This window comes from Thioalkalivibrio sp. ALJ15 (assembly GCF_000383695.1).
Classification (GTDB): domain Bacteria; phylum Pseudomonadota; class Gammaproteobacteria; order Ectothiorhodospirales; family Ectothiorhodospiraceae; genus Thioalkalivibrio.
Window position 1 is genome coordinate 644,561 of sequence record NZ_KB912056.1, and the last position, 112,126, is coordinate 756,686.

General features: G+C 66.8%; 108 protein-coding genes, 2 pseudogenes and 1 riboswitch (1 of these 111 only partly in view). Of the genes and pseudogenes, 52 read left to right on the forward strand and 58 right to left on the reverse strand.

Going from position 1 to position 112,126, the window contains the following annotated elements; genetic code table 11:
• The 4 genes from ppsA to G015_RS0103070 all read left to right on the forward strand — a co-directional run.
• Nucleotides 1-1,916: the 3' portion of a phosphoenolpyruvate synthase gene (gene ppsA, locus G015_RS0103055; protein ID WP_020146137.1), read on the forward strand. It extends 445 nt beyond the left edge of the window; 1,916 of the gene's 2,361 nt are visible here — the last part of the coding sequence; the start codon falls outside the window, past its left edge; it ends in the stop codon at nucleotides 1,914-1,916.
• Between the two features lie 3 nt (nucleotides 1,917-1,919).
• On the forward strand, nucleotides 1,920-2,735 hold the full coding sequence (locus G015_RS0103060) for a pyruvate, water dikinase regulatory protein (protein ID WP_018139440.1): 816 nt from the start codon (nucleotides 1,920-1,922) through the stop codon (nucleotides 2,733-2,735).
• A gap of 102 nt (nucleotides 2,736-2,837) precedes the next feature.
• The gene (locus tag G015_RS0103065; RefSeq protein ID WP_018139439.1) at nucleotides 2,838-3,401 is read left to right on the forward strand and encodes a YggT family protein; all 564 of its coding nucleotides are present in this window, start codon (nucleotides 2,838-2,840) and stop codon (nucleotides 3,399-3,401) included.
• Nucleotides 3,402-3,542: 141 nt separating this feature from the next.
• Nucleotides 3,543-3,995 (forward strand): DUF4426 domain-containing protein, encoded by a 453-nt coding sequence (locus G015_RS0103070; RefSeq protein WP_018139438.1) that lies wholly within the window; start codon nucleotides 3,543-3,545, stop codon nucleotides 3,993-3,995.
• A gap of 30 nt (nucleotides 3,996-4,025) precedes the next feature.
• Here G015_RS0103070 and G015_RS0103075 read toward each other — a convergent pair whose 3' ends face one another.
• Nucleotides 4,026-4,688, reverse strand: a complete 663-nt coding sequence (locus G015_RS0103075) for a sulfite exporter TauE/SafE family protein (protein WP_012983786.1) — start codon at nucleotides 4,686-4,688, stop codon at nucleotides 4,026-4,028.
• Nucleotides 4,689-4,703: 15 nt separating this feature from the next.
• Nucleotides 4,704-5,177: a TerB family tellurite resistance protein gene (locus G015_RS0103080; protein WP_012983785.1), complete on the reverse strand. Its 474-nt coding sequence runs from the start codon at nucleotides 5,175-5,177 to the stop codon at nucleotides 4,704-4,706.
• 44 nt (nucleotides 5,178-5,221) lie between these two features.
• On the opposite strand from G015_RS0103080, the gene G015_RS0103085 reads away from it, so the two are divergent.
• Nucleotides 5,222-5,875 (forward strand): 7-cyano-7-deazaguanine synthase, encoded by a 654-nt coding sequence (locus tag G015_RS0103085; protein WP_012983784.1) that lies wholly within the window; start codon nucleotides 5,222-5,224, stop codon nucleotides 5,873-5,875.
• Nucleotides 5,872-6,111: a hypothetical protein gene (locus tag G015_RS0103090; protein ID WP_012983783.1), complete on the forward strand. Its 240-nt coding sequence runs from the start codon at nucleotides 5,872-5,874 to the stop codon at nucleotides 6,109-6,111. Before G015_RS0103085 ends, G015_RS0103090 begins: the two co-directional genes overlap by 4 nt.
• On the opposite strand, the gene G015_RS0103095 is transcribed toward G015_RS0103090, so the two are convergent.
• Nucleotides 6,104-6,877 carry an HAD family hydrolase gene (locus G015_RS0103095; protein ID WP_018139434.1) on the reverse strand — a complete coding sequence of 258 codons (774 nt, stop codon included), beginning with the start codon at nucleotides 6,875-6,877 and terminating at the stop codon, nucleotides 6,104-6,106. The genes G015_RS0103090 and G015_RS0103095 overlap by 8 nt on opposite strands.
• Between G015_RS0103095 and G015_RS0103100 the strand changes: the two genes are divergently transcribed.
• Genes G015_RS0103100 through cysQ form a run of 3 tightly spaced genes read left to right on the forward strand, consistent with a single transcriptional unit; the run spans nucleotide 6,876 to nucleotide 9,034 of the window.
• A complete protein-coding gene (locus G015_RS0103100; RefSeq protein ID WP_020146138.1) occupies nucleotides 6,876-7,589 on the forward strand; it encodes a hypothetical protein in 714 nt (237 codons plus the stop codon). The two genes, G015_RS0103095 and G015_RS0103100, sit on opposite strands and share 2 nt — an antisense overlap.
• Before the next feature lie 7 nt (nucleotides 7,590-7,596).
• Nucleotides 7,597-8,142 carry an ADP compounds hydrolase NudE gene (gene nudE, locus G015_RS0103105; protein ID WP_012983780.1) on the forward strand — a complete coding sequence of 182 codons (546 nt, stop codon included), beginning with the start codon at nucleotides 7,597-7,599 and terminating at the stop codon, nucleotides 8,140-8,142.
• Nucleotides 8,143-8,200: 58 nt separating this feature from the next.
• On the forward strand, nucleotides 8,201-9,034 hold the full coding sequence (gene cysQ / locus G015_RS0103110; protein ID WP_012983779.1) for a 3'(2'),5'-bisphosphate nucleotidase CysQ: 834 nt from the start codon (nucleotides 8,201-8,203) through the stop codon (nucleotides 9,032-9,034).
• A 908-nt stretch (nucleotides 9,035-9,942) separates the two neighbouring features.
• Here cysQ and G015_RS0103115 read toward each other — a convergent pair.
• From G015_RS0103115 to gshA, 4 genes are all read right to left on the reverse strand, one after another.
• The gene (locus tag G015_RS0103115) at nucleotides 9,943-13,101 is read right to left on the reverse strand and encodes an efflux RND transporter permease subunit (protein WP_020146139.1); all 3,159 of its coding nucleotides are present in this window, start codon (nucleotides 13,099-13,101) and stop codon (nucleotides 9,943-9,945) included.
• Nucleotides 13,098-14,213, reverse strand: coding sequence for an efflux RND transporter periplasmic adaptor subunit (locus G015_RS0103120; protein ID WP_020146140.1), 1,116 nt, complete (start codon nucleotides 14,211-14,213; stop codon nucleotides 13,098-13,100). Before G015_RS0103120 ends, G015_RS0103115 begins: the two co-directional genes overlap by 4 nt.
• A 76-nt stretch (nucleotides 14,214-14,289) precedes the next feature.
• Complete coding sequence (locus tag G015_RS0103125; protein ID WP_018993218.1) at nucleotides 14,290-15,306, reverse strand: glutathione S-transferase family protein; 1,017 nt, start codon at nucleotides 15,304-15,306, stop codon at nucleotides 14,290-14,292.
• A gap of 138 nt (nucleotides 15,307-15,444) precedes the next feature.
• Nucleotides 15,445-17,031 (reverse strand): glutamate--cysteine ligase, encoded by a 1,587-nt coding sequence (gshA, locus tag G015_RS0103130; protein WP_020146141.1) that lies wholly within the window; start codon nucleotides 17,029-17,031, stop codon nucleotides 15,445-15,447.
• Nucleotides 17,032-17,178: 147 nt separating this feature from the next.
• On the opposite strand from gshA, the gene budA reads away from it, so the two are divergent.
• The 9 genes and pseudogenes from budA to G015_RS0103175 all read left to right on the forward strand — a co-directional run bounded on the left by budA (nucleotide 17,179) and on the right by G015_RS0103175 (nucleotide 24,248).
• Nucleotides 17,179-17,991, forward strand: coding sequence for an acetolactate decarboxylase (budA, locus tag G015_RS0103135; protein WP_018138895.1), 813 nt, complete (start codon nucleotides 17,179-17,181; stop codon nucleotides 17,989-17,991).
• 78 nt (nucleotides 17,992-18,069) lie between these two features.
• A complete protein-coding gene (locus tag G015_RS0103140) occupies nucleotides 18,070-18,468 on the forward strand; it encodes a hypothetical protein (RefSeq protein ID WP_018138894.1) in 399 nt (132 codons plus the stop codon).
• A 100-nt stretch (nucleotides 18,469-18,568) separates the two neighbouring features.
• Nucleotides 18,569-19,441, forward strand: a complete 873-nt coding sequence (locus G015_RS0103145; protein WP_020146142.1) for a helix-turn-helix domain-containing protein — start codon at nucleotides 18,569-18,571, stop codon at nucleotides 19,439-19,441.
• A 189-nt stretch (nucleotides 19,442-19,630) separates the two neighbouring features.
• Nucleotides 19,631-20,719: a class I SAM-dependent methyltransferase gene (locus G015_RS0103150; protein ID WP_020146143.1), complete on the forward strand. Its 1,089-nt coding sequence runs from the start codon at nucleotides 19,631-19,633 to the stop codon at nucleotides 20,717-20,719.
• 21 nt (nucleotides 20,720-20,740) lie between these two features.
• Nucleotides 20,741-21,103: a group 1 truncated hemoglobin gene (locus tag G015_RS0103155; protein ID WP_020146144.1), complete on the forward strand. Its 363-nt coding sequence runs from the start codon at nucleotides 20,741-20,743 to the stop codon at nucleotides 21,101-21,103.
• Between the two features lie 19 nt (nucleotides 21,104-21,122).
• Nucleotides 21,123-21,290 (forward strand): hypothetical protein, encoded by a 168-nt coding sequence (locus G015_RS14280; RefSeq protein ID WP_020146145.1) that lies wholly within the window; start codon nucleotides 21,123-21,125, stop codon nucleotides 21,288-21,290.
• Nucleotides 21,291-21,560: 270 nt separating this feature from the next.
• Nucleotides 21,561-21,875: pseudogene (locus tag G015_RS13875) on the forward strand (DUF302 domain-containing protein); the annotation flags it as partial.
• Between the two features lie 171 nt (nucleotides 21,876-22,046).
• A complete protein-coding gene (locus tag G015_RS0103170; protein ID WP_018993224.1) occupies nucleotides 22,047-22,466 on the forward strand; it encodes a hypothetical protein in 420 nt (139 codons plus the stop codon).
• Between the two features lie 96 nt (nucleotides 22,467-22,562).
• Complete coding sequence (locus G015_RS0103175; RefSeq protein ID WP_018649107.1) at nucleotides 22,563-24,248, forward strand: alpha/beta-hydrolase family protein; 1,686 nt, start codon at nucleotides 22,563-22,565, stop codon at nucleotides 24,246-24,248.
• Here G015_RS0103175 and G015_RS0103180 read toward each other — a convergent pair.
• The 4 genes and pseudogenes from G015_RS0103180 to G015_RS0103195 form a co-directional block, all read right to left on the reverse strand.
• Nucleotides 24,245-24,661, reverse strand: a complete 417-nt coding sequence (locus G015_RS0103180) for an ABZJ_00895 family protein (protein ID WP_018137916.1) — start codon at nucleotides 24,659-24,661, stop codon at nucleotides 24,245-24,247. The two genes, G015_RS0103175 and G015_RS0103180, sit on opposite strands and share 4 nt — an antisense overlap.
• A 90-nt stretch (nucleotides 24,662-24,751) precedes the next feature.
• Complete coding sequence (locus tag G015_RS0103185) at nucleotides 24,752-25,132, reverse strand: hypothetical protein (protein WP_028490883.1); 381 nt, start codon at nucleotides 25,130-25,132, stop codon at nucleotides 24,752-24,754.
• A 25-nt stretch (nucleotides 25,133-25,157) separates the two neighbouring features.
• Nucleotides 25,158-28,347 (reverse strand): annotated as a pseudogene (locus G015_RS13595) (efflux RND transporter permease subunit).
• A 3-nt stretch (nucleotides 28,348-28,350) separates the two neighbouring features.
• Entirely contained in the window at nucleotides 28,351-29,367 is a 1,017-nt protein-coding gene (locus G015_RS0103195; protein ID WP_038050011.1) for an efflux RND transporter periplasmic adaptor subunit, read from the reverse strand.
• 165 nt (nucleotides 29,368-29,532) lie between these two features.
• Here G015_RS0103195 and G015_RS0103200 point away from each other — a divergent pair, with 165 nt between their 5' ends.
• Nucleotides 29,533-30,369 carry a zinc-dependent peptidase gene (locus G015_RS0103200; RefSeq protein ID WP_020146149.1) on the forward strand — a complete coding sequence of 279 codons (837 nt, stop codon included), beginning with the start codon at nucleotides 29,533-29,535 and terminating at the stop codon, nucleotides 30,367-30,369.
• Entirely contained in the window at nucleotides 30,366-30,764 is a 399-nt protein-coding gene (gene fliL / locus G015_RS0103205; RefSeq protein ID WP_018137913.1) for a flagellar basal body-associated protein FliL, read from the forward strand. Before G015_RS0103200 ends, fliL begins: the two co-directional genes overlap by 4 nt.
• 119 nt (nucleotides 30,765-30,883) lie before the next feature.
• Here the strand turns inward: fliL and G015_RS0103210 are convergent, their stop codons facing one another.
• Nucleotides 30,884-31,180, reverse strand: a complete 297-nt coding sequence (locus G015_RS0103210; protein ID WP_012983699.1) for a hypothetical protein — start codon at nucleotides 31,178-31,180, stop codon at nucleotides 30,884-30,886.
• A gap of 75 nt (nucleotides 31,181-31,255) precedes the next feature.
• Complete coding sequence (locus tag G015_RS0103215; RefSeq protein WP_018995048.1) at nucleotides 31,256-33,163, reverse strand: ATP-binding cassette domain-containing protein; 1,908 nt, start codon at nucleotides 33,161-33,163, stop codon at nucleotides 31,256-31,258.
• 260 nt (nucleotides 33,164-33,423) lie between these two features.
• On the opposite strand from G015_RS0103215, the gene G015_RS0103220 reads away from it, so the two are divergent.
• Complete coding sequence (locus G015_RS0103220) at nucleotides 33,424-34,347, forward strand: GGDEF domain-containing protein (RefSeq protein ID WP_018137911.1); 924 nt, start codon at nucleotides 33,424-33,426, stop codon at nucleotides 34,345-34,347.
• Nucleotides 34,348-34,366: 19 nt separating this feature from the next.
• Here the strand turns inward: G015_RS0103220 and G015_RS0103225 are convergent, their stop codons facing one another.
• Both G015_RS0103225 and G015_RS0103230 read right to left on the reverse strand, forming a co-directional pair.
• Complete coding sequence (locus tag G015_RS0103225) at nucleotides 34,367-35,308, reverse strand: hydrogen peroxide-inducible genes activator (RefSeq protein ID WP_018993228.1); 942 nt, start codon at nucleotides 35,306-35,308, stop codon at nucleotides 34,367-34,369.
• Nucleotides 35,305-35,658, reverse strand: a complete 354-nt coding sequence (locus G015_RS0103230; RefSeq protein ID WP_018137909.1) for a DUF3301 domain-containing protein — start codon at nucleotides 35,656-35,658, stop codon at nucleotides 35,305-35,307. Before G015_RS0103230 ends, G015_RS0103225 begins: the two co-directional genes overlap by 4 nt.
• 60 nt (nucleotides 35,659-35,718) lie before the next feature.
• Between G015_RS0103230 and G015_RS0103235 the strand changes: the two genes are divergently transcribed.
• From G015_RS0103235 to G015_RS0103250, 4 genes are all read left to right on the forward strand, one after another.
• Complete coding sequence (locus G015_RS0103235; RefSeq protein ID WP_020146150.1) at nucleotides 35,719-36,552, forward strand: inositol monophosphatase family protein; 834 nt, start codon at nucleotides 35,719-35,721, stop codon at nucleotides 36,550-36,552.
• 26 nt (nucleotides 36,553-36,578) lie between these two features.
• Nucleotides 36,579-37,946, forward strand: a complete 1,368-nt coding sequence (locus G015_RS0103240; protein WP_018137907.1) for an adenylate/guanylate cyclase domain-containing protein — start codon at nucleotides 36,579-36,581, stop codon at nucleotides 37,944-37,946.
• Nucleotides 37,946-39,088 carry a hypothetical protein gene (locus tag G015_RS0103245; protein ID WP_020146151.1) on the forward strand — a complete coding sequence of 381 codons (1,143 nt, stop codon included), beginning with the start codon at nucleotides 37,946-37,948 and terminating at the stop codon, nucleotides 39,086-39,088. Before G015_RS0103240 ends, G015_RS0103245 begins: the two co-directional genes overlap by 1 nt.
• A gap of 82 nt (nucleotides 39,089-39,170) precedes the next feature.
• On the forward strand, nucleotides 39,171-40,385 hold the full coding sequence (locus G015_RS0103250) for a TraB/GumN family protein (protein ID WP_018137905.1): 1,215 nt from the start codon (nucleotides 39,171-39,173) through the stop codon (nucleotides 40,383-40,385).
• Nucleotide 40,386: 1 nt separating this feature from the next.
• Here the strand turns inward: G015_RS0103250 and G015_RS0103255 are convergent, their stop codons facing one another.
• The 4 genes from G015_RS0103255 to G015_RS0103270 all read right to left on the reverse strand — a co-directional run bounded on the left by G015_RS0103255 (nucleotide 40,387) and on the right by G015_RS0103270 (nucleotide 43,444).
• Nucleotides 40,387-41,385 (reverse strand): zinc-binding dehydrogenase, encoded by a 999-nt coding sequence (locus G015_RS0103255; protein WP_020146152.1) that lies wholly within the window; start codon nucleotides 41,383-41,385, stop codon nucleotides 40,387-40,389.
• Between the two features lie 72 nt (nucleotides 41,386-41,457).
• Entirely contained in the window at nucleotides 41,458-41,973 is a 516-nt protein-coding gene (locus G015_RS0103260) for a Slp family lipoprotein (RefSeq protein WP_081601190.1), read from the reverse strand.
• Nucleotides 41,954-42,526 (reverse strand): Slp family lipoprotein, encoded by a 573-nt coding sequence (locus G015_RS0103265; RefSeq protein WP_020146153.1) that lies wholly within the window; start codon nucleotides 42,524-42,526, stop codon nucleotides 41,954-41,956. Before G015_RS0103265 ends, G015_RS0103260 begins: the two co-directional genes overlap by 20 nt.
• Before the next feature lie 36 nt (nucleotides 42,527-42,562).
• Complete coding sequence (locus G015_RS0103270) at nucleotides 42,563-43,444, reverse strand: HDOD domain-containing protein (protein ID WP_018993231.1); 882 nt, start codon at nucleotides 43,442-43,444, stop codon at nucleotides 42,563-42,565.
• Between the two features lie 159 nt (nucleotides 43,445-43,603).
• Between G015_RS0103270 and G015_RS0103275 the strand changes: the two genes are divergently transcribed.
• The gene (locus G015_RS0103275) at nucleotides 43,604-44,383 is read left to right on the forward strand and encodes a dienelactone hydrolase family protein (protein ID WP_018137900.1); all 780 of its coding nucleotides are present in this window, start codon (nucleotides 43,604-43,606) and stop codon (nucleotides 44,381-44,383) included.
• Between the two features lie 82 nt (nucleotides 44,384-44,465).
• Here the strand turns inward: G015_RS0103275 and G015_RS0103280 are convergent, their stop codons facing one another.
• The 6 genes from G015_RS0103280 to G015_RS0103305 all read right to left on the reverse strand — a co-directional run bounded on the left by G015_RS0103280 (nucleotide 44,466) and on the right by G015_RS0103305 (nucleotide 49,653).
• Entirely contained in the window at nucleotides 44,466-45,746 is a 1,281-nt protein-coding gene (locus tag G015_RS0103280; RefSeq protein ID WP_020146154.1) for a response regulator, read from the reverse strand.
• 143 nt (nucleotides 45,747-45,889) lie between these two features.
• Nucleotides 45,890-47,443, reverse strand: coding sequence for a bifunctional GNAT family N-acetyltransferase/carbon-nitrogen hydrolase family protein (locus tag G015_RS0103285; RefSeq protein ID WP_018137898.1), 1,554 nt, complete (start codon nucleotides 47,441-47,443; stop codon nucleotides 45,890-45,892).
• Nucleotides 47,444-47,482: 39 nt separating this feature from the next.
• Complete coding sequence (locus tag G015_RS0103290) at nucleotides 47,483-47,806, reverse strand: hypothetical protein (protein WP_020146155.1); 324 nt, start codon at nucleotides 47,804-47,806, stop codon at nucleotides 47,483-47,485.
• Nucleotides 47,803-48,195 carry a PH domain-containing protein gene (locus G015_RS0103295; protein ID WP_018137896.1) on the reverse strand — a complete coding sequence of 131 codons (393 nt, stop codon included), beginning with the start codon at nucleotides 48,193-48,195 and terminating at the stop codon, nucleotides 47,803-47,805. Before G015_RS0103295 ends, G015_RS0103290 begins: the two co-directional genes overlap by 4 nt.
• Before the next feature lie 108 nt (nucleotides 48,196-48,303).
• Nucleotides 48,304-49,113: an adenosylmethionine decarboxylase gene (gene speD, locus G015_RS0103300; protein WP_012983717.1), complete on the reverse strand. Its 810-nt coding sequence runs from the start codon at nucleotides 49,111-49,113 to the stop codon at nucleotides 48,304-48,306.
• Nucleotides 49,114-49,224: 111 nt separating this feature from the next.
• Nucleotides 49,225-49,653: an OsmC family protein gene (locus G015_RS0103305; RefSeq protein ID WP_018137895.1), complete on the reverse strand. Its 429-nt coding sequence runs from the start codon at nucleotides 49,651-49,653 to the stop codon at nucleotides 49,225-49,227.
• 223 nt (nucleotides 49,654-49,876) lie between these two features.
• On the opposite strand from G015_RS0103305, the gene crp reads away from it, so the two are divergent.
• A complete protein-coding gene (crp, locus tag G015_RS0103310) occupies nucleotides 49,877-50,515 on the forward strand; it encodes a cAMP-activated global transcriptional regulator CRP (protein ID WP_018137894.1) in 639 nt (212 codons plus the stop codon).
• A gap of 91 nt (nucleotides 50,516-50,606) precedes the next feature.
• Here the strand turns inward: crp and trpC are convergent, their stop codons facing one another.
• The 13 genes from trpC to G015_RS0103375 all read right to left on the reverse strand — a co-directional run bounded on the left by trpC (nucleotide 50,607) and on the right by G015_RS0103375 (nucleotide 62,579).
• Nucleotides 50,607-51,413, reverse strand: a complete 807-nt coding sequence (gene trpC, locus G015_RS0103315; RefSeq protein ID WP_018137893.1) for an indole-3-glycerol phosphate synthase TrpC — start codon at nucleotides 51,411-51,413, stop codon at nucleotides 50,607-50,609.
• Nucleotides 51,413-52,450: an anthranilate phosphoribosyltransferase gene (gene trpD / locus G015_RS0103320; RefSeq protein ID WP_019592391.1), complete on the reverse strand. Its 1,038-nt coding sequence runs from the start codon at nucleotides 52,448-52,450 to the stop codon at nucleotides 51,413-51,415. Before trpD ends, trpC begins: the two co-directional genes overlap by 1 nt.
• Before the next feature lie 336 nt (nucleotides 52,451-52,786).
• Nucleotides 52,787-53,986, reverse strand: coding sequence for a multidrug effflux MFS transporter (locus G015_RS0103325; protein WP_020146156.1), 1,200 nt, complete (start codon nucleotides 53,984-53,986; stop codon nucleotides 52,787-52,789).
• A gap of 289 nt (nucleotides 53,987-54,275) precedes the next feature.
• The gene (locus tag G015_RS0103330; protein WP_020146157.1) at nucleotides 54,276-54,869 is read right to left on the reverse strand and encodes an aminodeoxychorismate/anthranilate synthase component II; all 594 of its coding nucleotides are present in this window, start codon (nucleotides 54,867-54,869) and stop codon (nucleotides 54,276-54,278) included.
• A 114-nt stretch (nucleotides 54,870-54,983) separates the two neighbouring features.
• Nucleotides 54,984-56,471 (reverse strand): anthranilate synthase component I, encoded by a 1,488-nt coding sequence (gene trpE / locus G015_RS0103335; protein ID WP_018174922.1) that lies wholly within the window; start codon nucleotides 56,469-56,471, stop codon nucleotides 54,984-54,986.
• Nucleotides 56,472-56,566: 95 nt separating this feature from the next.
• A complete protein-coding gene (locus tag G015_RS0103340) occupies nucleotides 56,567-57,250 on the reverse strand; it encodes a phosphoglycolate phosphatase (protein WP_020146158.1) in 684 nt (227 codons plus the stop codon).
• 17 nt (nucleotides 57,251-57,267) lie between these two features.
• Entirely contained in the window at nucleotides 57,268-57,957 is a 690-nt protein-coding gene (rpe, locus tag G015_RS0103345; protein WP_018137887.1) for a ribulose-phosphate 3-epimerase, read from the reverse strand.
• A 180-nt stretch (nucleotides 57,958-58,137) separates the two neighbouring features.
• Nucleotides 58,138-58,461 (reverse strand): c-type cytochrome, encoded by a 324-nt coding sequence (locus G015_RS0103350; RefSeq protein WP_018137886.1) that lies wholly within the window; start codon nucleotides 58,459-58,461, stop codon nucleotides 58,138-58,140.
• Nucleotides 58,462-58,597: 136 nt separating this feature from the next.
• Nucleotides 58,598-59,263, reverse strand: coding sequence for an energy-coupling factor ABC transporter permease (locus G015_RS0103355; RefSeq protein WP_018137885.1), 666 nt, complete (start codon nucleotides 59,261-59,263; stop codon nucleotides 58,598-58,600).
• A gap of 2 nt (nucleotides 59,264-59,265) precedes the next feature.
• The gene (locus G015_RS0103360) at nucleotides 59,266-59,883 is read right to left on the reverse strand and encodes a class I SAM-dependent methyltransferase (protein ID WP_018137884.1); all 618 of its coding nucleotides are present in this window, start codon (nucleotides 59,881-59,883) and stop codon (nucleotides 59,266-59,268) included.
• The gene (locus G015_RS0103365; protein WP_019592389.1) at nucleotides 59,880-61,052 is read right to left on the reverse strand and encodes a 5-(carboxyamino)imidazole ribonucleotide synthase; all 1,173 of its coding nucleotides are present in this window, start codon (nucleotides 61,050-61,052) and stop codon (nucleotides 59,880-59,882) included. The genes G015_RS0103360 and G015_RS0103365 overlap by 4 nt, the downstream gene beginning before the upstream one ends.
• A complete protein-coding gene (gene purE / locus G015_RS0103370) occupies nucleotides 61,049-61,564 on the reverse strand; it encodes a 5-(carboxyamino)imidazole ribonucleotide mutase (RefSeq protein WP_018137882.1) in 516 nt (171 codons plus the stop codon). Before purE ends, G015_RS0103365 begins: the two co-directional genes overlap by 4 nt.
• A 103-nt stretch (nucleotides 61,565-61,667) precedes the next feature.
• Entirely contained in the window at nucleotides 61,668-62,579 is a 912-nt protein-coding gene (locus G015_RS0103375) for a fructosamine kinase family protein (protein ID WP_018137881.1), read from the reverse strand.
• Between the two features lie 70 nt (nucleotides 62,580-62,649).
• Between G015_RS0103375 and G015_RS0103380 the strand changes: the two genes are divergently transcribed.
• Nucleotides 62,650-63,030, forward strand: coding sequence for a group III truncated hemoglobin (locus G015_RS0103380; RefSeq protein ID WP_018137880.1), 381 nt, complete (start codon nucleotides 62,650-62,652; stop codon nucleotides 63,028-63,030).
• Nucleotides 63,031-63,852: 822 nt separating this feature from the next.
• Here the strand turns inward: G015_RS0103380 and proC are convergent.
• A complete protein-coding gene (gene proC / locus G015_RS0103385; protein ID WP_012983778.1) occupies nucleotides 63,853-64,671 on the reverse strand; it encodes a pyrroline-5-carboxylate reductase in 819 nt (272 codons plus the stop codon).
• A gap of 13 nt (nucleotides 64,672-64,684) precedes the next feature.
• Entirely contained in the window at nucleotides 64,685-65,398 is a 714-nt protein-coding gene (locus G015_RS0103390; protein ID WP_012983777.1) for a YggS family pyridoxal phosphate-dependent enzyme, read from the reverse strand.
• 143 nt (nucleotides 65,399-65,541) lie between these two features.
• On the opposite strand from G015_RS0103390, the gene G015_RS0103395 reads away from it, so the two are divergent.
• The 3 genes from G015_RS0103395 to G015_RS0103405 are packed head-to-tail and all read left to right on the forward strand — an operon-like array spanning nucleotide 65,542 to nucleotide 68,938.
• A complete protein-coding gene (locus tag G015_RS0103395) occupies nucleotides 65,542-66,576 on the forward strand; it encodes a type IV pilus twitching motility protein PilT (RefSeq protein ID WP_012983776.1) in 1,035 nt (344 codons plus the stop codon).
• A 43-nt stretch (nucleotides 66,577-66,619) separates the two neighbouring features.
• A complete protein-coding gene (locus G015_RS0103400) occupies nucleotides 66,620-67,792 on the forward strand; it encodes a PilT/PilU family type 4a pilus ATPase (RefSeq protein WP_019592377.1) in 1,173 nt (390 codons plus the stop codon).
• Between the two features lie 27 nt (nucleotides 67,793-67,819).
• The gene (locus tag G015_RS0103405; RefSeq protein WP_012983774.1) at nucleotides 67,820-68,938 is read left to right on the forward strand and encodes a PilT/PilU family type 4a pilus ATPase; all 1,119 of its coding nucleotides are present in this window, start codon (nucleotides 67,820-67,822) and stop codon (nucleotides 68,936-68,938) included.
• Nucleotides 68,939-69,049: 111 nt separating this feature from the next.
• Here G015_RS0103405 and G015_RS0103410 read toward each other — a convergent pair whose 3' ends face one another.
• From G015_RS0103410 to gshB, 11 genes are all read right to left on the reverse strand, one after another.
• Entirely contained in the window at nucleotides 69,050-69,955 is a 906-nt protein-coding gene (locus G015_RS0103410) for a dihydroorotate dehydrogenase electron transfer subunit (RefSeq protein ID WP_018993251.1), read from the reverse strand.
• Complete coding sequence (locus tag G015_RS0103415; protein WP_018993250.1) at nucleotides 69,952-71,244, reverse strand: dihydroorotase; 1,293 nt, start codon at nucleotides 71,242-71,244, stop codon at nucleotides 69,952-69,954. The genes G015_RS0103410 and G015_RS0103415 overlap by 4 nt, the downstream gene beginning before the upstream one ends.
• Nucleotides 71,241-72,263, reverse strand: coding sequence for an aspartate carbamoyltransferase catalytic subunit (locus G015_RS0103420; RefSeq protein WP_018138146.1), 1,023 nt, complete (start codon nucleotides 72,261-72,263; stop codon nucleotides 71,241-71,243). Before G015_RS0103420 ends, G015_RS0103415 begins: the two co-directional genes overlap by 4 nt.
• Nucleotides 72,260-72,784: a bifunctional pyr operon transcriptional regulator/uracil phosphoribosyltransferase PyrR gene (pyrR, locus tag G015_RS0103425; RefSeq protein ID WP_018138145.1), complete on the reverse strand. Its 525-nt coding sequence runs from the start codon at nucleotides 72,782-72,784 to the stop codon at nucleotides 72,260-72,262. The genes G015_RS0103420 and pyrR overlap by 4 nt, the downstream gene beginning before the upstream one ends.
• Nucleotides 72,781-73,173: a Holliday junction resolvase RuvX gene (ruvX, locus tag G015_RS0103430; RefSeq protein ID WP_018138144.1), complete on the reverse strand. Its 393-nt coding sequence runs from the start codon at nucleotides 73,171-73,173 to the stop codon at nucleotides 72,781-72,783. The genes pyrR and ruvX overlap by 4 nt, the downstream gene beginning before the upstream one ends.
• 18 nt (nucleotides 73,174-73,191) lie before the next feature.
• Nucleotides 73,192-73,770 (reverse strand): YqgE/AlgH family protein, encoded by a 579-nt coding sequence (locus G015_RS0103435; protein WP_018138143.1) that lies wholly within the window; start codon nucleotides 73,768-73,770, stop codon nucleotides 73,192-73,194.
• 67 nt (nucleotides 73,771-73,837) lie between these two features.
• Nucleotides 73,838-74,770 (reverse strand): energy transducer TonB, encoded by a 933-nt coding sequence (locus G015_RS0103440; protein ID WP_018174943.1) that lies wholly within the window; start codon nucleotides 74,768-74,770, stop codon nucleotides 73,838-73,840.
• Nucleotides 74,745-75,290, reverse strand: a complete 546-nt coding sequence (locus G015_RS0103445; protein ID WP_020146159.1) for a Gx transporter family protein — start codon at nucleotides 75,288-75,290, stop codon at nucleotides 74,745-74,747. The genes G015_RS0103440 and G015_RS0103445 overlap by 26 nt, the downstream gene beginning before the upstream one ends.
• A 7-nt stretch (nucleotides 75,291-75,297) precedes the next feature.
• Nucleotides 75,298-75,672, reverse strand: a complete 375-nt coding sequence (locus G015_RS0103450) for a NusG domain II-containing protein (RefSeq protein WP_018138140.1) — start codon at nucleotides 75,670-75,672, stop codon at nucleotides 75,298-75,300.
• Complete coding sequence (locus G015_RS0103455; RefSeq protein WP_020146160.1) at nucleotides 75,669-76,721, reverse strand: FAD:protein FMN transferase; 1,053 nt, start codon at nucleotides 76,719-76,721, stop codon at nucleotides 75,669-75,671. The genes G015_RS0103450 and G015_RS0103455 overlap by 4 nt, the downstream gene beginning before the upstream one ends.
• Nucleotides 76,722-76,739: 18 nt before the next feature.
• Nucleotides 76,740-77,681: a glutathione synthase gene (gene gshB / locus G015_RS0103460; RefSeq protein ID WP_020146161.1), complete on the reverse strand. Its 942-nt coding sequence runs from the start codon at nucleotides 77,679-77,681 to the stop codon at nucleotides 76,740-76,742.
• 206 nt (nucleotides 77,682-77,887) lie between these two features.
• Here gshB and G015_RS0103465 point away from each other — a divergent pair, with 206 nt between their 5' ends.
• The 6 genes from G015_RS0103465 to G015_RS0103490 are packed head-to-tail and all read left to right on the forward strand — an operon-like array spanning nucleotide 77,888 to nucleotide 87,414.
• A complete protein-coding gene (locus tag G015_RS0103465) occupies nucleotides 77,888-78,307 on the forward strand; it encodes a PleD family two-component system response regulator (RefSeq protein ID WP_018138137.1) in 420 nt (139 codons plus the stop codon).
• Between the two features lie 38 nt (nucleotides 78,308-78,345).
• Complete coding sequence (locus G015_RS0103470) at nucleotides 78,346-78,711, forward strand: PleD family two-component system response regulator (RefSeq protein ID WP_018138136.1); 366 nt, start codon at nucleotides 78,346-78,348, stop codon at nucleotides 78,709-78,711.
• Nucleotides 78,708-79,286 (forward strand): chemotaxis protein CheW, encoded by a 579-nt coding sequence (locus G015_RS0103475; RefSeq protein WP_018138135.1) that lies wholly within the window; start codon nucleotides 78,708-78,710, stop codon nucleotides 79,284-79,286. The genes G015_RS0103470 and G015_RS0103475 overlap by 4 nt, the downstream gene beginning before the upstream one ends.
• Before the next feature lie 35 nt (nucleotides 79,287-79,321).
• Complete coding sequence (locus G015_RS0103480) at nucleotides 79,322-81,400, forward strand: methyl-accepting chemotaxis protein (RefSeq protein WP_038049531.1); 2,079 nt, start codon at nucleotides 79,322-79,324, stop codon at nucleotides 81,398-81,400.
• A 15-nt stretch (nucleotides 81,401-81,415) separates the two neighbouring features.
• Nucleotides 81,416-86,926 carry an Hpt domain-containing protein gene (locus G015_RS0103485; RefSeq protein ID WP_020146162.1) on the forward strand — a complete coding sequence of 1,837 codons (5,511 nt, stop codon included), beginning with the start codon at nucleotides 81,416-81,418 and terminating at the stop codon, nucleotides 86,924-86,926.
• Entirely contained in the window at nucleotides 86,923-87,414 is a 492-nt protein-coding gene (locus G015_RS0103490; RefSeq protein ID WP_018138132.1) for a hypothetical protein, read from the forward strand. Before G015_RS0103485 ends, G015_RS0103490 begins: the two co-directional genes overlap by 4 nt.
• A 17-nt stretch (nucleotides 87,415-87,431) precedes the next feature.
• Here the strand turns inward: G015_RS0103490 and G015_RS0103495 are convergent, their stop codons facing one another.
• The 4 genes from G015_RS0103495 to metK all read right to left on the reverse strand — a co-directional run bounded on the left by G015_RS0103495 (nucleotide 87,432) and on the right by metK (nucleotide 91,876).
• Nucleotides 87,432-88,199: a 16S rRNA (uracil(1498)-N(3))-methyltransferase gene (locus tag G015_RS0103495; protein ID WP_018138131.1), complete on the reverse strand. Its 768-nt coding sequence runs from the start codon at nucleotides 88,197-88,199 to the stop codon at nucleotides 87,432-87,434.
• Nucleotides 88,200-88,205: 6 nt separating this feature from the next.
• Nucleotides 88,206-89,060: a methylenetetrahydrofolate reductase [NAD(P)H] gene (gene metF / locus G015_RS0103500; protein WP_018138130.1), complete on the reverse strand. Its 855-nt coding sequence runs from the start codon at nucleotides 89,058-89,060 to the stop codon at nucleotides 88,206-88,208.
• 95 nt (nucleotides 89,061-89,155) lie between these two features.
• Entirely contained in the window at nucleotides 89,156-90,568 is a 1,413-nt protein-coding gene (gene ahcY, locus G015_RS0103505; protein WP_018138129.1) for an adenosylhomocysteinase, read from the reverse strand.
• Between the two features lie 19 nt (nucleotides 90,569-90,587).
• Nucleotides 90,588-90,670: riboswitch (S-adenosyl-L-homocysteine riboswitch) on the reverse strand.
• A 33-nt stretch (nucleotides 90,671-90,703) separates the two neighbouring features.
• Nucleotides 90,704-91,876 (reverse strand): methionine adenosyltransferase, encoded by a 1,173-nt coding sequence (metK, locus tag G015_RS0103510; protein ID WP_018138128.1) that lies wholly within the window; start codon nucleotides 91,874-91,876, stop codon nucleotides 90,704-90,706.
• Nucleotides 91,877-92,235: 359 nt separating this feature from the next.
• Here metK and tkt point away from each other — a divergent pair, with 359 nt between their 5' ends.
• The 6 genes from tkt to G015_RS0103540 all read left to right on the forward strand — a co-directional run bounded on the left by tkt (nucleotide 92,236) and on the right by G015_RS0103540 (nucleotide 100,099).
• A complete protein-coding gene (tkt, locus tag G015_RS0103515) occupies nucleotides 92,236-94,236 on the forward strand; it encodes a transketolase (protein ID WP_018138127.1) in 2,001 nt (666 codons plus the stop codon).
• 50 nt (nucleotides 94,237-94,286) lie between these two features.
• Entirely contained in the window at nucleotides 94,287-95,285 is a 999-nt protein-coding gene (gene gap, locus G015_RS0103520; RefSeq protein WP_018138126.1) for a type I glyceraldehyde-3-phosphate dehydrogenase, read from the forward strand.
• Between the two features lie 138 nt (nucleotides 95,286-95,423).
• Complete coding sequence (locus G015_RS0103525; RefSeq protein WP_018174936.1) at nucleotides 95,424-96,602, forward strand: phosphoglycerate kinase; 1,179 nt, start codon at nucleotides 95,424-95,426, stop codon at nucleotides 96,600-96,602.
• A gap of 37 nt (nucleotides 96,603-96,639) precedes the next feature.
• Nucleotides 96,640-98,070, forward strand: a complete 1,431-nt coding sequence (gene pyk, locus G015_RS0103530; RefSeq protein WP_018138124.1) for a pyruvate kinase — start codon at nucleotides 96,640-96,642, stop codon at nucleotides 98,068-98,070.
• Nucleotides 98,071-98,139: 69 nt separating this feature from the next.
• Nucleotides 98,140-99,204 (forward strand): class II fructose-bisphosphate aldolase, encoded by a 1,065-nt coding sequence (fba, locus tag G015_RS0103535; protein ID WP_018138123.1) that lies wholly within the window; start codon nucleotides 98,140-98,142, stop codon nucleotides 99,202-99,204.
• A gap of 91 nt (nucleotides 99,205-99,295) precedes the next feature.
• Complete coding sequence (locus G015_RS0103540; protein ID WP_018138122.1) at nucleotides 99,296-100,099, forward strand: lipid-binding SYLF domain-containing protein; 804 nt, start codon at nucleotides 99,296-99,298, stop codon at nucleotides 100,097-100,099.
• Here the strand turns inward: G015_RS0103540 and bioD are convergent.
• The 3 genes from bioD to rimO are packed head-to-tail and all read right to left on the reverse strand — an operon-like array spanning nucleotide 100,027 to nucleotide 103,028.
• Nucleotides 100,027-100,746 (reverse strand): dethiobiotin synthase, encoded by a 720-nt coding sequence (gene bioD, locus G015_RS0103545; protein ID WP_020146163.1) that lies wholly within the window; start codon nucleotides 100,744-100,746, stop codon nucleotides 100,027-100,029. The two genes, G015_RS0103540 and bioD, sit on opposite strands and share 73 nt — an antisense overlap.
• Nucleotides 100,743-101,639, reverse strand: coding sequence for a phosphoribosylaminoimidazolesuccinocarboxamide synthase (locus tag G015_RS0103550; RefSeq protein ID WP_020146164.1), 897 nt, complete (start codon nucleotides 101,637-101,639; stop codon nucleotides 100,743-100,745). The genes bioD and G015_RS0103550 overlap by 4 nt, the downstream gene beginning before the upstream one ends.
• A 27-nt stretch (nucleotides 101,640-101,666) precedes the next feature.
• Complete coding sequence (gene rimO / locus G015_RS0103555) at nucleotides 101,667-103,028, reverse strand: 30S ribosomal protein S12 methylthiotransferase RimO (protein ID WP_020146165.1); 1,362 nt, start codon at nucleotides 103,026-103,028, stop codon at nucleotides 101,667-101,669.
• A gap of 338 nt (nucleotides 103,029-103,366) precedes the next feature.
• Between rimO and rpmE the strand changes: the two genes are divergently transcribed.
• The 9 genes from rpmE to G015_RS0103600 all read left to right on the forward strand — a co-directional run bounded on the left by rpmE (nucleotide 103,367) and on the right by G015_RS0103600 (nucleotide 111,915).
• The gene (gene rpmE / locus G015_RS0103560; RefSeq protein WP_018138118.1) at nucleotides 103,367-103,570 is read left to right on the forward strand and encodes a 50S ribosomal protein L31; all 204 of its coding nucleotides are present in this window, start codon (nucleotides 103,367-103,369) and stop codon (nucleotides 103,568-103,570) included.
• Nucleotides 103,571-103,669: 99 nt separating this feature from the next.
• Nucleotides 103,670-104,446, forward strand: coding sequence for a thermonuclease family protein (locus G015_RS0103565; protein ID WP_020146166.1), 777 nt, complete (start codon nucleotides 103,670-103,672; stop codon nucleotides 104,444-104,446).
• On the forward strand, nucleotides 104,443-105,300 hold the full coding sequence (locus tag G015_RS0103570) for a M48 family metallopeptidase (RefSeq protein WP_018138116.1): 858 nt from the start codon (nucleotides 104,443-104,445) through the stop codon (nucleotides 105,298-105,300). Before G015_RS0103565 ends, G015_RS0103570 begins: the two co-directional genes overlap by 4 nt.
• Nucleotides 105,301-105,375: 75 nt before the next feature.
• The gene (locus G015_RS0103575) at nucleotides 105,376-106,596 is read left to right on the forward strand and encodes a malic enzyme-like NAD(P)-binding protein (RefSeq protein ID WP_018138115.1); all 1,221 of its coding nucleotides are present in this window, start codon (nucleotides 105,376-105,378) and stop codon (nucleotides 106,594-106,596) included.
• A 57-nt stretch (nucleotides 106,597-106,653) separates the two neighbouring features.
• Nucleotides 106,654-107,577, forward strand: a complete 924-nt coding sequence (gene mdh, locus G015_RS0103580) for a malate dehydrogenase (protein WP_018138114.1) — start codon at nucleotides 106,654-106,656, stop codon at nucleotides 107,575-107,577.
• Nucleotides 107,561-108,508, forward strand: a complete 948-nt coding sequence (locus tag G015_RS0103585; RefSeq protein ID WP_018995039.1) for a 5'-3' exonuclease H3TH domain-containing protein — start codon at nucleotides 107,561-107,563, stop codon at nucleotides 108,506-108,508. Before mdh ends, G015_RS0103585 begins: the two co-directional genes overlap by 17 nt.
• On the forward strand, nucleotides 108,505-109,170 hold the full coding sequence (locus G015_RS0103590) for a DUF1007 family protein (protein WP_018138112.1): 666 nt from the start codon (nucleotides 108,505-108,507) through the stop codon (nucleotides 109,168-109,170). The genes G015_RS0103585 and G015_RS0103590 overlap by 4 nt, the downstream gene beginning before the upstream one ends.
• Nucleotides 109,170-109,712, forward strand: coding sequence for a pseudouridine synthase (locus G015_RS0103595; RefSeq protein ID WP_038049992.1), 543 nt, complete (start codon nucleotides 109,170-109,172; stop codon nucleotides 109,710-109,712). The genes G015_RS0103590 and G015_RS0103595 overlap by 1 nt, the downstream gene beginning before the upstream one ends.
• A gap of 142 nt (nucleotides 109,713-109,854) precedes the next feature.
• Entirely contained in the window at nucleotides 109,855-111,915 is a 2,061-nt protein-coding gene (locus tag G015_RS0103600; protein ID WP_019592388.1) for a transglycosylase SLT domain-containing protein, read from the forward strand.
• Nucleotides 111,916-112,126 lie beyond the last annotated feature (211 nt).

Consider the following 112,126-nt stretch of genomic DNA (forward strand, 5'->3'; position numbering starts at 1 on the left):
CGCGCTTGCGCGAGTGCTTCGCCAGCCTCTACAACGACCGCGCGATTGCCTACCGGGTGCACAACAACTTTGCCCACGACGAGGTGGCCCTCAGCGCCGGCGTGCAGCGCATGGTGCGTTCCGATGTCGGGGCGAGCGGGGTGATCTTTACCCTCGACACCGAGAGCGGGTTTCGCGACGCGGTGTTCATCACCGGCGCCTGGGGTCTTGGCGAGACCGTCGTGCAGGGCGCGGTGAACCCGGACGAGTATCAGGTCTACAAGCCGGCACTGGCGGCGGGCAAGCGCGCGATCATCGGTCGCACCCTAGGCACCAAGGCTGTCCGCATGGTCCTGGACGAGGGTGGCACGCGCACCGAAGACACGCCGCGGGACCTGCGCGAGCGCTTCTGCCTCAGCGACGCCGATGCCGAGCAGCTGGGTCGCTTTGCGGTCGCGATCGAGCAGCACTATGGCCGGCCCATGGATATCGAATGGGCCCAGGACGGCGAGACTGGCGAGCTGTTTATCGTGCAGGCGCGCCCGGAGACGGTGGAGAGCCGCGTCGAGCTCGGTGCGGGCGAGCGCTACGAGCTGGCCCCGCACAGCGAGACGCCGCTGGTCACCGGCAGGGCGATCGGCTCGAAGGTCGGTGCCGGGGTCGTCCGTGTGCTGGACTCCCCGGATTCCATGCACACCATGGAGGAGGGCGACATCCTGGTGGCGGACATGACCGACCCGGACTGGGAACCGGTGATGAAGCGCGCCGCCGCGATCGTGACCAATCGCGGCGGGCGCACCTGCCACGCGGCGATCATTGCCCGCGAGATGGGCATCCCGGCGGTGGTCGGCTGCGCCGATGCGACCGAGGCCCTGTCCGATGGCATGGAGGCCACCGTCTCCTGTGCCGAGGGTGACGATGGTCATGTCTACGCCGGGCGGCTCGACTATTCGGTTAAGAAGGCCGATGTCGGCGAGCTGCCGGAGCTGCCCGTCAAGCTGATGCTGAACGTGGCCAACCCGGGGCGTGCCTACGCCTTCTCCCAGCTGCCGCATGCCGGGATCGGGCTCGCACGGCTGGAGTTCATCATCAACGGCACCATCGGCGTGCACCCCCTGGCGTTGCTGGACTATGCCGAGGACCCGGGGCGGCTGGATGCCGATGTGCAGGAGCGCATCGCCGAGCGCCTGCGCGGGTTTGACGACGGCCCGCGCGAGTACTTCGTGCGCAAGCTGTCCGAGGGCATTGCCACGCTGGCTGCGGCCTTCGCACCGGAGCCGGTGATCGTGCGCCTGTCGGACTTCAAGTCCAACGAATATGCCCATTTGATCGGGGGTTCGGGCTACGAGCCGGAGGAGGAGAACCCGATGCTCGGGTTCCGCGGCGCCTCGCGCTATCGCTCCGACACCTTCCGCCCGGCCTTTGCGATGGAGTGCGAGGCCCTGCGTCGTGTGCGCGAGGAGATGGGGCTCGAGAACGTGCAGATCATGGTCCCGTTCGTGCGCACGCTGACCGAGGCCGAGGACGTGATCCGCGTACTCGGCGAGGAGGGGCTGCGCCGCGGCGAGAACGGCCTGAAGGTCGTGATGATGTGCGAGATCCCCTCGAACGCCCTGCTGGCGGCGCGCTTCCTGGAGCACTTCGATGGCTTCTCGATCGGCTCCAACGACCTGACCCAGCTCACGCTCGGAGTCGATCGTGACTCCGGCCTGGTGGCGGATTCCTTCGACGAGCGCGACGATGCGGTGAAGGCGTTGCTGACCATGGCGATCCGGGCCGCGAAGGATGCCGACAAGTACGTCGGGATCTGCGGGCAGGCCCCGTCCGACTACCCCGAGATGGCCGCGTGGCTGATGGACGAGGGCATTGATTCCTTGTCGTTGAACCCGGATGCACTACTCTCCACCTGGGAGCAACTGGCAAAGGCAAGGGGATAGGACATGGCCGATCCGCGGTGCCCGCAGGTGTATCTGGTGTCTGACGGGACCGGGATTACCGCGGAGACGCTGGCGCGTTCGCTGTTCACCCAGTTCCCGGACCTGGATCCGGCCTGGCATCGGTTGCCTTTCGTGCAGACCCCGGGTCGGCTGTCCAGCGTGTTCGCTCGGATCGAGGCCGGGCCGCAGCCGGCGCTCGTCGTGGCCACCCTGGCCAATGCCGACCTGCGCCAGGAACTGCGCCACAGCCCCGTCCCGGTGATCGACGTGTTCGGGGAGCAGGTCGGGCGACTGGAGGAGGTGCTCGGGGTCACGGCCCAGTCGGTATCCGGGCGGGCCCACGGCATGGGCGATGTGACGCGCTACGACCGTCGCATCGAGGCCCTGAACTACACGCTGTCGCACGACGACGGTCTGGCCACCCAGGATCTTTCCGTCGCCGATGTGGTGCTGCTGGGCGCCTCGCGTTCGGGCAAGACACCCACGAGTCTCTACCTGGCGATGAATTACGGGCTGTTCGCGGCCAACTACCCGCTGGTGCCGGAGGACCTGGGCCGGGATGATACCCCGCACATGCCGCGCAGCCTGCGCGGTCTCGGCGGGCGTATGGTCGGGCTGACCATCACCCCCCAGCGTCTGTCACAGATCCGCGAGGGCCGCCGCCCCGGCAGTCAGTACGCAAGCCTTGCCCAGTGCCGCGCGGAATGTGCCGCGATCCAGGAGTTCCTCGAGACCTGGGCCATCCCCCACCTGGATGTCACCGAGCTGTCGATCGAGGAGATCGCGACCCAAGTGCGCGACACCCTGGACCGGACCTGAGGCGGCTGGGCGCCCTCGGTCCGTTCAGCGTCTTCTTGGCATCCCGCCGGGCATGCCGGACAATGCTGCGCACTTTCCGTTGAATTGCCGCAAGGAGCCCGCATGAACGCCGCCGGACCCGGACAAGAGATTGCCATCTTCCTGATCAGCGTCGTCTTCGGGATCTACATCATCCTGCTGATCCTGCGCACGATCTTCGGGCTGGTGCGGGCGGAGTACCACAACCCGATCTCGCAGACGATCGTCATGCTGACCGACCCGCCGCTGCGCATCCTGCGGCGGGTGATCCCCTCGGTCGGGCGGGTCGACCTGGCCGCGATCGTGCTGATTATCGTGCTGAAGTGCGTTGAACTCTGGCTGCGCGCCGCGATCCTCGGCGCGGACGTAGGGTTTGGCGTGATCTTCTACGTTGCCATCCGCGAGGTCCTGACCACCGTGATTTGGGTGTTCATCATCGCCCTGATTGTCGAGGTCGTGATGAGCTGGATCCAGGCCGGAGGCGGTGGCGGGGGGCACAACCCCATCCTGCGCCTGGTCGGCGACGTCAATCGGCCTATCCTCGGTCCGCTGCGCCGGACGCTGCCGCGGGCCGGGGCGATCGATTTTTCGCCGATGGTCGCACTGGTCGGTCTGTACATCTTGCTGATTCTGGTGCGCTCTTTTTGATCGAGACCATCCGCGCCCCGAAACCCTCCTTTTTTGGCGGTTTCATCCGCGCGAAAAGGCGCTAGACTCGAAGACAGGGGATGGTGTCAGCCATGCCGGCGGCACCGCCTCTGCATTCCCGCAACGGCAGAGGAGTCAGCCATGGTAAGAGTGCATCGGGTCATCACCGGCTTCATCGTCGCCCTGGCGGCGGTTGTCCTCGGCAGCTCGATCGCGTCCGCCAACGAGGCGGAATTCGATAACTACGTGGTGTACTACAACGTCATCAACACCACCTTCCTCTCCCCCGAGGTCGCCCAGGCCTACGACGTGCGCCGCAGTTCCAACCGCGCAATGGTCAACGTCACCGTGATGGAACGGACTGACGATGGGCTCAAGGCCGTCTCCGCGGATCTCAGCGGCACCGCGACCAACATGAACGATCAGATGCGCAACCTGCGCTTTCGGGAGATCCAGGATGGCGACGCCATCTATCAGCTTTCCGAGGTGACTGTTCGCCGCGGCGAGACCCTCGAGTTCGCACTCGAGGTAACGCCGGAAGGCAGCGAGCGGGCCCTGCCCATCAGCTTCAGCCGCGAGTTTTTCGCTGACTGAACCATTGGTACCCCCGCCGGGAGGCGGGGGTTACATTGTCAGCCGCAGTAGCATCCAGCCGCCGTAGAGCAGGATCGCGGCTCCCGCCAGGGCGCGAACCCAGCGTTGTTGCACAAACGCAGCCATACGCGCCGCGAAGACCCCCATCAGTAGCAGATTCGGCAGCGTGCCCAGGGCAAAGGCCGCCATCAGCAGCGCGCCCTCGGTGGCCCCGCCGGCGCTGAGCGACCAGGCCAGCACGCTGTAGACCAGCCCGCAGGGCAGCCAGCCCCAAAGCCCGCCCACCAGCAGGGCCTGGCCGGCATTGCGCACTGGCAGAAACCGCCGACCCAGAGGCTCGATACGACGCCACACCACGCCACCGGCCTGCTCCAGACGCGCGAGTACCGGCCACCAGCCGCCGATGTACAGCCCCAGCAGGACCAGGAATACCGCGGCAATCCCCTGCAGGATCACCTGCCCGGCCGGCAGCCCGCCCAGCAGGGTGGCGCCCAGCCAGCCCGCAAGGGCCCCGGCGATCACATAGCTGCCCATGCGTCCGAGGTTGTAGGCCAGGAGCAGGTCGAACCCCGGGCCCCGGCGGCCATGTCCGAGCGAGATCGCGCCCACGATGCCGCCGCACATCCCGAGGCAGTGAACGCCCCCGAGGATGCCCACTGCAAGGGCGGCAAGCAGCGTGCCCGGGTCGCCCATCAGCGCCACTCCCTGTCAGTTCGGATCGGCGGCATCGCCCAGGACCTCGTGCTTGGTGCGGATGAATGTCGAGTGCGGGACATACAACAGATCGGCCAGGTGCCGGATCACGGCTTCCTGGCGCTTGTGCAGGTTCTGGTTGGCCCAGGCGGCGCGCCACAGTGCGCGCATGATGTCGGCCTTCTGGTCGGCATCGAAGGCCGCGTTGACCTCGCGCACCAACGGGTGGACGGATACGAGTTCGTCGCTCTTTTCCCGGGCGATTTCGAGCAGGCCGTCGGCGGTGTCCGCATCCAGTTCGAACAACTCGATCAGGCTGGCGCGCACGGAGTCGAGTTCGGCCTCGTGCAGTTCGAAATCGGCGCGGCAGACCTCCATGATCAGCGCGGCGGCCGCACGCTGCAGTCGGTGTTCGTCGTCGCCGGATTCGGTATCGCTCAGATCCGTGCGCATCAGGCGCTGCCAGTGGCGGCGCAGCTCGTCGATCATCAGGGTTCCTTTCTGCGGGCGTGTGCTTTGCGTATGGTGCCCGAATGCACGCCACGGACAAGTACACGGGTGAATCGCCCCCCGATCTGCTCCTGCTGTCCGGGGGTATCGAGAGCAGTGCCCTGCTGGCGCAGCGGCATGCGCAGGGCCGCCCGCTGCGCGCCCTGTGGGTGGACTATGGCCAGCGCAATGCCGAGCGTGAGCGGGCTGCGATCCGTGCCCTGGGCGCCGACTATGGGGTCGACCCCGTCGAGATGGACCTGCGCGCGCTGCGCCAGGCGTTTGCCAAACGTTCGGAGTGGGTCGCGCATGTGCCGTTGCCACAGCGCAACTTGCTGGTGCTGGCGCTGGCGATCAATCTCGCCGAGCACCAGGGGGCGGGGCGTATCCTGCTGGCGCTCAATCGCGAGGACCAAGGGCATGGCCCGGGTTCGCGCCCGTCCTTTATCGGGCGCCTCGCGGCGCTGGCGGACGAGCTGGTACCGGGGCTGGCGATCGAGGCCCCGCTGATCGCGCAGTCCAAGGCCGATATCATCTACACCACCGATCCGCTGGGGATCGACTGGTCCCGCACCTGGAGCTGCCTTCTGGCACAATCGCTCCACTGCGGGCGCTGCCCGCAGTGCCAGGCGCGCCGCGCGGCTTTCGCCTCGGCGGGCGTGCCGGATCCCACCGACTACCGCGAACCACCCCGATGACCGAATCCGTCCTTCCCAAACATGTGATCGAACGCCTGGAGATCGCCATTCTCACAGGTGAGACCCTGCAGCTGAACTGGGCCGAGCCCGACTCCAGCCAGGCCTGGTGGGGCAAGGTGACCCCGCGCGAGGTCCGCGAGGCGGACGGATATCACTGGCTGGACGGCGAGTGCGAGGGGCGTGACGTTCAGATCCGGCTGGACCTGATCCGCAACCTGCCGACTCCGGTCAAGTAACGGGCCGTTCCCGGCCCGGAAGTCCGGGCAGCAGGTCGGCCAGCGATTCCAGCAGCAGAAACTCCCGCGAGTCCATCGGCTCCCCGCGCTCGTCCGGGTAGCGCATGCCGCGCAGCTCGGTCAGGCCCTGCCGGGCTGCGCTGGCCAGGGCCAGCAGGTTGTCGTCGACCAGCAGCGTACGTGCCGGATCGTAGGGGGTGATGCGTTGCAGCCGTTCCCAGAAGTCGGTGTCTTCCTTGGCGCACTCCAGGTCGTGGGCGGAGACGATCGTGTCCAGGTGATCCCCGATCCGCGTGATCTGGTGCTTGAAGTTGTAGACCTTCGGATGGGCGTTGGTTACCAGCACGCGTCGGCGGCCGGAGCGATGCAGGGCGCCCAGCAGGGCCTCGGCGTGCGGCTTGATTGCGACGTGGTGGGCCAGTTCGCGCTTCAGCCCGAGCACGTCGAGACCGGTGAACCGGGTCCAGTGATCCACGCAGTACCATTCGAGCTTGCCGCGCACGCGTTGCATCTCGTCTTCCAGGCGCCGGCGGGCGCATTCCGGGTCGTCCGGCTGGCAGCGGATGTACTCGGCGGGGATCAGCTCGCGCCAGAAGCGGTTGTCAAAGTGCAGATCCAGCAGTGTACCGTCCATGTCGAACAGCACGGTGTCGATGCTCGACCAGTCGACATGCACCGATGATTCCTGCGGATTCGGATTTTTTTCGGGGTTTTTGGGGTCCACAGCGAACGGAACCTCAAAGAGGGTGATTGCGATGGCTCCCATGGTACCTGAATCCCGTCTGGCCCCTGGCCCGCTCTTTCTGGCGCTGGTTTCCCTGGCGCTGCTGCCATTTTCCGCGCAGGCGATGGACCCGAGCGACCCCGATTACGACCCGTTCGAGGACGACAGCCTGTGGGGCGAGACTGTATCGCCGGACCAGACCCAGACCACCAGCCCGGAGATCAAGTTTCTGACCGAGGAGCCGGAGCAGGTCCCTCATCACCACCAGAACCAGATCACGCTGAGCTCGTCTTCGCTGGAGGACGGCTGGGTGGATCTGCGCCAGTGCCACAGCGATATTGCGCCGATCCGGCGCATGGTCATTGCCTACAACGAAGAGCGAATCGAGGACCTTCAGGTCGAATCCACTACCAACATCGACCTGGCCGAGGCACGGGGCGACCGGGTCGACCTGCGCGGTGTCCACAAGGATTCCGAGGTCTGTGTCACCGCACGCATGCGTGTGATCGAACACGAAGGTGATGGCGTCTACACGATGGAGAACGGGCCCTTCGTGCGGCGTTTCCTGGATGGCTACTTCCCCATGCGGGTCACCATGGCCGTAAACTGGGGGGATCTGGACCTGCGTCTGGAGGAGACCCACCCCGAGGCACAGGAAGGCTTCGACGTCGTCGAGTCCGACCATGGCATCATCCTCGACACCCTGTTCGAGGGCGAACTGAGAACCCAGGTACGGCTGCGCAACGCCGAATAAAACGTCTATGAGTCGAGACAAACCGGATGTCCAGGGCCGCCGGACCGTAGCCCGAAGTCGGCTGTTCGAGGTCGAGGAGCTGGATCTCGAGTTCAGCAATGGGGCGCGCACCTGTTACGAGCGCCTGATCAGCCGGGGCAACGGCGCAGTCATCGTCGCCCCGGTGCAGCCGGATCGCACCGTGCTGCTGATCCGCGAATACGCGGCCGGCACCCACCGCTACGAGCTTGGCCTGCCCAAGGGCCGCATCGAGGCGCGCGAGGACATCCTGGTGGCGGCAAACCGCGAGATCATGGAGGAGGTCGGGTATGGCGGTCACCGCCTGACCCACCTGGGCGCGCTGACGGTCGCGCCCGGCTACATGTCGCACGAGACCCATCTGATCGTGGCGGAGGATCTCTACCCCCAGCGCGAGGAGGGTGACGAGCCGGAGGCCATCGAGGTCGTACCCTGGTCGCTGGACCGGCTGGGCGAACTGGTCACCCGCGAGGATTGCACCGAGGCCCGTTCCATCGCGGCGCTCTACATGGTGCGCGATTTTCTCGACGCCTGACCCGGGTTCTGCCAAGGTACGCGCATTCCGTACCGTTCGAATCAGAAAGGATGCCCCGATGAACGAACCGCCCAAGGACGCGGCCCTGACCGCCCTGATGCAGGAAGTGGGTGGTCTGGCCGAGGATGCCGGCCATGCCATTCTCGAGGTCTACGAGACCCGCTTCGCGGTCACCGAAAAGGACGATCGCTCCCCACTGACCGAGGCCGACCTGGCCGCGCATCGTGTGATCGCCCAGGGGCTGCGCGAGATCGCGCCGGAGTGGCCCGTCCTCTCCGAGGAGGGGCAGGACGTACCATTCGAGCGCCGCAAGCAGTGGCGGACCTACTGGCTGATCGATCCTCTCGACGGGACCCGCGAGTTCGTCAAGCGTACGGGTGAATTCACGGTCAACATTGCCCTGATCCATGACCACGAGCCGCTGATGGGCGTGGTCTGGAGTCCGGTGCTTCAGCGTCTGTATGCGGGCCACGCTGGAGGCGGCGCCATCCGCCGCGATGGTTCCGAGGTCCCGCGCTCCATCGAGGTGGCACGCGACCGTATTGATACCGAGCACCCGCTCGTGGCGGGCAGCCGTTCGCACGGAGCCGAGCGGCTCAAAGCGGTGCTGGAACGCCTTGGGCCGCACGAGTTGGTGAGTCTGGGCAGCTCGATGAAGCTCTGCATGGTGGCCGAGGGAGCCGCGGATATTTATCCGCGCCTGGGGCCGACCAGCGAGTGGGATACCGCGGCGGCGCATGCGGTCGTGCGGGCCGCGGGGGGGCATGTGACGGACCTCCACGGGCAGGAGCTTCGCTACAACACCAAGGAGAGCATGCTCAATCCCGAGTTTCTGGTCTGCGCCGGCGATCCGGCGCGCTGGCTGCGCCGCCTCGGCCTCCCCGACGCCTAGCCTTCTCCCGCCCACCGGCCGGTGGGTCTTGATGTGCCCTGGTTGGCCCTCAGCGTCGTTGGGGCTGGGCCGGGTTCGTCATCTGGTGTTTACTTGCTTTCGGTCCGCTGCCTGCCATGCGCTGTTTCGGCAGCGCACCCTGCCAGTTGTTGATCAAAAACGGACTTCTTTGCTCGTGCAAAGAAGTAACCAAGAAACACGCCCGGGATTCGCCCGGGGACCTTGCTTCGGACGCGCCAGGCCGGAGGCGCTGAAACTCGCTGCGCCTTTGGCTTCGCTCAGACAGTCAGCGCCCCGTGTCTATTTTGAATCGTCCGGCCTGTCACGCCCTCCACAAGGGGCTCATATCGGGAGGGAAGGTCAAAACAGGCGGTAGCCCCGAGCTGTAGGGTGCGGTTGAGCGCAGCGAAACGCACCGGTCCGGCGTCGGGGCAACCCTGATGCGATTCGCTGCGCTCATCCGCATCCTACGAGGGGGTCTGGCGCCCGCTGGCGGGCGCGGCACGCCAAGGCCGAAGGCCGAGCGTGCCAAGATGTCCGAATGCCTAGCCTCTATCCACTGGCAGGAACGTCAGGCCAGCCGTTGTCTTGACCTTATCCCCCCGTATGAAGCCCCTTGCGGAAGGGTCCTCGGGACGGAAAAGAGGCGCTGACTGTCTGAGCGAAGCCAAAGGCGTAGCGAGTTTCAGCGCCGCCGGCCCGAGGGCCCTGGAGCAAGGTCCCCGGGCGGAATCCGGGTGCCCTTCTTTGGGTACTTTCTTGGGCAAGCAAGAAAGCCCGTTGTTGATCAAAAACGGGCGCGGCGCGCTCGCGAGTGAGCGCTCGGCAGTATGCGGACCAAAGGCACGTAAACACTGAGGCCGATCCAGGGCCAGCCACAACAAGACAGGCGGCCCGGCAACGGGAAATCAGGGTTCGGCGCGGGGGGCGGATGAGGCGTGGCCGCCGCGGCGTTCGCCGTCGACGTCGGTGACTTCGGCGTCGAGGTCGTGCAGGCGGCGGGTGGTCGCCAGCGGCGAGGTGGTGCCGCGCGCGACCAGGCTGTAGGCCGCCGGAATCACGAACAGCGTGAACAGCGTGGCAAACAGCACACCGGAGAACACGGCCACCCCGATCACGAAGCGCGTCTCCTCGCCCGGCCCGGAGGCCAGGATCAGCGGAATCGACCCGGCCACGGTGGTCAGCGCGGTCATCAGCACCGGCCGCAAACGCATGCGCGCCGCCTCGACTACGGCAGTGTCGAAGTCGCGCCCGCGGTCGCGCAACTGGTTGGCGAACTCGACAATCAGGATGCCGTTCTTGGCCGCCAGCCCGATCAGCATGACCATCCCGATCTGACTGTAGATGTTCAGGGTCTGGCCAGTCAGGTGTAACCCCAGTAATGCCCCGACCACCGCGAGTGGCACGGTCAGCATGATCACGAACGGGTGCACAAAGCTCTCGAACTGGGCAGCCAGCACCAGGAACACGACCAGCAGTGCCAGCGCAAAGACGAACAGGATCGCCTCGGAGCCCGTGCGCAGGTCCAGCGACTCTCCCTTGTAGTCGATCCCGGCCTCGGCCGGGAGCAGCTCGGCCGCCTTGGCATCGAGGGCATCCAGCGCCTGGCCGAGCGTCATCCCGTCCTGCAGGCCGGCGGTCAGGGTAACAGCGCGGGCTCGGTTATAGCGTTCCAGAGACGAGGGACCGGCAAATTCCTCGTAGGTGACCAGGCTCGACAGCGGCACCATGGAGCCGGCCGCCGAACGCACGTAGAGGTTGTCGATATCCCCGGGGGTGCGGCGCTGGTCGGTCAGGCCCTCGATAATCACGTCATACTCCTCGCCGCGATCGACAAAGGTCGTCACATCGCGCCCCCCGAGTACGATGTCCAGCGTGCGCCCGACATCGCGCATGGACACACCAAGGTCGCCGGCACGGTCGCGGTCCAGGCGCACATTGATCTGCGGCTGGGTGGGCTCGTAGTCGAGATCCACGCGGGTGAGGCCGTCGATGCCCTCGGCCGCCTCGCGCATAATCTCGCCCCACTCCTCGAGGGTGTCGTAGTCCGGGCCGGAGATCACAAACTGCACGGGTGGACCGATGCGTCCGCGCGAGAGACCCTGGCGCATGACCACGCGCGCCTCGACCCCGGGCATCTCGTCTACAATGCCCCGCACCTCGTCGATCACCTCCTGTCCCGACATGTCGCGGTCGTCCCAGTGCTCGAGGATGGCGATCACAAAGCCGTTGTTCATCAGCTCCGAGCCACCAAAACCGCGCGGCGTACGCACCAGGGCCCGGCGAATGGGACCGTCCTCGATCAGGGGCTGGATGCGCGTCTCGATCTCGGCCATCTGACGGCTCATGTAGTCGAAATTGGCCCCCTCCGGGCCGTCGACCATCACGAAGAAGGCACCGCGATCCTCCTGCGGTGCAAACTCCTCGGGCAGGGTGTCGAACAGATACCAGGCGGCCGCGAGCACGAGCGCCAGGATCGGCACGATCAGCCAGGCTCCCTTAAGGCCGGTCTGCAGCGCACGCCCGTAACCGCGTTCCAGGTAGGAAAAGCCGCGACTGATAAAGCGCGCCGCGCCGGTGTCATCGTCGCCCTTGTGCATCAGCCGCCCGGACAGCACGGGCGCGAGGGTGAGCGCGACCAGGCTGGAGAAGAACACGGCGATCGCCATCGCGATCGCAAACTCGGTGAACAGACGCCCGACCGTGCCCTCGAGGAAGGCCAGCGGCACAAACACCGCAATCAGCACCGAGGTGGTCGCGACGATCGCGAAGCCCACCTGCCCGGCGCCACGATAGGCCGCCAGCAGACCGGGCTCGCCACGCTCGATGCGCCGGTGGATGTTCTCCAGCATCACGATGGAGTCATCCACCACCAACCCCACGGCGAGCACCAGCGCCAGCAGGGTCAACAGGTTGACCGAGAACCCGAACAGGTTGATGCCGATAAAGGCCGCCGTGATCGCCACGGGCACCGTCACCGCCGGGATGATGGTCGCCCGCCAGCTCCCCAGGAACAGCCAGATCACGAATACGACCGCCGCCGTCGCCACGGCCAGCGTGATGTAGACCTCGCGGATCGCCCCCTCGATGAACACCGACTCGTCGTAGGTGGTCACCAGCGAGGTACCCTCCGGCAGGCTGTCCTGCAGATCGGCGGCCAGGGCCTTCACCCCGTTGGCGACATCCAGCACGTTTGCATTCGACTGACGGATGATGCCCAGGCCGATCATGTCCTCGCGGTTGCCGCGGAACTCGCTGCGTTCGGTGTCGGCGCCGATGTTCACCTCGGCGACGTCGCTCAGCCGCACCAGCTGCCCTTCCTCGCCACGCTTGAGCACGAGGTTGGAGAAGTCTTCCGGGGTGCGGTACTGGCGATCGACCCGCACCGTGAACTCGCGCTCGACCGACTCCAGACGCCCGGCCGGGAGCTCGACGTTCTCCTGTTCCAGGGCATCGGCGATGTCCGTTACGGTCAGCTCGCGCGCAGCCAGGGCCTCGCGGTCCACCCAGATCCGCATCGCATAGCTGCGCGCACCGCCGCGGCGCACCAGCGCGACACCATCCACCACCGAGATGCGGTCGATCAGGTGACGCTCCGCGTAGTCCGCCAGCTCCAGCTGATCCATCGTGGTACTGGACAGGTTCAGCCAGAGGATCGGGTTGGCGTCGGCATCCGCCTTGGTGACCTCCGGCGGGTCAATATCCTCGGGCAGGTCGCGCATCGCGCGGCTGACGGCCTCGCGCACGTCGTTGGCCGCCGCGTCCAGGTCGCGATTCAGGTTGAATTCGATGGTAATGCGGGACTGGCCGTCCTCGCTGGTGGACTCCACATAGCGGATGCCCTCGATCCCCGCGACCCGGTCTTCCAGCCGCTGGGTCACCTCGCGCTCGATGATGTCGCCGCTGGCGCCTGGGTAGACGGTGTCGATCGTGACCACGGGCGGGTCCACGTCGGGGTATTCACGTAGCGGCAGGTTGTCGTAGGCGATCAGGCCGAAGGTAATCAGCAGCAGGTTGAAGACAATCGCCAGGACCGGACGGCGATTGGCGACATCCGAGATAATCATTGCGCGTCACCGGCCTCGCCGGTTTCCAGGAACTCGGGCACGCGCGGCGGCAGCACGCGCACGGACTGCCCGTCCCGCACTCGGGACACGCCCTCGGAGACGACCACATCCCCGGTTTCCAGCCCGGACAGGATCTCGGCAAAGCCCGGCATGCGACGCCCAATGCGGATCCGTACGCGCTCTACCGTGCCGTCATCCAGATGGCGGAAGGTGAAGTGCTGATCGGCCACCTGTTGAACCGCGCCCTCGGGGATGGCGACCCGTTCGACCGGATCCAGCGCCAGGCGAATATTGACCAGCATCCCCGGGCGCAGGATGAAGTCGGGGTTGTCCACCGTCGCGCGCACCGTCAGCGTCCGGGTCGACACATCGAGGCGGTTGCTCACCGCCGAGACCTGTCCCTCGAACACCCCGATCGCGCTGCGACCATAGACCGTGCTACCCAGCGGGATCGCGGCCGCGTGCCGCTCGGGGACCGCGAAATCGACCCTCACCCGCTCGATATCATCCAGCTCCGCGATCGGGGTACCGGGGCTCACCAGCGAACCGGGACTCACCTGGCGCAGGCCCAGCCGGCCGGAAAATGGGGCGCGGATCGTGCGGTTGGCCACGCGCGCCTCGGCGGCCGCCAGCCGGGCCTCGGCCTCGCTCAGGCGCGAGCGCTGCTGGTCCACCTGCTGCTGTGTCACCACGCCATCGGCCACGCGATCGCGCACACGTTCCAGTTCGCGCTCGGCCTCTTCGACCTGAACACGCGCCTCGCGCAGGGCCGCCTCGGCCTCGTCTGCATCCAGGCGGACCAGGATCTGCCCTGCCTCGACCTCGTCACCGTCGTCGAACAGGACCTCGACCACGCGCTCGGTCACGTTCGCGGTGACCAGCACCGATTCGTTGGCGCGAACGGTACCCAGGGACTCGACAATGGTTTCGAAGGTGCGCGGCTGCACGGTTGAGATCCGCACCGGCGTGCGGCGATCCGCCTCCTCGGGGGCCTCGTCGGCGGCCTGCGCGTCGCCACTGTTCGACTGGAATTCGCCCTCGAGCCCGTACCAGGCAGCCACGCCCAGCGCGAGCACAGCTACCAACCCCAGCAACCAGCCAATCGCCTTCACCCAGCCAACCCCTCGCTAAAAAGCGGGCCCGAGCAAGCCCGGGCCCGCGTAATCCTCGCCAATAGTGTAACGACCGTCACATTTCCGCGGCGTTCCGGAGTTCGGCCGGGAGATCCCCCAGCGGCCGACCGTGCGGCGCACTGTAATCGATCACCGGGCCCTTCGGCACGATGCGGCTGGGGTTCAGCATCGGGTGGCTGCCGTAGTAGTGCGCCTTGATGTGATCCATGCGCACGGTCTCGGCCACGCCGGGGCGCTGGTAGAGCATGCGCAGGTAGGCCGACAGCGCCGGGAAGTCGATGATGCGCTGGCGGTTGCACTTGAAGTGGCTGTAGTAAACCGGATCAAAGCGCACCAGGGTGGTGAACAGTCGCCAGTCGGCCTCGGTGATCCGGTCGCCCACCAGGAACGGCTGGCGTGCCAGACGCTCTTCCAGCCAGTCCAGGGTCTCGAACAGGCGGTCCCAGGCGGCATCGTAGGCCTTCTGGGAGGTTGCGAAACCCGAGCGGTAGACGCCGTTGTTCACATTTTCATAGACGCGATCGTTGACCGCGTGGATCTCCTCGCGCAGGTCCTCCGGGTAGAAATCCAGCGTATTGCCGGTGATGCCGTCGAAGGCGCTGTTGAACATGCGCACCAGGTCTTCCGACTCGTTGTTCACGATCCGGTCGGTCTGGGTGTCGAACAGCACCGGCACGGTCACGATGCCCGTGTACTTCGGATCGGTGCGGGTGTAGAGCTCGTGCATGTAGCGGGAGCCGTGCACGCGGTCGCCGGTGCAGCCGTCGCAGTCATCGAAGGACCAGCCGGCGTCGCCCATGTAGTGATGCACCACCGACAGCCCGATGTGCGACTCCAGACCCTTGAGCTTGCGCAGGATCAGCGCGCGATGCGCCCAGGGGCAGGCATAGGAGACGTACAGGTGGTAGCGCCCGGACTCGGCCGGGTAGCCGCCCTCGCCCAGCGGGCCCGCGGAGCCGTCGGCGGTCACGTAGTTGCGGTATTGCTGGTCCTGGCGCACGAACTCTCCGTTCTCGTCGGACTCCTCTTCCAGCCAGCCCTCACGCAGTTCGCCGTTGATCAGAAGACTCATGGGGTTCCCTCTGTAGCGGTCCAGTCGCCACGGTTACGGATGATGGCTTCGATTATCATGTCGATAAATTCGAAGATAAATCGCGTTGTTTCCGCTTGAAGATTCGAAAATATCGAATCAACAACCAAACACTGAGGTTCAGGAGGCGCGCAGCGTGCCGTCGAAGTAGCGGGCAAGGAAGGTATCGAAGTCCAGGGTATCGGCCGCCTCGATCGCGGCCTGCTCCGCCAGGCTCTGGCGCGCCAGGGCCTCCAGCGTCTCGGCGCGCGGCAGCGGACCGTTGAAGCGAAACGCCTCGCGGTGCTGCGCGGACAGACGGCTGGCGTAGCGGTAGAAGCCCTCCTCGCGCGCCATCATGTCCTCCAGCATGCGCGCCGAGGGAGTCAGATCGGCCTGCTCGACCTTGCCCCACTGCTCGCTTAGCGCACGGCGGTACGGGTCGCCCGGCAGTTCCTGGTCAAGGATTGCGGCGACCGGCCGCATCAGGGCCAGCAGTTCGCGCGCCCAGTCCTGCAGCGCGACCTCGCCGCCGGGGCGACGCAGTGCAAGCCCCGGGCGGCGGCCATAGTGCGCCACATCGAGCAGGTTGGCATCGATCGCGTCCAGCTCACCCGCCTCCAGCTGTGGGCTCGGCTGCAGCAGGCAGGCCAGGGCGAACACCTCCAGAAAGCGCAGCTGGGTCTCGTCCACCCCCAGCGGGTGCTGGGCGTTGATGTCCACCGAGCGCAGTTCGACGTACTCGATCCCGCGCGCCTCCAGCGCATCGGTGGGTTTCTCGAAGCGCTCCAGCGGCTGCTTCGGGCGCACCGTGGAGTAGTACTCGTTCTCGATCTGCAGGATGTTGGCGTTCAGCTGGCGATACTCGCCATCGACCTTCACGCCGATGCGCTCCCACTCGGGACTGGGCGTGTTGATCGCGCAGCGCAGCGAGTCGACGTAACCGCCAAGGGAGTTGTAGTCCGCCTTGATGCCGGTGTCCGCCTCCTTGCGGTTGGTGTACCCGATGTCGCCCATGCGCAGGCTGGTCGCATGCGGGAGGTAGGAGGTGTCGTCGTCGAAGTCCTCGAGCACCGCGCCGTGGCCCTCAAGGAAGGAATTGCACACCGCCGGCGAGGCCCCGAACAGATACGGCACCAGCCAGCCGAAGCGCAGCAGGTTACGGATCATGCCCATCATGCGCTCGTCGCGGAACGCGCGGTCGTCCTGTTCGCCCAGCACCTCCGCGAGCGCCGGCCAGAACTCGGGGCGCGGGGAATAGTTGAAGTGCACCCCGGCGATCACCTGCATTTTGCGCCCGTAGCGGTGCCCCAGCCCGATACGGTAAACGGTCTTCATGCGTCCGGCGTTGGACGTGCCGTACTGCGCGACCGGGATCGCGTTGTCGTCGGCGGTCACGCAGGGCATGGAAGTGGACCACAGGGTCTCGTCGCCGACATTGGCGGCGGCGAAGGCCTGCAGGTCGTGCAGGAAACCCAGCGTCTCGCGCACATCGTCGAACGGCGGGGTGACCAGCTCCAGCAGGGCCTCGGAGTAGTCGGTCGTGATATTCGGGTGGGTCAGCGCCGAACCCAGTGCCGCCGGGTGTGGGGTCAGGGCCGGCGAGCCCTGCGGGCCGACGCGCAGGGTCTCCTTCTCCAGGCCAATGCGCCCGTGCAGGCCAGTGCCCGCCAGGCGCTCCGCCAGCTGCGCGACCAGTCCCTGCAGATTGCGTTCGTCGGTTCCCACTGGGCTGCGTTTCCTGCCTGTCTGCAAACCCGGCGAACATACCGGAATGCGCCCCCGGGGTCACATGCAACCGGCACGGGGTTGCGGGAAGCCCAGCGCCCGCGCAACCTTGCCGGCAACCGTTTGCGCTGACCGGAAGCCACCGAGATGTCCAGTAACGATTTACCCGATGACCTGATGGAACGCTTGAGCGCCCGTGCCCGCCGCGAAGGCCAGGACCCGCAGGCCCTGATAGAGCGCTGGCTGGAGACGCCGGCGACCGCCGCCAGCCTGCATGTCTCGGCCCCGGTGAACGCCCTGGTCGAGGGGCTTTATCGCGAGGACACGACGATCGCCGACATCCTCGATCGCGGCGATTTCGGGCTGGGGACCTTCAACGACCTCGACGGCGAGATGGTGGTCCTGGATGGCGAGGTCTTCCAGCTGCGCTCGGACGGCCGCGCCTACGCGGTCAGCCCGGAGACACGCACGCCCTTCGCCTGCGTCACGCGCTTTCGCCCGTGGAGCGAGGAAACCATCGACACCCCGATGGACTACGACGGGCTGCTCGCCCTGTTCAACCGCCTGATCCCGTCGCACAACATGGTCTACGCGATCCGGCTGGATGGCGTGTTCGATTACGTGCGCACCCGCTCGGTCCCGCGCCAGGACGCCTACCGGCCGCTGGTGGAGGTTGCCCGCGAGCAGCCAGAGTACGAATTCGAGGGCATTGAGGGTTCGATGGCCGGCTTCTGGACCCCCGAGTTCATGCAGTCAGTTGCGGTGCCCGGCTACCACCTGCATTTCGTGGACGCCGACCGCCGCTGCGGCGGTCACCTGCTGGAGGCCCGTCCGCGATCCATCCGCATCGCACTGCAACACCTCCCGCGCGTGGACCTGGGCCTGCCCATGACACTGGACTATCTGACCGCGGACCTGTCGCGGGACACATCCGAGGATCTGAACGAGGCCGAACACTGACCTGACCGTTCATACGCGCCTTTGCCTGCGCCCGCGCTGCATATTAGTCTTTTCTTATTTTTGGTAATCGGAGCGCCCGTGGACCAGGAAAGACAACGCCGCAGCTGGGACGAGATCGTGGTGGATGCCCTGCGCACGCCCGCCGCCTGGCTGTTTCTGCTCGGGCTGGCAGCGGGCGCCGGGATAGTGCACTGGGGCGTCGAGCCGGGACCGCCCGAGGGGGTCCTGATGGTCACCCTGCACAATGACAGCGAGGTCCCCATCCGCGCGGTTCACTTCGACTTCGGGCACGACCTGTCCGAGTCATCGCTGCGCGAGGGCGAGATCGGCCCCGGAGAACGCCGCCGTGTGGCCCTGAACCACCCGCCCGGGGCCGGTTTCAACGTGGAGATCCGCTACGCCGACGGCCATGAACAGGAGTTCTGCGCCAACCGCGGCGTGGAGGGCCGGGAGCAGGAAGTCCGGGTCTATCGCTGACCCCCCCGTCACGGGAATCCCGTGACAAGTGGATCGACGGCTCGCCATGGCCTATAAGCCAGGTTACGGGGTGCAGACGATGCCACAACGATCGACCAGTATGCTCGACTTCTTTGCGCGGGGGCACGACGCGCCGTTCCTGCAGGAGGTCCGCGCGCGGGGAAACCCGCCGATCCCGATGATCGAGAACGCCCATCCGCCGGGGCGCATGAGCACGCCGCCAGTGCGCGAGCTGATGATCAGCGACACCTGCGGGGCACCCTTTCGCTTTCGTTGCGACATCGGCGCCGGGGCTTTTTCCGGCTGGGCAGACCCGAAGGAGTTCGTGGTGATCCCACCGAACGTTCCTACTTACTGCCAGATGCACGACCCTGCCAGGATGCGTTTTGTCGGCATACCCGCGGGACTCGCCCGCGCCTGCCTGGAACGCGCCCCCGATGACCCGCTGGACTTTGGTCCCCTTCATACCCGCACACAGGCCGACCCGCTGGTGACTCAGGCCCTGGCGGCGCTGTGGCAGGAGATGGGGCGGCAGGACCCGGCCGCACGTCTGTTCGTGGAAAGCATGATCGCGGTGCTGGTCGTGCGCCTCGCCCGCCTCGCGGATCAGCACCAGGAACTGGCGTCACGGCGAGCGAGTCTCGCGCCGCACCAGTCGGCACGGGTCATCGAATACATGCGCGGCCATCTGGATCACCGCGTCACACTGGGCGACCTGGCCGCCCTCACCGGTCTGTCACCCTGGCACTTCGCGCGCGCCTTTCGCGAGACGCATGGCCAGCCACCACATCGGTACCTCACGCGCCTGCGCCTGGAGCGGGCCCGCGACTTGCTGGTCCGCACCCCCCTGAGCGTTACCGAGATCGCCAGCGCCACCGGGTACTCGTCGCAGCAGCTGGCCCGACACTTCCGCCGCGCCTTCGGTGTTGCCCCGGCGGCCTACCGGCGCATCCACGCGGGCAGCGCCGCATAGGGCCACACGGTTTTTTCGAGCCTTCCTCGCTCGACCCGCACCCGCCTCGGGGTGGCCGGCCAGCGGCGGACGCCCCCGGCGGGACATTTGCCGCAAGAAAGCGCCGCCCGGCGCAAGTTTCTGACAGCGCAGGGCGCCCCCGCCCCCTAGGCTCGAGACAAAGCCATCCGCCACCCCCGAGGCCGGCCCATGTCTTCTGCCTCGCAAACCAGAGCAACGCCACGGACTGCCGAGGCCTTCGGCGAGCACCTGATCGAGGTCCTCAACCACGGCGCGGTGTGCCTGATGCTTTCGGTCGGACACCGCACCGGGCTGTTCGACCAAATGCGCGACCGACCCGCCGCGACTGCGGAGGCGATCGCCACGGCCGCGGGTCTTAACCCGCGCTACGTGCGCGAATGGCTGGGCGCGATGGCCACCGGCGGCTTCGTCACCGTGGAGCCGGAGGGCCCGCGCTTCGCCCTGCCCCCGGCACACGCCGCCTGCCTGACCCGGGCCGCCGCGGCTGACAACCTGGCCGTGTTCGCCCAGTACATCGGCCTGCTGGGCGGCGTGGAGGACCAGATCGTGAACGCCTTCCATACCGGCGAAGGCGTCGGATACGAACACTATGCCCGCTTCCACGAGGTGATGGCCGAGGACAGCGGCCAGTCCGTCCTGTCGTCGCTGGAAAGCGACATCCTGCCGCTGGTGCCGGGCCTGACCGACCACCTCGAACGCGGCATCCGCGTACTGGATGTCGGCTGCGGCAGGGGCCGTATCCTCAACCGGCTGGCGACGCTCTACCCGCGCAGCGAGTTCACGGGGCTCGACCTGTCGGCAGAGGCCATCGAGCAGGCCCGTGCCGAGACGCAGACCCTCGGGCTGGACAACGCGGTGTTCATTGAGGCGGACGCCGCGACGCTCGATCGCCACGTGCCGGCACGCCAGTTCGAGCTGATTACCACCTTCGACGCCATCCACGACCAGGCCGACCCGCTGGCCACCCTGGAGGGCATCCACCGCGCAATCGCGCCCGAAGGGATCTACCTGATGCAGGACATCCGCGGTTCCGGCGCGATCCGCGACGATCTCGATCATCCCCTGGGCCCCTTTCTCTACACCGTGTCCTGCATGCACTGCATGCCGGTATCACTCGCCCAGGGCGGCCCGGGACTGGGCGCGATGTGGGGCGAGCCCCGGGCCCGCGAATACCTGACGCGCGCCGGCTTTCACGACATCCAGGTCCATCAACTGGCCCATGACCCGCAGAACAACTGGTACGTGGCCACCCGATAACCCCCGCGAGGAGGATTCATCATGACCGACACAAGTCTCTACGAACGCCTGGGCGGCGAGACGCGCATCCGCGAACTCGCCACGACCATCTCCGACAAGCACACGCAGAACGCCACCATCCGCAACCGCTACGCCAACACGGATCGCGATGACGTGATTCGCCTGGTGACCGAATTTATCTGCAACGGCACCGGCGGCCCGCAGGCCTACAGCGGACGCGACATGCTGATCACCCATCGCGGCATGAACATCAGCGAAGAGGAATTCGTCGCGGTGGTCGACGACATCGTCGAGGCCCTGGACGAACACGGGGTCGGCCAGCGCGAGAAGGAAGAACTGCTGATGATCTCCTGGTCGCTAAAGCCCGAGATCGTGCGGGTCTGACATCCCGGAGGAACGAACCATGAAGACCTATTCACCCTTCACAGGCCTTGCGCTGTCGGTCGCAGTCGCCGCGACCCTGGCCCTGACCGCCCCGGCGATTGCAGCCGAACCCGACGACCACTTCATCATTCGCGACACCGAACAATCCCGCGAGGAACTGGCGCGGACCGTCCGCGAGTTTGCCTAGGGAGACGCTGATTTAATCGCGCGTCCGCGCTCGAGTCGCTTTTGCGTGCGAACAAGGCGCGGTGACCGCCGTGCAGTCATTCTGCACAAGGGAGCCGCAACGCCGTGCGCGCGCAAAAGCGGCCGAGCCCCTTTGGGGTTGGTGCCCCCTGTTCCCCGATCCTGCGTTGCGCCGCTTGCGGGTAGAACCACTACCCGCTGCACGACGCGCCTTGTCTCGGAAAACAGGGGGCACCAACGCGGACGTGCGATTAAATCAGCGTCTCCCTAGAACGAGGAGGACTGGATCTTTCTGGCCGAGTTTGGCCTGGCCGGTGGCGACATCACGGCCCTGAAGGTCTGCTATCTGCCCCTGGGGCCCGACATCCTGGATGCCGGGATGCACGTCGGCGCGATGATGCCCTGCGGCCATATCGGGCTGTACGAGGAAGACGACGTCACCAAGCTGTCCATACTGCACCCCAAATTCATGACCACACTACAACCGCACCCGAGCCTGGAGCGGGCAGTGGAACGCGCCGGGCCGGCCTTCGAGGCGCTGCTGGACCATGCCCTGGGCCCGCGCCCGCAAGGCAATGCGCCGTAGCCACACACCAGCAATCCGCGGCGGGGTGGCCCACGCCTGGCCGCGGGCATGGGTCTCCGGACAGAGACCGTCCGGAGACCCGCCAGCCGGAATGACCCTTGAGGAGATGCCGGTTTGATTGCGCAAACTGCCTGTCACAGAACCGTCACTTTCGCGTTGTACGCTGTCGCGATGACGCACTCACGTTCTCGCCACTGGGCCGGGGCCGGCGCCGACCTCTGGCTTCTGCTGAAGGCGGTCGACGGAGTGGCAAAGGCACAGCGCCTGGCCCGGGCCGCCGGCTGGGTGCTGGCGCTGGCCGGTGCGGTCGTCGTCGCACTCGGCCTGCTGATGCAGCACACCCCGACGATGATGGAGGGAACAGTGGTCGCACTGCTGGCCGTCATCGGCGGCTGGCTGCGCAGCCGCATCGCCGCCACGCTCCTGATGCTGCTGATGGCACTCGGGCTGGCCACCGGCCTGGCGGCCGGGGCGGCGACAGGGGGCCTGTTGGTGCAGGTGGCCCTGTTCGGCGTGGCCCTGCGCATGGTCGAAGCGGCCTTTCGCTTTCGCCAGCGACATGCTTTCGCGCAGCGCCAGAACGGTCAGTAGTTCTCGGAGCAAACGGGGCTTCGTCACGGAGACTTGAACCCGTCTCGCGGGCCAGACAGGATGAAGCTTTCCACCCGCGAAGGAACCGCATACGCGATGTCGGTCGTCGCCCGTCTGCAAACCCGCCTGCGGCGCTTCATCTGGCCCGGCTGGGCCACACGTGTCCTGGGGTCGCTGTCGATCCCGGGGCTGATCCTGGCCACGCTGTTTTTCGCCGCCTCGCTGACCCCGAGTCTGATCCCGCGTACCGACGACGTGCAGGGCGTCCTGTCCGGGCTGTCGCTGGCCGCGGGCTACGGGCTGGGCGTGTTTTTCCACTGGCTGTGGTCCTACCTGGAGCTGCCCGAGCCCAGCGAGCGCGTGCACAACACACTGGTGCTGATCGCCGGAGGCGGGGCCGCACTGATCGTGCTGATGTTTCTGTGGCAGGCCACCGAGTGGCAGAACACCATCCGCGAGTTGATGGATCAGGAGCCGGTGGACGGAGGCTTCCCGGTCCGCCTGGGGCTGATCGCCGCGGCCGTGTTCGCCGCGACCCTAGCTGTCGGGCGACTGTTCCAGTTGCTGGTGCGGTTTCTCGCGCAGCACCTGCGGCGCTTCATCCCGCGCCGGCTGTCGAACGTGATCGGCGTGGTGGCGGCCGCGGCAGTATTCTGGGCCGTGATCGACGGCGTCGTCCTGGAATACGGCCTGCGCACCGCCGATCGCAGCTTCCAGCAGTTCGACGTACGCGAGTACCCCGGGGCCGAGCAACCGACCAACCCCGCCCGCACAGGCAGTGCCGAATCGCTGGTCTCCTGGGAAGAGGGCCTGGGTCGCCAGGGCCAGCGCTTCATCGGCGACGCCCCGGTCGCGGCCGACATCGCGGACTTCACCGGTGAAGAGGCCTTTGACCCGATTCGGGTATACGTCGGACTGAATGCGGCCGAGGAAATCGAGGAACGGGCCCGCCTGGCCCTGCAGGAGCTATTGCGGGTGGACGCTTTCGACCGTTCGGTCCTGATCCTGGCCACTCCCACCGGGCGCGGCTGGGTGGACAACCGCGCGATCGCGCCGGTGGAATACCTGCATAACGGCGACATCGCAACCGTCGCCGTGCAGTACTCCTACCTGCCGAGCTGGCTGTCGCTGATGTCGGAGTCCCAGTACGGTCACGAGACGGCCCAGGCCGTGTTTGCGGAGATCTACAGCTACTGGAAACAGCTCCCCGCGGATGCACGTCCGGAGCTGTACCTCTATGGCCTGAGCCTGGGCGCACTAAACTCCGAACGCGCGGCGGACCTCTACGACGTGATCGGCGACCCGTTCAACGGTGCCCTGTGGGCGGGGCCGCCCTTCCGCAGCGAGACCTGGCGCGACATCACGCGCCAGCGCCAGCCGGATTCCCCGGCCTGGCTACCGCGTTTTCGCGACAGCTCGGTGGTGCGCTTCACCAATCAGGAGAATCATCTGGACATCCCCGGCGCCTCCTGGGGCCCGATGCGCATCGTCTACCTGCAGTACGCAAGCGACCCGATCACCTTCTTCGAGCCACAGGCGCTGTACCGCAAACCCGAATGGATGCAGTCGCCACGTGGCCCGGATGTCTCGCCGGACCTGACCTGGTACCCGGTGGTCACCATGCTGCAGCTGGCCGTGGACGTGGCCATCGGCGATGCCGCACCGCGCGGCTACGGACATGTCTATGCCACCGAGCACTACATCGACAGCTGGCAGGCGGTGACAGCCACGGAGTGGTCGGAAGACGAGCTCCAGTGGCTGAAGCGCCACCTGGCCGACTAGTCGGAAGCCCCCTGTGGAATCAGGCCGCGCTTGCGGAGATTGCGGCCGGTGATGCTGACCGCGCCCGCCACGCATCCCGCGTACAACAGCGCAACAACACCCAAAATTCCGAGGAACACGGGGTCCAGTGCGTTGCCTTCGGCCCATACCAGCAGAAATGCAACGGGAAGTTGCGTACCCAAGAGCACGGCCACCATCACCGCAATCACCCGCCACTTCTCGGAGCGCGACAGATAGCGCCCGTTCCTGCGCCCGAAGGCCTCGCACGGCCACATGACCGCCAGCATGAGTATCGCAATGCCAAGTGGCGTACCGAGCTCCTCCAGCTCGAAATACGCAATCACCACCATTGCCGCAATCGACAGCGAGAAATAAAGCAGTACAAACCGCGTCAGCAGATTCTTGATGGACATGATCCCCTCCCTGGGTGTGCGTTGGCCGCACCATCCTGTGCGGCCCGAATGACATCTGAAATACTCTGGCCCCGCGATCAGGGCGCGTTGCTACCTCTCGGTAAACTCGGCGTCCTCGATGAGCACGGGATAGGTATAGCCCGCGCCGAAGTCACGCTCCAGCACCAGCGTCCCCGTCACCGAGACACGATCGCCGACCTCGGGCAAATCGGTGGACGTAATCGTGATGTAGTCACCCTCGCTGCCGGTTCCGTCCACGAAGTGGATGAAGTTCACCCCCATGATGTCTTCGTTGACCCGGCCGACGATGCCCTCCAGGCGCACCGGTTCACCCTCGAGTTCGGCCGGCGCCTGATTCAATTGCTCGACCGTATGCAGTTCTTCTGCCTGCACGCCAGAACTTCCAATGAACATCAGCGCCAGTAGTACACCACTCCCGATTACTCGAACCATCCCAGTCTCCTTCTCAATCTTCATGTTCGGTATCACCGGCATCCTAACTCATCGCCCCGACAGACGGCTTCGCTTCCCGACGGCCGGCAAGCGTCAATTTCAGACGCTCCGCAGCGCGGTTCACGACCAGATAGAGACAGGGCACGACGAGTAGCGTCAGGATCATCCCGGCGATCAGGCCGCCGACCACGGTCAGCGCCAGCGGGCGCATGATCTCCGCACCCTCGCCCAGACCAACGGCCAGCGGCAGCATGCCGAGCACCGTGGTCAGGGTGGTCATCAGAATCGGCCGCATACGCAACGCACCGGCCTCCACCACCGCCCGTGCCGGGCTCAGGCCACGCCGGCGCCGCCCCTGCTCGATGTACTCCACCAGCAGGATCGCGTTGTTCACCACCACCCCGATCAGCAGGATCGCCCCGATCATCACCGGCGCGGAGACCGGCGTAGTCGTGGCCCACAGGATCGCGACCACGCCAATCAGCGACAGCGGGGCCGCCGCCACGATCACCAGCGGGTTGGCCAGGCGCTCGTATTGAACCGCCAACACCACCAGCACCAGGAAGATCGCCAGCGCCACGACGGTGGCCATCTCGCGCTGCGTCTCCTGGATGGTCTCCCACTCGCCCCCGATCAGCAGGCTGTAGTGCTCGGGTACCTCCACCTCGGCCAGACGCTGTTCGACCTCGGCCATCACCGAACCGACGTCGCTGACCTCGGTATTGATATCGCCGTTCACCCGCACCACCCGGCTCTGGTTCTCGCGCTCGATATGGGCGGGCCCCTCGCCGATCTCGAACTCGGCCACGTCGGCCAGCCGTACGGGATCGCCGTTGTCGCGGAACAGCACCATGCGCCCCAAGGTCGCCGTGTCCTGCACATCCGCGCGCGGCAGGCGCACGCGCAAGTCGTATTCGCGGTCATCGCGTACATACTGGGTCGGTACCGCGCCCTCCACCGCATCGCGGATCGCCTGACCGACCGTGCCCACCTGCAGGCCCAGCGCGGCCGCGCGATCGCGATCCACGTGCACGCGCAGAATCGGGCTCTGGTCCTCGCGCCCGACCTCGACACCCTCAAGGCCCCGGATGCCCTCCAGGCGCCCCGCGATCTCGCGGGCGATGGTGCGCATCTCGGTCAGATCCGCCCCCACCACGCCGATCGACAGGTCGTCGCCAGTCACGCTGAACTGCAACCCGTCGATACTCGGCGGGCGCACGGTAATCCGCGCCCCGGGCAGGTCCAGTTCGTCCATCGCCGCCTGTGCCTCGGCCACCCATTGCCCGGCGGTCATTTCACGCTGTCCGGCCGGGGTGAGCTGCACCGTGAGATTGGACGTCCCCGGACGCTCGTTGACCACGCCACCCCCCCAGGTGCCCGCCGACCATGGCGAACACGCTCTCGACATGCGGCAGCTCCTCGAGTGCGGCCTCGATGTCGCGAGCGGCGGCATCGGTCTCGTGCGGCGGTGTACCCGGCGGCAGGACCATGCGCACGCTGACCTGACCATCGTCCACCTGCGGCAGGAACTCGGTGCCCAGCTCCCCGCCGACCTGTACCGCACCAACCAACAGGACCCCGGCGGCGCCCAGCACTACCCAGCGCGCGCGCAGCACCTTCGGCAGCAGACGCCGGTAACGTCGGCGCAGGCCCTGCACCCCGCGGTCGAAGCCGCGCAGCAGCCGGGTCCGGTCCAGCCCGCTCTCCCAGCGGATGCGCGCGAGCAGGGCCGCCAGCATCGGCACCAGCGTGATCGCCGCAGCCAGCGTGGCGATGATCGCGAACGACAGCGTCAGGATCAGCTCGCGGAAGATCAGCGCCCCGATGCCCGTAATCAGCAGGAACGGGAGTACTGCCGCGAGATTGGTCAGCGTGCCGGCGGTGACCGCCGAGACGACCTCGCCCGCCCCGTCGTGGGCGGCCTGCTCCGGCGATTTCCCGAGCTTGTCACGATGGCGGTAGATGTTCTCCAGCATCACGATCGCGTTGTCGAGCAGCAGCCCCACGCCCAGCGCCAGCCCGCCCAGGCTGATGATGTTCAGGGTCAATCCGCCCAGCCCCATCATCGCGAAGGTCGCCATCAGCGCGATCGGGATCGACAGCCCGATAATGAAGCTCTTGCGCAGACTGCCGAGGAACAGGAACACCGCCAGCATCGCCAGCACGCCACCGAGGACTGCAGCGGTGCCCACGGAGGACACCGCGCCACGGATAAACGGGGCCGAGTCGCTGACCACCTCCCACTGGATATCCTCGGGGATAAACCCGGAGCGCTCCAGCCGCCCGAGCGTCGCGCGCACGGAATCCACCGACTCGACGGTATTGGCCTCCGGCAGCTTGAACACCGACACACGCGCGGCCGGCGTGCCATCCAGGCGGATGAACAGGCGCTGCTCGCGGTGGCCGTCGCGCACCTCGGCCAGCTCGCCCAGGCGCACATGCGCCGACTGCGGCCCCGGCAGCGGGATCAGCACGTTGCGCACATCGTGCTCGGAGGTGAACAGTCCCTCGGTCTTGGCCATCACGTCAAAGGTGTCAGAGGTCACCCAGCCACCGGCCACCTCGCGGTTCTCGTCCGCCAGCGTCTCGCTGATCGCGGCCAGCGACAGGCCGTAGCCGCGCACCCGTTCCTGGTCGAGGATCACCTCCAGCTCGCGCTGCTGGCCGCCGGAGGCCTCCACCGAGGAGATCCCGTGGATGGCGATCAACTGTGGCGCCAGCTCGTGCTCCACCCAGTCACGCAGCGCGGTCTCGGAACGCACGGTGGAGGAGAAGCCCGCCTCCCAGATCGGGTCCTGCGAAGGGTCGAACTTGTACAGGCGCAGGGATTCGAAATCGTCCGGCAACTGGGTGCGCGCCAGCTCGAGGTGACGCGCCGCATCCTGCAACGCCAGGTCCAGGTTGGTCCCGTATTCGAACAGCAGGTTGACGTTGGTGCGCCCCTCGGAGGCACGGCTGTAGATCCGGGTCAGGTTCTCGGTCGCCGCAAGATTGCGCTCCAGCACCCGTGTGACCTGCTCCTCCATCACCTCCGGCGCGGTGCCCGGGTGGTTCACCGTGACCCGGATGTGCGGGTACTCGACATGCGGCAGCAGGTCCACCGGCAGGCGATCGACAAAGAACATGCCCAGCACGATCACCACCGAGGCCAGCGCCATGATCGCGACCGGCCGGCGGATGGAGAAGCTGGTCACCCGCCCGTGCGGGCGCTGGCGATCCCCGGTATTGGCCATGCCCTAGCCCCGCCAGCCGACAATGCGCACGCGCTGACCCTCGCGCATGTCGATCGGATTGGTCGCCAGCACGATCTCGCCTTCCTCCAGACCCTCGGTAATCTCGGTCCAGGGGCCCCGGGTCACACCGGTCTCGACCGTGCGCCGTTCCAGCTGTTCATCCACCACCACGTATACATAGCGCGCGTCGTCGTCCTCGCCGATCGCCGCGGCCGGCACCGCCAGGGCATCCGGGCGCTCATCGACGGTCATGCGGATGCGTGCGAGGTTACCCGGACGCACGCCGTTGTCGGCGGCCTCGGCCGGCAGCGCGATCTCCACCGTCACCTGCTGGGAATCCGGCGAGGCCGCCGGGAAGATGCGACGAATCTCGGCGACGTAGTCGGCATCGGGAAAGGCATCCAGCCGAATGGGCACGTCCTGGCCCACGACCAGGTCGCGCACATCCAGCTCGGACACCCCGGGTCGCAGCACCAGCGTAGTAATATCGACCAGTTCCAGCAGCGCATCGCGCGCAGCGACGGCCTCTCCGGGCTCCACCATCCGCTCGGTGATCACGCCGTCGCGGCCGGCAGCGAGCGTCCCGTAGTCGACCCGCGCCTGCCACAGGGCCTGCTCGCTCTCGGCCGAACGCAGCGCGGCGCGGGCCCGTTCGTAGCTGGCGCGGCTGGCAATGCCCTCGTCACGCAGCTCGGAACTGCGCGCGTATTCCAGCTGCGCCTCCTCGGCATGGGCCTCGGCGCGCGCCAGCTCCGCCCGTTCCTCGGAGACATCCAGTTCCACCAGGGTCTCGCCCTGCTCGACCCGGTCCCCTTCCTCGACATGGACGGCCTCGACCACGCCATCCGCACGCGCCGCCAGACGCACCCGCGCCATCGGCTCGACCCGCGCGGACACCAGCAGCTCGCGCGACAGATCGCGCGGCTGAATCTCCAGCGCCGCGATGGGCGTGGCCGCCTCGGCGCCGTCGTCCGCCGAGTCGGACTCGGCGGTATCCGTACAGCCCGAAAGCAACACCAGCCACAAAGCCCCAAAGGCGAAACCCGCAATCTTGCTCACACATCCTCCGACAACCGAGCAGCCGCCTGTTCTGGTTTCTGGTTCGCCCCCATCGTAGCGCCCAGGGGAAACATATGCCGGCTCGACCCGGCGGCAACCAGGGCGCAAACATGCGACGATGACCGCATGCACGATACGCCCCATTATCCGTTGCGCGGTCTGCTCAAGCGGCTGATCGAGCCCTTTGCGGCGGGTCATTCCGGCCACCTGGTACTGGGCCCCGATGAATGGGAGACCCTGCGGCGCCAGGTTCCGTTCATCGCAAGCCTGTCGCCCGAGGAGGCCGAGCGCCTGAAAGCGCTGATCGAGGAGATCCTGGCTACCAGGGAATTCGTGGGCATCGAGTCCGAGCCGACACCGGGGCAGTGCCGCATGATCGCCGCCTACGCGGCACTGCCGGTCCTGGAGCTGGGGCTTGCCCCCTACCGTGACTGGCGCACGCTGGTGCTGTATCCGGATACCTTTGTGCCGGAGCACGAATGGGTGGACGAGGACGGCATCGTGCATCAGGGGGCCATGCCGCAGTCCGGCGAGGCCTGGGAGCGCGGACCGGTCATCCTGTCCTGGGCCGATGTCGTTCGCGATGGTGCCGTGGTGGTGCACGAGATGACCCACGTGCTGGATGCCGGTAACGGCGACGTGAACGGCTTTCCGCCACTCGCGCGCGATCACTCGGCCGAGGACTGGACCCGCGACTTCACCGCGGCCTACGAGGCGTTTGTCGAGGCCGTGGAGAACGACACCCCGGAAGACCAGCTGCCGCTGGATCCGTACGCCGCGACCGCGCCGGAGGAATTCCTGGCCGTGGCCGCAGAGGCCTTCTTCTTCGAGCCGCAAGGGCTGCGCGAGGCCCTGCCGGCGGTCTATGATCATCTGGCCCGATATTATCGCCAGGAACCACACCGTCGCGCGGCGGCCATCGCCACGCAAGGGACCCACTTGCCACACGAGATCTCCGCATGAAGACCCTGTCGCCAAGCCTTTTCCTGCTCGCCATGCTTTGGTGGATGATCCCCGGCAGCGCTGTCGCTGTCGATGACCTCGACAGCCGCTACGTGACCCTGGAACCCGTGGTGGTCAACATGGAATCCTCCGACCGCGCCCGTTACCTGCAGGCCAAGATTCAACTCGAGGCTGCGGAGATGGGTGACGCCCGCGAGATTCGTGGACATATTCCGGCCGTGCGCGACCGGCTCATTCGCATCCTGGGAGGGCGCTCACCCGACAGCCTGCGCGGCAGCGCGGCCCGCGAGGACTTGCGCCAGGAGGCGATGGAAGAGCTCAACGAGCTGCTGGAGGAACTGACCGGCGCCCCGCGCATCGAGGCCCTGTACTTCTCGGACTTCATCCGCCAGTAGTAACGCGCGCCACCGGCCAAACAAAGGAGACCCCGGCAGCCAAGATCTGCCGGGGCCCAAGCTGCCCGACGGAGGACCGGGCCGGGGTCCCGCCAGGGACCCAGTTCATCCTGCCAAGATCAGTGCGGCCGGTGCAGCAGTGGCATCTCGCCACGCTCGACCATGTGCCGGATCAGGGTCGCCCGGCCAGGTTCTTCCTGCTCCAGCTCGGCAGCACACTGTGAATCCTGGTGCGTGGCCTCGGCCAGCAGCACCTCGAGCTCACGCAGGTCCACCTTCGGCTGCTGCAGATCCTCCGGCTTCGGGTTCTCCACCATGTGGGTCTCCCAGAACATCCGGGGATGCCAGCAGTGCAGTTGTGCATCCGGGTGCTGAAAGAGTTCGACACAACGACGATTGAGTTCCTGTGCATTCATTGCGAATGACTCCTCGTGCCGGTGTATTCACTCTTCTGTATAGACCCCCGAATACCCGAGTGCAAGGCTCGGGCATTAGACCTGGCCCACAGAATCCCCGCGCGCTGACTCAAGTGCCTCCAGCGCCTCCATCCATTCGGCCTCGGCGTTCTCCAGGCGCGCACGCAACTCGCCCTGCTCACGGGTCAGCTCGGCCAGCCGGCCCGTGGCATCTCCGGTGTACAGCGCGGGATCGGCCAGCTCGCCTTCGATCGCCTCCAGCCGCTGCTGCAACTCGCCACAGGCCTGCTCCGCCGTATCGGCCCGCTTTTGCAGTGGACGCAGCGCCGCGCGTGCCTGAGCAGCCTGCTGGCGGCGCTCCTTCTGCGAACGCGGCGCTTCCGGCGCGCGCGACGCCGATGGCGCGGAGGTGTCCGGCGTCTCCCGTTCGCGCTGCAGCTCGCGCGCGTAGTCATCCAGATCGCCGTCAAACTCGGTCAGACAGCCCTCCTCGACCCGCCAGAAACGGTCGCAGACACGCGCCAGCAGTTCGCGATCGTGTGCCACCACGACCAGCCCGCCGGCATAGTTCTCCAACGCCTCCGCCAGGGCCTCGCGCATGTCGAGGTCCAGGTGGTTGGTCGGCTCGTCGAGCAGCAACAGCGCGGGCGCCTGCCAGATGAGCATCGCCAGCACCAGACGCACCCGCTCGCCGCCGGAGCACTGCCCGACGGGGTCGTCCGCACGCTCGCCGGGAAACCCCATGCCGCCCAGGAAATCACGCAGGCGCTGTTCCGGTGCGGCGGCATCCAGCCGCGTCATATGGGTCAGGGGCGAGGCCGCAAGATCCAGCTGCTCGCGCTGATGCTGGGCGAAGTAGCCCACCCGCAGGCTGGGGTCGACGCGCCGCTCACCCGCCGTCGGGGCAAGCGCGCCTGCGAGCAGGGACAGCAGTGTCGATTTCCCGGCGCCGTTGGGTCCCAGCACGCCGATACGATCCTCCGGGCGCAGCCGCAGGTCGGTCGCCCGCAGGCGGCAGGTCTCGCCGTCGCAGACCGCCGCCGCCTCCAGCGCCAGCAGAGGATCGGGCAGACGCCCCGGGGTCGGGATCTCCAGGTGGATCGGGCGCGCGGCGCGAATCACCGCGACCTCATCCAGCCGCTCGAGGCGCTTCAGCCGGCTCTGGGCCTGGCGCGCCTTGCTCGCCTTGGCGCGGAAACGGCGCACGAAGTCCTCCAGGTGCGCGCGCTCGGCGGCGACCTTCGCGGCCGCCGCCTCGCTTTGTGCCGCGACCTCCGCGCGTCGTTTCTCGGCCTGGGTGTAGCCCCCGCTGTAAAGCTCGATCCGTCCGCGCTCGATATGCGCGATGTGTGTGACTACCGCATCAAGGAAACGCCGGTCGTGGGCGATCACGATTACGGTGCCCGGATAGCGCGCCAGCCAGCCCTCCAGCCAGACGATGGCCTCCATGTCGAGGTGGTTGGTCGGCTCGTCCAGCAGCAGGAGGTCCGACCGGGTCATCAGGGTTCGCCCCAGGCCGAGCCGCATCCGCCAGCCACCGGAAAAGTCGCTCATCGGACGATCGGCATCCTCCGGCGCAAACCCGAGACCGGCCAGCAGGCGGCGCGCGCGGGCCTCGGCGGACCAGCCATCGACCGCATCGATGGCCGCATACAGCTGCGCGTGTTCCGCGCCGTCCTCGACCGACTCCAGCTGGCGCTCCAGCTCGCGCAGCTCAGCGTCGCCATCGAGTACGTAGTCGACCGCTCGGCGGGGGCTGCCCGGGACCTCCTGCGGGAGGTGGGCGACCACCCACTCCGCCGGCACATCGACATGGCCGGCATCCACGGAGAGCTCGCCCTGCAACGCGGCCAGCAACGAGGACTTGCCGCAGCCATTCGCCCCGGTAAGCCCTACGCGCCAGCCGGCGTGAACAGTCAGGTCGCTGTGCTGCAGCAGCACCTGCCGGCCACGCCGCAGCTCGATATCGGAGAGTCGGATCATGAGCGTAGTGTAGGGAAACGGTTACCCGCGCACACATGACAGTGCGAGTTCAAAGCCCCCTCCTGACCCAGACGTCAATTTATTGCCACCCCTTGCCGCCTGGGGCGGCCTTGCCTTGCCACCCCGGCAGAAAGGCGCCGATTTTCCGTCACCCCAAGAAAGACAATAAACGCATCACATTGTTTATACTCGTTTTTTATTAAATGGCACAAAATTCGCTTCAGCTTGAGCCCAAGACTTTTGGATACGGCGAGGCGGCCATGAATCGCGACGGAAACGCAGGGAATCTGCGCCTGGTATCGGGCAAGGGGAAATCCACCGAGCACCCCGAGGCCCCATTTGACGCGCTGGCCTTCGTCCAGTCCCTGACCGCGACACTGGAATTCGACGCCGTCCTTCAGCGCCTGCAAGAGCAGCTCCACACCCTCCTGCAGCATTCCGGATGGATCTTCTACACCGACAACGAAGACCAGTCGTGGTCGGGCGGCGAGGATGACCGTCACCGCATCGAATACGGGCTCAGCTACAACGGCGTCACCATGGGCTCCTTGATCCTGATGCGCGGACGCCGCTTCAGCGACGCGGAACAGCAGCAGATCGAGGCGCTGCTCGGGCTGGCCGCCCCCGCCCTGCACAATGCCCACCGGTTCCGGCGGCTGATGTCCAATCTGGAGAGCGACGAACTCACGGGGCTGGGCAACCGTCGTGCCTTCGAGATCCAGGGCGCCAAATGGCTGGCCGACTGCCGCCGCCAGGACCGCCCACTGTCCGTGCTGGCCATCGACCTGGACCACTTCAAGCGCATCAATGACGACTACGGCCATGCGGTGGGCGACGAGCTACTGCGCCGCGTAGCGGACACGCTGCGTACGGCCACACGGCAGTCCGATCTGCTGGTGCGTATGGGCGGAGAGGAATTCCTGGCCGTCTTGCCGGGGGCCGACCTGGCCTGCGCCATGGAGTGCGCGGAACGCATCCGCACGGCGATTGCGAGTATCCGCGCCACCGCGACCGCCGATGATGCATCAGCCCTGCAAAGCGAGGGCGTAGTCAAGGTCACGGCCAGCATCGGGGTCGCGAGCGTGGGCCGCCACACGACCCTGCAGGCCCTCTACCAGAAGGCCGACGAGGCGCTGTACGCTGCCAAGCAGTCCGGGCGCAACCGCGTCCTGGCGGGCAACTGACCCCCGGCCGAAGCTGGACTCAGGGGTTCGCGCCAGGCTGAATAAAATCCACACAGGTAAGCGCCGTGGCCAGGATGGCCTGGCGCAGGGCCTCGATCGCCTCCGGCCGCGGAAAACTGGTACGCCAGGCCAGCGCCACCCGGCGGCTGGGGGCCGGGTCCTCGAATCGACGCACGGCCAGCAGGCGCTGGGCGTAGCGATCGGCCCCCACCGCAGTACACGGCAGAATGGTCACGCCCATACCCGAGGCCACCATATGGCGAATGGTCTCCAGTGAGGACCCCTCCATATTGCGCGGCGTACTGCCATCGGCCGTAACCGTCCTCTGGCAGGCGGGGCAGCGTTCCAGCACCTGATCACGGAAGCAGTGCCCGGCACCGAGCATCAGCAAGGTCGCATCCGCCATGTCCTCGAGGGTCAGCGTCTTTCTGTGCTGCAGGGGGTGGCCGCCCGGCAGCACCGCGACGAAGGGCTCGTCGTACAGCGGCAGCGTGACCACACCCGGTTCTTCGAACGGCAACGAAATGATGATCGCGTCCAGTTCGCCGTGCTTCAGTCGCTCGCGCAGTCGATCGGTGTAGTTCTCTTCGATCACCAGCGGCATCCTGGGTGCTCGCTCGCGCAGCACCGGGATCAGCTCGGGCAGCAGGTACGGGCCAATGGTGTAGATGGCCCCGAGCCGCAAAGGACCCGCCAGCTGGTCCTGACTCTGCACCGCCACCGCACGCAGATGCTCCACCTCGGTCAGCACCCGGCGGGCCTGGGTCACGACTTGCTCGCCGGCCGGGGTCACGCTGACCTCGCCACGGCCGCGCTCGAACAGGGTAACCCCCAGTTCATCTTCAAGTTTGCGAATGGCGACGGACAAAGACGGCTGACTGACATGACAAGCCTCGGCCGCCCGACCAAAATGACGCTGGTCGGCCACCGCAACGACATAGCGCAACTCGCTCAGCGTCATCGTTCGGGGCCCCGATGCCCCGCACCGCCATCGCCATCCACCAGGCGCCCGTCATCGGGCAGGTCGAGGGTGACCTGGCGCAGACGACGGCCATCCAGCGAGATCTCGCCCACATGTCGGCTGGCCCCGTCGGTGGCGAATTCAAAGCGGTATTGCCGCCACCAGGCCAGGCCTCCGGGCCGGCGCCGAATGGACTGGCGCGTGCGTACCACGCTGCCATCCAGCAACTGCACACCGGCCTGCTCGCAACTGCGGCGCGCGATCTGGCGCACCCGTTCGTGGGTGCGCCAGGAGTCGTTCACGTAAAAGGCCACCAGAACCAGGGCTAGGATTATCAGCAAAGCCGTCATGGACGGGTATGATACCCACATTCCGTTTCTTGCCGACGACCACCCTGCACTCGACGCCCCATGTCCATCAGCACAAACGCATTCAATCAACTCGCCGGAGAGCTCCGTTCTGTTGGCCAGAGCGAGCTGCTACCTCGCTTCGAGGCCGGGATCGCGGTGGACTACAAGGCCGATGGCTCGGTGATCACCCAGGCCGACCATGCCGTCGATGCACGACTTCGCGACCTGCTGGGGACCGCGATCGCAGGCGAACCCGTATTGAGCGAGGAGCAATCGCGGCAGGAGCAGGCCCGCGTACTCGACGAGGCACCCGCCTTCTGGCTGGTCGACCCGCTGGACGGCACCAGTAACTTCGCCGGCGGCATGCCCTTTTTCGCGATCTCCATTGCGCGCATCGAAGACGACCGCGTCACCCATGGCGCGACCTACGACCCGGTACGGGACGAACTCTTTACCGCACGCGAAGACGGACCCCTGCTGCTGAACGATGCGCCCCCCCCGGCAGCCGCCCGCGCCCCGGCCAGCCGTCTGGACAAGGCCATCGCCCTGGTCGACTACAAGCGCCTGGCCCCCGACTTGGCGGCGGCCATGGCCACTAACTCCCCGTACCGCTCGCAGCGCAACCTGGGGGCCTGCGCCCTGGAATGGGCCTGGCTGGCGGCCGGGCGCGCCGATCTGTATCTGCACGGCGGGCAGGCCCTGTGGGACAGCGCCGCCGGAACGCTGATGCTGGCCCGCGCCGGCGGCACAATGAGCAACCTCGAGGGCGAGGCGGCGTTTGGCCGCTCCCTGAACAAGCGCTCGGCCATCGCGGCCCGTTCGGCCGCGTTGTTCGATCAATGGCGGGCATGGACCTCCCCACACCGAAAGCCCTCCATGGCCTCTCAATCGTGAAATCCAGAAAATCAAACAACGGGCGCTTGTCGGCGGGGGATTTCACTCCACGCTATCTCCCCATCGCCTGGAAGATCGTCGCGGTCGTCGCCATCCTCACCCTGCTGGGCATCGGCACCCTTTCGGTGGTGGTGCTGAACCAGGTCACCAATGTCCTCAACAACCAGATCCAGGCCCAGGCCGAGCTGACCCTGGCACCCGTCGCCCGCACCTCGGCCGAGCTGATGCTGGCCGAGGACTATCTGACCCTGGAGACCCTGCTGAACTCGCTGGTCGAGGACGGTCGCGTCGAATCGGTCACCGCCTACGCCATCGACCGCGGCGTGATCGCCTCGGCCGGCACCCCACCCTCCCCCGGGGGAGGCATCAGCGAAGGCGTGTGGCCACTGGCCGTTCCGGTAGAGCCCTACCAGCGCGAGGTGTACTTCCAGGATGTACAGGTCGGGTACATCGAGGCGCACATCGACACGACCCCCATGCAGGAACTGATCCGCAACACCATCAATGCGGGGATTGCGACAGCGATCGGGGTCTTTCTGCTCAGCCTGATCCTGGCAATCGACATCAGCAAGCGCCTGGTGCGCCCGCTGGAGCGCCTGGCACATGCCATGCGCGAGCGCATACGCCATCCCGTCGACGAACATGGGCGACCCGTGCCGATGGTGCACGAGGACGAGATCGCCCAGCTGACCGACGCCTTCAACAACATGGCCCAGGACCTGCTGCGCAAGGACCAGGTCGAATCGGCCCTGCGCCGTTATGTCTCCGACGCGATCGCGCAGGACATCCTGGAGAATCTCGACCGGATCGAGCTCGGAGGACGGGCGGTCGAGGGCTCGGTGCTGTTCGCCGACATCAAGGGCTATACCGCGCTGTCGGAGCGCTGCACCCCGGAAGAACTCGGCCGCATGCTGAATGAATTCTTCGGTCCGATGGCGGAATGTATTGCCCGTCACGGTGGGACGGTAGACAAGTACATGGGCGACTGTACCATGGCGGTGTTTGGCCTCGGCGGTGACGAGAACCATCGCCAGACGGCCGCACGAACCGGGCTCGCGTTGCTGGAAACGGTCGCCGCGATCAATGCTGAACGCGAGGCCCGGGGCGAGGAACGCGTCGAATTCCGCATTGGCTTGAACGCGGGCGAGATGCTGGCCGGCAACATGGGCGCGCAGGACCGCATGCAATTCACCGTGGTCGGCGACACCGTCAACGTGGCGGCCCGCCTGGTCACGGTCGCGCCATCCGCCGGCATGGTAACCACGCAGTGCTTCATGGAGCATGAGCAGGTGAAAGGGCAGTTTGAAACCGAACACTGGGGGACGCACGAGTTACACGGCGTCAGCGAACCCGCCGAGGTCATTCGTATCCTCGCGGTGGCGGACACCCATTGATGCGGCTCCACGGCGCGCGACCGGGCCTGCTGCTGGCCGCCCTCGCTCTGCTTTTTTTCCAGGGCTGCGCCGGCATGCAGCCCTTCATGACGGCGGAAGACCAGATCGAAGCCGCCGTCGAGGAAGGCGAGTACCAGCGCGCCCTGGAGCTGATCCACGAGCACGACCCCGAGCCAGCCGCCGAATGGACCTCGCGCCGAGAGCAGATCGAGATCATGGCGCAAGAGGCAGCAGAGCAGGCCATGAAGAAAGCACGGGCTGTTTCCGCCGAGGGCGCGGTCGCAGAGGCCCTGGGGATCCTGGAGGACGCCGACTCCCGCCTGCCCGAAAGCGAGGAGCGTGCCCGCTTCATTGACCAGCTGGAGCGCCAGCGCCAGGTCGGTCTGCGCACCCTGCAGCAGCGCCACGATGTCCTTGAGGCCCGCAACCTGGTTCAGCAACTCCGCCTGCTGGAGATCATGCGCCCCCTGGTTCCGGATACCGGTCAACTGCCCGCAGACCCGGACGCCCTGAGCGAACGCGCCCCCGCCCTGGCCAAGGCCCTGGAGCAGTATGCCGACGACAGCGATGGCCGCGAGCGCCTGGAGCTGTTGCGCCTGGCACAGGATTTATCCCCGGTCAGCGAACGGGCCACCCGCATCCGCGAACTCCAGGAGGAGATGCGCACACGCGAAGAAGACAAGGACCGCGAAGAGGAGGCCGAGCGCCTGTCCGCGATCAACGCGCAGTTGCGTCAGGCACTGCAGGCCGGCGAATTGCAGCGGGCGGCTCAGTGGTGCCGTAGTGGCGACATCCGGCTGGACGAAGATGCCTCCGGCCCCGACCAGGCCGCCCAGCGAGCACGCATCTCCCTGTGCGACGAGTGGCGCGAACAGCGCGACCAGCGCGCCGAGCACCTGCTGGAAGAGGGCCGCCGCCAGTACACGGCCGGCCAGATCCAGGAGGCGGTCGACACCTGGGAAGAAGGACTTGCGCTGGCCCCCAGTCATTCCGGGCTGGCCACCGCGCGCGAGCGGGCCCTGCGCGTACTTGAACGTCTTGACACCCTGCGCATCCCCGAGGCCCCGGCGCCGGTCGATCCGGAGGCCTTCCCCATCCCCGACACCGAGGATGCCGAGGGGGACGAGGAGCCGGAGTCCTGAGATCTGGCAGGCTGCCAGGTCGTCCCCATGCGGCGACCCTGCTAGGATTGCCGCGCCCGCCTAACCGGAACCACCCCCTGCGATGAGTGCTTCTGTCCACGACCTGATCACCGACGAACCCCACCGAGTCCTGCAACTGGGCAGTACCGAGGTCGTTGTGCTGGGCACCGCGCATGTCTCCCGCGCCAGCGCCGACAAGGTGCGTGCCCTCGTGGACACCGGCGAGTTCGACGCGGTGGCCATCGAACTGTGCGAGAGCCGCCAGCGCGCGATGCTGGATCCCGACGCGGTCGGGCGCATGGACCTGTTCAGTGTGATGCGCCAGGGGCAGGCCCCGATGATCGCCGCGAGCCTCGCGCTGGGGGCCTATCAGCAGCGCCTGGCGGAACAGTACGGGATCGAGCCGGGGGCCGAGATGCGCGCGGCGATGGACGCAGCCCTGGATGGCGGGCTGCCGCTGGCGCTGATCGACCGCGACCTCGGCCTGACGCTACGCCGCACCTACCGCGCGGTGCCCTGGTGGCAGCGCATGGGGCTGATCGGCGGGCTGTTCGGCTCGGTCCTGTCGCGCGAGAAGATCGACGAATCGGAGATCGAACGGCTGAAGGAAGGCGACATGCTGGAGTCCACCTTCAGCGAATTCGCCGAACAGTCGGAGGACCTCTATCGCACGCTGATCCACGAGCGCGACCAGTACATGGCGGCCCACCTGCGGCGCCTGGCCGCGTCCGGCAACCACCGCCGCATCCTCGCCGTGGTCGGTGCCGGGCACCTGTCCGGGATCGCAACCCAGGCGGAAGACGAACTGACGCCGCCCGACGCCATCCTGGACTCCCTCGACCAATCACCGCCCAAGGCACGCTGGCCCAAGGTCCTGCCGTGGGTGATCGTCGCCGTGATCCTGACCGGCTTCGTGATCGGCTTTTTGCGCAATCCGGACATCGGCCTGCAGATGGTGATGGACTGGGTGATGATCAACGGCGGCCTGGCCGCCATTGGCGCCATCATCGCGCTCGCGCATCCGCTGACCGTGGTCACAGCGGCGCTGGCCGCACCCCTGACCTCGCTGAACCCGACCATCGGGGTAGGCTTCGTCGCGGCCGCGGCCGAGCTGTTTCTGCGCAAACCGCGGGTCGACGACTTTGCCCGCCTGCGCCAGGACACCACCACCCCGAGGGGCTGGTGGCGCAACCGGGTCTCGCGCGTGCTGCTGGTCTTCCTGCTGACGACGCTCGGCTCCGCGGCCGGCACCTATATCGGCGGTGCACGCGTATTCAGCCACCTGTTCGGTAGCTGACCTACTCCGGGATCCGCAGCACCAGCTTGCCGCGACGCCCGCCGGCCTCGATACGCCGGTGCGCCTCGGCCGCCTCGGCCAGCGGCAGGCTGTCCTCCACGTTGACCTGCAGCCGCCCGCTGGCCAGGCGCGCGAGCCCCTCGGCCACCAGCGTGGCCTGGTGCTTCAGGCGCCGGCGATCCCCTTCCAGCATCGGGGTCAGCATCAGCTCCAGGCTGATACTGGGGTTGCGCAGGCGCGCCGCGTTCCAGTCCACGTCATCCGGCGGCGCCAGCAGGGTCACCAGATCACCGCCGTAGGCCACCTGTGCCAGTCCATCGCGAAAGACCGGCCCGCCCACGGTATCCAGCACGATGTCGAAACCGCGCCCGTCGGTGTAGCTCCGGATCGACTCCCCGGCGTCGGGCCGGGTCAGGTCGACCACGTCGCCACCCAGGCCGGTGACCAGGCGCTGCGCCTCTTCGCGACGCACCAGCCCCAGGACCCGGGCCCCGGCCGCGCGCGCGATCTGCACGGCCATCTGCCCCACCCCGCCTGCAGCGGCATGCACCAGTACGGTCTGTCCACGCTGCAGATCGGCGCGCTCGAACAATGCCTCCCAGGCCGTGAGCCAGGTCAGCGGCAAAGCCGCGGCCTGCAGGTCCGTCACCGCGGCCGGTACCGGCACCACGGCCGCCTCCGGGACCACCACCTGCTCGGCATAGGTACCCGGGTCCGCCCCCACGCCACCAAAGCAGAAGGCCACGCGCTGCCCCGGGCGGACATGGCGCACACCGCTGGCGCAGGACTCGACCACGCCGACACCGTCACAGCCGGGCGTGTTACGTGGTGCCCCTGGCACCAGCATGCCCCGTGCCCGAACCTTGGTGTCGACGGGGTTCACGCCGGCCGCCAGCAGTCGAATCTTTACGTCGTCAGTCCCTTCAAGCTCGGGCTCGGGGACCTCCCTCAGTTCCAGGACATCCGCCCCGCCGGGCTCGTCGAAAACGATGGCTCGCATCGAGCGACTCCTCGTGTTTGAACATGCCTTGTGGATTTTGATACCGCTCCGGGAAACCTTGCCGGCGACGCGCTAGAGTCCGATCCCGATGCCGATCCCGAAACGCACGCCCGACGACGGCCTCGGGGGTTCCGGGTCTGGCCACAGGTGGACCGAGTAGGCATCCAGCAGCGGGAAGACATAGGCCAGCTGCCCGATCGAGCCCTCCTCGGTCCCCGAGACCGTCCCCACCGCCGTAACGCGGCGTCCCGGGCGGTAGTCGACCGGATCGGCAAAACCATCGAGCTTGAGGCGAAAACGCCCCGTATTCGCCTGTCGTGTCTGCGGCTCCTGGCGCTGCAGCGGGTAGCTGACCACCTCTAGCACCGTACTGTCCGCACGGTTGTCGACGCGGGCAATCACCCCGCCCCAGACCTGGTCCTCGGCGGGCAGATTGTCAGCCGTCACGCTGCGCGGGGGCACCGGATCACCCACCGCATCGGGGATGTCCAGCGGGCCGGAGGCGCAACCCGCCAGCAGCACCGGCGCAAACACCAGCACCAGCGCAGCGACCCGGGTGCGCCATGCGTTACCAGTACCAGGGATCATATCGCCAGGGGTCGTGACGCCAGTGGTAGGGGTGCGGCCGCCAGTACGGGCCCATATAGCCCGGCGGGCCCCAAGGGTCGTAGTAATACGGCTCGCGCGGCGGGGGGCGCTTGGCCCACAGGTGTACCGTCTGTGCGTCGATACGGACGAAGCGATAGTCGAACTCGCCAATTGAGCCGTCCTCTATGCCATCCAGCCGGCCGCGCACCGTGACCTCGCGCCCCTCCGCGTACACCTGGGGATCGAGGAAGTCGTCGATATAGGCACGGAACCGGCCCTCCGACTGGTCGACCTCGCGCGGACGAGCCTCGCGATTGAGCGGGCGCGCCACCACCTCGAGCCGGGTGCCGTCCCGGGTGTTCTCGACCTTTGCAATGACACCGCCCCAGACCACCGCCTGGCCCTTGGTCGCCTCGGGGTCGGCCAGGACCTCGGCGCGGGTCAGGGGCTCCTCCGGCAGGGGCTCGATCCCTTCGGGGATACCCGCACAGCCCACGAGCAACCCGCCCAGCAGCAAGCCGGTCAGCGCAGAAAAGTGACGCAGAAGGTTCATGCCTCTAGGACCGCCCGCAGCGCATCAAGGTTCGCGTCACTCCGGGCCTGACGCACAAAGCGCCTCGACATCCACGATCTCGTGCTGGGCCGCCTCCACGGCCCGCAGCAGGTCCTCCGGCTCCAGCCCGACGGCCTGCCAGACACCCTCGTCCACCGGTGGGGCATCGGCCCAGTCGCGCGAGTCAATCTCGGCCAGGTGGGCCCCGGTATTGGCAAGATGCACCAGCATCACCGCCAACCGGTGCCCCTCGGGCGCTGACTGCGGGTGGTGGTGCCCAGCCACACAGGCCACCAGCCCCTCCGGCAGTCCCCAGTGGGCGGCCAGCGCCCCGCCCAGTTCCGCGTGATCGAAACCCAGCTGCTCGCGCTCGGCCCGCTGCGGACTGGGACCCGCCCCGATATCCAGGCTGGAGAGAAATGCGCGGTGCGCCGCCTCCGGCGACTGGGTGAACAGCAAGAGCTTGCCCAGATCATGCAGCAGCCCGGCGAGAAACACGCTACCGGCCTGGCGCGGCAGGACGCGGTCAGCCAGGTGGCGGGCGATGACCGCACAGTAGGCGGAATGGCGCCAGAACACCTCCAGCGGCAGACGCTCCTGGTCGGGGATGCGGCCGGTCGCGCGGGTGATCGCACCGGCCACGACCAGACGCTTGAGGGTGTCGCGTCCGAGCAGGTTCACCGCGCGTTCCACGGTATCGACGCTGCGCGTCTGTGCATACGCCGGGCTGTTGGCCAGGCGCAGAACGAGGGCCACCAGACCGGGGTCCCGCCCCAGGGTTGCGGCGATCTGTCCCGGTGTACTGTTGTCATCCTCCAGCAGGCGCGCGACTTCGAACACGACCTGCGGCATCGCCAGCAGCTTGTCGGCCGACTGGACGCGCGCCTCGAGGCTTTCCGTTGCGTGCATCTCGGACATCCTGGTTCTCCACAACAGGGCCGCACGCCCCGCTGTACCTACTGTAGCCCCATGCCCCCCGCCAGGGAAACGAAGCCCGGGCAAATCGCGGCGGAACGAACCATAATCAGGTACTCGGATCACTAATTGTTGCTTGCACCCCACAACGGAGGTTGTCCCATGGCGTTTCGACTGACCGCTGCACTACTGGCCTTTACCCTCCCCGGCCTGGCGCTGGCCGGCATTCAGACCGAGGAGGTCACCTACGATCATGATGGCGAGGAGATGACCGGCTATCTCGCCTACCCCGACAGCGACGGCCCCCACCCGGGCGTCCTGGTGGTCCATGAATGGTGGGGCCACAACGAATACGCCCGCGACCGGGCCGAGCAACTGGCACGCGAGGGCTATGCCGCCTTCGCACTGGACATGTACGGCAGCGGCAAGAGAGCCGACCACCCATCCGAGGCGGGAGAGTTCGCCGGACAGATTCGCGGCAACCGCGACCTGATGCTGGGCCGCTTCGAGGCCGCCCATGACTGGCTCAAGGAGCACGATGCCACAGCCGACCAGGCGCTGGCGGCGGTGGGCTACTGCTTCGGCGGCACGGTGGTGCTGGAGGCCGCGCGTGCCGGAATGGACCTGGCCCTGGTTGCCAGCTTCCATGGCGCACTGGTGACTGACCACCCGGCGAGTGCGGGCGACGTCACGGCGGAAGTCCTGGTCTTCAACGGTGCGGCCGACCCGATGGTCCCGCCGGAGCAGGTGGCGGACTTCCGCGAGGAGATGGATAACGCCGAGGCCACCTATACCTTTGTCGACTTCTCCGGTGTGGTGCACAGTTTCACCAACCCCGGGGCCGACGAGATCGCCGAGAAGTTCGACATGCCGGTGGGCTACGACGAGCGGGCTGACCGCGACTCGTGGAAGCACCTGCTGAGCGCCCTGGAACGCATGTAGTTCGAGTATCTGGCACTGCTCGAGCGTGGCGGGCCCGTTGCCCGCCACGCTCGATTTACGCTACCCGGCCCCGCCGATCCGGTCAGAAGTTGCGGAAAAAGATCAGGGTCCCAAGCCCCACCACCACGGCCACCATGACCAGGATCGCCAGCTTCAGCCAGCGCCAGCCGCGAGAAGGCGCCGGACGACTGCGGCGCTTGCGCGATGAAGGGCTGGCCGCGGGCGTATCGGCCGCCATCGCCGGTGCGGGCGACATCGGTTCGTTGGCACGGGCCACCAGCGGTTCATGCGCCTCCCCGCGCGCAGCGGGGGCGTCACGTTCCTGCCCCGAAAGAGACGTCGCCGACCCCAGCTCCAATTCGCGGATGCGGGCTCGCAGAGTCTGATTGCGTTCGCGCGACTCCTCCAGTTCCTGCTCACGACGGGCCAGCCGTTCAGCAAGGGCCGAGGAGGAGCCGTCCTGCTCCGAACAGCGGGCCTCCAGGTCGGCCCGTGCCCGCTCGGCTGCGGCGGCACGCTCACACTGCTGATTGCGCTCCTGACGCAGCCGGGACGCCTCTTCCAGGGCCTGATCCCGCTCCTTCTGCACGGTCTCGCGCAAGCGGTCCAGCTCGACCAGCTCGTGGTCCAGCCGGATATTCTCGTTCTCGAACTCGCGCACGCGGGCACGTAGTACTTCTAGCTCCTCGACCCGCTCGGACGAGTCCGGAGTGGCCGTCTCCTCGCCCGGATCTTCGCCCGCGATCAGCTCGGCCGCCTGCAGCTCGGCGAGCTGGCCTTCGCTTTCCTCGGCGCGCTGCAAGGCGGCCGTCGCCTCGTCGCGCGCCTCGCTCAGCGCGGTGCGCAGGCGTTCGATCTCGCGCTGCGCCTCGCGCTCACTGGCGGATTGCTGGCGTAGCATCAACTCGCGACGCAGCCGGTCCACTTCCTGCCGCAGGAGCTGGTCGCCGCCACCCCCTGTAGTCAGCGGCAGCAGATCATTGACCACCTCGCGCACGCGACCGGGCACAAAGGGTTTCATCAACACAGCGTTGGCGCCCAGTTGCAGCCATTCGCGACTGGCTTCCTCGTCGCTCTCCTGACCGGTGATAATGGCCACCGGAAGATCGGCCGGGAGCCCTTCGGCACCATCGCGAATCCGCAGCAGCAGGTCCTGGCCATCCAGGCCCGGCATAGACAGGTCCGTCAGCACCAGACCGATATCGGCATTGCGCTGCAGGAGCGACCAGGCCTCTTCGCCGTCCGCCGCCTCGTAGACCACACGCTCACCCTGCAGGATGCGCTGCAGGGCGATCCGGATCACCTTGGAATCATCCACTACCAGAATGGCGGTGCGGGTCGTTGCCGATTGTTGTTCAGTCATCAAAGCCCCCTGGGGCACGTCACGTACCGCGCTCCCCTGCACGGCCGGACTCAAGTCCCGCTCTGAAGGTTACGCATGCGCCCGGCCCGGCGCCAGCGCACGCTGCGGCCCAGCGAGAACCGGGTCACGTTTTTGCGCAGCGCTTAAACGGGCTTCGACTTCCACTGGACCGCATACAGATCCCGCCGCCGATCGCGCAGGTTGCGCACCGAGCCGTGGTTACGCAGCTCCTTCAGGTTGTCGAGGTCGAGGTCGACGATCAGGGTCATCTCGGTATTCGGCGTCGCCTCCGCGGCCACCGCGTCATGCGGGAACGCGAAGTCGGACGGCGTGAACACCGCCGCCTGCGAGTACTGCATGTCCATGTTCTCGACCCTGGGGAGGTTGCCGACCGAGCCGGACATCACCACATAGCACTCGTTCTCGATGGCCCGCGCCTGGGCGCAGCGGCGCACCCGCAGATAGGCATTCTTGGTATCGGTCCAGAACGGCACGAACAGGATCTGCAGCCCCTTCTCGGCCATCACCCGGGGCAGCTCCGGAAACTCCACGTCATAGCAGATCAGGATGCCGATCTTGCCGAAGTCGGTGTCGAATACGTGCACCTCGTCGCCACCCTGCAGCCCCCAGTAGGCGACCTCGTCGGGTGTGACATGCACCTTGTACTGTCGGTCCCAGGTCCCGTCACGCCGACACAGATAGGAGACATTGCGCAGGACCTCGTCGCTGTACTCCGGCATCGACCCGGCGACGATGTTGATGTTGTAGGCGAGCGCCAGGCGCACCATCTCCTCGCGGATCTGCTCGGTGTATTCGGCCAGATGGCGCACGGCCTCGGCCGGATACTCCTGGTTGAACGCGCCCATCAGCGGGCCATTGAAGAACTCCGGGAACAGCACGCAGTCGGAGCGGTAGCCGGAGACGGCATCCACGAAGTACTCGACTTGCTGAAACAGCGAGTCGAGGTCCGGTGTCGGGCGCATCTGCCACTGGACCACGCCGATGCGCACGTCCGAACGGCTGCCCCCGATCAGCTTCTCCTTCTCCTCGTAGTAGATGTTCAGCCACTCGATCAGCGTCGCGTAGGCGCCCGATTTCTCGTCGTCCGGGAGGTAGTTGGTGATGATCTTGCGAACGTGGAAATCGTTGGCCAGCTGGAAGGTCAGGATCGGATCGGTGATCTCGTGATTCTTGACCTTCTCCACGTACTGCTGCGGGGTCAGGTCGTCCCGGTGCTGCTCGTAGCCCGGGATGCGCCCACCGGCCACGATCGCGCGCAGATTGAGCTTCTGGCACAGCTCCTTGCGCGCGTCATACAAGCGACGGCCGAGGCGCAGGCCGCGATACTCGGGGTGGACAAAGATATCGACGCCGTAAAGGGTGTCGCCATCCGGGTCGTGGGTCGTCAGGAACCCGTTTCCGGTGATCTGCCAGTAGCTGTGCTGATCACCGAATCGCTTGTACTCGACGATCAGGCTGATTGCCGCAGCCACCACCTTGCCCTTGTCCTCGATACAGATCTGGCCTTCGGGAAAACGGGAGATCTGTGACCGAAACTGGGCCTCGCTCCAGGCCCCGTCGAGGTCGTGGTAGACCCGCTCCATGATCTCGCGGATGTCGTCGTAGTCCTCCATCCGTGTCGGCCGCAGCGTCAGGCGGTGCGGGACATTGGGGTCGGCGTCTTGCTGATTGCTCACGCGTTAAGTACTCCGTGACGGGACCGCTCGCCGGTCGGTTCAGAAAATCCAGGCCAGCAGCAGCCAGAAAAAGACAAAGAACAAGAAAAAGCCGGGGATCATGAACTGCAACTCGCCGATCAGCCCCTCACCAGCGGCCAGCGCGAACACCAGCATGACCAGCACCGAGACGATCGCGGCGACCAGGGCCGCCATCTGCAGCCCAATGCCATCGTCGAACGTGATCGCGACCCACTCGGACAGCCCGGGCAGGGTGACGGCCGCGCCCAGCACGATCAACGCCACCAGCAACGCGGCCAGCGCCGAGGTCCCCAGCATTATGCGCAGGGCCAGGCGGCTGTCGCGGCGATCGCCGGAACTCACGCGGCTGCCTCGCGACGATCGCGCACGTAGTCACGCACGCGGTGCGGATCGGGGATACCGCTCACACGGAACTCCGGGTTGTCGCCGGTGGTGTACACCGCAATCTCGCCGACCCGGAAGATCCGGTTCCAGAAGCTCTGATCGACCTTCACGGTGCGGATCTGGCCAATGTCCAGGTCCACATGGGACTTGCTGAGCAGGCCCTCCTCCAGGTGCACCTGATCGGCATCGATGCGCAGACGCACCGAGCGCGTCTGCAGATACCACCACAGCAGGATCAACAGCCCCAGACCAAAGGCCGCGATCAGCAGGACACTGAAGATGAAACCGAACGGGTGATTGCGAAACATCGCCGGGCGGGCGTCGATCGCGGGCGCACGACTGGACATGGGATCTCCGGTTCGCGGACAGGTCCCAACAGTGTGCCAGATGGAGCGCCCGCCGCGGGTGTCTCCAGGCGATGCTGCCGCGCCGGTCAAGGAACGCGGTATCGCGTATCAGGCGGGGCGGCTCATGTTCTTGCCGTAGAAGATCTCCATCATCTCGTGCTTGAGCAACTTGGCGATGCGCTTGGCCTCTTTCGCCGAGTAGTCATCCTTGCCCAGGCCGAACAGGTAGCTGTCGAGATCGAAATCCTTGAGCACCATCTTGGTGTGGAACAGGTACTCCTGGTACACGTTCACGTCCACCATCTGGTACTTCTCCTTGGTGTCGCGCGAGAGGAAGTCCTGGATGGAGTTGATCTTGTGATCGATGAAGTGCTTCTTGCCACGCACGTCGCGGGTAAAGCCGCGCACGCGGTAGTCCATGATCACGATGTCCGACTCGAAGCTGTGGATCAGGTAGTTCAGCGCGCGTAGCGGGGAGATGCGACCACAGGTGGAAACATCGATATCCGCGCGGAAGGTTGCGATCCCGCCCTCCGGGTGCGCCTCCGGATAGGTATGGACCGTGATATGACTCTTGTCGAGGTGACCGACCACCGTTTCCGGCAGCGGGCCCGGGCCTTCGGTGTAGCCGATCATCTCGGTCGCCACCGGCTCCTCGGAGATCAGCATCGTCACCGAGGCGCCCTGCGGGTCGTAGTCCTGGCGCGAGATATCCAGGATGTTGGCCCCGATCAGGTGGGCCACGTCCGTCAGGATCTGCGTCAGACGCTGGGCGTTGTAGGCCTCGTCGATGTACGCAATGTACTCGTCACGATGGCGTTCGCCGGAGGCGTAGCAGATATCGTAGATATTGAAGCTCAGGCTCTTGGTCAGGTTGTTGAACCCGTGGAGCTTGATCTGCTTCTTGTGACGGGGCATGGCGTTTCCTCTTGCCCGGTGCGCAGGGAACGGCGGATTGTAGACGTCCCGGGGCGTCAGGGAAACACGCTACGCCCCTTGGGGAAAATTCCCGCCGACTGCGCGGGTGTCTCAGCGGGGCGCGGGGCCCTCGAGGATTTCGAAGTCGTGGGTAACCCGGGCCGCCGCCCCCAGCATCAGCGAGGCCGAGCAGTACTTCTCCGCGGACAACTCCACCGCGCGCCCCACCTGCTTCTCGGACAGGCCATGGCCGTAGACCCGAAAGTGCACGTGGATGTCGGTGAACACCTTGGGCACCGTCTCGGCCCGCGTACCGTCCACTGTGACCTCGCAGTCGAGGACCTCCTGGCGTCCCTTCTTGAGCATCGCCACGACATCGAAACTGGTGCATCCACCCAGCCCCAGCAGCAGCATCTCCATCGGGCGGGCGCCCAGGTTCCGACCACCGGCATCCGGGGGGCCGTCCATCACGATCGCGTGGCCGCTGCCGGTCTCGCCGACAAACGCCACCTGTTCCAGCCACTTCACCCTGACCTGCATGCGCGTCTCCTTTTGCCCACAACTTCGGCCCGTTTGGAAGGCCCTGTGTGGCCTATACTCAACAAAAAATGCATGAACTTTGAGATGCAAGACACAAAATCAAATGCTGGTCGTTGGATTTTGTGACTCGATCCCGACACCCGGGTCCCGCTCACGGAGGGCTGAATTACACTGAAAACCGTCCTCAACAAGCGAGACGTTAAAAGCCATGGATGCCATGACTATGAATAATCCGTTCGTCTACCGCCCGGCGCAGCCGTCGCCGGCACTGGAGCGCTTCCTCGGTTACTGCCATCGCCGGCACTACCGCAAGCGCACGACGATCATTCACTCCGGCACGGTACCGGATACGTTGTACTACGTCGTCAGCGGTTCCGTTTCCGTGTTGGGCGAGAACAACGGCCACGAGCTCGTCCTGGCCTACCTGAACAAGGGCGAGTTCTTCGGCGAACTCGGCATGTTCGAGGATGACCCGCGTTCGGCGACGGTCGTCACCCGCGAGGATACCGAGACCGCCGAGATCCCCTACACCCAGTTCCGCGAGATCGCGCAGCGCGACCCGGAGATCCTGATGCTGCTGACCAGCCAGATCGCCACCCGCCTGCGCCAGACCTCGCGCAAGGTGATGGACCTGGCCTTTGTCGATGTCACCGGCCGCATTGCCCACACCCTGCTGGATCTGGCACGCCAGCCCGACGCCATGACCCACCCGGACGGCATGCAGCTGCGCATCACCCGCCAGGAGATCGCGCGCATCGTCGGCTGCTCTCGCGAGATGGCCGGGCGTGTCCTGAAGGACCTGGAGGAACGCGGGCTGATCACCGCCCACGGCAAGACCATCGTGGTGTTCGGCACCCGCTGAGCGGCACCCTGGCGAAAACCTGCCCGCAGCCAATACGGGCGGGCGCCGCGCCCGCAAGCAAGCAAACCCCGGGCGACTTGTTGCCGTGGTACTAGTCTTCGCCGCGGAACAGCCGGCCCAGCGCCTGGCCCGGATCCTCGGTCCGCATGAAGGCTTCGCCTACCAGGAAGGCATTCACCCCCGACTCCTGCATGCGCGCCACATCCTCACGGGTATGGATGCCGCTCTCGGTGACCAGTAGCGCCGAGTCCGGCACCTGGTCCTTCAGCTCCAGCGTGGTCTCCAGGCGCGTCTCGAAGGTGCGCAGGTCGCGGTTGTTGATGCCGATCAGATCCGCCCCGATCTTCTTCGCGCGCTCGAGCTCCTCGGCATCGTGCACCTCGACCAGGGCATCCATGCCCAGCTCGCGGGTCAGGAAGTACAGTTCGTGCAGCGCGGTGTCATCCAGCGCGGCGGCGATCAGCAGCACGCAGTCCGCCCCCAGCACCCGCGCCTCGTAAACCTGGTAGAGGTCGATCACGAAATCCTTGCGCAGGATCGGCAGCTGGCAGGCCACGCGCGCATCCCGCAGATCCCCGTCACGCCCCTTGAAGAAGTCCACGTCGGTCAGCACCGACAGGCAGGTGGCCCCGTGTTCCTCGTAGCTGCGGGCAAAGACCTCGGGGTTGAAGTTCGGGCTGATCTGCCCCTGGCTAGGGCTGGCTTTCTTGATCTCCGCGATCACGGCCGCGCGGCCGGCATCGATATCGCGCTGTAACGCCGCCCGGAACCCGCGCGGCTCCGGGGCCGACCCCATCCAGCCACGCAGCTCGCGCAACGGCCAGAAGGCCTCGCGTTCCTTCAGTTCCTCGCGCTTGCGCTCGAGGATCCGCTTGAGGATGTCCGGGACGTCAGTCATCAGCTTCCTGCTCCTTGATTGGTCAATCGTGCACTGGTCGCCTGCAGCCGCTCCAGGCGCTCGCGGGCGGCACCCGAATCGATCGCCTCGGCCGCACGGCCAACGCCCGCGGCCAGCGACTCGGCGCCACCCCCGGCGTAGATCGCGGCCCCGGCGTTCAGCAGGACGATATCGCGGGCCGCGCCGGCCTGCCCCTCCAGCACCCCGCGGAGCATCGCGGCCGAGGCCTCCACGCTGTCGACCCGGATCGCGTCCAGCCCGCTCCGTGCCAGCCCGAAATCCTCGGGCACGACGGTGTACTCCTCGATCGCGCCATCCTTCAGCTCGGCCACACGCGTCGGGGCACCGATGCTGATCTCGTCCAGCCCGTCCTCGGCGTGCACCACCAGCACATGCTCGCTGCCCAGTCCCTTCAGGGCCTCGGCCAGCGGCCGCACCCAGGCATCGGAGAACACGCCCAGCACCTGATTCGGCGCCCCGGCAGGGTTGGTCAGCGGGCCCAGCACATTGAACAGCGTGCGCACGCCCAGCTCCTTGCGCGGGCCGATCGCGTGTTTCATCGCGCCATGATGGGCCGGAGCAAACAGGAAGCCAACGCCGACCTCTTCGATGCAGGACCCGACCGCCTCCGGCGCCAGCCCGAGATGGATCCCCAGGTGCTCCAGCACGTCCGCGGAGCCGGACTTCGACGACACCGAGCGGTTGCCGTGCTTGGCCACCCGCACGCCACCGGCCGCCGCGACCAACGCCGAGGCGGTGGAGATATTGAAGGTGCCGGAGGCATCGCCGCCGGTGCCGCAGGTATCGACCAGCCCGGTGCGCGGGACATCCACGCGGGTCGCCAGCTCGCGCATTACACCGGCCGCCGCGCGGATCTCCTCGATGGTCTCGCCCTTCATGCGCAGGGCCACCAGCAGCCCGCCAATCTGGGCGTCGGTGGCCTCTCCGGTCATCACTAACTGCATCACGGCGGTCATGGCCGCCTCGTCCAGGTTCTGACGTTCGATCAGGGCCGCTATGGCTTGCTGCACGGTCACAGGGCTGCTCCTGTCGGGGAATGGGGAGCGCTAGTGTAACGCCCGCTCCCGCGCGGCACGAACCAAGGAAACGCTGACCCCTATGCACACTCGCGTTGGTACCCCAGGTTTTCCGAGACTAGGCGCGGTGCGCAGCCGGTAGTGGTTTTACCGGCAAGGGCCGCAACGCAGGATCCAGGAACCTGGGGTGCCAGCCTCGAAGGGGCTCGGCCGCCCGTTTTTGATCACAACGGGCGCGGGAACAGCGTTGCGGTTCCCTTGTGCAGAATGACTGCACGGCAGTCACCGCGCCTTGTTCGCACGCAAAAGCGACTCGAGCGCGAGTGTGCATAGGGGTCAGCGTTTCCCTAATCCTCCGCCGAACCAGACAAAAGCAGCAAAGAGCCAGATGACCGCCGCACCGGCGACCAGGTGCAGCAGGACGTCATCCAGCCAGTCGACCACGAAGAGCGTGAGCAGGGCTGCAAACCCGAGCTGAATAAAGGCCTGCATCGCCGAGGCCATACCGCGCGCCCCCGGATAGCAGTCCAGCGCCAGCAGGGTCAGCGAGGGCATCCCGAGGGCCAGGGCAAAGCTGTACAGCGCAAACGGCAGGGTCACCGCCGCCACCGAGGGTTCCGGGGCCAGCGCCGCCCAGCCCACCAGCGCCAGCGAAATCCCGGTGAGCAGCAAGCCGATGCGGACCGTGACCTCGGGCGCCACGCGCCCGGCACTCCAGCCGGAGGCCACGCCCCCCAGCATCAGCCCGACCACCATGGGCGCGAACAGCCACCAGAAATCGCGCTCGCCCCCGCCGAGATGGACATAGATCAGCGCGGGCGAGGCCGCGACGAACAGGAACTTGGCCCCGAACAGGGTGGTATGCACCAGCACCGGCTGCAGGAACTGCACGTTGCGCAACGTACCCGCATAGCGCCCCAGCACCAGCCGCGGCCGGCTGGACACGCGCCCGACCGGGGGCAGGGTCTCCGGCAGCCAGAGACGCGCGGCCAGCAACAGCACGACCCCGTAGAGCACCAGGAACGCGAACACCGACCGCCACCCGAACGAGGACTGCAGATAGCCGCCCAGGATGGGCGCGATCGCAGGCCCCATCGCGAACATGATCGTCACAATCGCGAATACGCGCCGCGAATCGATGGGGTCGAAACGGTCGCGCACCAGGGCACGGCTCACCACCACCCCCGCCGCCGCCGCGAAGCCCTGGCCGATCCGCAACCCGATCACTTGCCAGTACTCCACCGCCACCACCAGCAGCGCGGATGTCGCGACATAGGCCACTAGCGCCCACAGCACGACCGGACGCCGGCCAAAGGCATCCGACAGCGGCCCGGCTACCAGCGTGGCCAGGGCAAAGGCGACCAGGTAGGAGGACAGCGTCGCCTGCATCGCCGCACCGTCGACGGACAGGTCCGCGGCCATCGCCGGAAACGACGGCAGGTAGGTATCCAGCGAGAACGGCGCCAGCAGCGCCAGGGGCGCGACCAGCAGCGCGAAGCGCAGCCGGGTGCGGCGTTCTAGGGAAGCACTGGTCAATGTACGCGCCCGCGCTCGAGTCGCTTTTGCGTGCGAACAAGGCGCGGTGACCGCCGTGCAGTCATTCTGCACAAGGGAGCCGCAACGCCGTGCGCACACCCGTTTTTGATAACAACGGGCGGCCGAGCCCCCGCATTGAATAGCTTGTGGGGTTGGAGCCCCATGTTCCCCGATCCTGCGTTGCGCCCCGAATCAATCAAAAACGGGCCGGTAGAACCACTACCCGCTGCACGATGCTCCTGGTCTCGGAAAACATGGGGCACCAACGCGGGTGCGTGCTTCCCTCCGCTCACGCCGGCTGGGGCAGGCGGCGCAGGAAGTTGTCGAGGAGCTCGTGCCCCTGCCGGGTCAGGATGGATTCGGGGTGGAACTGCACGCCCTCGACGTCCAGTTCACGGTGGCGCAGACCCATGATCTCGTCGCGGGTGCCATCCTCACGCTCGGTCCAGGCGGTGACCTCCAGGCAATCGGGCAGCGAGGCCGACTCCACTACCAGGGAGTGATAGCGCGTGGCCTCCAGCGGATTCTCGAGGCCCGCAAAGACCCCCACCCCGGTGTGATGCACCGGGGAGGTCTTGCCGTGCATGATCTCGCGGGCCCGCACCACGCGCCCGCCGAACACCTGACCGATCGCCTGATGCCCGAGACAGACCCCCAGGATCGGGATCTGCCCGGCAAAGCGGCGGATCACCTCCATGGACACACCCGCCTCGTTCGGGGTGCAGGGGCCGGGCGAGATCATGATCCCGGCAGGCGCCAGCTCGGCGACCTGGTCGGGGGTGATCTGGTCGTTGCGATGCACCTCGACCTCCGCCCCCAGCTCGCCCAGGTACTGGACCAGATTGAAGGTGAACGAGTCGTAGTTGTCGATCATCAGGATCATGCCGGGAGTCCCTCCGCCGCACCGGACCGGTACAGATCGCAGACTAGCGCGAGTGCGCCCGGCGTGTCCGACAACCGCGTTCGTGCTGCCCGTTCTGCGTCGGTCATCACGCCCTCAGCCACGGTGCTTGCGCGGCCCTAGTCCGCCCAGTGCCAGCTCGGCTGCGCGCACGACCGCGCGCCCCTTGTTCAGGGTTTCCTGCCACTCGTTCTCGGGCACCGAGTCGTGCACCACGCCGGCCCCGGCCTGGATGTGCAGCTCACCGTCATGCAGTACGGCCGTGCGGATCGCGATCGCGGTATCCATGTTGCCGGACCAGGAGAGGTAACCGACCGCACCGGAATACGGCCCGCGCTTGACCGGCTCCAGCTCGTCGATGATCTCCAGCGCGCGGATCTTCGGCGCGCCGGAGACCGTACCGGCCGGGAAGGTCGCCCGCAGCACGTCCATCGGCGAGTGCCCCGGGGCGAGCTGGCCCTCCACATTGGAGACGATATGCATCACGTGCGAGTAGCGCTCGATGGTCATGGTGTCGGTCACCTCCACCGAGCCGATCTCGCAGACCCGACCAACGTCGTTGCGCCCGAGGTCGATCAGCATCAGGTGCTCGGCGCGTTCCTTCGGATCGGCCAGCAACTCGACCTCCAGCGCGCGGTCCTCCTCCTCGGTACGCCCGCGCGGGCGGGTACCGGCGATCGGACGCACGGTCACGCGGTCATCCTCCAGCCGCACCAGGATCTCCGGCGAGGCCCCGACCACATGGTGGTCGTCCAGGTCCAGGTAGTACATGTAGGGCGACGGGTTCAGCGCCCGCAGCGCGCGGTAGAGGTTCAGCGGGGGCGCCGAGAACGGCACGCTCATGCGCTGCGCCAGCACCACCTGCATCACGTCGCCGTCCATGATGTATTCCTGCGCCCGCGCCACGGCAGCCTGGAAGCCCTCGGCCGACCAGCCCGGCACATACTCCGGCACCGCGTGCGGGTGCGGCGGGTCCTCCGGCGGTACCAGCGGCTCGCCGATCCGGCTCTCCAGCTCGTCGAGGCGTTCGGCCGCCACGGCCTGTCCGTCGGGGCGAGAGGTATCGGCATGCACCACGAGATACAGCCGCCCGGAGAGGTTGTCGTAGACCACGACCTCCTCGGAGACCATCAGCAGGATGTCCGGCAGCCCCAGCGCATCGGGCTTTTCCGGGCCCTCCAGGCGCGGCTCGATCAGGCGCACGGTCTCGAAGCCGAAGTAGCCGACCAGGCCACCGGTGAAGCGCGGCAGGCCCGGCAGCTCGGCAACCTTGAAGCGCGCCTGGTAGGCCTCGATCCAGGCCAGTGGATCGGTCTCGGTGGTCTGCTCGACCAGGTCACCGTCGGTCTCCACCGTGATGTCGTGACCGTGCACCCGCACCCGGGTCCGCGCCGGCAGGCCGATAAAAGAATAGCGGCCCCAGCGCTCCCCGCCCTGCACCGACTCGAACAGGTAGGAATACGGCCGGTTGGCCAGCTTCAGGAAGATGGACAGCGGGGTCTCGAGATCCGCCAGGACCTCGCGCACCAGCGGGATGCGGTTATAGCCCTCGCGGGCCAGGGCGTCGAACTGTTCGGGGGTCATCACAAGGGTTCCTGACAAGAGAGGGGCAGACGGCGCGGCAGATCAGTCGCCGTTTCGCCATCGCCCCATTGTCCGGTCCATTGCGATCATCCGATTCAGGCTGCCCGGGCGGGCAGCAGGTCCGGCAGTTCGTCCAGCCGGTCGAGCACCGCATCCGGGTGCTCGTCGCGGATGTCGTCGCCGTGATTGTAGCCGTAGGTCATGCAGACGATCTGGAAGCCGGCCGCGCGCGCCGCCTTCACGTCGCTCTTCGAGTCCCCGACCATCAGCGACTCGGAGGGGTCGACACCCAGCTCGTTGGCCGCGTGCAGCAGCGGCGCCGGGTCGGGCTTTTTCTGCGGCAGGGCATCACCGGCGACCACGATCTCGAAGTCATCGAGGATGCCCTTCTCGCGCAGCAGCGGCACGGTGAAGCGCTCGGCCTTGTTGGTCACGCAGCCCAGGCGGTAACCGGCGGCCTTCAGCTGGTCCAGCCCCTCGCGCACCCCCGGGTACAGCGGCGAGCGCCCGGCGGTGTTCTCCTGGTAGATGCGCATGAACACCGGCAGGGCCCGCTCGAGAGTCTCCGGGTCCGGCTCGCCGTCGAGCGCATTGAGCAGCGCCCGCTTGACCAGCCTTTCCACGCCGTTGCCAACCCAGTTGCGCACGGCCGCCTCGCCGCGCTCGGGCAGGCCGAGCTCGCGCATCATGGCATCCACGCTATAGGCGAGGTCCGGCACGCTGTCGATCAGCGTGCCGTCCAGGTCGATCAGGATCATGCGGGGGCGCTTCAGGGACATCCTGGTCTCCGGGCGAATCAGGCCTTGGCCATCTCGTCGCGCATCTGCTGGATGATGCTGTTGTAGCGGTTCGCGTCGGAGTCGCTGGACGCGCCGAAGATCGCGGAGCCGGCGACGAAGGTATCCGCACCCGCAGCCTTGATCTCGCGAATGTTGTCGGCCTTCACACCACCGTCGATCTCGAGGCGGATATCACGCCCGGATTCGTCGATCATCTTGCGCGCGGCGCGCAGCTTGTCGAGGGTGGCCGGGATGAACTTCTGGCCACCAAAGCCCGGGTTCACCGACATCAGCAGGATCATGTCGACCTTGTCCATCACGTATTCCAGGTAGGACAGCGGGGTCGCCGGGTTGAACACCAGACCCGCCTTGCAGCCCTCGGCGTGGATCAACTGCAGGGTGCGGTCGATGTGGTCGGAGGCCTCCGGGTGGAAGGTGATGTAGCTGGCGCCGGCCTGGGCGAAGTCCGGGATGATGCGGTCCACCGGCTTGACCATCAGGTGCACGTCGATCGGCGCAGTCACGCCGTGCTTGCGCAGGGCATCGCAGACCAGCGGGCCGATGGTCAGGTTCGGCACGTAGTGGTTGTCCATCACGTCGAAGTGGACGATGTCCGCGCCGGAGGCCAGGACGTTGTCGACTTCCTCGCCCAGACGGGCAAAGTCGGCGGAGAGGATGGACGGGGCAATGAAATCGGGTTGTGCCATGGGAAGCCTCGCAGAAATCTCTGGGATAGCGGGACCGACCATCGGCCACGCTCTCGGAACCGCGGAACTTTACCGGATGCCGCCATGGCAGGCAAAAGGCGGCGCATGCGACAGGCCCTCCAACGCAAACGGGCCGGGGAAACCCCGGCCCGTCGGCTTGCCACTTCGCGGTTGTCTGAATCAGTTGAATTCGGACTCGATGAAGGCGGCCACGTTGGCGATGTCGTCATCGCTCAGCGCCTGGGCATGCGGGCGCATCAGACCGGTATGGGAACCGACCTCTTCACCGGCGCGGTAGCGCTCGAGCTTGTCGGTCACGTATTCGGCGTCACGACCGGCCAGCGCGGGGAAGATCGCCTGCCCCTTGCCCTGTGCACCATGGCAGCTCAGGCAGGTGGACTGGTACTTGGACTGGCCAGCCTGGATGTCGGCCGCCTGCGCGGCGGAGGACAGCATCAGCACACTCCCTGCGATCCCGGCCAGAACGAACAGCTTGGTTTTCATTGTTGTGGTCTCCTCGTTTGCAGCTCACCAACGGGGTTGCGCCCCATCGTGAAGTGAACGTTAGCAGGGCTTCCCTGAACGGTTCATTAACATAAAAACCGGTAGGGAAATGCGGCCACAAGAAGGTTTGAACGGATCAGCGCCCGTGCACATAGCGTTCGTCAGACCAGGTCGCCAGCCACTCCGGGCGCACCATCACCAGACCGGTGACGACCATGCCGTTGAGGACAGCCTCGGGCAGCACGAGCAGGGCCAGATAGCGCACGTAATCGCGGTAGATATCGCCCCAGGCCAGGTCGGTGAACAGCCCGTAGATCACCGCCGAGGTCAGCACCGTGGCCGCCACCGTCAGGGCCCCGCCTAGGAACGCGACCCCGTACAGGTAGATGAACATGTGGCGGGGCAGCCAGGCCTCAGTCGCCCGCAGCAGCCCCCAGGTCACAGCTACCGGAAGCACGCCCGCCAGCAGGACTGTCAGCGGAAAGGCCGCAAGCGGCAGCGCCCCCAGCAGGGCCAGTCCCGCGACCACCAGAAATACCATCAAGATCGCCAGCTGCCAGCCGAACATCAGCGTAATCGTGGCCATGCCAAGAAAGTGCAGCGCCAGGCCCTCCAGGGTCTGTGCACGCAGACCCCAGATCAGAAACAGACACAGCGTGGCGATCACAAAGAGCTGCGTGCGCCCGGGGACAAAGAAGGCCTCCCAGGGCATGCGTCGCAGCATGATCAGCAGCCCCGCCCCCAGCAGGAGGGCGGACAGCACGCGGAGCGCAACCGGGAGTTCGCCCGCCCCCTCGACCATGGTCAGTCGGGCTCGCGTTCGGCGGCCGCGACGGTGTACTCGCGGCCCTGCTTGACCTTGTCGTAGTTGCCGAACACTTCCTTGAACCCCTTCTCGATAAACCGCCGCAACCCGGTAATGGTTACGACATAGATGCGACCACCGGGGTTCATCTGCTCGTGGGCATCCAGCAGATAGGTGTAGAGCATCTCCCGGCCCACCTTGGCCGGCAGGTTCGAGGCCACGAGATCGAAACGGCGGTCACGGATCTGGGCAAAACCGTTGCTGTTTACGCACTCGACGTTGGTAATGCCGTTGAGCTCGGCGTTGCGCCGGCTGTACTCGACCGCCAGGAAATTGGTGTCCACCAGCGTCGTCATGCCCTGCGGGGCCTTGCGCGCCAGGGTCAGGCCGATCGGGCCATAGCCGCAGCCCAGGTCCAGGCAGTCATCACTCGGACGCACATCGATGCGATCCAGCAGCATGCGCGTGCCATCATCGATCCGGCGCGGCGAAAAAAGCCCCCAGGTCGTGCGAAAGCGCAGGGACTCGCCCGCCAGGGTATCGGCGAATTCGAGGTCGCGCTTGAGCTCCGCCTGACGCGCCCGGCGCGAACGGGAATCCGGGAACGCCTCGGTCACTCGGACACCCCCGCCGCCCGCGCCAGGTCCTGCCACAGCCCCTCGGCGGTGGACGCCGGGGCCATCGCATCGTCCTCGCCAGGCAGGCCCAGCACGCTCAGGTGCCCCATCTTGCGCCCCGCCCGCGCCTCGCTCTTGCCATACAGATGCAGGCGCGCACGCCCGGCCTCCAGCACGTCGGACCAGTCCGGACTTCCGTCCGCGGGCCACAGCCCCCCCAGCAGATTGACCATCGCCACCGGGGTGGTCAGGCGCGCCGGGGCGAGCCCCAGACCGCAGATCGCGCGCACCTGCTGCTCGAACTGGGAGACGGTGCAGGCGTCCAGCGTGTAATGACCGGTGTTGTGCGGGCGCGGGGCGATCTCGTTGACCAGCAGATCCCCGCCCATACTCAAGAAGAACTCGACCGCCAGCACGCCACAATAGTCGAGGCGGTCGGCGATCAACTGCGCGATTGCCACGGCTCGGCCGGACAGGGCCTCGTCGACGCGCGCCGGCACCCGGCTCAGGTGCAGGATGCCGCCTCGATGCATATTTTCGGATACCGGGAAGGCCTCGCTGCGACCATCTGCGGTGCGCGCCACCACGACCGACAGTTCGCGCTCGAGCTGCACCCGCTCCTCGAGCACGCAGTCCACGCCACCGAGCTCCGCGTGCGCGGCCGCGAGATCGCCCATGTGCTCCATCGGGCGCTGCCCCTTGCCGTCGTACCCCAGGCGGGCCGTCTTCAGGATCGCCGGGAAGGATGGCGCGCCGGTGGTGTCCTCGCCACCATCGCCACCATCGCCACCGGCCGTGACCGGGCGCCAAGGCGCGACCGCCACCCCGATCTCGGCGAGAAAGCGCTTCTCCTCCAGCCGGTCCTGGGCCACGCCCAGCGCGCAAAGGCCGGGCCGCAGACAGGCATTGGCCTCCAGCCACTCCAGTGCCGGGCGCGGGATATTCTCGAATTCGCAGGTAATCACCGCGCACTGGTCGGCCAGTGCCGATAGCGTCTCCGCATCCTCGTAGGGCTGGCAAAGGTGTCGCGTGGCGACCTGTCCGGCGGGGCTGTGCGGGTCGGGATCCAGCACCCACACGGCATAACCCATCTCGCGCGCGGCCCGCACAAAGTAGCGGCCGAGCTGCCCGCCGCCGAGCAGCCCCAGTGTGGCGGGAGGCAGGATCATGATGCGGCCGGCGGCAGGATCTGGTTCAGCACCGTATCGCGCTGCGCACGCCGGAAAGCGTCCAGACGTTCGCACAGGGCGGGGTCGGAGTTGGCGAGCATCGCGGTGGCAAACAAGGCGGCATTGGCCGCACCGGCCTCGCCAATGGCGAAGGTCGCGACCGGGATCCCCTTCGGCATCTGCACGATCGACAGTAGCGAGTCCTGCCCCTTCAGATGGCGCGAAGCCACCGGTACGCCAAGTACCGGCACCGAGGTCTTGGCGGCCAGCATCCCGGGCAGGTGCGCAGCCCCCCCGGCCCCGGCAATGATCGCGGCCAGGCCTCGTTCGCGGGCCTGCTCGGCATATTCGAACAGGAGATCCGGGGTACGGTGGGCGGAGACCACACGCGCCTCGTAGGGCACGCCCAGTTCCTCCAGCACATCTACCGCGCGTTCCATCGTCGCCCAGTCGGAGGTACTGCCCATCACCACGCCCACGCGCGCAGCGGTTGTGTCGTTGTTGGCCGTCATGGACGGAACCTTAGCCGCCCCGCCTCGGGGCGACAAGCCCGCAACGGGGCCGAATCCTTACGGCGCCGGGCGGACACCGCTCGATCGACCTCTCGCGCGCTGCTCATCTCAGTTCCGCCAGCAGCTGACGGATCATGCGCTCGGCCTGGGAACCATAGCCCCCGCCAAACAGGTGGTCGTGGTTCAGGATGTGGTAGAGGTTGTAGAGCGTCTTGCGCACCGGGTAGCCGGCATCGACCGGACGGATCTCCTCGTAGGCGTTGAAGAAGTCCTGCCCGGGATGACCGAACAGCTCCATCATGGCCAGGTCCGCCTCCGGATCCCCGTAGTAAACGGCCGGATCGAACAGCACGGCCGTACCATCGGACTGGAAGCCCCAGTTGCCGCTCCACAGGTCCCCGTGCAACAGCGACGGCTCGGGGCGGTAGTCGCTGAAGAACCCGCCCAGACTCGCTTCCAGAGACTCCAGCGCCTGGATCAGCGAATGCGCGGCCCCGCGCTCGCGCGCCAGACTCCGCTGGAAGCCCAGGCGCTCGTCGCGATAGAACGACACCCAGTCATCGTGCTGGCGGTTCGACTGCGGCGTCGAGCCAATGTAATTGTCGTGATCCAGCCCGAAGCGCGCCGCCATCTTCATGTGCATGTCGGCCACCCCGTGCCCCAGCGCGACCCCGTCGCGCCGGCCACCCAGGTCCAGCTCCTCCAGCACGATGAAGCAGGCACCCCCCGCCTTGCCCGTACCGATCACCGCGGGGATCTTCACCCGCTCGCAGCGGGCCAGCTCCTCCAGTCCGCGCGCCTCGGCGGCAAACATCGCCTCGGCCATCGCGCCCCGGTTGAGCTTCACGAAAAAACTCCGGCCATCGGTCCCGGTCACGCGCTGGGCCTGGTTGATCGAGCCCCCGGAACAGGCCTGGCTTCCTGTCGGCTCGAACGCGCTTGCGGTATGGTCCGTGATGCACTGGGCCACCGCCGCCGTGATGGCGTCAGGGCCCGCAGAATCCAATTGGTTCATCCTCGGTATCCGGCTTGCTGATCAACATGCAGGTTAACGGTTGCCGCGGGATTCGTCAGGAGACTCACCCATGGCCTTTCGCAAACTCGAGCCACTGTGCGACAAGATCGGCGCCGACCGCATCCGCGCGGTCATCGACGACTTCTATCGCCGCCTGTCCAGCGACCCGGAGATCGGGCACCACTTCGAGCGCATTCAGGACTTCGAGTCCCATGTCCGGCGCATCTCGGATTTCTGGTACATGAACCTGGGCGGACGTCTGGAACAGCCGCCCACGATCGACATGGTCGGCAAGCATGCGCCGATGAACCTGACCGAGGCCGATCTGGCGATCTGGATGCGGCACTTCAAGGCGACCACCGAGGAGCATCTGGAGGCGCCACTAGCGGCCGAGTGGCAGCAGCTGGCCGAGGGCATCGCCAGCCGGATGCGCGAGGACATCATTCGCTAGCGTCGCCCTGCCCTCCTGCCCTGCTGGGGCGGGGCCTGGTTCGTCCTCTGGAGTTTACGGTGGCTTCGGCCTGCCGCCTGCCTGCGCTGTCTCGGCAGCGCACCCCGAGTTACTTCTTTGCTCGTGCAAAGAAGTAACCAAGAAACACGCCCGGGATTCGCCCAGGAACCTTGCTCCGGACGCGCCAGGCCGGCGGCGCTGAAACTCGCTGCGCTCAGACAGTCAGCGCCTTCTCCCGGCCTGTCACGCCCTCCACAAGGGGCTCATATCGGGAGGGTAGGGCAAAACAGGCGGTGTTCCCGCACCTGTCATAAAGCCCGCGCTGTAGGGTGCGTTGAGCGCAGCGAAACGCACCGGTCCGGCGTCGGGGCACCCCTGATGCGATTCGCTGCGCTCATCCGCATCCTACGAGGGGGGCTGGCGCCCGCTGGCGGGCGCGGCACGCCAAGGCCGAAGGCCGAGCGTGCCAAGATGTCCGAATGCCTAGCCTCTATCCACTGGCAGGAACGTCAGGCCAGCCGTTGTCTTGACCTTATCCCCCCGTATGAAGCCCCTTGCGGAAGGGTCCTCGGGACGGAAAAGAGGCGCTGACTGTCTGAGCGAAGCCAAAGGCGTAGCGAGTTTCAGCGCCGCCGGCCCGAGGGCCCTGGAGCAAGGTTCCCGGGCGGAATCCGGGTGCCCTTCTTTGGGTACTTTCTTGGGCAAGCAAGAAAGTACCTCGCGGCGCGCTCGCGAGTGAGCGCATGGCAGGTGGCGGGCCGAAGGCACCGTAAACTCCGGATGACGAACCAGGCCCAGCCTGAAACGCGGCGGACGAAGCCCCTACTGTCCGAGTTCGCGCGAGCGTTCGGCCGCCGCCGCCATTGCGCGGCGCATGAGTCCGCGCAGGTCGCCATCCTCCAGCACCTGCAAGGCCCGCTCGGTGGTGCCGCCCGGCGACGTCACGCGGTGGCGCAGTTCGGCGGGCGGCTCGTCGCTCTCGGCGGCCAGTCGGGTCGCACCCGCCAGCGTGCCAAGGGTCAGCTCCAGCGCGGTGTCGGGCGGCAGCCCGAGCGACTGCGCGGCGTCCTGCATCGCCTCGATCATCAGAAAGACATAGGCCGGGCCACTGCCCGAGGTCGCCGTGACCGCGTGCATCAGCTCCTCGTCCGCCACCGGGATCGCCCGCCCCACCGACTCCAGCAGGCGGGTGGCGGTGTCGCGGTCTTCGGCGGTGGCAGTGGGGGCGGCGAACAGGCCGGTCACGCCGGCGCCGACCAGGGCCGGCGTGTTGGGCATTGCGCGGACGAGGCGGGTGCCGTCACCCAGCCAACTGGCCAGCTGGGCCGTGGTGATGCCCGCGGCCACCGAGATGACCAGGGGCTGCCCGCGGGTGACGCCCTCGCGCAGCGTGGGGGCCAGGTCCGGCAGGGTCTGCGGCTTGACCGCGAGCACCAGCGCGGCGCTGTCCTCGGCGAGCGCCTCGGCACTTGCGGCCTGCAGTCCGGGGTAGCGGGCCTGGAGATCGCGCACGCGTTCGGCGCTCTTGTCGGCGATCGCGATGCGCTCGGCGTCATGGCCGGACTGGATCAGGCCCTGCAACAGGGCTTCGCCCATGTTGCCGGCGCCGATAAAGCCGACTTCGAAGCGGTGTTCCGTCATGCGGACTCCTCTTTTACTGGTTTCTCTCGGGTGTGATGCGGGGCCCGAACAGCGCGGTGCCGATGCGTACCAGGCTGGCACCCTCGAGGATCGCGGCCTCGAGATCGCCGGACATGCCCATGGACAGGGTATCCAGGCCATGTCCCCGCGCATTGAGTTCGTCCTTCAACTGCCGCAGCCGGGCAAATGGCCGGCGCTGGCGCTCGCGATTGCTCTCGGCGGCCGGCAGGGTCATCAGGCCCCGTAACGTCAGCCCGGGCAGGTTCGCGACGGTGTCGGCCAGCGCGGCGGCAGCCTCCGGCGGGACGCCTGCCTTCTGGCTCTCGCCCGAGACATTGATCTGCAGGCAGACCTGCAAGGGCGGCAGGTGTTCCGGGCGCTGTTCCGAAAGGCGGCGGGCAATGCGCTCGCGGTCGATGGTGTGTACCCAGTGAGCGCGTTCGGCCACGGGGCGCGTCTTGTTGCTCTGCAGTGCGCCGATATAGTGCCACTCGAGGCCCAGGGGGTTCGGGCCGGTCTCGAGGGCGTCGAACTTGTCGATGAGCTCCTGCACGTAGTTCTCGCCGAACGCCGTCTGCCCGAGGGCATGCAGCGCGCGGATGTCGTCGGCCGTACGTGTCTTGGATACGGCCAGAAGACGCACGCTGCCGGGGTCGCGCCCGGCCTGTTCGCAGGCGTGAACGATACGTTCGCGAACGGCCCTGAATGCGTGGTCTGGTGCGCTCATGGCCCTATGATATAGTCCGGTGAAACGTAAGGGCACCGCCGCCAGGCGGGCGGTGTCCGTCACACGCTGCGGGGCCCGGCAGGGCGTCGCCCGGGGCGGGGCGCTGGGGCTGGCGGCTCGTTTCCGGTTGTACAGGGGGATGCATGGATATCACGCAGCTGCTGGCCTTTGCGGTCAAGAACGGGGCCTCGGATCTGCACATCTCGGCGGGCATGCCGCCGATGGTGCGCATCGACGGCGATATGCGCCGCGTGAATGTGCCGGTCATGGACCACAAGGAGGTCCAGGGCCTGATCTACGACATCATGAACGACCGCCAGCGCAAGGACTACGAGGAGTTCCTGGAGACGGACTTCTCGTTCGAGGTCACCGGGCTGGCGCGTTTTCGTGTCAATGCGTTCAATCAGGACCGGGGCGCGGCGGCGGTCTTTCGTACCATCCCCTCCAAGGTGCTCACGCTGGAAGAGCTGGCGGCACCGCGCATCTTCGAGGATATCTCCAACTATCCGCGCGGGATCGTGCTGGTCACGGGCCCGACCGGCTCGGGCAAGTCGACCACGCTGGCGGGCATGGTCAACCACCGCAACGAGAATGACTACGGCCACATCCTGACGATCGAAGACCCGATCGAGTTCGTGCACGAGTCGAAGAAGTCGCTGGTCAACCAGCGCGAGGTACACCGCGACACCCACGGCTTTTCCGAGGCGCTGCGTTCCGCGCTGCGCGAGGATCCGGACACCATTCTGGTCGGCGAGCTGCGCGATCTCGAGACGATCCGCCTGGCGCTGACCGCGGCGGAGACGGGGCACCTCGTCTTCGGCACCCTGCATACCAGTTCCGCGGCCAAGACGATCGACCGTATCGTCGATGTGTTTCCGGCGGCCGAGAAGGACATGGTGCGGGCGATGTTGTCCGAGTCGCTGCGGGCGGTTATCGCGCAGACCCTGATGAAGAAGATCGGCGGCGGGCGTATCGCCGCGCACGAGATCATGCTGGGCACGCCGGCCATCCGCAACCTGATCCGCGAAAACAAGATCGCGCAGATGTACTCGACCATCCAGACCAGTGCCGGCACTGGCATGCAGACGCTGGACCAGTGCCTGAAAGACATGCTGGCGCAGGGCGTGATCAGCCGCGAGGACGCCAAGCGCAAGGCCGCCAACCCGGATTCGTTCTGAGCCCGCGCCCCCGCCCGGGGGATTCGGCAAGGGGAGAAGCACCATGGATCGTGACAAGGCGATCAAGTACATGCACGACCTGCTCCGCGCCCTGGTGGACCGGGGTGGCTCGGACCTGTTCATCACGGTCGGCATGCCGCCAGCGGCCAAGATTGACGGCCGCGTGGTGCCGATGACCGAGCAGAAGCTCACGCCTTCGCATACCCAGGCGCTGGTGCGCGCACTGATGAACGACAAGCAGTCCGCGGAGTACGAGCGCCATCAGGAGTGCAATTTCGCGATCGGCCTGCAGGGCGTGTCGCGCTTTCGCGTGAACGTGTTTACTCAGCGCGGCAGCCCCGGAATGGTGCTGCGCACGATCAACTCGGTGATCCCGAAGTTCGAGGACATCCAGATGCCGCCGCAGCTGGAGAAGATCACCATGGAGCGCCGCGGGCTGGTGATCTTCGTCGGGGGGACCGGCTCGGGCAAGTCGACCTCGCTCGCCGCGATGATCGGCCATCGCAACCGCAATGCCCCCGATCACATCGTCACCATCGAGGACCCGATCGAGTTCGTCCACGAACACGAAAAGAGCATCATCACCCAGCGCGAGGTGGGCGTGGACACCGAGGGCTACGAGATCGCGCTGAAGAACACCCTGCGTCAGGCGCCGGACGTGATCCTGATCGGCGAGATCCGGGATCGGGAGACGATGGACTACGCGATCGCCTTTGCCGAGACCGGTCACCTGTGCCTGTCCACCCTGCACGCCAACAGCACCAACCAGGCGCTGGACCGCATCATCAACTTCTTCCCCGAGGATCGGCGCGAGCAGCTCCTTATGGACCTGTCGCTGAACCTGAAAGCGGTGATCTCGCAACGCCTGGTGCGGCACGAGAACGGCGAGGGCCGCGTGCCGGCAGTGGAGATCCTGATCAACACCCCGCTGATGGCCGACCTGATGCTGAAGGGTGCGGTGCACGAGATGAAGGAGCTGATGTCGCGCTCCCGCGAGCAGGGCATGCAGACCTTCGACCAGGCCCTGTTCGACCTCTACGAGACCCGCAAGATCAGCTACGAGGAGGCCCTGCGCAACGCCGATTCGGTGAATGACCTGCGGCTGCGCATCAAGCTCGACTCGCAGCGTGCACAGGATGACGGTGCACCGGCAGTGGCCGACACGGGCGAGGGCCTGTCCGTGGACGACCGTCCCGAGGACTACAGTGTCCGCTAACGGTCCGCACCCTTCGGGAGATCAGCGATGAGCCAGATGCAGATCGAACCGTACCTGAGCCTGATGGCGCAGAAGGCCGCCTCGGACCTGTTCTTCCTGACCGGCGCGCCCGCGAGCATCAAGGTCGACGGGGTCCTGCAGCCGATCTCGCGCAAGGCACTCGCACCCGGTCAGGCGGAGGCCATCGCGCGCGAGATGATGAACGAGCATCAGGCCGAGATCTTCGAGCGCGAGACCGCGGTCAACTTTGGCGTCTCGCGCGAGGGTCTGGGACGCTTCCGCGTGAATGTCTATCGCCAGCGCGGCGAGGTCGCGATGGTCATTCGCTTCATTCGCATGTCCATCCCGACCATCGAGCAGCTTGGGCTGCCCCCGGTGCTGGAGGAATTCGTCTCGCACCATGACGGGCTGGTGCTGATCGTCGGCGCGACCGGGACCGGGAAGTCCACCACGCTCGCCTCGATGATTGATCACCGTAATACGCATTCCAGCGGTCATATTCTTACGGTCGAGGACCCGATCGAGTTTCTCTTTACGCACAAGCGCTCGATCGTCGGCCAGCGCGAGGTCGGGATCGACACCCCGAGCTATGATCACGCCCTGCAGGAGGGGATGCGCGAGGCCCCGGACGTGATCATGATCGGGGAGGTGCGTTCCCGCGAGACCATGCGTGCGGCCCTGACCTACGCCGATACCGGCCACCTGGTACTGACGACCCTGCACGCGACCAATGCCACCCAGGCGCTGGATCGCGTAATCAACTTGTTCCCCGAGGACAATCGCTCGCAGATCCTCTCGGATCTGTCGCTGAACCTGCGCGCGATCATCGCCCAGCGCCTGTTGCAGACCAAGGACGGACAGCGTGTGGCTGCGCTGGAGATCATGGTGAACACGCCGTATATCTCCGAACTGATCCGCGACGAGAAGATCAGCGAGATCAAGGAGATTATGGCCAAGGGCAGCTCGGTGGGCATGCAGACCTTCGATCAGGCCATCGTCAAGCTGTTCAAGGGTGGCCGAGTGATGCTGGACGAGGCCCTGAACAAGGCAGACTCGCGTGCCGACCTCGAATGGCGCCTCAACTTCGGCGGCGGCGTCTCCGCGGCCGACGAGGCCGAGGAAGACCTTCAACTCCCCGACCGGTAGGATGCGCTGAGCGAAGCGAACCGCATCACCCTCGGCTCCTCAATGTGGATCTCGGAGGGGCGCTCCCCAGTGTCCGGCGCTTACCAAGAACCCCTCCGTGCGTCCTGTCCCTCAGGCCCGCGCAGGCTCCGGGAACACATCGGCGGCCGCAAACACCGGCCCATCCACGCAGACACGCTTCATCGCCACGCCGTCGGGGGTGCGCACCGGTACCGTGCAGCCCGCGCAGCCACCCACTGCACAGGCCATGAATTCCTCCAGCGAGACCTGACAGGGCAGGCCGAACTCCGCCGCCAGTTCCGCGCAGGCCTCGAGCATCGGGTGCGGGCCGCAGGCATAGAGCTCGACCTGATCACGTTCCACAGGCGAGAGCGTCTTGAGCCAGGCGCGGGCGAGATCGGTCACGAAGCCGTCATGGGCACCGGGGATGCCTGCCTTCGAGGTCAGGCGGCAGGCCACGCCCCAGTCCTCCAGCAGCGGCAGGGTCGCGATCGCCCCGTCCGGCAGCCCTGGCCAGAGGATTTCCGAGGGCTTGGCCCGAAACGGGAACGGCACCTCGGAGCCGAGGATCGCGCGGGTCTGGCCCGCCTCGCCCTGGCGGCGCAGGTGATCGGCCAGAAAGATCATCGGCGGGATCCCGACGCCACCCCCGAGCAGCAGCCGCAGCGGACGATCCGGGTTCAGCCGGAACGGGACCCCGATCGGCCCCAGTACGCTCAGGGAATCGCCCACCGGCTGCTGCGACAGTGCCTGCGTGCCGTCGCCCACGACCTTGTAGAGGAACTCGACCCACCCGGCCTCGCGGTCGACCCGCTGGATCGACAGGGGGCGCCGCATCGGCAGGTTCGGCGAACACTGGATGTGGGCGAACTGCCCGGGCGCGGCGCGCTGCGCGCATTCCGGTGCCTGGACGCGCAGGATCCACTGACCGGCCCCGGCATCCTGGTGATCGAGGATGCGAGCGGTCTCCTGAAAGATCGTGCCGCGGTGGGGGCGTTCGGCGCCGGTGGGGGTCATGCGTTGTCCTCAGTGGGCTGGGTCCAGGCCGGACGGCCCGCTACCCAGGTCTCGCGAACCTGGCCGGAGAAGGTCCAGCCGAAAAACGGCGAATTGCGCCCGGCGCTCAGCCAGTCCTGCTGTCGGACCTCCTGAAGCGCGGTGGGGTCATACAAAACGAAATCGGCGCGCGCGCCGGCGCCCAGCCGGCCCTGTTCGAAACCAAGAATTTCCGCGGGCCCGGACGTCACGCGCGCCAGTGCTTCGCCCAGGCTGAGAAGGCCATCCTCGACCAGGCGCAGGGTCAGAGGCAGCAAAGTCTCCAGGGCCGAGATGCCCGGCTCGGTACCGGCGAACGGGCCGAGCTTGGCGTCCGCCTCGTGCGGCTGGTGGTCCGAGCAAATGGCGCTGATATCGCCGCGCGCGACGGCTGCTCGCAGACCGTCACGGTCGCGTTGGGCCCGCAGCGGAGGGATGACATGGCCGTTCGGGTCGTATTCGGCCACGTCGACTTCGGTCAGAAATAGCTGGTGGGCGGCGACGTCGGCGGTGATCGGCAGGCCTTCGGCGCGCGCCTTGGCGATCATCTCGGCCCCGCGGCGCGTCGACAGCCTTGCGACGTGTACGCGCGCCCCGGTCTGTTCGACCAGGGCCAGGATGGCGCCCAGCGCGGCGGTCTCGGCTGCCTCGGGGATGCCCGACAGGCCCAGGCGCGTGGAGACCGCGCCTTCGTGCATGCAGCCCGAGCCGGTCAGCGACAGGTCCTGGGCGGGCAGCACGATGGTCAGGCCGAAGGTGGTCGCATATTCCAGGGCTCGGCGCAGCACCAGCAGGCTGGCCAGCGGCTTGTGGGCGTTGCTCACACCGCGGGCCCCCGCCTGCTGCAGCGCCGCCATCTCGGCCAGCTGCTGCCCCTCCAGGCGTTGTGTCAGGGCGCCCAGGGTGTAGACCCGCACGCCGCAGGCCTGCCGGGCGCGGCGCGCAATCAGCTCGATTTCGGCCGGGGAGTCGATGGGCGGATCGGTATCCGGGGGAATCACGGCGCTGGTGATGCCCCCGCGCGCGGCGGCCAGCGTCTCGCTGGCGATGGTGGCCTTGTGCTCCTCGCCGGGCTCGCGCATGCGCGCGGAAAGGTCGATCAGGCCGGGGAACAGCCACAGCCCGCTGCCATCAATGCGCCGGCGCGGCTCGAAGCCGTCCGGTATCTGGCCTCGCGCAAGGATCTCGGCGCCCTGCACGCAGAGCGCCCCGACCTCGTCGTAGTCGTCCGCCGGGTCGATGATTCGTACGTTCTCGATCAGCACACTCATGACTGATGCGCCCCCATCACCATGGACATCACGGCCTGGCGGACCGAGATGCCGTAGGTCACCTGCTGCAGGATCACCGAGTGCGGCCCGTCCGCCACCGCGGACTCGATCTCCACCCCGCGGTTGGCCGGGCCCGGGTGCATCACCAGGCAGGTGGGGTGCGCCAGTTGCAGGCGGCGCGAGGTCAGTCCGAACAACTGGTAGTACTCATGCTCGGAGGGCAGGTGGGCGTGCTCCATGCGCTCGCGCTGCAGGCGCAGCATGATGATCACGTCGACGTCCTTCAGTCCCGCGTCGAGGTTGTTGTAGACGTGCACGCCGAGTTGGTCGACATCCGCCGGCAGCAGCGAACAGGGCGCGACCACGCGCACTTCGCCGGTCTGCAGGATGTTGAGCGCGTGGATCTGCGAGCGCGCCACGCGCGAGTGCAGGATGTCGCCGACGATCGCGACCTTCAGCTTGGTGAAGTCGCCCTTGTGCCGGCGGATGGTGAACATGTCCAGCAGGGCCTGGGTGGGGTGCGCGTGGCGGCCGTCTCCGGCGTTCAGCACGCTGATGCCGGGGGCGACATGGCGGGCGATGAAATGCGCGGTCCCGCTCTCTTCGTGGCGTACCACGAACATGTCCACGTTCATCGCCTCGAGGTTGCGCAGAGTATCCAGCAGGCTCTCGCCCTTGACCGCCGAGGAGGTGCTGATGTTGATGTTGAGCACGTCCGCGGACAGGCGCTTGGCGGCCAGTTCGAAGGTGGTGCGGGTACGGGTGCTGGCCTCGAAGAACAGATTGACGATGGTCTTGCCGCGCAGCAGTGGGACCTTTTTGACCGCCTTCTCGTTCATGTTCGCGAACGACTCGGCGGTATCCAGGATCTCGTTCAGGAGATCGCGGTTGAGGCCCTCGATGGTCAGCAGGTGGCGCAGCTGGCCGTCATCGGTCAGCTGCAGGCGATTGGGCAACGGGCCCGGCTCCGGCAGGCGGGCAGCCCCGGCCAGGACCGGGGTAACCACGGTATCGCTCATGCGTCGGCGTCCCCATCGGTCTCCAGGGTGACGCGCTCCAGGCGCAGGGGTTCGGGGCCGCGCAGCTTGATCTGCTCCCGGGTGCCGAGTTCCATGTGTTCCCCGACGATCGCGGCGGCGATCGGCAGCTCGCGCCCGTCGCGCTCGACCAGCACGGCGAGCGTGACCGAGGCGGGGCGCCCGTAGTCGAACAGCTCGTTCAGGGCGGCGCGGATCGTGCGCCCGGTGTAGAGCACGTCATCCACCAGCAGGACATGCACGCCGTCCAGGTCCTCCGGCAGCTCGGACGGGCGGACCTGCGGATGCATGCCGATGCGGGAGAAGTCGTCGCGGTAGAAGCTGATATCCAGCTTGCCCAGTGGCCTTTCCACCCCGAGGCGTTCGCGCAGGTGCTCCGCGATCCAGACACCGCCGGAGTGGATGCCGACCACCATCGGGTTGTCGATCCCGCGCTTGTCCAGATACTGGCGTGCCTTTTCGGCCATGCTGTCGAGCAGGGTTGGGACGTCCGGCGTCTTCATGCGTTCTCCTGAAACCAGCCTTCGAGGATGACCGCGGCAGCGTGGGCGTCCAGCCCCGGGTCGTGGCGTCCCCGCCCGCTGCGCTCGCGGGCCAGGTGCGATGTCAGATGCTCGTCGTACCAGTATACCGGCTGGCCGTAGCGCGCTTCGAGGGCGGCCCCGAACGCGCGGATGCGTTTCGCCAGCGGCGTGGGCTTCCCGTCCGCCTGGGTGGGCCAGCCGACGACAAAGCCCTCGGGTGCCCACTCGCTCACCAGAGTGTCGATCACGGACCAGACTTCCGGTGAATCGGTGTTGAGCGTGCGCAGTCCGCGCGCGGCGCCGGTCAGTTCCTCGCCCACCGCGATCCCGATCCGCCGGCGGCCGTAGTCGAAGGCCAGAAGCCCCATGACGTTGCCGGGCCCGCCTCAGGCGTGGCCGGGCGCGGAACTGATCAGGTTGACGTCGATGCCGATCAGCTTGGCCGCCGCGGCCCAGCGCTCGGCGCTGGGGTGGTCGAACAGGATGTCGGCATCGGCGCGGGTGGTTAGCCAGGCGTTTTCGGCCAGTTCGCTCTCGAGCTGCCCCGGTCCCCAGCCGGCGTGTCCCAGGGCAATGAGGACGCGGCTCGGGCCGCGGCCCTCGTTGATAGCCTCCAGGATGTCGCGCGAGGTGGTCAGCACGATGGAGTCGGTGATGGGCTGGCTGCCCCGCCACTCGGGCTTTCCAGTGTGCAGCACGAAGCCGTGCTCGGGCTGGACTGGGCCGCCCCGGTAGACCGGGATCTCCGGCAGCTCGTCGCGAGGCTCGAGATCGACGTGTTGTAGCAGGTCGCGTAGCGAAAGCTCGGTGGGCTGGTTGATTACCAGCCCCAGGGCCCCTTCGGCGTCGTGATCGCAGATATAGGTGACCGCATGGCTGAAGTAGCCATCGTTCAGGCTCGGCATCGCGATCAGGAAGTGATCGCGCAGGCTGGCCGCGCTCGAGCTGGAAGGGGCTTGCGTCATGTGTTCAGTATCGACGCTGCTCCGTGATGCCGCAAGGAACTCGAGCCCGGATGTTCCTCGTGTCTTGCTAGCGAATCTGCTCCATCTGGTCGCGGCGGAAGGCCCAGGTCCGGGTGATCACGAGTTCGTCGTATTCCTCGCGCATCTGTTCGGTAAACGGGGCATAGGGCGCGGCCAGCTCCACGATGCGCATCGCGGCCTGGTCGAGCACCGGTTCGCCGGAGCTGCGGGCGATCTCGATGTTCATCAGCTCGCCATCCGGGTTCAGGCGGACCGACAGTACCAGCGTGCCGGACAGGCCCCGGCGGCGGGCCTCGTCGGGGTAGTTCAGGTTGCCGACGCGCTCGACCTTGTTGATCCAGGACTGCAGATAGGCGGCCTCCGGCGCGCTGCGTGCAGCAAGGCTGTCGAGGTAGCGGGTGCGGGTGGCGCGGGTGGAGAATTCGCGGCGCTCCTCGGCCGGGGCCGCGCGCGCGGTGTCCAGGCCCCGGTTCATCAGCGCGGCGGCCGATGGGCGTTCCTCCGCCTCGGGCGATTCGATCGGGTCCGGTTCGGCGACCTCGGGGGCAGTCGGTTCCGCTTCGTCCGTCTCGGCCTCCACGGCCTCGGGTTCGGGCTCCGGTTCCGGCTGGGCGGGCTCCATCACCAGTGGCCCCGGGTCTGGCAGCGTGGCTTCGACGCCCTCGGGTTCTGGTTCGCCGACACCCTCGGTCTCGGCCTCCGGGGATAACGCCTCCTGCACTTCCTCGCCTTCGCCGCTGGCGGCCTGGTCTTCGGTGGCGATGCGTTCGACCTCTTCCGGCTCTGGCGCCTGCGCGTCCGGGTCGGTCACCCAGGTCACGTCCAGGGGCTCGCGGGAAGGCGTGTCCAGTGGGTCCACGGCGAAGCCGATGCCGAGGATGATCAGGGCATGCGCGACCACGGCCAGAAACAGCATCGGGCCCAGTTGGCCGCGACGCTGCGGAGATTCGGGTTCAAGGGTGCCGTGCGAGACGGACATGGCGCTGGATCCGGGGGTCTGCGAGCACGTGTGCTGCCAGTATACCGGTCACGCTGCCGGTAATCAGAGCGGCCAGCAATAGTGGGGGTAGCACCAGTGGCAGGTTCGGGTGGGGGATGATCACGCCCCAGGCCAGCAGGAACTGGGCGGTGATGTGCGCCATCGCCGCGGCGATGGCGAGGCCCAGCGCGCCGATATGCCGAGCTGCCAGTGGGCGCAGCAGGCCGAGCGCGGCCAGGGCGGCCAGGGCCCCGGCCAGCGACAGCCAGAAGGTGGGGCTCATCAGCGTGCCGAGTAGCAGGGCGGCGCCAACGACCCGGATCAGGGTCACCGCCACCGCCGCGCGCCAGCCGAGGGTCAGCAGGGCGATCAGGGTCACGATGTTCGCGAGCCCCGGCTTGATGCCCGGAACCGGGCTCGGGATCGCCGCCTCCAGAATCTGGACGCCAATAGCGATGGCGGCCAGCGCGGCGATCGCACGGTCGCGCTGTGTCAGCGTGTCGGGGGTGGAGGCGGTCACGCCGGGCTCAGTAATGAAGGCTGTCGTAGCCGGGGCCGCGGCCCTGCACCTGCAGGGTCAGCCGGTTGGGCAGGCTGACCGCGATCTCGCCGTGTCGCTGCAGCCAGCCGCTGTTCTCGCAGATATTGCGTGTACCGGGGGAGTCGGCGCAGCGGGCCCTGCCCGGCTCGATCTGCACGCGGGTGATGCCGGCTGGGCCCTGAATCTCGATCTCGCGGGTGCGGTCCAGGGGTTCCTGCCGCGGCGGCTCGCCAGTCTGGGTGATGACCAGCATGGAGGCCTCGCTATCCGGCAGGTAGGCGAGGGCAAAGGCCGCGACCACAACGCCACTGGCCAGGGTGGCGATCACCCCGTCACCCCAGCGCAGGCCAGAAAACGTCACGGCAGTTGGCGCTCCTCGAGCGAGGTCTGGCCTTCTTCCAGGCGCACGCGTTCGGCCATCGCCGGGGTCGCCTCGATGCGGTCATCGAGTACCACCAGGGCGGCCTCGATACCCATCTTGCGGGCGTAGCGCGGCCATTCCTCGGGGCCGGCAATCATCAGCGTGGTTGCGGCGGCGTCGGCCAGGGCGGGGTCGCTGTGCAGCACGGTAGCGCCGTGGATGCCTTCGCTGGGGCGCCCGCTGCGCGGGTCGATCACATGGTGGATGTGTTCGCCTTCCCATTCGTAGCCGCGCTCGTAGTCGCCGGAGCTGAACAACGCCTCGCCTGCATCAAGCTCGATGCTCCCGAGAATGCCACCCTGGGGATGCCGGATCGCCACGCGCCAGGGTCGGTCGGCAGGCCGTCCGAGGGTCATTAAATCGCCACCGGCGTTGAAGATCGCGGCCTCCACGCCCAGGCCCTGCAGCAGGTCGAGCATGCGTTCGACGGCGAGACCCTTGGCGAGCCCCCCGAAGTCCAGTTGCAGGTCCGCGTGCTGGCCGCGCAGACGTACCCCGTTGCGTTCGACGTCACGCATGCTGGGCGGATCCTCTAGCAGCGCCTCCAGGGTGTCGTCGTCCGGTGGCGGGCCCCCGGGCTCGTCCTGATGAAAGCCCCAGGCGGCGATCAGCTTGCCCAGCGCCGGGTTGAACAGGCCGTCGCTCAGCTCTTCCATTTCCTTGCCACGTTCGATCAGTGGCAGGACAGAGGGCGGGGCGCTGAACTCGGCCCGAAGCGCCAGCAGTTCATTGGTACGTCCGAGCGATCCCGGCTCCCAGGCATGCCAGGAGGTATGCAGGATCTCCAGTTCGGCCTGCAACTCGGATTCCAGCGCCTCCAGGTCGTAGGCCCCGGCGGGGTAGAGCGTGACGTCCACGATCGTGCCGAAGGCGAAGAAATTCAGGGTCTCGGTGTCCGGTGTGTCGCGGTCGCAGCCGGCCAGGGCCAGCGCGGCGAGCAGGATCGGTCCAAGGAAGGCCTGGCGGGTGCGCGGAAACGGGATCGGCATGGGCATCACCTCGCGGGGTCAGGGATGGGTCAGGTAGTCGATGAACTGGCCGGCGAGATCGTCGCCGCGGGCGGCATCGAGCTCACGCACGCCGGTGGGGCTGGTGACGTTGATCTCGGTCAGGTAGTCGCCGATCACGTCGATGCCGACGAAGTCCAGGCCTCGGCGCTTGAGCTCGGGGGCGATCTGCGCGCAGATCCAGCGGTCGCGATCGGTCAGGGGAACGGCTTCGCCACGCCCGCCGGCGGCCAGATTGGCCCGGGTCTCGCCCTCGGCCGGGATCCGTGCCAGTGCATGATCGTAGGGTTCACCCCCGATCAGGATGATGCGCTTGTCGCCGGCGGTGTATTCCGGCAGGAAGCGCTGGGCGACGATGGTGCGCCGGTCGAATTCGGTCATGGTCTCGAGGATGACCGAGAGGTTGGGGTCGCCCTCGCGGATGCGGAACACCGAGGCCCCGCCCATGCCGTCCAGCGGCTTGACGACGATGTCGCCGTGGTGCTCGAGGAAGGCGCGGATGCGCGCGCGGTCGCGGGTGATCAGGGTCGGTGGCCCGCAGTCGACGAAATGCGTGGCGAAGGCCTTCTCGTTCACGTCGCGCAGGGCCCCGGGTCGGTTGACCACGCGCACGCCGTCCCGCTCGGCCAGGTCCAGGGCGTAGGTGGCGTAGATGTACTCGAGGTTGAACGGCGGGTCCTTGCGCATCAGCAGGAGATCGAAGCGGCTGGCGTCGCCTTCTTGCTCGGGCCCCAGGGTGTAGTAGTCCTCGCGCTGGTCGCGCACTGCCACCGGGCGGCTGCGGACCTGCGCGCGCCCCTCTTCGATCCACAGGTCGCCGGGTTCCAGGTAGTGCAGGCGGTGCCCGCGTGCCTGGGCGGCGAGCAGCATGGCGAAGGTGGTGTCCTTCCAGGGCTTGATGCTGGTGATTGGGTCCATCAGGACAGCGATGTCATGCGCCACGAGCGGTTCCGCGGTGTCGAAGTGTGGCCCGAGTATGCCATGTCATCGCGGCCCTCATGGATCTCCGTCGAGGCAGGGCAACTGTGTGCGCTCGCTCGCACTCCTTGCGCTGCTCGCGGGGGCAGGCAATATCATTGGGTGCTGTTTGTCACGGACTCGAGCTTCCGATAGATTCGGGGGCGCAGAGAGCCTTCAGGGGGAGCAGGGTGGCGAACGCACTGGCAGAAGCGGAATCGGCTGCCGAGTTTCAGGGGCTGAAAGTCATGGTGATTGATGACAGCAAGACCATTCGGCGCACCGCCGAATCCTTGCTGCAGAAGCACGGTGCGGACGTGATTACGGCCGTGGATGGCTTCGAGGCCCTGTCCAAGGTGGCCAACTCCAACCCGGATATCATTTTCATCGATGTCATGATGCCGCGTCTGGATGGCTACCAGACCTGTGCCCTGATCAAGAACAACAAACGGTTCCGGGCTACGCCGATCATCATGCTGTCGAGCAAGGACAGCGTATTCGACAAGGCCAAGGGCCGCGTGGTTGGCTCCGAGGATTACCTGACCAAGCCCTTCACCCGGGATGACCTCCTGGGTGCGATGCGCCAGTACACTCGCCCGGCAGGAAGCTGAAACCCGCCGCACCACAAGATGCCGACAAGGAACGACCCATGGCCCGCATCCTGATCGTTGATGACTCCCCGACCGAGATCCATGTCCTGCGCACCATGCTGGAAAAGCATGGCCATGCCGTGACCACGGCTGAAAGCGGCGAGGAGGGCGTGGCCGCGGCCAAAGCACAGGTCCCGGATCTGGTGCTGATGGATGTGGTGATGCCGGGGCTCAATGGCTTCCAGGCCACCCGCGACTTGTCGAAATCCGACGAGACCTCGCATGTGCCCGTGGTCGTGGTGTCCACCAAAGACCAGGCCACGGACCGGGTCTGGGCTATGCGCCAGGGGGCCCGGGACTACATCACCAAGCCGGTGGCGGAGAAGGAGCTGCTGCAGACCATCGGGAAGTACCTCAACGCATGAAGGTCGAGAGGTCCACGCCCTACGCCCTGCTCGCGAGTCTTGATCGCGAAGGGCGTCGCGTGAACCGTGAACTGCGACGGGATATCGGCACGGGCTGGCGCGGGGTGTTGCTCCGTGTCGCCGATTTCCGTTTTCTGGTCGACATGGACTCGATCGCCGAGGTGGCCGATCCGCTGTCGCTGACGCGCGTGCCGCTGGCGGATCCGGCCGTGCTGGGTGTGGGGAATCTGCGCGGGCTGGTCCTGCCGGTTTTCGATATGGGCAAGCTGCTGCTGGACACCCCGCTGCCGCACGACGCGAGCGGGCAGCGTGTGGTGGTGGCCCCTCAGGGGCACGGGATGGCCGGGTTGCTGGTGAGCCAGGTCGAGGGCATGCGTCGCTGCATTCCTTCGCAACGGCGACTGGAGGTGTCGGTGCCTGATGGCGTGCGCCCCTTTATTACCGGCGGATTCGATCTCGGGCACCGGCTGCACCCGGTGCTGGATCTGGATCTGCTTTTGAATGACACCAATCGCTTTGCCGGCATGGAGCTGGCTGGGGCATCGAATACCGAACAGACCGCGGCAGCTGTATAAGCGGAGCCGACGGGCTGCAACAGGGGGTTTGACGTATGGGATCGAGTCGACGCTTGCGCAATATCGTCCTCGGGGGGCTGCTGGTGCTGGCCCTGATCGCGACGGGCGTGGCCTTTACCTACCACGAATTCGAGCAAAGTCAGTATCGCGACCGTGTTGCCCTGGCCAGCGAGATGCAGCTGCTTTCGCAGCGATTGGCGACGGGTACTCTGGAAGCGGCCGGGGGCTCCGAACAGGCGATTACCGATATCACGGAGTTGCGTAATCGCTTCGACGACCAGCTCGAGCGCCTGCGCGATGGTGGCGACGGCCTGCTGCCGCTGCCGGAGGCGGTCTCCAGTGAGCTCGCGGCCGTCAATCGCGAGTGGTCGCTTTATCGCGACGACGTCACCACCGTCATCGTGGGCTCGGATGATATCGAGCAGGTGACGGAATTCTCCGAGGCGGTGGAGGCCTTCTCGCCGGAGCTGGCACGCCTGTCCGATGACGTCGTGCGGCGCATGGTCCAGATTGGGGAATCGCCGGAGCAGATCTATGTGGCCTCGCGCCAGACGATGCTGATTCAGCGTATCGCCAACAACCTCAACCAGGTGTTGCAGGGTGGTGCGGCCGCGGCCACCGCGATCGAGCGCTTCGAGCGTGATGCCACGCTGTACGGGCGTGTGCTCGACGGCCTGATCGAGGGCTTCGAGCCCCTGGGCATCGAGCGTGTTAACGATGCCGAGACCCAGCGCACTCTGCAGGAGATCGCGACCCTGTTCATCGCCTTCAGCGAGGCGGTCGAAGGGGTGCTGGATACCTCGTCGCAGATTTTCGAGATCAACGCTGCGGCCTCGGCCGTCGAGGCCCGCTCGGGGGCAATGCTGGACGTGACCGGTGGCCTGGAAGTCGCCCTGAACCGGGAGGCCGAACAGGCGGGTGTGATCGCCCTGGTCGGCTTCGCCCTGGGTGGCCTGGCGCTGTTGCTGCTGATCGCGATGGGCCTGTTCCTCTATCGCGACACCAAGCGCGAACTGGCCGAGACCGAGGCGCAGAATGAACGTAACCAGCAGGCGATCCTGCGCCTGCTCGACGAGATGATGAACCTCGCCGACGGGGATCTCACCGTCAACGCGACCGTGACCGAGGACTTCACTGGCGCGATCGCGGACTCGATGAACTACGCGATCGAGAACCTGCGAACGCTGGTCGCGACCATCAACACGGTGGCGGCGGATATCAGCGAATCCTCGGCCGCCACCCGCTCGCAGGTGCTCGGGCTGGCCGAGAAGTCCGAGGAACAGGCCCGCGAGATCCAGCAGGCGAACGACGCGATCGACGAGGTGAGCCATTCGGTCGACAAAGTCGCGCAGGATGCCGGGCAGTCGGCCCAGGTGGCACGAAACTCCGTGGAAATCGCGTCCAAGGGGGCGGCCACGGTGCGCCGCTCGATCGAGGGGATGGACACTATCCGCGAGCAGATCCAGGAGACCGCGAAACGGATCAAGCGCCTGGGCGAATCCTCGCAGGAGATCGGCGACATCATCGGGCTGATCAATGACATCGCTGAACAGACCAACGTGCTTGCGTTGAACGCGGCGATCCAGGCATCCGCCGCAGGCGAGGCGGGCCGCGGGTTCGCGGTGGTGGCGGACGAGGTCCAGCGCCTCGCGGAACGCTCCTCCGGGGCGACCCGTCAGGTCGAGGGTCTGGTCAAAGCGATCCAGGCGGATACCAGCGAGGCGGTCTCGTCGATGGAACAAAGTACCGCCAACGTGGTGTCCGGGGCCGAGATGGCCCAGGCAGCGGGCGAGGCGCTGGCCGAGATCGAGCAGGTCTCTGCCGATCTGGCGGACCTGATCGACGGTATCGCGAACTCGGCGCGCCAGCAGTCCGAGATGGCGCGCAACGTGACCTCGATCATGGGCCAGATCCGCGAGATCACCTCGGAGACCACCCAGGGCACCCAGTCCACCGCGGCCGCCATCGGCGACCTGGCGCAACTGTCCGCGCAGCTCCAGTCCTCGGTGTCGGACTTCAAGCTCCCCGACCCGACGCTACCCGAGCCTGGCGAGGCTGCCGCCGAGCCCGATGCGTCGTCCGAGGAAACCGTCCCGAACGAGCAGCGCGCCTGACGCCGGGCCGCAGATATGGCACCCAGCGCACTGAATTGGGTCCGCGACGAACTCGACAAGCTCTTTGTCGAGCTCCAGGACGCCCTGCGTCGTTATGCCGAGGACCCCGCCTGTGGCGAGTGTCTGGAGGAGGCCCGCGCGGGACTGGAGCAGATTCGCGGCACTCTGACCATGGTGCAGGTCGAGAGCGTGGTCCTGATCTGCGACGAGATGTTGCAGGTGATGGATCTGCAGCAGGGGGCCGAGCCGCCCAGCCCGGAGGCAACCGAGGCGCTCTTGCGTGCCGCGCTGCAGTTGCCCGACTACCTTGAGCAGGAGGGCGACTCGGAACTGCCTTCGCCGATGATCCTGGTCCCGCTGCTCAACGAGCTGCGGGCAGCGCGGGGCGCCACCTTGCTGATGGACGTCGCGGCCCTGATGCCGGATCTGCAGGCGGTGGACGACGGTCGCGTTGGGGCCGGTGGCGAGGCGCCACAGCCTCAGGAGCGCGCACGGCGCCTGCAGGAGGCCCGTCGGGGATTTCAGCGCGAGCTTCTCGAGCTGGTCCGCGGTGATGTGACCGCGGCGGCCCGCCGCCTGAAGCCCGTTGCACAGCAGATCGAGGAAATGGTCCCGCCCGGGGATCTCCGGCGCCTGTTCTGGATTACCGGTGGCATCCTGGAGTCGCTCGCCGACGAGGGCCTCGAGGCCGGTACCGACATTCGCCGCCTGATCGGGCGCGTGGACCGCGAGCTCGGGCGCTACCTTGGCATCCTCAGCGAGCACTGCGAGTCGCACGACGATGGCTCGGAGCCCGATCACGCCATTCCGGATGACCTGATCAAGACCTTGCTGTTCCACATTGCGGGGTCAAGCTCCGATGGCGAGCAGGCGCGCGCGGTGCGCGAGGTGTTCGGTCTGCACGCGTTGCAAGGCGACGACGGCGGAGGGGTCGGCCAGGCGGTTTATCAGAATCTGCGCGCCGCCCTGGAAGATGACCTGGCCGAGGTGCGAGAGCGCCTGGATGTGCTGATGCGCTCGGAACAGCGCGGCCACGAGGAGCTGGCCAGTCTGAGCGAACAGGTCGAGCGTATCGGCTCGACCCTGAGCCTGCTCGGCCTGGAGGCGGGGCAGCGCCACACCGATGCCCTGACAGAGACCCTGACGCCGGAGCGGGCCGGGCACTCCGATGAACAGGTCGACATGGAGTTGGCCGAGCATCTCCTGGCGCTGGAGTCGCTGCTCGAATCGGGCCTGCGTCGGCGCGCGGCCAGCGGCCCGCGTGCCGACTTCGATCGCCATCTGGCCGCGGCGGTCTACCAGGAGGCCCTGGTGGACGTGCGGCGTGTGCGCGATACCTTGCTTGGGTACCTCTCCGGGGAAGGCGCGGATAACGGGTTGCGCGAGGCCCGCGGTGCGCTGGAGCGGGTCGACGGTGCGATGTCGATCGGTGGTTTCGAGGCCCTGCAGGCCCTGTTGCAGCCGTTGATCCGCTATCTGGAGGCTCGTGCTGACGCCGGGCTGGCGGCACGGGACCTGGGTGAGGACGAGGTCGGGGCGCTGGCGGAGGTGTTGAGCTCGATCGAGCTGGCGCTGGAGTCCTCCGGGCAGCCCTGGCGCGAGCTGGATAGTGTCCATGAGCGGGGTGTGGCCGCACTGCAGCGTCTGGGCGCGATCTCCGGTGGCGATGCGGTCGAGCGCCCTGTTTCGCTTACCGATGTGTCCCTGGGTGCAAGCGGGGAAGAGCTTTCACCGGATGACGATGTTGAGGAGGTCACGGGGCAGGAAGAGCCGCTGGCCGTTTTTGCTGAGGCCGAGGAGGATATTCCCGAGCCGGCGGCAGTATCCGAAGCCGCTCCGGCCCCGCCGGTGCATGTCTCGAGTGCAGAACGTTTGCACTACGACGAGTCCGTGTTGTCCTCGCAGGTTCGGGGGCCGGATATCGATCCCGAGATTCTCGATATCTTCCTCGAGGAGGCCGACGAGGAGATCGAAAGCCTCGGCGAGCAGTTCCCGCGCTGGCAGGCCGCGCCCTCCGACATGGATGCCCTGACGGTGATCCGTCGTTCCTTCCATACGCTCAAGGGTTCCGGTCGCCTGGCGGGGGCCTTGCGTCTGGGGGAATTCGCCTGGGTCGTGGAGTCATTCCTGAATCGCCTGCTGGAAGGCGGGCAAGAGGCGGACTTCGCGACCATCCAGGCACTTGAGGATGCAATTGCGGTCCTGCCGGGCCTGGTGGCAGAAGTCCGTGACGATACCGGCCCGGATACCCCGGTACTGGATATCGCGTTGCGCCTGCAGGCACTGCTGTCCGGCGAGATGGAGCCGGCGGAGGAATCCGCCGAGATGCCGGCCGGTGCCGAGGACGATTTTGCCGAGCTCGCGCGCAGCATGGAGGCCCTGGACTCTGCTGGCTCTGCCGAACCCGAATGGCCGGCAGCCCCCATTCTGGAGGCCCCGGAAGAAGAACTGGAGTCGGCGGAGCCGCTCGACCTGGATTCACAGGAGCTGGGGGTGTCGCTGGACGGGCCCGAGGCCGAGCTCGAGTCGGGTGTCCCCGTGGAGCCCGCGCTGGAAACGAACGACGAAACGCTCGAGTTGCCCGAGGACGCGGGTACTGACCCGCAACTCTGGCAGGTGTTCTCGGCCGAGGCCCGTACCCATCTGGCTACCCTTCGCGAATGGATCGACGCGTCCGGGAACCGGCCCGACAGGGTGCCGAATCACGAGCTCGAACGTGCACTGCATACCCTGAACGGTAGTGCCCGAACGGCCGATATCCGCGGCATCTACGCCGTTTGCGGGCCGTTCGAGCGCATCGTGCGCATCCATCGCGAGATGGAGTGGCCTCTGGCGGCGCGAGCTCAGACTCTGCTCGCCGAACTCGAGCGCTACGTGGCAGATGCAGTGGCCGACGAGCACCCTGACCCGGTCAAGACGGAGGCACCACCCGAGTGGTCGCCCGAGGTCTACGAGCTCCTCGACCATGCGACCGCCGAGCAGTTGCTGCGTGCTGCCGACGAGGATGCCGCCGAGCAGGTCTCCGAGCCGCCACAGTCGGATGGGCTCGGATCGGCGCTCGAGCCACCGCAACCGGATGTCGAGTCCGCGACGCCTTTGACGCCCGAGCCAGCGGAGGCCGAAGCGGTGGGCGCCGAGCCCGACGACGCCGGGCTGGCGGGCGAGCCGGATGCCGGGCTGGAGGTGGAGCCGGAGGAAGAGATCGATCCGGAGTTCGCCGAGGTATTCATCGAAGAGGCCCGCGATATCCTGGAGGCCGCGTTCGCGGCCCTGGCATCGTGGCGCGAGGCCGGCGGCCGTCCGGGGCCGGATCAGAATGCCTTCCAGCGCGAGGTGCATACGCTGAAGGGCAGTGCCCGGATGGCTGGTTTCGAGGTGGTAGGGGCGATTGCCCATGCCCTGGAAAGTGCCTTGGGCGTGGAGACCGAGACCGGACTGGAGCCCCGAGAAGGATTCTTCCGGCTGGTCGAGCGCGCATTGACCGATGTCCAGCACCTGGTCGAGCGCGGGGTCGGTAGCTGGCAGACGAACGAAGAGGCCAGCGAGACCCTGCCGGCGTTGCGCGAGTGGGCATCCGGTGGCGGCGAAGAGTTCGAGAGCCAGCCGGCCGCCCGCAGTGAGGTCGAGGAGATCGAACCCGCGGCCCTCCTGGCGGACGACGAGTCGGAGACGGTCGCGCACCCCGTGCCGATGGAGGCGCGCCGTATCCAGGACCAGGTGCGCATGGATGCCGAGGTGCTGGATGCGCTGGTCAATCATGCCGGCGAGCTTGCGACCTTTCATCGTCGCTTCGAGCAAACCGTGGGTCGCGTCGAAGGTCAGGTCGATGAACTGGAGCGGACGATCGCTCGCTTGCGCGAGCAGCTGCGCAAGCTCGAGATCGAGACCGAGGCGCAGATTCTGTTCCGGGTCGAGAAGGAGAGCGGTGACGAGGCGGTGGATTTCGATCCGCTGGAGATGGACCGCTATTCCGGGATCCAGCAGCTCTCGCGTGCGCTGGCCGAGAGTGTCAGTGACCTTGAGGCCCTGAAGCAGGACGTGGGTGACGAGCTACAGAATGCCGGCGGCATCCTGCTGCAGCAGCGTCGCGTGGGGACCGATCTCCAGGATCAGCTGATGCGCCAGCGCATGGTGCGGTTCGCACGTATGGCCCCGCGCCTGCGGCGCGTGGTACGCCAGGCCGGCGACGACATGGGCAAGTCGGTCCGTGTGGAGTTTTCCGGGCAGGGGGCCGAGCTCGACCGCGCATTGCTGGAACGGCTGGTCGCCCCGCTTGAGCACCTGCTGCGCAATGCGATTGCGCACGGGATCGAGGACAGCGACGCGCGGCGCGCGGCCGGCAAGTCGGAAACGGGCCAGATCGGGGTGTCGCTCGAACAGTCAGGCAGCGAGATCCGCCTGCAAGTGACGGACGATGGCGCCGGGATTGATGCCCATGCCATCCGCACGCGAGCCGTGGAGCGCGGGCTGCTGGCCTCCGATGCCGAGATTACCGATGCCCAGGCCCTGCAATTGATCCTGCAGTCCGGGTTCTCCACCGCCGCGGAGGTGTCGCAGGTGGCCGGTCGCGGGGTGGGGTTGGACGTGGTGAACAGCGACGTCAAGCAGCTGGGCGGCACGCTGGAGATCGAATCCACGCCCGGACGAGGCTCGCGCTTTACCATGCGGTTGCCGTTTACGCTGGCGATCTCGCAGGCATTGCTGGTTCAGGTGGGCGAGGAGACCTTCGCCGTGCCCATGGCGTCCGTGGAGGGCGTCGTGCGGGCGCATGCGGACGAGGTCGTGGCCAGCGGCGACGGGCATGTGAGCTATCCTTACGCGGGTCAGGACTATGCCGTGCGGGCCCTGGGTGACCTGATGGGGATCGAGACGCAGGCCAGCGCCAGCCATCTGCCGGACCACGCGTTCCCGCTGTTGCTGGTGCGCGCTGACGATCAGCGCGTGGCGCTGCGGATCGACGGGTTGCTGGGAAGCCAGGAAGTGGTCGTGAAATCGGTAGGCCCGGTCTTGAGCCGCATCCCGGGGGTCGCTGGTGCCACCCTGCAGGGCGATGGCTCGGTCATGCTGATCCTCGACTTGAGCATGCTGGTGCGTTTCGCGGCGGCTACGGCGGGCACCGTCGACACGGGTATGCCGGCGGAGATTGCCGGCGCCCCACGCGTCATGGTCGTGGATGACTCGATCACCATCCGCAAGGTCACCGCGCGTCTGCTCGCCCGCCATGGGTACGATGTGGTCACGGCCCGCGACGGTCTCGATGCCGTGACGATGCTGGAGGAGCGGCGACCGCAGCTGATCCTGCTGGATGTGGAGATGCCGCGTATGGACGGCTTCGAGTTCGCCGCCCATGTCCGCGACCATCCGGAGCTGAGCCAGGTGCCGATTATCATGATCACATCGCGCAGTGGCACGAAGCATCGCGAGCGGGCCTCGCGGCTGGGCGTCAATGGCTATCTGGGCAAGCCGTACCTGGAGAATGACCTGCTGGACGAAATCCGGCGTCATCTTGAGGAGGTCGTCGCATGAGTGAAGAGACCCGCGCGCCGTCGGTCGAGTCGGTGATTGTGCAGCTGGACACCGGGTCCATCCTGTTGCCGCGTAGTGCCTTTCTCGAGGTCACCACCCGGGCAGGTGCCGTGCAGACTGATCACGAGCACGCGGACATCCCCTGGCTGGAGCCCACGCTGATCTGGCAGGACGTCCAGGTGCCCGTGGTCAATGTTCACCGACTGTTGTATCCCGAACACCCAACCGAGGATGCGCAGCGTCGGTTCACCCGTCTGCTGGTCATGCAGGCCATTACCCAGCCGGAGCGGCTGCCGTTTTATGCGCTGGAGGTGCGCGGCACGCCACATCCGGTGCGCATCACGCCGCAAAACATCTATGCCGTCGATGAGGCGGATGCCTCTCCGTGGGCGTGGCGGGTAAAGGCGTCGGGAGTGACCAGTCACCTGCTGCGACTTGATGCGATCGAGGATCGCTTGCTCGAGCTCTCGCAGCCGGAAACGGCATAGGCCGACGGCCTCGAACGTCAGGTGAGGGCCGCCCCACCGTCGAGATCCCCGAGCTTCCATTGCACCAGGGTCAAAAGGCTGATCGCGGCCGTCTCCGTGCGCAGGGTGCGGGGGCCCATGGAGACGGATTGAAACCCCGCCTTGCGCGTCTGGAGGCGTTCCTCGTCAGTTAGCCCCCCCTCGGGTCCGATCAGTATCCGTACCCGTCCGGACGTGCCCCCCTTCCCGAACGCGTCGAGTGCCCCGGACAGGGGCGGGCCCTGTTCGTCCGCGACCAGGTCGAGGCCGGGTGAGCTGGCGCCCAGCGCGTCGTCCAGTGTGGCTGGTGGTGCCAGAAGCGGTAGCTCGTTACGGCCGCATTGTTCGGCGGCGGCCTGGATGATCCCGGCCCAGTGGGCATGGCGCTTGTCCAGTCCCCGATGGGCTGCGGCCGAACGGCTGCGTTCGCAGAGCACGGGCCGGATCATGCTGACACCCAGCTCCACCGCCTTCTGGACCGCCAGATCCATATGGTCTCCCCGGGCAATGCCCTGGAGCAGCTCAATGGGGCGTGCGGGTGTGGTGGCGGCGGCGGCGCGCTCGCCCAGGTGGAAGGTGCCGGTGCGCCGTCCGGTGATATCCAGACGGGCGTGGAATTCGTTGCCCTGACCGTCGAACACCCGGCAGGCAGCATGGTTCTTGAGACGCAGGACATTGGTGGCGTAGTGCAGCCGGTCCTGCGACGCGGGAATAGACTGCCCCGCGGCCAGATCCGTGTCGTTGATCAGCAGCCGGGGGCAGCGCATCGGGTGTTACCGACGGTTGTCCAGGTCCAGGTTCTTCCAGATGGTCTCGGTCGGACCGGCCTGGTTCATGGAGTAGAAGTGGATCCCCGGGGCGCCCTTGTCGAGGACGTCGTCGGTCAGGCGCGTGGCGACCTCGATGCCAAACTTGCGGATCGACTCCTTGTCGTCACCGTAGGCCTCCATCCGCTTGCGGATGTAACGGGGGATCTCGGCGCCGCACATCTCGGAGAAGCGCACGATCTGGGTGTAGTTGGTGATCGGCATGATCCCGACAATGATCGGGATGGTGATGCCCATCTTCTCCACCCGTTCCATGAAGGCCTCGTAGGCGTCCACGTTGTAGAAATACTGGGTGATCGCGGCGTCCGCGCCGGCGTCGACCTTGGTCTTGAAGTTCTCCAGGTCTTTCTCGGCGTTCGGGGCCTGAGGATGGAACTCCGGATAGGCCGCGACCTCGATCTTGAACTGGTCGCCGAACTCGGCGCGCACGAACTCCACGAGCTCGGAGGCATAGCGGAAGTCGCCGCCGGAGTTCTTGGTGCCGGACGGCAGGTCGCCGCGCAGTGCGACAATGCGGTTAACGCCGATGTCGCGGTAGGTCGACAGCAGCTCGTGCAGCTCGCCCTTGGTCGAGGAGATGCAGGAGACGTGAGGGGCGGCCGGGATGCCGTCGTTGTCGATGATGTCCCGGACCGTCTCCAGGGTGCGGTCGCGGGTCGAGCCGCCGGCGCCGAAGGTGACGGAATAGAACTCGGGATTCAGTGCGCCCAGGCGCTTGCGGGCCTTGGCCAGTCGTTCGGCCCCGGCCTCGTCCTTGGGCGGGAAAAACTCAACGCTGAAGACGCGTTTTTGGGTAGACATGTTTGTCCTCCAGACAAAAAGAAGGCGGACCGCACGAACATGCGGCCCGCCTCGGCGTTCACATTAGCAACGAATTGAAATGTGAGGCTGGCCGATCAGTAGCGGTAGTGTTCCGGCTTGAACGGGCCATCCACCGACATACCCAGGTACGCCGCCTGATCGTCGGTAAGACGGGTCAGGTTGGCGCCCAGCTTGAACAGGTGCAGCTGTGCGACCTTCTCGTCCAGGTGCTTCGGCAGCACGAAGACGTTCTTGTCGTACTGGTCACCCTTCGTCCACAGCTCGATCTGGGCCAGGGTCTGGTTGGTGAAGGAGTTGGACATCACGAAGCTCGGATGACCGGTGCCGCAGCCCAGGTTCACCAGACGGCCTTCGGCCAGCATGATGATCCGGTTGCCGTTCGGCAGGATGATGTGGTCAACCTGCGGCTTGATGTTCTCCCACTCGTACTTGCGCATCGCGGCCACGGCGATCTCGGAGTCGAAGTGGCCGATGTTGCAGACGATGGCCTGGTTCTTCATGCGGGTCATGTGATCTTCGGTGATCACGTCCTTGTTACCGGTGGCGGTAACGAAGATCTCGGCCTTGTCGGCCGCGTCTTCCATCGTGACCACGCGGAAACCTTCCATGGCGGCCTGCAGGGCGCAGATCGGGTCGATCTCGGTGACCCACACGGTGGCACCCAGGCCGGCCAGCGACTGAGCCGCACCCTTGCCGACGTCACCGTAGCCACAGACCACGGCGATCTTGCCCGCGATCATCACGTCGGTGGCGCGCTTGATGGAGTCCACGGTGGACTCGCGGCAGCCGTACAGGTTGTCGAACTTGGACTTGGTGACCGAGTCGTTGACGTTGATCGCCGGGAAGGCCAGCTCGCCGTCCTTTGCCATCTGGTACAGGCGATGGACACCGGTGGTGGTCTCTTCGGTCACGCCCTTGATCTTGGCGAGCTGCTCGGAGTACCAGGTCGGCTGCTTGGCCAGGCGATCCTTGATCGAGGCAAACAGGGCGACTTCTTCTTCGTTCTCCGGGTTGGAGATGACGGACTGGTCCTTCTCGGCCTTGGCGCCGATGTGCAGGAGCAGCGTGGCGTCACCGCCGTCGTCCAGGATCATGTTGGCGCCGCCGTCGAATTCGAAGATGCGGTGGCAGTAGTCCCAGTACTCTTCCAGGGTCTCGCCCTTCACGGCGAAGACCGGGGTGCCGTTGTCGGCGATCGCGGCCGCGGCGTGGTCCTGGGTGGAGTAGATGTTGCAGGAGGCCCAGCGTACGTCCGCACCCAGGGCTTCCAGGGTCTGGATCAGAACCGCGGTCTGGATCGTCATGTGCAGGGAGCCTGCAATCTTGGCGCCCTTCAGCGGCTTGGAGGCCGCGAATTCTTCGCGGGTCTGGATCAGACCGGGCATTTCGGTCTCGGCGATCGCAATTTCCTTGCGGCCGAACTCGGCAAGGTTGATGTCCTTGACGACGTAATCGGTGGTTTTCTTGTCGTTCATCACAGCATTCATGGATCAACTTCTCCGGTTATCTGGATGAGCGCCGTGTTCACGTTTCAGGGGGGGCATCCGGCTGAGCCTGACGGTTAAACCGCTGCAGCGCTCCTCAGCCGGATGGGTATTTCGCTTACAAAATGTCGGGTGCTTTTAGAGGCCCGCCATCTTCTTAAGTTCCTCGGCCTTGTCGGTACGCTCCCAGGGGAGGTCGACGTCTTCGCGGCCGAAGTGACCATAGGCGGCGGTCGCCTTGTAGATCGGGCGCAGCAGATCCATCATCTGGATCAGGCCCCACGGGCGCAGATCAAACACTTCGCGCACGAAGCCTTCGATCTTGCGATCGTCGACCTTGCCAGTGCCGAAGGTGTCGACGGTGATCGAGGTCGGCTCGGCCACGCCGATGGCGTAGGAGACCTGGATCTCGCACTTGTCGGCCAGGCCGGCGGCGACGATGTTCTTGGCCACGTAGCGGCCGGCGTAGGCAGCGGAACGGTCCACCTTGGACGGGTCCTTGCCGGAGAACGCGCCACCACCGTGACGGGCCATGCCGCCGTAGGTGTCAACAATGATCTTGCGGCCGGTCAGACCGGCGTCACCCACCGGGCCCCCGATCTCGAACTTGCCGGTCGGGTTGATGTGGATCTTGTCGTCGGAGACCTGGCTCAGCCATTCGTTCGGCAGCACCTTCTTGAAGATCTCTTCGTAGATCGCTTCCTGCAGATCCTTCTGCGAGATGTCCGGGCTGTGCTGGGTGGACAGGACCACCGCGTCCAGGCCGGCCGGCTTGCCGTCTTCGTAGCGCAGCGAGACCTGGGACTTGGCGTCCGGGCGCAGCCACGGCAGCTTGCCGCTCTTCATCAGTTCGGACTGGATACGCACCATCTTGTGGGCGTAGAAGATCGGGGCGGGCATCAGCGTATCGGTTTCGCGCGCGGCGTAGCCGAACATCAGGCCCTGGTCACCGGCACCCTGGGTGGCGCGGTCGGAGACGTCGCGGTCCACGCCCATGGCGATGTCCTGGGACTGTTCACCCAGCACGTTCAGCACGGCGCAGGTCTTGCCGTCGAAGCCGACGTCGGAATCGTTGTAGCCGATCTCGCAGACGGTCTCGCGCACCAGGCGCTCGTAATCGATCTGCGCGCCGGTGGTGATCTCGCCCAGCAGCATGACCATGCCGGTCTTGGTGGCGGTCTCGCAGGCGATACGCGCATGCGGATCCTGCTCGATGATGGCGTCGACGATGGTGTCGGAGACCAGGTCGGCCATCTTGTCGGGATGGCCCGCGGAAACCGATTCCGAGGTGAAGATGTAATCGTTGGACATTAGGCGTTCCTTTGTGGGTCGTTTCGATTTAGTTTTGCGCAAAACGACCAGTACTGTAACGCAACTCGACGAGATTTTCTAAGCCCCCCTCCCGGTGTTTGTGGGGCCCCGGGCCGCACGAATCCCGTTGAGACCGCGTTCTGGTGCGCCCTGGCGCCGACTTGCCCCGATCGCGGAAAGTGGCCAAAATGCATCGCCTTTGCTGGGGCTGCTCGGGCCATTCCGTGTCTTTGAGCGCCGGCAGGATCTGTGTGCCCTCGATCGGTCGACCTGTCCGGGTCTGGCCGCCGCTGGTGCCCCGCGCCGCTGATCGCCGCCAGCCGAACCCAAACACTATTTCGAAAGAGCAGGAGTTCAGCATGCCGACCCGTAGAGAGCTTGCCAATGCCATTCGCGCCCTGTCGATGGATGCCGTCCAGAAGGCCAATTCCGGCCACCCGGGCGCGCCGATGGGGATGGCGGACATCGCCGAAGTGCTGTGGAACGACTACATGCAGCACAACCCGGGCAACCCGCACTGGCCCGACCGCGACCGCTTCGTGATGTCCAACGGCCACGGCTCCATGCTGGTCTACTCGCTGCTGCACCTGACCGGCTACGACCTGCCGATGGACGAGCTCAAGCAGTTCCGTCAGCTGCACTCCAAGACCCCGGGCCACCCGGAGTACGGCTACACCGCGGGTGTGGAGACCACCACCGGTCCGCTGGGCCAGGGGATCTCCAACGCGGTGGGCATGGCGCTGGCCGAGAAGATGATGGCTGCGCACTTCAACCAGCCCGGGCACGACATCGTCGACCACAACACCTACGCCTTCCTCGGCGACGGCTGCATGATGGAAGGGATCTCCCACGAGACCTGCGCGCTGGCTGGCACCCTGGGCCTGGGCAAGCTGGTCGCCTTCTGGGATGACAACGGCATCTCCATCGACGGCGAAGTGGAAGGCTGGTTCACCGACGACACCCCGGGCCGCTTCGAGGCCTATGGCTGGCACGTCGTGCGTGGCGTCGATGGTCACGACGCCGATGCGGTCAAGGCCGCGATCGAAGAGGCGCGCAAGGAAACCGGCAAACCGAGCCTGATCTGCTGCCGCACCGTGATCGGCTTTGGTTCGCCGAACAAGTCCGGCAAGGAAGAGTGCCACGGCGCCGCCCTGGGTGACGACGAAATCGCGCTGACCCGCAAGGAACTGGGCTGGAACCACGCCCCGTTCGAGATCCCGAACGACATCTACGAAGGCTGGAGCGCGAAGGACAAGGGTGCCAAGGCCGAGGCCGAGTGGAAGGAGCGCTTTGCCGCGTACAAGCAGGCGCATCCGGAACTGGCCGCCGAGTTCGAACGCCGTATGGCCGGTGACCTGCCGTCCGACTGGAGCGAAAAGGCCAACGCCTACATCAAGGAAACTGTCGAGAAGGCCGAGAAGGTCGCCTCGCGCAAGGCCTCGCAGAACGCGATCGCCGGCATGGCCCCGGCCGTCCCGGAGCTGCTGGGCGGCTCCGCCGACCTGGCCGGCTCCAACCTGACCATGTATTCCGGCTCCAAGGGCGTCAGCAAGGACGATGCCGCGGGCAACTACGTCTACTACGGCGTGCGCGAGTTCGGCATGGCCGCGATCATGAACGGCATCGCCCTGCACGGCGGCTTTATCCCGTACGGCGGTACCTTCCTGATCTTCTCCGACTATGCCCGTAACGGTATCCGCATGTCCGCGCTGATGAAGCAGCGCGTGATGTATGTCCTGACCCATGACTCTATCGGTCTGGGCGAAGACGGCCCGACCCACCAGCCGATCGAGCAGACCCCGAGCCTGCGCCTGATCCCCAACCTGAACGTCTGGCGCCCCTGCGACGCGGTCGAGACCGCCGTCGCCTGGAAGGCCGGCATCGAACGCACCGATGGCCCGTCCGCGTTCATCCTGTCGCGTCAGGGCCTGCCGCACATGGAGCGTGATGGCGAGCAGCTCGCCAATATCGCCCGAGGCGGCTATGTGCTGAAAGACTGCGACGGCACCCCGGACCTGATCTTCATCGCGACCGGCTCCGAGGTCGAGCTGGCAGTGAAGGCGGCCGAGGAGCTCGCCGGCGAGGGCAAGAAGGCACGCGTCGTCTCCATGCCCTGCGTCGAACTGTTCGAGCAGCAGGACCCCGCCTACCGCGAGGCCGTTCTGCCGGCCGCTGTGCGCAAGCGCGTGGCCGTCGAGGCCGGCGCCACCGCGGGCTGGTACAAGTTCACCGGACTGGACGGCGCCGTGTTCGGCATGGATCGCTTCGGCGAGTCGGCCCCGGGTGGCGCCCTGTTCGACTACTTTGGCTTCAAGCCGGAGAACGTCGCCCAGATCGCCCGTGACGTGCTGAACGGCTAAGCTTACGTCCGCATCGATTTCGCATAAGCAAGAAAGAGAGGAGACATCCTATGTCGATCAAGGTTGGTATTAACGGCTTCGGTCGTATCGGCCGCATGGCCTTCCGCGCCATCGCCAAGGACTTCCCGAACCTCCAGGTGGTCGGTATCAACGACCTGCTGGATCCGGAGTACCTGGCCTACATGCTGCGCTACGACTCCGTGCACGGCCGCTTCGAAGGCGACATCAGCGTCGACGGCGACCACCTGGTGGTGAACGGCAACCGCATCCGCCTGACCGCCGAGAAGGACCCGTCCGCGCTGAAGTGGGGCGACATCAACGCCGACATCGTGATCGAGTCCACCGGCCTGTTCCTGACCGCCGAGACCGCCCAGAAGCACCTGGACGCCGGCGCCAAGAAGGTCGTGATGTCCGCGCCGTCCAAGGACGACACCCCGATGTTCGTCTATGGCGTTAACCACGGTGACTACGCGGGCCAGAACATGGTCTCCGCCGCCTCCTGCACCACCAACGCCCTGGCTCCGGTGGCCAAGGTGCTGAATGACACATGGGGCATCAAGCGTGGCCTGATGACCACCGTGCACGCCGCCACCGCGACCCAGAAGACCGTTGACGGCCCGTCCATGAAGGACTGGCGCGGCGGCCGCGGCATCCTGGAGAACATCATCCCGTCGTCCACCGGTGCGGCCAAGGCCGTGGGCAAGGTGCTGCCGGAACTGAACGGCAAGCTGACCGGTATGGCCTTCCGTGTGCCGACCTCCGACGTCTCCGTAGTCGACCTGACCGTGGAACTGAACGGCGACGCCAAGTACGACGACGTCTGCGCGGCCATGAAGAAGGCCTCTGAGGGCGAGCTGAAGGGCGTGCTGGGTTACACCGACGAGCTGGTGGTCTCCACGGACTTCCGTGGCTACACCGCCCCGTCCGTGTTTGACGCCGGCGCCGGCATCCAGCTGGACCCGACCTTCGTGAAGGTCGTCGCCTGGTACGACAACGAGTACGGCTACACCTGCAACATGCTGCGCATGGTGGAGCACGTCGCCAAGTAAGGCCTGACGGCCGGGTCCTCGCGGGCCCGGCCGTTTTCCTTGTCCCGGGTTGGCCGGGATCCAGAGGCCTGGGGCGAGTCCCGAACGGGGCTGGCCCGAAGCCTTTATCTGTTCAACGTATTTCCGAGAGGTACTCCCATGTCTGTCATCAAGATGACCGATCTCGACCTGAATGGCCGCCGCGTGCTGGTGCGCCAGGACCTGAACGTGCCGGTGAAAGGCGGCAAGGTCACCTCCGACGCGCGTATCCGTGCGAGCCTGGAGACCGTGCAGAAGGCGCTGGACGCCGGCGCCGCGGTGATGCTGATGTCGCACCTGGGCCGCCCGACCGAGGGCGAGTTCTCCGAGGAGGATTCCCTGGCCCCGGTCGCCGAGCACATGGCCGGTCTGCTGGGCCGCGAAGTGCGCTTGGTGCGGGATTACCTCGACGGTGTGGACGCCCAGCCGGGTGAGGTCATCCTGCTCGAAAACGTCCGCTTCAATGCGGGCGAGAAGAAAGACGACGAGGCGCTCGCCAAAAAGTACGCGGCCCTGTGCGACGTGTTCGTGATGGATGCCTTTGGTACCGCTCACCGCGCCCAGGCCTCGACCCATGGTGTGGCGAAGTTTGCCCCGCAGGCCTGCGCCGGTCCGCTGCTGGCCAAGGAACTCGAGGCCCTGGGCAAGGCCCTCGAGACCCCGAAGCGCCCGCTGGTGGCCATCGTGGGCGGCTCCAAGGTCTCGACCAAGCTCACCGTGCTGGAATCGCTGTCCAGCGTGGTGGATCAGCTGATCGTCGGTGGCGGCATCGCCAATACCTTCATCGCGGCCCAGGGCCACGGTGTCGGCAAGTCGTTGTACGAGGCCGATCTGGTCGATGAGTCCAAGCGCCTGATGGAGGCGGCTCGCGCCAAGGGCGGCGAGATCCCGGTGCCGACCGACGTGACCGTGGGCAAGGAATTCTCTGAGTCCACCCCGGCCGAGACCAAGTCTGTCGATGCCGTAGCCGATGACGACATGATCTTCGACGTCGGCCCCGATACCGCGGCGACCTACGCCGAGGCCCTGCGCAACGCTGGCACCATCGTCTGGAATGGCCCGGTCGGCGTGTTCGAGTTCGACCAGTTCGCCGCCGGTACCAAGGCCCTGGGCGAGGCCATCGCCGAGAGCAATGCGTTCTCCATCGCCGGCGGGGGCGACACCCTGGCCGCGATCGACAAGTACAACCTGGCCGATCGCATCAGCTACATCTCCACCGGTGGTGGCGCCTTCCTCGAGTTTCTCGAAGGCAAGACCCTGCCGGCCGTCGCCATCCTGGAAGAGCGCGCCCGCGGCTGATGCCCGGCGCGCTCTCCGCTGACGGAGAACGACGCGGATGAGACGTACCAAGATCGTGGCCACCCTCGGGCCGGCCACGGATACCGACGAGGCCATGGAGGCCATCATCCTGGCCGGCGTGGATGTCGTTCGATTGAACTTCTCGCATGGCGACCCGGATGACCATCGTACCCGGCTCGCCCGCCTGCGCGCCGCGGCGGATCGCGCGGGTCGCTGCGTCGGCGTCCTTGGCGATCTGCAGGGCCCCAAGATCCGCATCGACCGCTTTCGCGAAGGTCGGGTCCAACTCCAGGAAGGCGCGTCCTTCGCGCTGGACGGGGACCTGGATCGCGACGCCGGGGATGGGACCCAGGTCGGGCTGACCTACAAGGAACTGCCGCAGGACGTGCGCCCCGACGACATCCTGTTGCTGGATGACGGGCGTATCGTGCTCAAGGTGACCGCCGTCAACGGGGCGCGCATCGAGACGACCGTCGTGGTCGGGGGCGAGTTGTCCAACAACAAGGGCATCAACCGCCAGGGCGGTGGCTTGTCCGCCCCCGCGATCACCGAAAAGGACCGCGAGGATATCCGTCTGGCGGCCGAGCTTCAGGTGGACTACCTGGCCGTCTCCTTCCCGCGTTCCGCGCAGGACTTGCACCTGGCGCGCAGCCTGTTGAATGACGCCGGCTGGGAGGCCGGGATCTGCGCGAAGATCGAGCGCTCCGAGGCCCTGGAGGTGATCGACGAGATCATCGCGGCCTCCGAGGTGATCATGATCGCGCGCGGGGACCTCGGCGTGGAGATTGGTGACGCCGAGCTCCCCGGCGTGCAGAAGACCCTGATCTCGCGGGCGCGTACGCTCAATCGTCTGGTCATCACGGCGACTCAGATGATGGAGACCATGATCCAGAACCCGATCCCGACGCGTGCCGAGGTCTTCGATGTGGCCAACGCGGTGCTCGACGGCACGGACGCCGTGATGCTCTCCGGCGAGACCGCGACGGGGCGCTATCCGGCGCGCGTGGTCGAGAGCATGGACCGGATCTGCGAGGCCGCCGAGCGCCAACGCGCCGCGCGCCAGTCGGACCACCGCATGGATTCGACCTTTGGCCGCGTCGACGAGGCCATCGCGATGGCCACGATGTACACGGCGAACCACCTGGACGTGGCGGCCATTGCCGCACTGACCGAATCCGGTTCCACGGCCCTGTGGATGTCGCGTATCAGCTCCGGTATTCCGATCTACGCGCTCACCCAGCACGAGTCCACCAGCCGCCGTATGACGCTCTATCGCGGGGTATACCCCCGGATCCTGGAGCCGATCCCCGAAAGCCACGAGAGCCTGAACCGTGAGGCGGTCAACTTGCTCCGGGCCGAGGGCGTCGTGCAGGATGGCGGGCTGGTTATCATTACCAAGGGTGATTTGCAGGGCGAACATGGCGGTACCAATGCCATGAAGATCGTGCGCGTTGGCGACGAGTTGTGAGCCGACGCGGCCCCCTGGAAGACCCAAGAGTTTTTACTACGTCAGTCCGATCCCGTTAAGGAGGAACCCATGGCACTGATCTCCCTTCGTCAACTGCTGGACCATGCCGCCGAGCACGGCTATGGCATGCCGGCGTACAACGCCAACAACATGGAACAGGTCCACTCGATCATGGAAGCGGCCGCCGCGGTCGACTCCCCGGTGATCATTCAGGCCTCCGCCGGTGCCCGCAAGTACGCCGGCGAGCCCTTCCTGCGTCACAACATCATTGCCGCCATCGAGCAGTATCCGGACATCCCGGTCGTGCTGCACCAGGACCACGGCTCCGAGCCGGCGGTCTGCCTGCGCTCCATCCAGTCCGGCTTCAGCTCGGTGATGATGGACGGCTCCTTGATGCCCGACATGAAGACCCCGGCCAGCTACGACTACAACCGTGACGTGACCGCCAAGGTCTCCGAGATCGCCCACGCCTGTGGTGTGTCCGTGGAAGGCGAGCTGGGCTGCCTGGGTTCCCTGGAAACCGGCATGGCCGGCGAGGAAGACGGCTCCGGTGCCGAAGGCAAGCTGTCCCACGACCAGCTGCTGACCGACCCGGACGAGGCTGCCGACTTCGTGAAGAACACCAAGTGCGACGCCCTGGCGATCGCCATTGGTACCTCTCACGGCGCCTACAAGTTTACCCGTCCGCCGACCGGTGACATCCTGGCCATCCAGCGCATCAAGGAGATCCACAACCGCATCCCGGATACCCATCTGGTCATGCACGGCTCCTCCTCCGTTCCGCAGGAGTGGCTGGAAATCATCAACAAGTACGGTGGCGACATGGGCGAGACCTATGGCGTGCCGGTTGAAGAGATCCAGGAAGGCATCAAGCACGGCGTGCGCAAGGTCAATATCGACACCGACCTGCGCATGGCCTCCACCGGTGCGGTGCGCAAGTTCCTGGCCGAGAACCCGAAGGAATTCGACCCGCGCAAATTCCTGAAGGCCTCCACCGCGGCCATGAAGGACATCTGCCAGGCCCGTTACGAGGCCTTCGGTTGCGCCGGCATGGCGTCCAAGATCAAGCCGATCTCCCTGGACGACATGGTCAAGCGTTACCTGTCTGGCGAGCTGGATCCCAAGGTCAACTGATCTGCGGATCGCAGCACGGAAAAGGGGGCTTCGGCCCCCTTTTTTTATGCGATCATGTCGCCAATTCCGAGCAATCCGGAGCGTTTACCCAATGCAGCGACTGATCCATCTTTGCCTGACCGCGCTGGTGGTGGCTGCGCTGTCCGCCACTGCCCACGCCAACCCGTTCAGCCGCGAGGTTGACCCGCAGGACATTGTCGACCGGGCGAAGGTCACGCTGGAGCGTATGGCCACGCACCCCGAATACGAACACCTCCAGGAAGATCTGCGCACCGCCCGAGGTGTCGTCATCTTCCCGCGTATTGGACGCGGCGCGTTCCTGATCGGGGGCTCCGGGGGCATGGGTGTGTTCCTCGCCTGGGACGAGGACAAGGGCGACTACTCGCCGGTTGCCTTCTATTCGGCCGGGTCGATCAGTTTTGGTATGCAGTTCGGGGGTGATGCCGCCGAGGTGGTGATGGTCGCGCGCACCCAGGATGCGGTGGACTCGATGTTCGGTTCGGCGATCCGTCTCGGCGCCGATGCCTCCGTTGCCGCCGGTCCGGTCGGGGCCGGGCGTGGCTCCACCCCGACGGCTGACTTCCTGACCTATTCCCGCTCGCGTGGGGCCTATCTGGGGATGAGCCTGTCCGGCTCGCGCCTGACCGTGCGTGACGACTTCAACGAGGCGTACTACGGCGAGGCGCAGCGACCGGTGCACATCATCGAGAGCCGACGCGTGGATCACGCCGGGACGCGCGAGCTGCGCGACCTGCTGGCCTCCTTCCGCCAGCCCGAAGAGGCCGCCGAGCCGACGACCGGGAGCGGCGACATGCGCCCGGATCAAACCCTGGACGAGGTCACCCCGGGCGAAGGCGGCATCCGCCAGGACGACTTCCAGGTGGAGAGCTTCTGAGTCGCCTCCTCCGAGGCTATCCCCTCCGGCAGCGACAGGATGGGTGCGGCCGTGTACCGGGCCAGCGCCCCGGCATTGTCCAGCAGGGGATCGGTATCGGCGTGGCGACGGTTGAGCACGATCCCGGCCAGTTGCAGGCCACGACGTTCCAGGGCCTCCAGCGTCAGCAGGCAGGTGTTCAACACCCCTAGCCGGTCCTCGGCGACCAGCAGGACCGGGAGGCCCAGGGTCTGCGCCAGGTCGGCGTTCAGGCCATCGCCGCACAGCGGCGAATAGAACCCGCCCGCACCCTCCACCAGTCGGGGGCCACCACCCGGCACCTCGCAGGCCTGAACCAGTTCCGCGACCGTCAGCTGCACACCCTGGCGCGCAGCGGCCTGATCGGGTGCCAGCGCATCGGGAAACCGCCACGGCGTCACCTGCGCCACGGCCGTTGCGGGAAGGCCGGCCGCCGCGGTCAGGGCGGCGCCATCCTCGGGGAACAGCGTGCCGTCGCGCTCGGGGCAGCCAGATTCCACCGGCTTGCGTGGCTGCGGGTCCAGGCCCTCGGCGCGCCACGCTGCCAGCAGGGCGCAGCCAACGAAGGTCTTGCCGACGCCGGTGTCGCTGCCCGTGACGAACAAGCCCTGTGGCGGCATTTCGATCATGCGTCGCGGGTCAGGCGTTCCAGGGCCTCGCGGTAGCGCGCAGCCGTTTGCTCCGCGACCTCGGGCGGCAGCTCGGGTCCGGGAGCGGTCTTGTCCCAGTCCAGGGTCTCGAGATAGTCGCGCACGTACTGTTTGTCGAAGGACTCGGGGCTCCGGCCTGGCGCATACTGGTCCGCCGGCCAGAAGCGCGAGGAATCCGGCGTGAGGACCTCGTCGATCAGGTGCAGGGTCCCGTTCGCGTCCACCCCGAACTCGAATTTGGTATCGGCGATGATGATCCCGCGCTCGGCCGCGTAGTCGCGCGCCATCGCGTAGATCGCCAGTGCGGCCTTGCGCACCTGTTGCGCCCGTTCCTCGCCGATCGTGTCCACTACGGTGGCGAAGTCGATGTTCGCGTCGTGATCACCGACCGCTGCCTTGGTGCTGGGGGTGAAGATGGCCTCCGGCAGCTTCGAGGCCAGTTCCAGGCCGGCCGGCAGCGGGATGCCGCAGACCGCGCCGCTGACCTGGTAGTCTTTCCAGCCGGACCCGATCAGGTAGCCGCGCACCACGGCCTCCACCGGCAGCGCCTCGAGCCGGCGAATCACCAGACTGCGGCCCTCCAGTGGCGCCCGGATCGCCGGGTCGGGGACCACCTGTTCCAGCGCGATGTCGGTCAGCTGGTTGGGGGTGCCCAGCTCGCGTTCGACCTTGTGCATCCAGAACTCGGTAATTGCGGTCAGCATCCGCCCCTTGCCCGGGATCGGGGTGGGCAGGATCACGTCAAAGGCCGACAGGCGGTCGGTGGTGACCATCAGCCAGTGGTCGGCGTCGACCGCGTACAGGTCGCGCACCTTGCCGCGATGGACCAGTTCGAGATCGGGGATGTGGCTTTCCAGCAGGGCGTCGCTCATCAGTGCTTCCGTTCGGTCGGCTTGTGGTCAGTCGTCTGGCAGTTCGGCGATCAGGTCGTGCTCGTCGGTGTCGGTGATCGCGACCTCGATGAAGTCCCCGATATCCACCGATTCCGGGTCGACCCCGGCGACGCGGATCACGCCGTCGATCTCCGGGGCTTCCGCGGCAGAGCGGGCAATCACGGTCCCGTCCGTGTGCACCTCGTCGACCAGCACTACCGGCTGGCTGCCGATCCGGCGGCGCAACCGCTCGGCGCTGATCCGGGCCTGCACGTCCATGAAGCGCGCCAGGCGCTCCTCGCGCACGGCCTCCGGCACCGGGTCCGGCAGGTCGTTGGCCGCCGCACCCTCCACGGGCGAGTAGGCAAAGGCCCCGACGCGGTCCAGCTGCGCCTCGTGCAGGAACTCCAGCAGGGTCTCGAACTCGGCCTCGGTTTCGCCCGGAAAGCCCACGATAAAGGTCGAGCGCAGGGTCAGGTCGGGGACCTGCTCGCGCCAGCTCGCAATGCGTTCCAGAACGCGCTCGGCGGCGGCCGGGCGGCGCATCGCCTTGAGTACCCGGGGGTGGCCGTGCTGCAGCGGCATGTCCAGATACGGCAGGAGCCCGCCGTCCTCGCCCGAGCCCATCAGTGGGATCAGCCGATCTACGTGCGGGTAGGGGTAGACATAGTGCAGACGCACCCAGATGCCGAGCTGGCCCAGTGCCTCGGCCAGGTGGGCAATATCAGAACGGATCGGGCGCCCGCCATGGAAGCCAGTGCGGTACTTCACGTCCACGCCATAGGCCGAGGTGTCCTGCGAGATCACCAGGATCTCGCGCACGCCGGCCGCGGCCAGGCGCTCCGCCTCGGCCAGCACCTCGCCGATCGGGCGGCTGACCAGGTCGCCGCGCAGGCTGGGGATGATGCAGAAGCTGCAGCGGTGATTGCAGCCCTCGGAGATCTTCAGGTAGGCGTAGTGGCGCGGGGTCAGGCGGATCCCCTGCGGCGGCACCAGTGACTCGAACGGGGCCGCCGGCGGCGGCAGGTGTTCGTGCACCGCGCCCACGACTTCCTCGTAGGCATGCGGGCCGGTGACCGCGAGCACGCCCGGGTGGGTCTCGTGGATGCGCTCGGCATCCTTGCCCAGGCAGCCCGTGACGATCACCCGGCCATTGGCATCCAGGGCCTCGCCGATCGCGTCCAGGGATTCGGCCACCGCATCGTCGATGAAGCCGCAGGTATTGACCACGACGAGGTCCGCGCCGTCGTAGTCGGCGGCGATCTCGTAGCCTTCGGCGCGCAGGCGCGTCAGGATCTGTTCGGAGTCGACCAGGGCCTTCGGGCAACCGAGGCTGACAAAGCCCACGCGCTGCGCGTTGTCGGGAGACTGGGTGTTGCTTTTATTCACAGTACGTTATCGCCTTCTGGGAGCTGCTCCGGGCGCGCCCCGATCCTGGTGCGTCAGCCGGTGTACTCCCCGATTGTTCTTTTGATTTAACGGGTTGCGTGGACAGGGTGTCGTTCGGGGGGCGGGTTGCGCCGCCCCTTTTGGCCCCGTTGGCGGCCGGCGTTGACAATCCGTCCACAAGGTTATCCACAGGCCGCCCCAAATGCCTCGAAGGGACGCTATCTTCAGGGGCTTGCGTACACAGGGCCCGCTTGCCGGCCTTCACGAAGGACCTTGCAACAGCCCCGGAAAGGCGGCTATGCTATCGCACTTTTCGCCAGAACACGCGTGAGCCGACCATGAAAGCCGACATTCATCCGAACTACCACAACGTCAAGGTCATCTGCAGCTGCGGTGCGCAGTTCGAGACCCGCTCCACTCTCTCGAAAGACGAGATGCATTTGGACGTGTGCTCGCAGTGCCACCCGTTCTACACCGGCAAGCAGAAGATCGTTGACACCGCCGGTCAGGTCGACAAGTTCAACCGCCGCTTCGCATTCTAAATGCGTTCGCGCCCGATGGCGCGAGGCGGTTTCTGGCGGAGTGTCCAGTGGATGCTCGCGCCATGTAACGAGGGCGTCCCGCGGGGCGCCCTCGTTTGTTTGGTCGCGCTGTCGGCGTGGCTGCTCGCCCCGGGGGCCGCGGCGCAGTGTGCGCTGGAGGACCACGACCCACGCGATCTGCAGCGCGTAACGGTCGAGCGTGTCTGGGCGCCGGATGCCCTGGAGCTGGGAGACGGGCGACATATCCGTCTGCTGGGTCTGGCATCGGCGGCCGCACTCCCGTCGGTCGCGCCACAGCTGTTACCGGTGGGCTTCGGGCTGGACTTGCGCGAATCCCTGGAGGAACGCCTGCGCGGCGTCGATCAGCGCCTGGTGCTGTTGCCGGGACGTCCGGCCCGCGACGCCCATGGCCGTTTGCGCATGCATGCCTGGATCGACGATGGGCCGCTGCTGGCGGCCAGTCTGATTGGTGATGGCCTGGCGATGCCGCGCCCCGGCCCGGAACCGGGGCCCCTGGATGAGTGTTACTACGGGGCCGAGACCGTGGCACGGGAAGCGTCACGAGGGCTCTGGCTGGAGCGGCTCGAGGCCTTCCCGGTCGGCTGGCTGGAGCCGCCGCGCGAGCGCTCGCAGGGGCGGCTGCGGGTCCAGGGCGAGGTAATCGACGTGCGGGTGCGCGACCCGCACTGGGTGCTCGTACTGGACGGCCCGCTGGACCTGCTGATCTCCGGGGATGACCGCGATTTTTTCGAGGATCTGGAACCACGCTCACTGCTGGGTAACACCGTTGTTGCGCGCGGCGCGGTGTATCCTTGGAGGGAGCGAGGGCGGATGCGGATCCGCCACCCCTTTGATCTCGAGGTGCTTGATCCATGAACGCCCTGTCCCGCCTGTTTCCCCGTCGCTGGGCGGCGCTGGCCCTGACGCTGCTGATCGGCGCGGGCCTGGCTGTTGCGCTGCCGGGCTGTACTACCAACCCGGTCACCGGGCGCTCGCAGCTGATGCTCGTCTCCGAGAACCAGGCGATCGACGCCTCGCGCACGGCCTATGTGGAGATGCTGGCCCCGGCGCGCGAGGAGGGGAGGGTGGACGCCGACCCCCAGATGACCGCGCGCGTGCAGCAGATCACCGAGCGTGTGGTGGCGCAGGCGGTCAAGTACCGCCCCGAGACCGCCGACTGGGATTGGGAGATTCGCGTGATCGAGGCACCGGACACGGTCAACGCCTTCGCCATGGCCGGTGGCAAGATGGCGATCTACTCCGGCATCATTGAGCAACTGGAACTGACCGACGACGAGCTGGCGCAGATCATCGGCCACGAGATCGCCCATGCGCTGTCCGCGCACACGGCCGAGAAGATGTCGGTGGCCCTGGCCAGCAATCTCGCGGTAGCGGGCTATGCGATGACCGGCGACCGCTCGCCCGTCGCACTGACCGGCGCCGCCCTGGGGGCCGCGCTCGCGGTGCAGCTGCCGCACAGCCGCCGGATGGAGGCGGAGGCCGACCGCATCGGGATCGAACTGGCCGCGCGGGCCGGTTATGATCCGGACGCGGCCGCGAGCCTGTGGCGCAAGATGGCGGAACAGGCCAACGGAAGTCATCCGGTGTTCCTGAGCACGCACCCGGCGCCCGAGTCGCGCCAGCGCGACCTGACCCGCATGGCCGACGAGTTCCGGCCGCTGTACGAACAGGCCCGGCGCTCCTCGGTGCCGACCCACCCGGTCAACTGACCGGTCGCGGGGCCGGACCGGCCCCGGAACCCCGCTGCACTCTGACAGCCACTGCTTGAAAGGCCCCGCAACGCCATGTCCAACGATTTCACCCAGCGCGCGCTGGACTACCACGAACAGCAGCCGGCCGGGAAACTGGCCATCCACATCACCAAGCCCACGGCGACCCAGGATGACCTCTCCCTGGCCTATTCGCCCGGCGTGGCCGCGCCGGTGCGCGCGATTGCCTCCGATCCGGAGCTGGCCTACCGCTATACCGGCAAGGGCAACCTGGTCGCGGTGATCACCGATGGCACGGCCGTGCTGGGACTGGGCAATGTCGGCGCGCTGGCGGCCAAGCCGGTGATGGAGGGCAAGGGCGTCCTGTTCAAGGCCTTCGCCAACATCGACGTCTACGACATCGAGGTGGATGCGCCGCAGCCGGAGGACTTCATCAACACCGTGGCCCGCATTGCCGGCGGCTTCGGCGGGATCAACCTCGAGGACATCGCCGCGCCGCACTGCTTCGAGATCGAGCGCCGCCTGTCCGAGCGTCTGGATATCCCCGTCTTCCACGATGACCAGCATGGCACGGCGGTCATCACCGCGGCCGGTCTGGTCAACGCCCTGGAGATCCAGGGCAAGAAGCTCAGTGACGCGAAGATCGTCTGCGTTGGCGCCGGCGCGGCCGGCATCGCCTCCATGCAACTGCTGCTGCGCCTGGGGGCGAGCAAGAAGAACCTGTTTATGGTGGACCGCAAGGGCGTGATCCACAGCCAGCGCAACGACCTGAACGAGTACAAGCAGATCTTCGCGGTCGATACCGAGGCGCGCACGCTGGAGGACGCCTGCGAGGGGGCGGATGTTTTCATCGGGCTGTCGGGCCCCGATCTGCTGACGCCCGAGATGCTGAAGTCCATGGCACCAAAGCCGGTGATCTTCGCGCTGTCCAACCCGGATCCGGAGATCCGGCCGGAACTGGCGCTCGAGACGCGCGACGACCTGATCATGGCGACAGGCCGTTCGGACTACCCCAACCAGGTCAACAACGTGCTGGGCTTCCCGTTCATCTTCCGCGGTGCGCTGGATGTGCGCGCGCGCCGGATCAATGACGAGATGCTGGTCGCGGCCGTGCATGCGCTGGCCGAACTGGCTCGCGAGCCGATCCCGCAGGCCGTGCTGGACGCCTATGGCCTGGAGGCGCTCGAGTTTGGTCCGCACTACATTCTGCCGACCCCGTTCGATCCGCGCCTGATCGATACTGTGCCGCAGGCGGTCGCACAGGCCGCGCGCGACAGCGGGGTTGCCCGCCGCTAAGGAGACGCTGATTGATCAGCGCTTCTCCAAACTCCACCTCCGTCATACGAGGGAAGCATGCAGAAAATCGCCATTATCGGAGCCGGACGCGTCGGCGAATCCACCGCCCAGTTCCTGGCTCGGCGCGATGTCGCCCGCGAGATCGCGTTGCTGGACGTGCGCGAGGGTGCGGCGGCCGGGGCGGCGCTGGACATCCAGGAGACCGCGCCCCTGCTGCGCTTCGATACGCGCCTGGTCGGTAGTCACGAACCCTCGGTGATCGCTGGCGCGGAACTGGTGATCGTCACGGCCGGGCTGCCGCGCAAGCCGGGCATGTCGCGCTCCGATGTCCTGGACAAGAACGTCGAGATCCTCGACCAGATCCTGCAGGACATCCTCGTCCATGCGCCGCAGAGCCGCATCCTGGTCGTGTCCAACCCGGTGGACGTGCTGACCTACCGCGCCTGGCAGAAGACCGGCTGGAGTCGCGACCGGATCTTCGGGCAGGCCGGGGTGCTGGATACCTCGCGCATGGAGGCCTTCATCGCCCTGGAGACGGGGCTGTCCACCCACGACATCCAGGCCCTGGTCCTGGGTGGTCATGGCGATGCGATGGTGCCGCTGTTGCGCTATTCCAGTGTCAACGGCGTGCCGCTGCACCACTTCATGGACCAGGCGACGCTCGACAACATCGTCGAGCGTACCCGCCACGGGGGTGCCGAGATCCTTGCCCTGAAACAGACCTCCAGCGCCTATGGCGCGCCCGCAGCGGCCATCGCCGAGATGGTCGAGGCGATCGCCGTGGATCGCCGGCGCGTGCTGCCGACCGTGGCCCTGCTGGAGGGTGAGTACGGGGAACGCGATGTGGCCATGGGCGTGCCCTGCATCCTTGGCCAGGGCGGCATGGAACGGGTGATCGAGCTGGAACTGGACGCGGATGAACGCGCGGCCTTCGACCAGTCCATCGCCGGGGTGCGCAAGGACCTTGAGCGCCTGCACTGAGTCGCGCCCGGGGCTGCCGTGCCCGACCCTGACGCTGGTCGACTCCAGCATCTTTGTCTTTCGTGCCTGGTTCGCGCGCGGGCTGGACCTGGATCCGCTCGGGCGGCCGGGCGGGGCCGTGCACGGGCTGGTGCATTCGCTCTGCCAGTGGCTGCCTGCCTGCGCCCCCGGTCCGATCGCCTTTTGTTTCGACGAGAGCCTGCGCCGGGGCTTTCGCCACCGGCTCGACCCCACCTACAAGGCCCACCGCCCGCCGGCGCCACCGGAGCTGCGCGAGCAGTTCGCGCGTATCCGGGAGCTGCTTGGTCAACTCGGCTTCCGGACCCTGGCCCATCCCGAGTACGAGGCCGACGACCTGATCGCCAGCCTGGCGCGTGTCGGCCGGGCCGCGGGCTGTCGCATCGAGGTCAAGAGCGCGGACAAGGACCTGACCCAGGTCATCCTCGGTGACCAGGACCGGATGCATGATCCGGAGCGCGGGACCGCGCTGGATCGCCGTGCGATCGAGAAGCGCTTTCGCATCCGTCCGGAACAGGTTGCGGACATGCTCGCCCTGGCGGGCGATGCCAGTGACAACGTCCCGGGTATCGAGGGCGTGGGCCCCAGGACCGCGGCGCGGATCCTGCGCCGCCTGGGCGATCTGGACACAGTGCTGGCCGAACCGCAGGCCGTGGCGCGTTGCAATATCCGCCGCGCTGATGTCGTGGCCGCGCGCATTGCCGAGCAGTCGGACCGGCTGCGCCTGTCGCGCCGCCTGACCGGGCTGGCGGACCGCATCCCCGACCTGCCGGGGCTCGACGCCCTGCAACCCACCGGGCCGAAACCCGATGCCGCGCGCTGGCTCGCGGAACTCGGGGTCGCGCGCGATTATCATGGTCGCCTGCTGGCGGCCGCCGGTGCCTGGCGGTCCACGACCCCGGAGATTGCATGAGGCCACGTTCTCTTCTCTACGCCATCCTTGCCGCGGGCCTGGTGTGGTTGCTGCTGGTCAGTGCGCCGGTACAGGCGCATCCGCATGCCTGGATTGATCTGGAGATCACGCTGGAGCGCGATGGCGAGGGGCGCATCACCCATATGCTGCATCGCTGGCGCTTCGACCCGACCTACGGGCAGTACCTCTACGAGGATGCCCTGGCGCATCAGGAGGGCGCGACCGAAGAGGAGAAGCTGCAGGCGCTCGCCCGCGAGATCCTCGGCAACCTCGAGGAATACGAGTGGTACAGCCATGTCGAGGCCGGCGGGCGCGCGGTGGACGTCGCTGCCGAGCCCGATCCGTCCATGCGCATGGAAGACGGGCTGCTGTTCTTCCGTTTCCGCCTGGCGCTGGACGAGCCAGTCGATGTGGGTTCCGAGACCCTGGCGTACAAGGTCTACGACCCGACCTATTTCATCGAGCTCCTGCACGAGGAGCCGGCCGGTACGCGCATCGTCGAGGCCGACGGGCTCGCGGCTGCGGGCTGCAGTGCAGAGCTGGAGCGCCCCCGCCCGGATCCCCAACTCGTCGCCAAGGCCATGATGCTCGATTACGGGGCCACGGTGGACTATGACCTGGGGCGCCATTTCGCCGAGCGCGTGACCGTGCGCTGCGATTGATGCACCGAATCGTTTTGTTCCACAAGCCCTGGGGCGTGCTGCCGCAGTTCACCGATCCGGAAGGGCGCCCCACGCTGGCGGATTACATCGACATCCCCGGGGTTTACCCGGCCGGGCGCCTGGACCGCGACAGCGAGGGGCTGATGGTGCTGACCGACGACGGGCGCCTGAATGCGCGGCTGACCCAGCCGCGCCACAAGACCAGCAAGACCTACTGGGTACAGGTGGAGGGAGAGCCCGATGACGCCGCCCTGGAGGCCCTGCGCACCGGGGTGGATCTGAAGGATGGACGCACGCAGCCGGCGAAGGTCGAGCGCATGGCGCCGCCCGATCTGCCGGAGCGCGACCCGCCCGTACGCTTTCGCAAGTCCGTCCCGACGACCTGGCTCGCGCTGTCGCTGCACGAGGGCCGCAACCGCCAGGTGCGGCGCATGACCGCCGCGGTGGGGCATCCGACCCTGCGACTGGTGCGCTACCGGGTGGCCTCCTGGACCCTGGATGGCCTGGAACGCGGGGCGTTTTCGGTGATCGAACGCGAGTGAAACCGGTCACAAGCGCCGCGCCGGGGCATCGCGGGATTGTCGCGGAATGCGGCCCGGCCGGTGCGAAATCACCACAAGACCATTGCGCCCGCCACAGGTCGTGCGGAATATGAACGGATCAGCCAAGCGAGAACGCAATCCAATGCGCCTGCCCAGGATATTCACCACGGGTCTGACCGGTCTGGTCATGGCCTTCGCCGCCGGGGCTCCGGCGGCTAACCCGGGCCCGACCGGGATGGTCTTCGAACGCAGCCTGTTCCTGCATGCCGAACGCGCCCTGAGTCGTGGCGACATGGCGGCCTATCGCAATGCCCGCAGCACGCTCGAGGGCTATCCGCTGACGCCCTATCTGGATCATCGCGAGCTGGCTCGCGACCTGGGGCGTGCGGACCCCGATGCCGTGCGCGCCTTTATCGAAGAGCACGACGACACCCCGCTGGCCGGCCAGTTGCGCAGCAACTACCTCTCCTATCTGGCCCGCGAAGAGGCCTGGTCGCGGTATCTCGACTTCGCCGACGACGGGCGCGATCTCTCCGTCACGCAGGACTGCCAGCGGCGCAAGGCACTGATCGAGACCGGCAACACCTCCGCGGCGATCGAGGATATGGACTCCATCTGGCTGCACGGCCAGTCCCGTCCCAGTGCCTGTGATCCGGCGCTCAAGGCCTGGCGCGATGCCGGCGGGCTGACCGATGAGCTGGCCTGGGAGCGTTTCGCCCTGGCGATGCAGGCGCGCCAGACCGGGCTCGCGCGCTACCTGCGCCGCTACCTGGCCAGCGCCGATCGCGACTGGGCGGAGCGCTGGCTGGAGCTCGAGTCGCGTCCGGCACGGGTGGTCGAGGTCGACGTCCGCGCGGACGATCATCGTTCTGCCGAGGCGATGCTGGAACAGGCGTTCAAGCGCTGGATTCCGCAGGACCTGGATGCGGCACTGAAGGGCTGGGAGGAGCGCGGCGAGCGTCTGGGCTTCCCGGCCGAGACCGCCCGCGAGATTGAGCATGCGCTCGCGCTGCGCCTTGCCCTGCGTTTCCGCTCCGAGACGCTGGAGTTCATGGAGGGGCTGGACGCGGAGGTCTTCGACGACCAGCTGCGCCAGTGGCAGGTACGTGCCGCGCTCCATGATGGCGACTGGGAGACGGTCAAAAGCGCGATCCGCTCCATGAGCCGCGATGCCCGCGACGAGACCGCCTGGCAGTACTGGTATGCACGGGCGCTGGAGCAACTGGACGATGCCGACGAGGCACGTTTCTTCTACGAACGGGCGGCGCGGGAGCGCAACTTCCACGGGTTCCTGGCCGCCGATCGTCTGGGCCAGCCCTACCGCATCGGGCACCAGCCTCTGCAGCTGGCCAATGGTGCGCGCGAATCGATCATGGACCGCCCGTCCATGCAGCGCATGCGCGAGCTGGTGGCGCTGGACCGCTACGCCGAGGCACGCCGCGAGTGGACCCGTACCGTGGCCAACATGGAGCCGCCCGAGCTCGAGGCCGCGGCCGCCGAGTTCGCCGACTGGAACTGGTACGACCGCGCGATCTTCACCATTGCGCGGGCCCGCAATTGGGACGATATCGAGCTGCGCTTCCCGCTGGCCTTCGATTCCGTGATCGTCCCGGGCGCGGAGAAGCAGGGCATCGACCCGGCCTGGGCGATGGCGATTGCCCGCCAGGAGAGCGCCTTTCTGCATGACGTGCGCTCCGGGGCCGGTGCGTTGGGGGTGATGCAAATCATGCCGGCGACCGGGCGCTCGATTGCCTCCAGTGCCGGGGTCCGGGTCAACTCCGATTGGGACATCCTCGACCCGGCGACCAATGCGACGCTGGGCACCTACTACCTGCGGCGCAACCTGGACCGCTTTGGCGGGCACAGCCTGCTGTCCACGGCGGCCTACAACGCCGGGGCGCATCGCGTGCGCTCCTGGCTGCCGGACGATGGCGAGATGGACGCCGATATCTGGGCCGAGCTGATCCCGTTCTCGGAGACGCGCGATTACGTGCGCCGGGTGTATGCCTACCAGATCGTCTATGCGGTGCGTCTGGGGCAGGACCCGCCGTCGCTGTCGCAGCTGCTGTTCCCGGTGGCGCCGGAGTCCAAACTCGCGGCGAGCCGCGAGGATCACCTCCAGGCGCTGCGCAACATGCGCGAGGACCTCGCGCTCGGGCGCGCCTTCTGCGATGCGCCGGGCTACACCGAAAACGCCTGCTGACGGGCCGGGGCTGCTTCACGCGCTGAGGCTGGGCCTGGTTCGGCATCCGGTGTTTACGGTGCCTTCGGCCGGCCGCCTGCCATGCGCTCACTCGCGAGCGCGCCGCGAGGTACTTTCTTGCTTGCCCAAGAAAGTACCCAAAGAAGGGCACCCGGATTCCGCCCGGGGACCTTGCTCCAGGGCCCTCGGGCCGGCGGCGCTGAAACTCGCT

Excerpts from the sequence above, each read along its gene's own strand:
- G015_RS0103060 (WP_018139440.1), top strand. The coding sequence starts at position 1,920 with ATGGCCGATCCGCGGTGCCCGCAGGTGTATCTGGTGTCTGACGGGACC.
- G015_RS0103065 (WP_018139439.1), top strand. The coding sequence starts at position 2,838 with ATGAACGCCGCCGGACCCGGACAAGAGATTGCCATCTTCCTGATCAGC.
- G015_RS0103070 (WP_018139438.1), top strand. The coding sequence starts at position 3,543 with ATGGTAAGAGTGCATCGGGTCATCACCGGCTTCATCGTCGCCCTGGCG.
- G015_RS0103075 (WP_012983786.1), bottom strand. The coding sequence starts at position 4,688 with ATGGGCGACCCGGGCACGCTGCTTGCCGCCCTTGCAGTGGGCATCCTC.
- G015_RS0103080 (WP_012983785.1), bottom strand. The coding sequence starts at position 5,177 with ATGATCGACGAGCTGCGCCGCCACTGGCAGCGCCTGATGCGCACGGAT.
- G015_RS0103085 (WP_012983784.1), top strand. The coding sequence starts at position 5,222 with ATGCACGCCACGGACAAGTACACGGGTGAATCGCCCCCCGATCTGCTC.
- G015_RS0103090 (WP_012983783.1), top strand. The coding sequence starts at position 5,872 with ATGACCGAATCCGTCCTTCCCAAACATGTGATCGAACGCCTGGAGATC.
- G015_RS0103100 (WP_020146138.1), top strand. The coding sequence starts at position 6,876 with ATGGTACCTGAATCCCGTCTGGCCCCTGGCCCGCTCTTTCTGGCGCTG.
- G015_RS0103095 (WP_018139434.1), bottom strand. The coding sequence starts at position 6,877 with ATGGGAGCCATCGCAATCACCCTCTTTGAGGTTCCGTTCGCTGTGGAC.
- nudE (WP_012983780.1), top strand. The coding sequence starts at position 7,597 with ATGAGTCGAGACAAACCGGATGTCCAGGGCCGCCGGACCGTAGCCCGA.
- cysQ (WP_012983779.1), top strand. The coding sequence starts at position 8,201 with ATGAACGAACCGCCCAAGGACGCGGCCCTGACCGCCCTGATGCAGGAA.
- G015_RS0103115 (WP_020146139.1), bottom strand. The coding sequence starts at position 13,101 with ATGATTATCTCGGATGTCGCCAATCGCCGTCCGGTCCTGGCGATTGTC.
- G015_RS0103125 (WP_018993218.1), bottom strand. The coding sequence starts at position 15,306 with ATGAGTCTTCTGATCAACGGCGAACTGCGTGAGGGCTGGCTGGAAGAG.
- budA (WP_018138895.1), top strand. The coding sequence starts at position 17,179 with ATGTCCAGTAACGATTTACCCGATGACCTGATGGAACGCTTGAGCGCC.
- G015_RS0103145 (WP_020146142.1), top strand. The coding sequence starts at position 18,569 with ATGCTCGACTTCTTTGCGCGGGGGCACGACGCGCCGTTCCTGCAGGAG.
- G015_RS0103150 (WP_020146143.1), top strand. The coding sequence starts at position 19,631 with ATGTCTTCTGCCTCGCAAACCAGAGCAACGCCACGGACTGCCGAGGCC.
- G015_RS0103155 (WP_020146144.1), top strand. The coding sequence starts at position 20,741 with ATGACCGACACAAGTCTCTACGAACGCCTGGGCGGCGAGACGCGCATC.
- G015_RS14280 (WP_020146145.1), top strand. The coding sequence starts at position 21,123 with ATGAAGACCTATTCACCCTTCACAGGCCTTGCGCTGTCGGTCGCAGTC.
- G015_RS0103170 (WP_018993224.1), top strand. The coding sequence starts at position 22,047 with ATGACGCACTCACGTTCTCGCCACTGGGCCGGGGCCGGCGCCGACCTC.
- G015_RS0103175 (WP_018649107.1), top strand. The coding sequence starts at position 22,563 with ATGTCGGTCGTCGCCCGTCTGCAAACCCGCCTGCGGCGCTTCATCTGG.
- G015_RS0103180 (WP_018137916.1), bottom strand. The coding sequence starts at position 24,661 with ATGTCCATCAAGAATCTGCTGACGCGGTTTGTACTGCTTTATTTCTCG.
- G015_RS0103200 (WP_020146149.1), top strand. The coding sequence starts at position 29,533 with ATGCACGATACGCCCCATTATCCGTTGCGCGGTCTGCTCAAGCGGCTG.
- fliL (WP_018137913.1), top strand. The coding sequence starts at position 30,366 with ATGAAGACCCTGTCGCCAAGCCTTTTCCTGCTCGCCATGCTTTGGTGG.
- G015_RS0103210 (WP_012983699.1), bottom strand. The coding sequence starts at position 31,180 with ATGAATGCACAGGAACTCAATCGTCGTTGTGTCGAACTCTTTCAGCAC.
- G015_RS0103215 (WP_018995048.1), bottom strand. The coding sequence starts at position 33,163 with ATGATCCGACTCTCCGATATCGAGCTGCGGCGTGGCCGGCAGGTGCTG.
- G015_RS0103220 (WP_018137911.1), top strand. The coding sequence starts at position 33,424 with ATGAATCGCGACGGAAACGCAGGGAATCTGCGCCTGGTATCGGGCAAG.
- G015_RS0103225 (WP_018993228.1), bottom strand. The coding sequence starts at position 35,308 with ATGACGCTGAGCGAGTTGCGCTATGTCGTTGCGGTGGCCGACCAGCGT.
- G015_RS0103230 (WP_018137909.1), bottom strand. The coding sequence starts at position 35,658 with ATGACGGCTTTGCTGATAATCCTAGCCCTGGTTCTGGTGGCCTTTTAC.
- G015_RS0103235 (WP_020146150.1), top strand. The coding sequence starts at position 35,719 with ATGTCCATCAGCACAAACGCATTCAATCAACTCGCCGGAGAGCTCCGT.
- G015_RS0103245 (WP_020146151.1), top strand. The coding sequence starts at position 37,946 with ATGCGGCTCCACGGCGCGCGACCGGGCCTGCTGCTGGCCGCCCTCGCT.
- G015_RS0103250 (WP_018137905.1), top strand. The coding sequence starts at position 39,171 with ATGAGTGCTTCTGTCCACGACCTGATCACCGACGAACCCCACCGAGTC.
- G015_RS0103255 (WP_020146152.1), bottom strand. The coding sequence starts at position 41,385 with ATGCGAGCCATCGTTTTCGACGAGCCCGGCGGGGCGGATGTCCTGGAA.
- G015_RS0103260 (WP_081601190.1), bottom strand. The coding sequence starts at position 41,973 with ATGATCCCTGGTACTGGTAACGCATGGCGCACCCGGGTCGCTGCGCTG.
- G015_RS0103265 (WP_020146153.1), bottom strand. The coding sequence starts at position 42,526 with ATGAACCTTCTGCGTCACTTTTCTGCGCTGACCGGCTTGCTGCTGGGC.
- G015_RS0103270 (WP_018993231.1), bottom strand. The coding sequence starts at position 43,444 with ATGTCCGAGATGCACGCAACGGAAAGCCTCGAGGCGCGCGTCCAGTCG.
- G015_RS0103275 (WP_018137900.1), top strand. The coding sequence starts at position 43,604 with ATGGCGTTTCGACTGACCGCTGCACTACTGGCCTTTACCCTCCCCGGC.
- G015_RS0103280 (WP_020146154.1), bottom strand. The coding sequence starts at position 45,746 with ATGACTGAACAACAATCGGCAACGACCCGCACCGCCATTCTGGTAGTG.
- G015_RS0103295 (WP_018137896.1), bottom strand. The coding sequence starts at position 48,195 with ATGTCCAGTCGTGCGCCCGCGATCGACGCCCGCCCGGCGATGTTTCGC.
- speD (WP_012983717.1), bottom strand. The coding sequence starts at position 49,113 with ATGCCCCGTCACAAGAAGCAGATCAAGCTCCACGGGTTCAACAACCTG.
- G015_RS0103305 (WP_018137895.1), bottom strand. The coding sequence starts at position 49,653 with ATGCAGGTCAGGGTGAAGTGGCTGGAACAGGTGGCGTTTGTCGGCGAG.
- crp (WP_018137894.1), top strand. The coding sequence starts at position 49,877 with ATGAATAATCCGTTCGTCTACCGCCCGGCGCAGCCGTCGCCGGCACTG.
- trpC (WP_018137893.1), bottom strand. The coding sequence starts at position 51,413 with ATGACTGACGTCCCGGACATCCTCAAGCGGATCCTCGAGCGCAAGCGC.
- G015_RS0103330 (WP_020146157.1), bottom strand. The coding sequence starts at position 54,869 with ATGATCCTGATGATCGACAACTACGACTCGTTCACCTTCAATCTGGTC.
- trpE (WP_018174922.1), bottom strand. The coding sequence starts at position 56,471 with ATGACCCCCGAACAGTTCGACGCCCTGGCCCGCGAGGGCTATAACCGC.
- G015_RS0103340 (WP_020146158.1), bottom strand. The coding sequence starts at position 57,250 with ATGTCCCTGAAGCGCCCCCGCATGATCCTGATCGACCTGGACGGCACG.
- rpe (WP_018137887.1), bottom strand. The coding sequence starts at position 57,957 with ATGGCACAACCCGATTTCATTGCCCCGTCCATCCTCTCCGCCGACTTT.
- G015_RS0103350 (WP_018137886.1), bottom strand. The coding sequence starts at position 58,461 with ATGAAAACCAAGCTGTTCGTTCTGGCCGGGATCGCAGGGAGTGTGCTG.
- G015_RS0103355 (WP_018137885.1), bottom strand. The coding sequence starts at position 59,263 with ATGGTCGAGGGGGCGGGCGAACTCCCGGTTGCGCTCCGCGTGCTGTCC.
- G015_RS0103365 (WP_019592389.1), bottom strand. The coding sequence starts at position 61,052 with ATGATCCTGCCTCCCGCCACACTGGGGCTGCTCGGCGGCGGGCAGCTC.
- purE (WP_018137882.1), bottom strand. The coding sequence starts at position 61,564 with ATGACGGCCAACAACGACACAACCGCTGCGCGCGTGGGCGTGGTGATG.
- G015_RS0103375 (WP_018137881.1), bottom strand. The coding sequence starts at position 62,579 with ATGAACCAATTGGATTCTGCGGGCCCTGACGCCATCACGGCGGCGGTG.
- G015_RS0103380 (WP_018137880.1), top strand. The coding sequence starts at position 62,650 with ATGGCCTTTCGCAAACTCGAGCCACTGTGCGACAAGATCGGCGCCGAC.
- proC (WP_012983778.1), bottom strand. The coding sequence starts at position 64,671 with ATGACGGAACACCGCTTCGAAGTCGGCTTTATCGGCGCCGGCAACATG.
- G015_RS0103390 (WP_012983777.1), bottom strand. The coding sequence starts at position 65,398 with ATGAGCGCACCAGACCACGCATTCAGGGCCGTTCGCGAACGTATCGTT.
- G015_RS0103395 (WP_012983776.1), top strand. The coding sequence starts at position 65,542 with ATGGATATCACGCAGCTGCTGGCCTTTGCGGTCAAGAACGGGGCCTCG.
- G015_RS0103400 (WP_019592377.1), top strand. The coding sequence starts at position 66,620 with ATGGATCGTGACAAGGCGATCAAGTACATGCACGACCTGCTCCGCGCC.
- G015_RS0103405 (WP_012983774.1), top strand. The coding sequence starts at position 67,820 with ATGAGCCAGATGCAGATCGAACCGTACCTGAGCCTGATGGCGCAGAAG.
- G015_RS0103410 (WP_018993251.1), bottom strand. The coding sequence starts at position 69,955 with ATGACCCCCACCGGCGCCGAACGCCCCCACCGCGGCACGATCTTTCAG.
- G015_RS0103415 (WP_018993250.1), bottom strand. The coding sequence starts at position 71,244 with ATGAGTGTGCTGATCGAGAACGTACGAATCATCGACCCGGCGGACGAC.
- G015_RS0103420 (WP_018138146.1), bottom strand. The coding sequence starts at position 72,263 with ATGAGCGATACCGTGGTTACCCCGGTCCTGGCCGGGGCTGCCCGCCTG.
- pyrR (WP_018138145.1), bottom strand. The coding sequence starts at position 72,784 with ATGAAGACGCCGGACGTCCCAACCCTGCTCGACAGCATGGCCGAAAAG.
- ruvX (WP_018138144.1), bottom strand. The coding sequence starts at position 73,173 with ATGGGGCTTCTGGCCTTCGACTACGGCCGCCGGCGGATCGGGATCGCG.
- G015_RS0103435 (WP_018138143.1), bottom strand. The coding sequence starts at position 73,770 with ATGACGCAAGCCCCTTCCAGCTCGAGCGCGGCCAGCCTGCGCGATCAC.
- G015_RS0103440 (WP_018174943.1), bottom strand. The coding sequence starts at position 74,770 with ATGTCCGTCTCGCACGGCACCCTTGAACCCGAATCTCCGCAGCGTCGC.
- G015_RS0103455 (WP_020146160.1), bottom strand. The coding sequence starts at position 76,721 with ATGCCGATCCCGTTTCCGCGCACCCGCCAGGCCTTCCTTGGACCGATC.
- G015_RS0103470 (WP_018138136.1), top strand. The coding sequence starts at position 78,346 with ATGGCCCGCATCCTGATCGTTGATGACTCCCCGACCGAGATCCATGTC.
- G015_RS0103475 (WP_018138135.1), top strand. The coding sequence starts at position 78,708 with ATGAAGGTCGAGAGGTCCACGCCCTACGCCCTGCTCGCGAGTCTTGAT.
- G015_RS0103480 (WP_038049531.1), top strand. The coding sequence starts at position 79,322 with ATGGGATCGAGTCGACGCTTGCGCAATATCGTCCTCGGGGGGCTGCTG.
- G015_RS0103485 (WP_020146162.1), top strand. The coding sequence starts at position 81,416 with ATGGCACCCAGCGCACTGAATTGGGTCCGCGACGAACTCGACAAGCTC.
- G015_RS0103490 (WP_018138132.1), top strand. The coding sequence starts at position 86,923 with ATGAGTGAAGAGACCCGCGCGCCGTCGGTCGAGTCGGTGATTGTGCAG.
- G015_RS0103495 (WP_018138131.1), bottom strand. The coding sequence starts at position 88,199 with ATGCGCTGCCCCCGGCTGCTGATCAACGACACGGATCTGGCCGCGGGG.
- metF (WP_018138130.1), bottom strand. The coding sequence starts at position 89,060 with ATGTCTACCCAAAAACGCGTCTTCAGCGTTGAGTTTTTCCCGCCCAAG.
- ahcY (WP_018138129.1), bottom strand. The coding sequence starts at position 90,568 with ATGAATGCTGTGATGAACGACAAGAAAACCACCGATTACGTCGTCAAG.
- metK (WP_018138128.1), bottom strand. The coding sequence starts at position 91,876 with ATGTCCAACGATTACATCTTCACCTCGGAATCGGTTTCCGCGGGCCAT.
- tkt (WP_018138127.1), top strand. The coding sequence starts at position 92,236 with ATGCCGACCCGTAGAGAGCTTGCCAATGCCATTCGCGCCCTGTCGATG.
- gap (WP_018138126.1), top strand. The coding sequence starts at position 94,287 with ATGTCGATCAAGGTTGGTATTAACGGCTTCGGTCGTATCGGCCGCATG.
- G015_RS0103525 (WP_018174936.1), top strand. The coding sequence starts at position 95,424 with ATGTCTGTCATCAAGATGACCGATCTCGACCTGAATGGCCGCCGCGTG.
- pyk (WP_018138124.1), top strand. The coding sequence starts at position 96,640 with ATGAGACGTACCAAGATCGTGGCCACCCTCGGGCCGGCCACGGATACC.
- fba (WP_018138123.1), top strand. The coding sequence starts at position 98,140 with ATGGCACTGATCTCCCTTCGTCAACTGCTGGACCATGCCGCCGAGCAC.
- G015_RS0103540 (WP_018138122.1), top strand. The coding sequence starts at position 99,296 with ATGCAGCGACTGATCCATCTTTGCCTGACCGCGCTGGTGGTGGCTGCG.
- bioD (WP_020146163.1), bottom strand. The coding sequence starts at position 100,746 with ATGATCGAAATGCCGCCACAGGGCTTGTTCGTCACGGGCAGCGACACC.
- G015_RS0103550 (WP_020146164.1), bottom strand. The coding sequence starts at position 101,639 with ATGAGCGACGCCCTGCTGGAAAGCCACATCCCCGATCTCGAACTGGTC.
- rpmE (WP_018138118.1), top strand. The coding sequence starts at position 103,367 with ATGAAAGCCGACATTCATCCGAACTACCACAACGTCAAGGTCATCTGC.
- G015_RS0103570 (WP_018138116.1), top strand. The coding sequence starts at position 104,443 with ATGAACGCCCTGTCCCGCCTGTTTCCCCGTCGCTGGGCGGCGCTGGCC.
- G015_RS0103575 (WP_018138115.1), top strand. The coding sequence starts at position 105,376 with ATGTCCAACGATTTCACCCAGCGCGCGCTGGACTACCACGAACAGCAG.
- mdh (WP_018138114.1), top strand. The coding sequence starts at position 106,654 with ATGCAGAAAATCGCCATTATCGGAGCCGGACGCGTCGGCGAATCCACC.
- G015_RS0103590 (WP_018138112.1), top strand. The coding sequence starts at position 108,505 with ATGAGGCCACGTTCTCTTCTCTACGCCATCCTTGCCGCGGGCCTGGTG.
- G015_RS0103595 (WP_038049992.1), top strand. The coding sequence starts at position 109,170 with ATGCACCGAATCGTTTTGTTCCACAAGCCCTGGGGCGTGCTGCCGCAG.
- G015_RS0103600 (WP_019592388.1), top strand. The coding sequence starts at position 109,855 with ATGCGCCTGCCCAGGATATTCACCACGGGTCTGACCGGTCTGGTCATG.